The sequence below is a fragment of the Sorangiineae bacterium MSr11954 genome, assembly GCA_037157815.1.
In the GTDB taxonomy this organism is placed as follows: Bacteria; Myxococcota_A; Polyangia; order Polyangiales; family Polyangiaceae; genus Pendulispora; species Pendulispora albinea.
The window spans coordinates 9,963,230-10,078,572 of the sequence record CP089984.1; the positions used below are offsets into that span (position 1 = coordinate 9,963,230).

The window sequence follows — 115,343 nt, forward strand, 5'->3', positions numbered from 1 at the left end:
ATTACGGCGCGGGTCGACGCATGGCTCGAAGGCGGATGGCTCGACGAGGGAACGCGCTTGCTCCAAGCGGGCTACGGCGCCGCGCGCGCCATGGGATCCGTTGGATACCGCCAGATTGCGATGCATCTTTCGGGGGAGCTTCCGCGCGAAGAACTCCAGCCCGCCATCGTTCGCGCTACGCGCATTTTCGCGCGCCGCCAACGCACGTGGTTGAATCACGCACCTGTAACCCGACTGGATGCGTGACTCTAGGAGCGAGCTGTGCGATAAGTCATAGCTCGCGTTGTAATTTTCATTTTGGGGAGGCTCCCTCTATGTCTCAATTTGTAGTCACCCAGCGCTTCATGTCGCTCGCAAGCAACTACGACGTGACCGCGCCGGGTTCGGAACAAGTGCTCTTGACCATCAAAGGCACGCTCATGAGCGCGACCCCCCTGTTTTCGTTGGTCGAGGGCACTGACGGAAAAGAACTCGGCACACTCCGCGGCAACTTCGCCAAGACGCAGTTTCACATCTACGCTGCGGACGGAAAGGAGCTCGCGGTGGTGGATTTCCCGGCCATTGCGCTCAAGAAGAAGCTCTCCCTGAGGATCGGCGACAGGGAGTACACGGCCGACGGCGGCGTCTTCAGCGGCGTCTTTCAGTGCAAAGACGCGGCAGGAAACATCGCCATCGAGATTTCGAAGGTGCGCAGTGTGCGCGACAAGTTCAGCGTGGTGACCAAGGACGACATCCAGCAGGAAGTGGGTCTCCTCGCCGCCGTCGCGATTCACTCACGCTTCTTCGAGATGATCTGACCCACCCCCAGCTGCACGATCCCCCCTAGCCTACTGCGCGCGTCCGTCACAGCGACAGCGTCGCGTCGAGCCAGGCGCCGAATGTGTCCGGCTCGACTTGGGGGGGTGGGCTGGTGGCTTTCCAGATTTGCCGAGGTGCGTCCGGATCGACCTCGATGTCCACGTGGCCGACGTCCCGAAAGTGCCCCACGCGGCTGACGCGCTCGCGCTCGTCCGTGGCGCGCAAGGTGGATGTCATCGGCTCGCGGTGCGGGGGCGGCTCGATGGGCGCCACGGGGTGCAAGGTGGCCGGCGCAGGATCGAAGCCGTAATCGGCGGCCGCGATTTGCTTTCCGGATGCGGGCGGAGGGCTGAATGGCGCGTCGTCCTCCGACACGGCGAGCTCGTTGAGCGGCGGAAGGGCGATCGGCCTTCGCGATGACGTGGGAGGCTCGGACGCGGACGGGTCGACCTCGATGGTGACCTCGCGGGGTTCGTCGGGCGCGAGATCGGCTTCGCCCACGACGATGTCTTCGCCCTCGGCGAGGTTGACGCCACTGGCACCCGAGAGGCGCGCGCTCGAGGCGAGGGGCTGCGCGGGGGCTTCGAGCCCGGTATGCACCGACGTGCGCACCGAATCGTCGTCCGCGTCGACGTGGATCTCCACCACGTCCTCGCTCACCTCGTACTCGTCCAGCATGGCGGCGCCGTAGGCTTCGGCGTCCTCCACGAGGATCGACGGCTCCGGCTCCAGGGCCGACCCCCGTTCCAAATCCGGGAGGTCCTCGAGCCCTTGCGGCCCGCGCGCTTCGTAATCCGGCGCCGCAAGCGGCTCCGACACCGGCGCCACAGGCGCCTCGTAAGCTCGCGTAACAGGCGGCTCGTAAGCTTCCGACGCAGGCGCCTCATAACCTTCCGCCGGCGGCCCCTCGTAACCCCGCGCCACGGGCGGCGCATAAGCTCGCGCCGTGGGCGACTCGTAAGCTCGCGTGGCAGGCGGCTCGTAAGCTTCCGACGCAGGCGCCTCGTAAGCTTCCGCCGCCGGCGCCTCGTATACCGACGCCACGGGCGGCGCATAAGCTTGCGCCGATGGCGCCTCTTTCACCGACACCGCCGGCACCGCAGGCGCCTCGTAACCTTCCGCCGGCGGCCCCTCGTAACCCCGCGCCACGGGCGGCGCATAAGCTTGCGCCGTGGGCGACTCGTAAGCTCGCGTGGCAGGCGGCTCGTAAGCTTCCGACGCAGGCGCCTCGTAAGCTTCCGCCGCCGGCGCCTCGTATACCGACGCCACGGGCGGCGCATAAGCTTGCGCCGATGGCGCCTCTTTCACCGACACCACCGGCACCGCAGGCGCCTCATAACCTTCCGCCGGCGGCGACTCATAACCCCGCGCCACGGGCGGCGCATAAGCTTGCGCCGATGGCGCCTCCTTCACCGGCACCGCAGGCGACTCATAACCTTCCGCCGGCGGCGCCTCGTAACCCCGCGCCACGGGCGGCGCATAAGCTTGCGCCGCTGGCGCCTCCTTCACCGACACGACCGGCGCGAGCGCAGCGACATTGATCGTCTCGGCCTCGTGCGACTCGAACGGCGGCCGGGGCGGTACGTCGACGATTTCGAGGTGCTCGGAGTCGTCGAAGGTGGTGCTGATTCGGATCTCGGTGTCTTCGGGCGCCCAGTGCGCGACGCCCTCGCCGGCTTTGACGCCGTTGAGCCCGCGCGGCATGGCGCTCCGCTGGCGGATTTTTTCGAGGAGGGCCTCGAGGCGGCCGATGCGGTCGTGCTTGTTGGTCATGCGATGACCCGCGCTTGAAGGCGCGACAGAGCGTCGGGCCACGATGTCCCCTCGCCGATGTAGGCGCGCACCCGATCGATCGCGTCGGGGCTCGCGACCAGGATCCGCTGCACGGGCCCCGCCGCCAGAAGCATGCAAGCTACACGCGTTTGCGTGGCAGCCTCCAGCGTTCCCTCCAGCACCGAGGCCAAAAATGTCCCCCCGAGACGGGGCGCGTGCTCCACCACCAGCACCATCGCGCGGCCCCAGCGCTCGATGCCGAAGGCCCCGAAACCGGCCACGCTGAACTCGAACGCGATGGCGTTGATCACGGAGTCGAGCGGCGAGGCGCGCACCCCCTCGGCGCCGCCGAGCTGCTCGGCAAGCCGCTCGCCGATGGACTGGCCGATGCCCCGCCCCACGGAAGCCGCCACCTCCGGCTCCACCGCGGACACGAGATCGAAGAGCGCATCGACCGGCAACAGCACCGTTCGTTCGGCCCCGATGGCGCGGACGCTGCCGCGCGCCAAGTCGAAGGTCACAGCGTGGGAAAGGTCAAATGACATGGGCCGACCATCAACATAGCGCGCGTTTCGCGCCCGTGGAACGCTTCGGGAAGTCATAATGCGCACCATGCGGGCTGCCTCGAGATTCGCGACCATCGCCAGCGCGCTGCTCGTGTGGCTCGTTCCGCATGGGGCGGGCGCAGAATCAACGCCGTCGCCTTGGACGCAAAGGCCGCCCGAGGACCCCGCCCGGCTCCGAGCGTGCTCCTTTCGCCACCCGCTCTGTGTTCACGCGAACCTTCCCGAAACGATCCTCACGGTCCTCTCCGATGCCGAGCGAGCATGGGACGCCGCCGTCGGACCGCTCGCTTTGCCCCCGCCGGATCCTTCGCCGAGCACGCGCGCGTACGACATCTATCTGACGGACCGCACCCCGAACGATGTCTTAACTGCCTTCGATGAGCGCGACACGCTCTCGCGTTTCGACCGAGCCAGCGCCTTCACCCTCCTGGATCCGCGCCTCACGGGCTGCGCGCGCACCCAAGCCGTGGCCCGTGGGCTCTTGCGTGCCATCGCCTACCGGACCACACCCGGCCTCGATCCCGCGGGCGGCGAGGCCCAAACCAGCTATTTGGCGCAGTTGATCGCCCCGTGCGCGGCGGCCGAAGCGTCGGCGCTCGGCACGTTCCAGGCGCACCCCGAGCGCGCCATCCCCGACGCGTGGCCCGAGTGGAGCAGCGAGGCCGGCGCCTCTTTTTCGCGCGGCGCGGCCCTCTTCTACGACTGGATGGATGGCAGCTTCGGCCAGGAGCCCGGAAGCCTGGTGCGCGCCATGTGGGCGCTCTCGCCCCGCATCGCGCCATCCCGCGAGCCCGATGGCTTCGACGTGCTTCGCGCCAGCTTCAAAAATGCCCTGAGCACCGGCTCGACCCTCGACGATCTGCTCTCCGGCTTCGGGGTCGCGCGCGCCCTCGTCCCGCCCGTCCCCATGCCGGTCCGCATGGATTGGCAGATCGACTGGCCCGCCAAACCGCGACGCCTCGCCCCGCGCGATCCCACGGCGCCCACCGGGAGCGCCTACGTGGTCATCCGCCGCGGCGATGCCCCCAAGGGCGCGCGGCTGCGGGTCGAGGTCAGCTGGGAAGAGCACGCGAAGATGCGCTGGGTGGTCGTCAAGCGCGACCCCGCCGGGCGCGAGCTCTCACGCGTCCCCATCGCCTCCGCCGAGCGCGCCATCGAGGCGCAAGGCTCCATCGTCGACCTCGACACCGTCGATTCCCTGCTGATCGTCGGGACGAACACCGGCGACCCCTTCGAGCCGTTCGATCCCGACGACGCCATCTGGGAGCCGCACGGCTGGCGGCTCACCGTGGCCGCGGAGTAACCGCACCGCGCCCCCGACGCCCGCCGCGTCGAACCGCGACCCCCAAAAGCGCCAGGCCCCCGGCGCACGCCCAGAGCGGCCTCGGACCGGCCGGCGTGCCCGCGCCCACCACGTTGCACCCGCCCTTGGCGGAGGTCGGATAGTGCGCCACCCAGAGATCCGCGGCGATGGGGACGGTCTTCGGCGCCACGATATCGCTCCCGTCGAAGGTGGCCCCGAGGAGGAGCTTGGATCCGCCGTTTCCTTTCGGCACGGCAAACGCGTACGACCATAGACCTGGCCCCCGGCGGAGCATGGTCGCCAAGGTCACGAGCGGCTTGCCGTCGAGCTCCACCCGCGGCTGGAGCCGCGCGCCATCGAACATATCCGCGCGGTGCTGGCCGTCCGCGGTTCGAAGCTCGACGATGGCCGTCATCGGCGTGGAGCCATCCGCCGCCGCATGGTCGGCGCTCAAGGTGATCCAGCTGGTGCCGGCGCTCGGAAGCGCAAGCGCAGGGTTCTTCATCTGCTCGAGCGCATCGAGCGCGCCCATCACATCGAGCTCACCCGGCCCGCCTTGATCCTCGAAGGGCGGGTTGGCGCGAAAGCGATGCGCACCGGCCTGCAGCAGCGCCGTGATCTTGTCCTGCGTGAGCGTGGGATCGCGCTGAAAGAGGAGCGCCGCGGCGCCGGTCACCATCGGCGCCGCCATGGATGTTCCGAGCCCCACCGCGTGCGTCTCGTCGATCTGGAAGCAGCGCGGATCGCGATCGCTGCCGCCCGGGGTCACCGGCGGGCAGTTCGTCGTGAACATGCTCCCCGAGCTCCCCGGCTTCGCCGATTTGCTCATGGCCGCGACGATCCCGGCCCCCGGCGCCGAAATCTCCGGCTTCGGCGTGCCGTTCACGGTAGGCCCTGCGCTCGTAAACCAACACGCATCGCCCGCGGTGGGCGGCGCCGGCTCGCGCGACGGATCCACCATGCCGCCGGCCATGTCGAGGAACGGGACTTTGACGCCCACTTTGCCGCCGGTGATGCTCATCCAGGTGGGACGATTGACGGTGCACCCCACCGCCAGGATCGACGGGTGCGTACCGGGAAGATTGATGGTCCCCTCGCGAATGCCCGCCTCGAAGTAGGCCGGCTTGATCGTCTGAACCTCGCCCGTCTGCCCCAAGAACAGATCCGCCGTCCCTTCCCCTTCGAAGGTGACGTAGTACGTCCCCTTGGGCCATTTTCCCGTCCAGAGCACGATGGCCCCGCGCGACGATGCCGGCACCGGGCTGCCTTTGAGGCCGCTCCCGTAAATGACCCCGGCCTGGAAATCCTTCGTATTTTTCCCTTGCTCGCGCCCCTCGCCGATGGGGGCGATCCATCGCCCCTCCGGCGCATCGAGCCCGATTTTCAGGTTGGCGCCGGCCCGCAAGGTGACCCAAATCTGCACGCCGCCGTCGTCGGCCCCATGGGTCGTGATGGGCACGCGGGCGATGCTGCCGTCGGTGACCCGCACGCTCTGGTGGATGGCCCCCGTGCCCGCGATGGATCCGCTGTTGCCCGCGGCCGCGATGATGGCGCGACCAGGGTGCGCGGGGCCCACGAAGCTGGCGAGCGCCTGCTCCCACAGGGTGGTCCCATCGTGGGGGCCAAAGTCACCGCCGAGGGACATGTTCACGGCCACCGGCTGCTTCTCGAGGTCGGCGCGATCGAAGATGAACTTCACGCCGCGCAAAAGATCGTCGTTGCTGATGCCGGTGGAGAGCCCGCCGAGCCCCGCCACCACGAGCCGCGCCTTGGGCGCGATGCCGCGGTAGCTCCCCGGCGTCCCCAAATCGTCGCCGTCGCCGGCCGCGATCGACGAGACGTGCGTTCCATGGCCGACTTTGTCGACGGGGAGCGGCCGCTTCTCGGCGATGAGCTGATCGATCTCGCGCGCATTGAACACGGCGCCGGAGACGACCCTCCCCGAGGCGTCCTTGACGCCGTACAGGTTCTCGAGATCCGGATGCAGCCCCGCCGGGGCCATCCCCATGTCGATGAGCCACGCGATGCGCGAGTGCCCCGTCGCATCGAGAAACTCCGGGTGGCTCACGTCGATCCCCGTATCCGCCACGCCCACCAAGGTCCCCGCGCCGTCCGCGCCCAACGTATCGAACGCGCGATCCGCTTGGACCGTGCCGCGCGCCGTCGACATGAGCAGGTGCAACGGCGTCGTCACCTCCATGTGCACCTCCGGGTGCGCGCTCGAAAAGGCGATCAAGCTGGCTGGCGTCCCCGAAACGCGGCCGATGCCCGGCGCAAACGGCTCGACCCCCAACGACGCTGCCGTGGATCCCGATGGAATCGCGACCAGCCCCCCGATGCGCGATGCCCCCGGCGCCAAGGTCTGGGTCGAACGCGCCCCCAGCACCCGCAAAACCCCGGCGCCCTCCGGATGCACCGACTCCGCCGCCGCCGCAGCCGGAAAGACGGAACCCACCAACGCTGCAGCGACGACGATCCGCCTCATCATCACACCGGCGGCACCAAATGCTTCTTCGTGAGCCGCGTCGCCCGCTTTTTGCCCGCGCGCTCGAAGCGCGCCAGGATCTCGTCGCGCAGACGCTCGCCGGGCACCACCGCGTCGACCACCAGCTCCGAGGCCAGCTTCATCAAATCGATGTCCGCGCGGTACTCGTCCTGCAGCTTGGCCACATAAGCCTTGCGCTCGTCCCCCTCCGGCACTTCCTGAATCTTGTTGTAGTAAACGGCGTTCACGGCCGCCTGCGGCCCCATGACGGCAATGGAGGCGCTGGCCAGCGCAATGCACGCATCGGGCTCGAACGCCGGGCCGCACATCGCATACAGGCCGGCCCCGTACGCCTTGCGCACGATGACGCTCAGCTTGGGCACGGTGGCCTCGCTCACGGCGGCGATCATCTTGGCGCCAGCGCGGATGATCCCTTGCTTTTCGACCTTGGTGCCGATCATGAAGCCCGGCACGTCGGCCAAATACAGCAGCGGGATGTTGAACGCGTCGCAGAGCCAAATGAAGCGCGCCGCCTTGTCGGCCGAGTCCACGAAGAGGACCCCGCCCAGCCACTTGGGCTGATTGGCCACGATGCCCACCGACTTGCCGCCGATGCGCGCGAAGCCCGTGATCAGCTCGCGCGCGAAGAGCTTCTTGATCTCGCAGAACGAGCCCTCGTCGATGATCTCGTGGATGACGTGCATCATGTCGAACGGCTTGTTCTCGTCCGCGGGCACGATCTCGCTCAGCTTCTTGCCGCTCGATTTGGGGGCGCGCGCCTCGTGCACCGGAGGCTTCTCGCTGCTGATGGCGGGCAGGTAGCTGAAATACGTCTTGGCCCAGTCGATGGCTTCTTCTTCCGTCTTGACCAGAACGTCGCCGCAACCCGAAACGGAGCAGTGCATCTTGGCGCCGCCCATTTCTTCCAGGGTGACCTTCTCGCCGATCACCATCTCGGCCATGCGCGGCGAGCCGAGGTACATGCTCGCGTTCTTGTCCACCATGATGACAACATCGCAGAAGGCGGGGATGTAGGCGCCGCCGGCCGCGCTCGGCCCGAAGAGCAAGCAGATCTGCGGCACGTGCCCACTCAGCTGCACCTCGTTGTAGAAGATGCGCCCTGCACCGCGGCGGCCCGGGAACATCTCGATTTGGTCGGTGATGCGGGCGCCCGCCGAGTCCACCAAATAGAAGAGGGGCAGCTCCAGCTGCGCGGCCGTCTCCTGGATGCGAAGGATCTTCTCCACCGTGCGCCGGCCCCAGGACCCTGCCTTCACCGTCGAATCGTTGGCCATGATGGCGACCGTGCGGCCGCCGATCTTGCCGGTGCCGATGATCACACCATCGGCCGGTAGATCCTCTTCGAGGTTGTTGGCCAGGGCGGCGTCCTCCACGAACGTCCCCGGGTCGATCAAACGGGCGATCCGGTCGCGGGCGAAGAGCTTGCCCGTCTCCGCATTCTTCCGGTGGTATTTTTCGGCTCCTCCCTTTTCGATGCGGGAAAGCGTTTCCGACAGCTTCTTCTCACGCGGCATGGGGCGGCAGACTAGTGGTCGTTTCTGCTGAAATGGGGAAAAATTCGCGACGGGGATTTTTACCTTTTCAAAGCATGACGGAGTGACCTCTCCGCGGTCATATACTCTTAGTCGCGTGCAGGCACCGTTGCCCCCCCGAGTCGTCATCGAGCTCCCCGCCCCGTGTGTCGAACGGGATGCGGCCTCCGAGCTCTTTGTCGATGCCCTCAAACAATCCACGGCCCCCGATGCGGGCTGGACCATGCATGTCTCGGTGCGTCGCGACCGCGCCATGCTCCGCGCCCGCGGTGAGCTCGCCGATGGCAACGGGGCCATCGTCGCCAGCCGCGGCTTCGAGACGCGCGGGGAGTCGTGCGCGCCGCTCGCTCGAGCCATGGGCGTGTGGGCTTCTCTCGTACTCGATCAGCGCGACGCGGAAACGCGCGCCGCCGCCCCCAAAGAGGCGCCAAAGGCTGCCGCGACACCCGAACCGGCTCCAAAAGAGGAGCCTCGCCCGCCGGCTGCGAGCACGGTGCCGTCCGAGACCTTGACCGGTCCCGTCTGGCCGCACCCGCAGCGCTCGGAGGAGGGACCGTATCCGGAGGAAGCCCTCTTTTTGAGGCACGCGCCCAGCGAGCGCACCCTCGAGCTCGGGGTCTCCACCTTTTTGATGAACGCGGGCGACAGCGGCGCGCTGGCCGGTGGCTCCATCTTCATGATCGCGGAGCTGCCGGGCGGTGTGTACGTGCGCCCGAAGCTCTCGTACGGACGAAACTTTCGTCCGCTGCAAAGTGTGAACGAGGAGGGCCGCTCCATCGGGACCGCGCGCCTCGATTGGTGCCTGCGCATGCCGGGTTTCTACTTGGAACGACGTGGACTTTCGGTCGATGTATGTGGGGGGGCGGAAGGTGGATTTTTGAACGTAAGCTCCAGCGATACCCGACCTGCGCACACCATGGCGTATGGCGCGTTCGGCCCCGGGCTTGGCCTGCGAGGCGAGTTTGCAAACGATTTCGTAGCCGAGGTGCGCGTCGAAGGGCTGATGCGCATCGCCGAGGGGCTCCCCATCGGAGGTCGCGCCGAAATGGCGATCACGTGGAGGGCGCGATGATAAAATTGCACGCGATGTCAGGTTCTGCCGAGTCACCGAAGGAGGCCGATGTGAGTGGACGCTTGCTTTCCCTTTCCCCACCGCTCGCGCAGGCCGCAGAGGCCGTAGACGTCGATGAACTCGCGCCAGAGTCCGAGGTGCAGAGGCCACGTCAGTCGGGCATCGATCTGAGCTTCCGCGCCCTCTACGAAAAAGAGGTCGACTTCATCTGGCGCAACCTGCGACGGCTCGGTGTCCCCGAGGCCGATCTCGAGGACAAGACCCAGGAGGTCTTCGTCGTCGCGCACCGGCGTTTCGCCGAGTTCGTCGATCGCGGCTTCGGCGCGCGCGCGTGGCTCTTTCAAATCGCCCTGCGCGTCGCGGCCGATACGCGACGCCATCGCCGGCGCCACCCGGAAGACGCCGACGGCGGTGCGGCCATGGCCCGTCAATCCATCGAAGCGGATCAAACGGGCTCGATCTCGCGCCGCGAACGACTCGCTCGCCTCGATCGCGCGCTCGCCAGCATCCAACTCGAGAAGCGCGCGGTCCTCGTCCTCTACGAGATCGAGGAGCAGACGGCCCCCGAGATCGCTCGCGCGCTCGGAATCTCCGTGAACACCGTGTATTCGAGGCTCCGTGTTGCGCGGGCCGAACTCGAGCTGGCGCTCAAACGCGAGCTCTCTGTGCGAGGTGGAGTATGAGCCGCGATCTTTCTCACGACACCCGCGAGCTCCTCGTGCTCGCGCGGGGGGACGCACCAACACCCAAGGCGCGCGACGCGATGTGGGATAGCCTCGAGAAAGCCATCCTGCCCGCGACCGCCGTCGGCCTCGGAACGGCCGCCGTCGCCGCCTCGAAGCCCCTCGCGGCCGTCGCCACCAACCCCACGGCATGGCATCCCGTGGCCGTTGCGGCGACCAAACCCGTAGCCCTCGCAGCCCCCACCGTCGCTGCGGCCGCGCCGACGACGGCCGCCTCGTGGCTCACGGCCGCTGCCGCCGTGAAGGTGGGGATCGGCGCCGTGCTCGGAACGGCGGTCGCCATCACGGTGGCCGTCTCCGCCATGCACAAAGCGCCCAAGCTCGCCGATGACGTGGTGGAGTCGCACCCGGCCGTCGTCGCGGGCGACGAAGGCGCCGCCCTCGCGCCGCCGTCGTTCCCCGCGTCGTTCTCGGGGACGGCCGCTCCTTCGCCGCCCCCTGCCCCGCCGACGACCAAGGAGGCCCGCGCCTTCCGCGCCTTCCCGCGCGCGGCGCTCACCAACCACGCCACGTCGGACGACACGCTCCTGCGCGAAGCTTCGCTCGTCGGCGAAGCGCGCAGCGCCTTGCTCCGCGGCGATCCGCAGACCGCGCTCGTCTCGGTCCAAGCCGCGCGCCGCGAAGGCCGCAACTTGGAGCCCGAGGAGCTCTCCATCGAAGCGCGCGCCCTGCGAGCGCTCGGTCGTGAGAGCGAGGCCGCGGCGCTCGACGGTACCCTGCGAGCGCGTTACCCGAATAACGCGCTGGCGCGGTAAGCGTTATCCCATCCGTTTATATTTTCCTTATTTTCCGCGGAAATTTGGCTTCCGCTTCGCGGCGAAAGCTTCGAGCGCCTCACGGCGATCCTCGCTTACGAGCACGGTGTCGTAACTGACTTTTTCCAGCTCGAGACCGAGCTCCAAGCTCGTGTCGAGCGCGCGATCGATCGCCTGCAGGGCCGCAGCTTGCGCCAGCGGAGCGCCGTTCGAGATGGGCTCGATCCACGCGAGCACGTCGCCCAAGAGGTCCGTGCCCGCGGGCACCACGCGGTTGACGAGCCCCCACCCGAGCGCCTCCTCCGCCGTGAGACGCCGCGCGAGGAGGATCATCTCCTTGGCGCGCGCCTCCCCCACGATGCGCGGCAAACGCTGCGTTCCCCCCGCGCCCGGGATGATCCCGAGCGACGTCTCGGGGAGCGACAAGGTCGCGTGCGCCGCGGCCACGCGCAGATCGCAGAGCAGCGCCAGCTCGAGCCCCCCGCCGAACGCCCCGCCGTTGATGGCGGCGATCACCGGCTTGGGCGATCGCCCGAGCTCCCCCAGCTCGGTGCGATACAGCTCGAGCTGTTTGCGCACGTCGTTCTCGTCCATCTTCTGGCGCTCTTTGAGATCGGCGCCCGCGCAAAACACCTTGTCGCCGGCGCCGGTCACCACGATGGCGCGCACCGAATCGTCGGCGACCGCCTCGCGCGTGAGCCGCCCGAAGGAGAGGATGGTCTCGCGCGACAAGCTGTTCATCCGCTCGGGGCGATCGATGGTGAACACGATCACGCCCCCGTGGCGGCTCACCGAAATCGGCGCGCGCCCCGCGCCCTCCGTTTGCCCTGCTCCTCCGGCCTGCGCCGCTTGCTCGCTCATCGCCCCCTCCGTACCGGCTTGCTCTTCGCCTTGGCCTTCGACACCGCGTGCACCACCTTCGCGGGCTTCGCCTTCAGCGGCTTCGCCGGCGCGCTGGCGCCGTTCGATTTCGTTGCCGAGGCAACGGGTTTATCGGCCGGCCCGCGCGTGCCCGACGCATCGCCCAGCCTCGCCTCGATCTGCGCCAGGCGCGCCTTCAGCTCGGTGTGCTCGTTCTGCACCTTCTCCAGCTCCTCGCGCACCTGCTCGACGGCCCGCTTCGATTCGCCGCCCAGATCGCGCAGCACCTCGCGGATGCGCCTTCGCACGCGCGGATCGAGATCGACCTCGAGCCGCGCCCGCAACGCTCCGCGCGCCTTGGTATCGCCCAGATCCGCGAGCGCGCGCGCCACGTCGACGCGCAAGTGCGGGTCGGAGTCGTCGAGCAAATCTTCGAGGGCTTCGCGGGCCTTGCGGTCGGCGGCGACCTTGGGCAGCGCCAGGATCGCCGCGCGCCGGGCGCGGGTGGAGTGACCGTAGCGGGTGCGCGACAGCAAGTGCGGAACCGCGCGATCGTCGCGGAGCGAGGCCAGGCCGTCGATGGCGCCGACCCGGATCACGTCGGCCCACGAGGGGCGCTCGATGACGTCGAGCAACGTGTCGTACGCGGGCGGCTGCTTCGTGTGGCCCAGCGCGCGCGCCGCCTCCGCCTCCACCAGGTAGCTCTCGTCGCGCAGCGCCTTGGGGCGCAGCACCTCCACCGCCTTGGCCGTGCGGAACCGGCCGAGCGCCCGCACCACCGCGCGGCGCACCTTGGGGTGCTTGGTGTCGGCGTGCGCCGCGAGCAGATCGAATGCCGCGTTCGCGCGGATGTCGCCCAGCGCTTCGGCGGCCGCGGCCCGCACGGCCCAGAACTCCGCCTCGTCCGCGAGCCGCTCGCCCAGCGCTGCGATGGTGACGGGATCGTCGTTCTTCGCGAGCGCGTTGGCCGCGAGCCATCGCCCGCGCGCGCTCTCGGCCTTCACCAGCTGCGTGCGCAGCATGTCGCCCGGCACCTTGAGGGTCACCTGGCCGAGCACCCGCATCTCGGGGTCGACCACCACGAAGCTGGGACGCTCCTCCACCGGGAGGGTGAACGTCTCCGAGCGCTGGGTCACGCGCAACGTCTCGCGGTAGACCCGGCCTTCGGCGTCGACCCGCGCGAGCTGCAGAGGGAACTCGAACACGTTCGGCACGTCGTCGGTGGCCGACTGCGTTTGCTTCACGGTGACCGAGAGCACCTTCTTGTCCCAGGCGAGGCTCACCTCGAGCTCGGGGTGCCCGGGGCGGTAAATCCACTGATCGAACAGCTGCCCCAAGCTACGGCCGCTCACCTCCTCGAGGGCGCGCAACAGATCGCGCGTCTCCACCACGCCATGGGCGTGCCGTCGGAGGTAGTTGCCGACGCCGCGCCAGAAGAGCGTATCGCCGATCTCGCGCCGGAGCAGGTGCAGCACCAGGCCGCCCTTCTCGTACAGGTGGCGATCGAACAGATCGAGCGGCGCGTCGTAGGTCTGGTACACGACGGGCCGGCGGTAACGCCCCGCGGCCTCGCCCAAGTACGCGTCGAGATCGCCCTTGACGGCGACCTCGTACTCGTCGCGCCCCAGGAGCTTCTCGCGCCAGACGTGCTCCATGAAGGTGGCGAAGCCTTCGTTGAGCCACCCTTCGGACCAATCGCGGCACGTGACGTAGTCGCCGAACCACTGGTGGGCCAGCTCGTGGGCGATCAGGTCGTCGGACGTCACGTCGATGCGCGCGCGCTCGTCGAGCAAGATGTGCTCGTACATGGTGGTGGCGGTGGTGTTCTCCATGCCGCCGAAGATGAAGTCGCTCACCACGATCTGCGCGTACTTGTTCCACGGGTACGGCACCCCCGTGAGCTCGGCGAAGTAGCGCACCATCGCGGGCGTGTTGCCGAAGGTGGCGAGGCCATCGGCTTCGCGGCCCTTGGGGACCAAGTACGTGAGCGGCACCCCGGCCACCTCGTCGGTGAGCTCGGAGAACTCGCCCGCGACCAAGGTGAGAAGATAACTCGGGTGCGGGGCGTTCATCTTCCAATGAAAACGCCAGGGTCCTTCGTCCGGGGTCTCCTTCGCGAGGAGCTCACCGTTGGAGAGCACACCGTTTCCGTTCGGGACGGTGACGATCATCTCCGTGGTCATCTTCACGTGCGGCTTGTCGTGGCACGGTAGAAAATGCCGGGCGTCCTCCTCCTGGCATTGGCTCCAGACCTGACGCGGCCTCTGCGGAACGTGCTCGTCCGGCTCGAGGAAATAAAGTCCGCGGCGAGGGGTGGCCCGGTACGTGATGGCCACGTCGCCGGACTCGAGGGACCCTGGGATGGCGATCCGCAGGATGCTTCCATCGTAAACGTAGGGGCTCGCGGCGCCGTCGACGGTCACCGACTTCAGGTCGAACCCGATGGCGTCGAGCAGGATCTCCGTGGCCACGGGGTCGACCCGGCGCAGGCTCAAGGTCGCCGTGCCGGCGACGCTCTTGCTCGCGAAATCGAGATCGAGGTCGAGTTTCAGATGGTCGACCGCAAAGGGGCGATCGCGCTCGAAGTGGCGCTGGGTACCGCTCAAAGCGAACGGACGGGCACCTTTCTCGGCGGCGTAGGATGCAGCGGCGGCCGATTCAGACATGGAATCAAGGTTGCGAAATCCACAGCCGCAACCGGCATGAACGCGGGATTCGAAAGGCATCGGTCGGGAGGGTTCCATAGACCCACCCCCTCGGGGAAGCTTAATCCGGGCATGCCAGGGCAAGCGCAACGGCCGGTCTGTGCTATGAGCCCCCCGTCGATGCGTATTGCCGTTCTTGCGTGGTCCGTGCTGGCGACCTCACTTTGTGTTCTCTCGAGTGTGCCAGCCCGCGCCGACGTCAAACACGTGGTCGCGCGGGGGCATACGTTGGACGCCATCGCGCGGCGGTACCACGTGCCGCAGAAGGCCATCATCGACGCCAACCACCTGCACGATCCCAAACACCTGCGGGTCGGCGAAACGCTCGTCATTCCCGGGGTGCAGGCGCCGCAATCGGCGTCACAGCAATCTCACACCGGCGCCCCTGCAACCACCAAAGGCGCGGGCGACAAGGCCAAGGCCGGCAAGCCGCAGAAGCCGCCCACGTACGCCATGGCCCCGCGCACGCCGGGCGTCATCCACGCGTCCCGCCTGGCGACCAGCGAAGACTTCACGATTCGGGTGGCCGACCGACGCGGTCGCACCTCGCCCACCGCGCTCAAGTCGTTCGAGCGCCTTTTGCGCAGCGCAGGAAACCAGAGTCACGCCATCGAGCCCCGATTGGTCGCCCTGGTCGGTGTGGTGTCCAACCATTTTGGCAGCCGCAAGCTCGAGGTCATCAGCGGCTTCCGGCCCTACTCGCCGACGCAGCACACGGCGCACTCCAACCACAACGCCGGCAAGGCCATCGATTTTCGCGTCTTGGGCGTCCCCAACGAGGTGCTGCGCGACTTTTGCCGCACGTTGAAGAACGTGGGCGTCGGCTACTACCCGAACAGCACCTTCGTGCACCTCGACGTGCGCGCCCTGCCCGCCTACTGGATCGACTATTCGAAGCCCGGCGAGCCCCCGCGCTACAATTCCCCCAACGTCGAGGCCGACGAAGGAACCAGCGACGTAGGCGCCGAGATCCACGCCGCGCTCGGGAGCGATCCTGCGAGTCCCAGCACGGGCTCCGGGGCCGGGGCCAGCGATGCGGGCGCCGCCCCCACCCCGCCGGCCGCATCCAGCACGCCGTAAGGAACCACGCGAGGAGCAGCGAGCTCATCACCGTGAACGCCTGCGCCCTGGTCGAGCGGCCAGCCGGGTGGTTTCAAGCCCTACCGGTTGGCAAGAGAGCCCTGGGTGCATCCTTTTCGGGTGGGTAGCTGCCGACCCTCTTAACCCTTCGAGGAATCGGCCGGTGGGTCAGCCATACATGGGTGCGGGTCGACCTCTTACCCTCTTCCATCCTACGAAAACATGGGGAAATCTTGAGGGCAACAGTGGTGGCATAGTCCGCGCATCACGTTGACGTTTCCAATGGATTCCCTCGGAATGACCACCTCCGAAGCTACCGTGCACGTCGCACGGGATCACGCTTCGCCTTCGAGCCCGCAGGCTTGCCGGAACGAGGCTGCCGCGTGTGAAGCGCACCAAGTAGGTCCCGAGCTCGACGACGACATTCCGCCACCACCGGAGAGCGAGCAGCGCGTTCGCACGAAGAAGCGCTCACGGCGCCGCGGTGGCAAGCGGCGCATGCGCGGCAACAACCGCGAGCGCGCCGATCGGGCCGCGAAGGAGATCCGTCGGTACTTGCCGATCGTGCACCAGATGGTGACGCGTCTTCTGGTGAAGGTGCCCTCCAATGTGCTCCGCGAGGACCTGATCGCCGCGGGCACATTCGGGCTCCTTGCCTCCATCCGCCGGGATGGCGCGGTGCGCAGCCCGACCTTCGAGTGGTACGCGCGCGTGCGCATCCGCGGCGCCATCATGGACGAGCTCCGGAACCAGGACTGGCTGTCGCGCCGCGCCCGGCGCGAGGTGCACAACGTCTACGGCGATCCGCTCCCCTCGGAGCGCTGCGCCTTCGTGGGCTTCGACGATTTGACGGGCGGGCTTCAATCCGTCTTCAACGCCGACGTGAGCCCGCCCACCCCGCTCGAGGTGATGGAGGCCGACCAAAAGCGCAGCGCGCTCAAGTCGGCCCTGAAGACGCTCTCCGAGCGCGAGCGGCATATCCTTTTTCTGCACTACTTCCAGGGCGAGCAGTTCAAGACCATCGCCGAGACGCTCGGCGTCAGCTTGCCGCGGGTGTCGCAGCTCCACTGGCGCGCCGTCTCCAAGTTGCGCGAGGTGCTCTCGGCGATGGCGGCGTAGTTTCGGCGGCGTCGCCGTGCGTTTCGGTGGCGGGCGCCGTGCGTTTTGGCGGCGGTGCGTTTCGGCGGCGGGCGCCGTGCGTTTTGGCGGCGGGCGCCGTGCGTTTTGGCGGCGGTGTGTTTCGGCGGCGGGCGCCGTGCGTTTTGGCGGCGGTGCGTTTCGGTGGCGGGCGCCGTGCGTTTTGGCGGCGGTGCGTTTTGGCGGCGGGCGCCGGGATTACCACTGCAGCGCCATGTGCTTTGGCGAGGGTGGGGGCTTGGACGGTAGGAAGAGCCAGAGTCCGATGGCCGAGACGACGGCGACGGCGCCGATGCTCACGAAGACGGTGGAGACGTTGCCCGAGGTGATGGCCGACTGGCGCAGCTCGTAGCCCTTGTCGTCGCATACGTTGCCGGCGCAGTTGGGATCGGCGTCTCCATTTTGCGAAATGGAGCGAACGCCAAAGTATGCGCCGATGCCCAAAGCGGCCAGGCCGACGGCGCCCACGACGAGGGGCACGGCGACGGGGCGCGTGGGGGGCTCGGGTGCAGGGGCTCGGGCGAACGAGATGGGACGCTTCGCGGGCGGCGAGGCGGAAGGGGCGGTGGCGGTCTTCTCCGGTGGAAGATCGGAGATGATGATCTCCGTTCTTTGCCCTTCGTGCTGCACGTGAACGGTGCGTCGAAATTCGTCGCGCCCCATCGCCGAGGCGACGATCTCGTGAGCGCCAGGATCGGTGGGGATGGGTACGCCCCACTGCGCCGTGTTGACGAGGTTTCCGTCGAGGTACACGCTCCGTGGAGAGACGGGCTCGGTGGAGGGCGCGGGCTGCGCGACGACGATCGTCAAGTACGCGATGCGCGGCTCCAGCGCCTTTGCGCGGGCGCGGGCCACGCGTTCGCGCTCCGGCTGGCCAGACGCCTGGGTGGCGGCGACGACCTCGCCATAGGTGGACCACGCGGAGGCGATACGGCCTTGCGCCTCGTAGCACATGGCGAGGTTGAACGCGGTGCCGATGCCCGGATCGAGGGCGCGGCTTCGTTCGAACTTGGGGCACGCGAGGTCGTAGTTTCCGGCGGCCATCAGCTCACGCCCCTCTTTGAACAGCGCCTCGGCCGCCGCACGATCCTCGGCCCATGCCGGACGTGACAGCGGTGACAGGAGCGCCAAGACGAGCACCGGCGTCGCGATGCGCGCGATGCGCTTCGTGCGACGGCGAAGGGTCGAGCTAGTGCGGCTCATCGAACAAATGCCCCGGATCGAGCTCGGAGGGTGCCAAGGGTGAGGACGCAACGGGTGCCGGAGCCACGGGTGCCCGGGCAACCGGCGGGAGCTCCGACGGAGGCGGCGACGCGGAGGAAACGTGCGCCACCTTGGCGGCCGCGCGGCTCGGCGGAACGGCCGCCCGCACCGTTCGGGGAGCGCGCTGTGCCGGTATCAAGGCGCTCTCCTCGCGCGTGGGTATCGAAGACGTCTCGGGCGACGCGACCGCCGTCGACGCGATGGGCGCCGGCGCAGGTGTCGCGGCCCCAGGCGAGGCCGGCGCGCTCGCCGAAACGGCCACCACCGGCACGGATTTCTCGTCCATCGCGTCGCGATCCCACCGATTGACGAAGAGCGCCGAAAGAACGACGACCGATGCGGCCCCCGCCGCGACCGTCGCCATCGACCTTCGCCTCCAGGCGAACGGCCGCGCAAGCCCCGCGAAAAACGCCGGCACCGTGCCCGTTCGAACCTGCTCCGGCTGCATCACGGCCACGATGCGCTCGAGCGACCGCCGCCCCCGGCGCGACGCAAACGGCGCCAGCGCGTGGGCGAGGGTGGCGACATTGGGCAGGCGATTCGATGGCGACTTTTCGAGACAGCGCGCGATCACGCGCTCGAGCGCCGGCGGAACGTCGCTGCGGAAGCGGCGGAGGGTGACGGGAGCGTCCTCGAGGATCGATCGCGTCACCTCGTCGAGCGACTCGCCCGCGAACGCCGCGCGGCCGGCCAGGAGCTCGTACACGATGGTGCCCAGCGACCAAATGTCCGCCCGCGCGTCGACGTGGCGGGCCGACGCGATTTGCTCGGGCGCCATGTACGAGGGCGAGCCCAGTCGGGCGTCCGTTCCGGTGAGGTATCCCACGGGCCCCACCATCGACCGCGCCCGCTCGATGCGCCCCGAAAAAGGCGCCCCATCGACCCCCCGTCGCGCGTTCCCGGGCAGATCGCACGTCTCCAACGTGGTGTCGGCCGTCACGGGCGACAGACTGTCCTCATTCGAGCTCGAATCACGGCGAACGAGCCGCTCCGGCGCGCACGCACCCGGTGCGGGTGACGCGATGGACGAGAGCGCCGCGACCCGCGAATCGCCGTCGCGCGTCATCATTTTCGACACGCCAAAGTCCAAGACTTTGACGCACGAGGAGCCATCCACCCGATGTGTTTGGAACAGATTCGCCGGCTTGAGATCGCGATGCACGATGCCCAGCGCGTGCGCTTCCACCAACGCTTCGCACGCCTGAAGCACGACATCGGTCGCCGCCTCCACCGCGAGAGGCCCGTCGCACGCCAGCAATGTCGCGAGATCGCGCCCCCGCAAGCGCTCCATGACGATGTAGGGCGACCCATCGTCCAAGACGCCCACATCGAAGACGCGCGCCACGTGCTCGCTGCGGATCGAGCGGGCGGCGCGGGCTTCGCGCATCAAGCGCTCCGCCGAGCGTCCCGAAACGATGCGGTCCGCGCGCAGAAGCTTGATCGCCACCTCGTCCTGCAGATGAACGTGGAACGCGGAGACCACGACCCCCATCCCCCCCGAGCCAAGGACCTGATCGACCCGATATTTGCCCGCGAGCATCGCTCCAGGGCTCGGGACTTTTCGGGCTTCCAGCTCCATGAAACGTATACAGCGTGCGGTTCATGGCCGCGCTTGGCAATGGGCGCGCGCCGGAAAACGCGCGCCGCCTACGGTGTGCGCGCTACGGTGTGCGCGCGGATGTCGTGCGATCGGCGACCGCCGAGAGGGCATCGAAGCGAAAGCCCCGCGGCTTGAGCGGGCGTCCCATTCCATAGAGGACCGACGTCTCGTAGCGGGCGCGGGGCGGGGACGATGTTCCAGCGCGATCGAAGAGGGGTTGGTCGTGCGCGCCGCGATCGAGCGAAACGGCGCGCGTGCAGCCGGCGCGACGCAGGGCATCGGCGAGCGGAAGGTCGTTCGCGAAGGTGCCCTTGGCGACGAGGACGCGGCCCTCGGGCGTCATTCCGAGAACGGCGCGTGCGGCGTGCGCGGCGTGATGGCCGGCGGCGCTCGGGAGCACGGTGCCCTCGTCGAGCACGAGCGGGAGCTCCGCCATGTCCACGTTGGTGCCGAGCGGCCCCGCCTCGGACGCTTTGACGATGGATAGCTGCCCCTCGCTCGAGGCGACCAAGAGCGCAGAATCGCTCTCGCCGCGCACGGGGAGCACCGTCTTTCCGCCGGTGGCCAGGCCGCGCGGGTGCTTCTCCAGCGAGCTCCCGAGGGAGAGCGCGAAGAGCACGCGCTCGGCGTCGTCCGGCTCGAGCTCGGTCAATGGCGAGGTGCCCGTCTTCGAATCGGGCTCCTTGTTTCCGGCGCGGATGCGGAAGCGCGCGCGGCGGGCCTCGATGTCCACCAGCTCGACCTGCGCGCCCTTGGCCTCGACCTTGGTTTCCCAGATGGCTGCGAGCCACGAGGGGGCCGGCTGCGTGCCGTCGTTCGGTCGCCATGCGACAGCCGAGCCCTCGACGGCGGGCGGCGTGGGATCGCGCTGGAGCACGTAGAAGAAATCTTTGGCCGCATAATCGATATACCGATCTTGCGAGATTTCCATTTCGCTCGAGAGGATCTCGGAGCGGAACTTGTGGGCCTTGAGGTCCTCGATGCGCGTGAACAAGAAGCCCGTGTGGTGCGGGTTCATGTCGAGGTGCATGCCGTAGATGCACCCGGCCATCTTCATGCCCTTGGCCAGCACCGTCGCGCTCACGTCCCCGCCCCACGCGTAAATGAGGTGCCCCGCTTCGGTGATGCAGATGCCCGAGCGCTCCGTCTGGGTGCCGTTGCCGGGCAACGTGTAGCCCCAGAGCGCGCGCTTGGTCGGGTTGATCTCGCCGCGATCGAGCAGCGGATCGAGGTTCTGCCGGAAGGACTCGATGTCGGCGTCGGCCACGCCATGGATGCCGGTGACCTCGGTGGTGTTGCCCCACGTGCCCATGCCGGTGCGGCCATCGCTGAGCACGACCACCGTGGCGGCGCCCGGCTGCGGCGGAAGGAGCACGCGCTTGCGCACCATCATGCCGTAGCTTCCGTGCTCGGTCTTGAACGCACCGTTGAACGCGGCCACCACGCGGGTGGAGATGGCCGGATCGCGCGGGATGCGCCCGGGCCCATGGCCGCCCGTGAGCGGCTTCGGATCTTCGGTCCCCGCCTCCATCTGCAGATCGAGCTGGCGCATATCCATGGCCACGAGGAGCACGGAGGCATACGGGCGCTGCTCGTCCGGGCGCACGAAGGCGCGAACGAAGGGGACCGGCGCGGAGGTGCCTTCGGCGCGCTCGGCCTGGGCGGCCTTCTTCATCCACGGCAGCTTGGGGACTTGCCAGACGCCCTCGCCCGGCTCCGGGGTCTTCCAGATGGAGGGCATGTCGGCCGGGGGCCAATCGGTGTCGCCGCCGCCGGCCTTGGAGGTGTCGAGCACGTGGGCGGGCTTGACGGCGGCGCCCTCGGCGAGCACGTCGCTCTTGTCGCTCGCGCCATGCAGCTTGAAGGCTACTTGCTTGGCCGCGTCGCGGACGGCGAACACTTTGTCCTCGAGCCACGCGATGGGCGCAGGGCCGATCCAGGGGATGGCCCGCACGGTGTCGACCGCCCAAAAGACGAACCGCTTGGGGAGGTGCGGGACGGCCTCGGCCCGGAGCGCGGGGGTCGGCGTTTCGACCTCACCGCGTGCGAGGTCGAGGCTCGCGTGCTCCGTCGCTTCGCCCTGCAGGCGATCGATGCGCAGGTGACGTTCGTCGATGGCCAGGCCGATCGCGCGCGCGGGCGGATCGAGCGTGACATCGATGCGGCCCACGCCGTCGCCGCTGCCCGTCTGCTGCAGGTTCGTGAGGAACATCATGGCGCGGTCGGTCCAGCCGGCGGGCGCGCGTGCGCCGTCTTTTGCGAGATCGAGCACGCTGATGCTCTGCTCTTGTCCGTACGCCAAGGTGGCGAAGGCCGCGCGCTGTCCGTGGACGACCAGGGCGTGATCGTCGCCGAGCGGGGTCGACGTCAACGCGTACGGGGTTCGCACGGCCAGAGGCCGGCCCTCGGGGGTGAGGCGAACGCGGGCGCGGTACACGTCGCGCGGGGCGCCGGTCGATGCGCTACCGAGGAAGAGGGCCCATCGTCCGAGGAGGTAGTCGGCGAGGATGCCGTTCGAAGGTTCCCAGCGCACGTCGTGCGGGTCGACCACCCCTCTGCGGGTGCTCTCCGCGCCGGGGATGGCGTCGCCCAGCATGGCGGCCAAGGCCTTCGGGTCGTGCTCGGCAGGCGATTGGCCCAGGGCGGCCACGAGAAGGGCCGCAAACGCGGTCACCGCGCCAAGCCGGCCCGTAAGCCGGAGGAGCGCCGCTTGCCGAAGCGTGCGCGGCGTACGCGGCATACGAGAAAGAGCTACATCCGAGGAGAGAGGAGTACGACCCACGTTTACCCTGGAACGCTAGACGGGTAATGGGGTCTTCCCCCGGGGTCAAGTTTGCTCGATCTCGGGCGCATCCGGCGAGTCTGCCGTGACCGTGACCAGGGAAGCCATGGCCGGCGGGAGGGGTGACGTGACGTCGAACTTGGCCACACCGGGCGCGCCGGTGAACGCGATGCGCGAGGCGTGCAGGGCGTGGCGACCCAGCGAGCGGATTTCGGCCCCGCCATAGAGCACGTCGCCCGCGAGCGGGTGATCGATGGCGGCGAAGTGCGCGCGGATCTGATGGCGCAGAGCCCGCGAGACGGTGACCTCCACCAGCGCCCATGGGCTGCCGCGCTGGACGACCCGGTAGAACGTGGACGCCGGGCGCGGCGCATAGCGCATGACGTCGCGCGGGTGGATGCAAGGATAGACGCGGCGCTGATCCTTCGGATGGTTCGCGATGGGGAACTCGATGGAGCCCTCGTCTGGGAGATCGGCGCTGGCGCAGAGGAGCAGGTAGCGCTTCTCGATGCGATCCTCCTTGAGGGCGGCGCGCAGGACCTCGAACGCCTCTTTGGTGCGCGCCACCAGCACGAGCCCGGAGGTGTCGGTGTCGAGCCGGTGCACGAGGCCGGGCTCGCGCGCGGAGTAGCCGATGCCCGCGAGCTCCGGATAGCGGCCCACGAGGGCGTTCGCGAGCGCTCCGGTCTCGCCCGCGCGAAGGGGCGCGGTCGGCTGGCCCGCGGGCTTGTCGACCACCAGCACGCCCTCGCCTTCGAAGCCGACCAAGAGCGGTTCGTCGGGGGTGGCCTCGGCGGGGCTGTCGGCGTCGGACACCTGGGTGGTGTCGATGGCGATGACATCGCCGGTGGCGACGGTCGCCCCTTTGGGACGGCGCTTTCCATTGACCCGAACGGCTCCACCTTCGATGGCTCGCTTGAGACGGGCGCGCGAGAGGCCGGTGGCCAGCTGGGCGGCAGCGCGGTCGAGACGTTCGCCGTTCAATCGTTCCGGTACCGTGAATTCACTGTTCGCTTCGTTGGCGTTCTTCTCGACCATGGCGGGGGGCAGACCGTATCACGTTCCGCGCCCCGCCAGGGCCCACGCCTGCAAGGTGACCAGATCCGACTCCATGAGAAACGGCGCCACTTCATCCAAGGTGCCCACGCGGCTATGCGAAACGCCGAGCCTTTGGCAGGCGGCCTTCGCCACCGCGGCCACGATGGGGTGGGGCGATTGCACGAGCGCGATGAGCTCATTGGCGAGGCCGCGGGCGTCCAGTTCGGCCGCGACGATGGCCGCGAAGGGCCGGGGATCGACGCGCCGCTCGGTGCGATCGCGCAGAATGTTCCGCAGAGTGTCGAGGGTGCGCAGGCTCGCGACCCGCGAGGTGATGCGCCGGTAACCCGCGGCCTCGAGCCCGAGACGCGCCGACGCCGACGAGGTTTGCACGTACGCGCGCGCGGCACGAAGCAGCGGCTCGCAGTCGGGCTCCTCGGGGCCGCGGCCCGCTTGCGCGCCGTCGAGATCGAGCGCGATGGAGTGCGCGGCCTCGCTGGCGTACGCATCGAGGTGCACGGTGAGGCGCTCGAGCGGCACGGCGCCGGGCGTGTGGCCCATGAAGCGCTCGCGCGGCGTTTCGATCACCACGTAGCTCCAGAGCGCCGAGTCCGTCGCTTGATCGCGGCCGAACGTGGTCTCGATGTGCACGCGGGTGATGCCGGCCCAACGAAGGATGCGCGGATGATCGTGGTGCTCGACGAGCAACCCCCACGGGACGATGGCCATCGGTACGCTTCGCGCCGCGATGCGCGGCACGCGAAGCCCCCAACGCAAACGCTGCATCGAGTACGCCGCCGTCGCCAAGGCGACGAGCCCCGACGCAAATGCGCCCCGGGGCCCGAAGGTATGCCATATGCCTGCCCCCACCCCGGCCCCGGCCGCAACCACGCCTCCCAGCAGCCCGAGACCGTGCCGCGGGCCGGGAAAGAACCCGACATAGCGAAAATCCGGTGCGGGAGCGAGCATCCCCATGGATCCTTGATCTTAACGCTCTTGCTACCCTGGAGCACGAAGGTGCCTCGCCTTTGGCGGGGGCCGGCGCTTACCTTGTACTTTGACGGACCGGAGGCTCTTTGTTCTGCACGACATGCGGCGCGGATCTGAGCGCGTGGGTGAGAGGCCCAGCCGGACCTCCATCCACCGGTCCAGCCTCCGTGATACGCTTCTGCCCGCATTGCGGTGCAGCTCTGCCGGACCGAGCGTCTCGCACCTCCGCCCCCGGCGTCGTGGAGCCGCGAAGCTCGGGGGCAGGCGTCCCGGGGCCGCGAAGCTCGGGCGCGCTCAGCTCGGGCACCGGTGCTCCCAGCTCCGGCTCGGAGACGCGCGTTTCCACGCCGTCGTCGTGGGAAGAGCGCCCGCCGGTTTGGGCGCAGCACCCCGCGCGCACCTCCGCGACGCCGCAGTCGTTCATGCCGCCGCAGCCGGCAACGCCACCGCAGAGCGCTGCACCGCAGGGCGCACCGCCGCAATCGTTTACGCCACCGCAGAGTGCTGCACCGCAGGGCGCGCCGGCGCACGGTGCCCCACCGCAGAGTGCGGCGCCGCCGATGCAACACACCGGCACACGGCCGATCCCCGCATCGCTCCCGCAGCAGGCCACCCCGCCTCCATTCGCCGTACGATCACCGCAGCCCGCTACCCCACCGCAGAGCGCGGCACTCGTCCCCCAGCAGGCGCAGATCGCAGCACCGTCCCAACCCGTACCACCGCCTGTGGGAACACATCCGATACCCGCCTCTTCGTCGGAGGTCCGCTACGCCCCCATTGCGCTGGGCGCCACCTTGGAGCGCGGCTATGGGCGCATCGTCATCGATGGGCGGGTCGGTGAAGGCGGCATGGGCATCGTCTGGCGCGGCTGGCTCTTTTACACGCCCACCGGGCCACGAGGCACGGAGCCTCCCGAGCCGATTGCGCTCAAGGTTCTTCGCCCTCAAGTCGGCGCACGCCACGATGTGCGCGCCTTCTTCCGCAACGAGGCCGAGGCGCTTCGCGCGCTCTCGCACCCGAACATCGTGCGCTTCCACGAGCTGTTCGAGTGGCCCCCGCCCCGATCCATGCCGCCACTTTCGCTCGGCGCGCGCGAGCTCGCGAGCGGAACGTCGTCCTTGGCGCTGGCCATGGAGTACGTCGACGGCGACACCTTGGAGCAAGTGATCGCGCGGCACGTGGCCCGCGCGCAGCTGCGCGGGCCGGGTGCTTTGCCGGGCATGCCGTTTCGCCGTGCTTGGTACTATTTCCAGCAGCTCCTTGGCGCGCTGGCGGCCACGCACGCCCTGGGCATCGTCCACCGCGACGTGAAGCCATCGAACATCTTGATTCGCCGCGACGGGATCGTGAAGCTCACCGACTATGGCATCGCCCGGTTCGATCAACCGAACGCCCCCGACGAGAGCAACCTCGCCCCCGGCACCGGCGCGTACATGTCGCCGGAGCAAGTGCTCTCGCAGCCGGTGGACGGCCGGAGCGATCTCTACTCGGCCGCCATCGTCCTCTACGAGATGCTGAGCGGGCGCACGCCGTTCACCACCGAGAACAAGAGCGAGTTCTGGATTCGCCAAGAGCAAGTCACCCGCTCCCCGCCGCCCATTCGCACGTTGGTCGCGCAGGCGCCTCCCATCCTGGACGCCCTCTTCTTCCGCGCCCTGGCAAAAGACAAAACGATGCGCTTCGACAGCGCCATCGAAATGGGAAACGCCTTCCGCGAAGCCATGGGTCTGCCCGACACCGACGAGTGGCGCGCGCAAGCGCAAATCGCCAAGGACGCCGTCATTCCGGCCTCCGCCCCCCTGGCCGCGGAAGCCGAACGCCAAGCGCGCCTCGGCACCTTGCGCGATTTCCTCGTCAAGAAGTACCCGACCTTGGCGATGACGGCCGCGTAACGCGCGTCACCGGCTCGAGGGGCACGCACCGTCCATCCGACACGTTCCCCCGCGCCGCCCATCCGACACGCTCCCCCGCGCCGCCCATCCGACACGTTCCCCCGCGCCGCCCATCCGACACGTTCCCCCGCGCCGCCCATCCGACACGTTCCCCCGCGCCGCCCATCCGACACGTTCCCCCGCGCCGCCCATCCGACACGTTCCCCCGCGCCGCCCATCCGACACGTTCCCCCGCGCCGCCCATCCGACACGTTCCCCCGCGCCGCCCATCCGACACGTTCCCCCGCGCCGCCCATCCGACCGCGCGCCTCGTCGATGAACGCCGCAGTCTTCGCGCACGATGCCATCGAGGCATGGCCCGCCGGCGCGCCGCGCTAGTGCGCGTGCGCTTTGGATCGGTACGTCACCCCGAGCTCATGGAACAGGAACGCGTACGTCTGCGCGTCTTCCTCGGCGCGCTTGAAGACGTTGGTGCCCATGCCGTGGCCGGCGTCCATCCACGTGCGCAAGAGCACGGGCGCGGACGACGTGGTGAGGTCTTGCAACTTGGCGGCAAAGGCGCGCGCGTCCGCGGGGTCGACGCGACCGTCGGTCGCGCCGGAGAGGAGCAGCACCGCAGGGTAGGCCGCGGGCTTGAGGTTTTGATACGGCGAGTAGGCGAGCAGCTTGGGCCGCACCTCGGGATCGCGCAGCGAGCCGTACTCCGTCATGTTGAAGCGACCGTTGGGCCACGTTTCGGTTCGCACCATGTCGATGATGGGAACGCCCGCGACCACCGCCCGAACGAGATTGGGGCGCTGCGCGAGCACGGCCCCCATGAGCAGACCACCGTTGGAGCGGCCCGTGATGGCGAGCTTGGAGGTCGACGTGTAGCCCGCCGCGACCAAACGCTCGGCGCAGGCGATGAAGTCGTCGAACACGTTCTGCTTCCGCCCGAGCTTTCCCCCCACGTGCCACGCCTCGCCGTTGTCGCCGCCACCGCGAATGTGCGCGACCGCGAGGACGCCGCCCTGGTCGAACCATACGCGGCGCCGCGCATCGAGGCGCGGGCTCGACGAGACGCCGTAGCCGCCGTACCCGGTGAGCAGCAGCGGGGTCGTCGCCGAGCGCGATACCCCGCGCGGCGCGAGGATCGTGATGGGCACGCGCGTTCCATCGCGCGACGTCGCCACCTCGTCGGAGATCTCCACGTCGTCGAAGCGGGCGGGCGACTCGCCGAAGATGGGCGTCTTGTGCAAATCCAAGGTGCGGGCGTCCAGGCGCTGAATCGACAGCGGCTCCGTGAACGACTCGACCATCACGTAAAGGGCGCCCGCCTCGGTGGCCGTGGCCGCGTTCACCGTGGCGCGCGCCGGGAGGCGAACCTCGCCGCGGAGCTTGCCCGAGCGATCGAAGGCGCGGGCGCGCGAGGAGCCGCGCAGGATGTCGAACACCACCAGCGCATCGCCCGCGACCGCCATGTCCGTGAGCTCGCGATCCGACGGCGGCACGACGACCTTGGCATCGGCGAGACGCCCGCTGCGCAAAGGGACGCGTAGGATCGCGCCGCGCAGATCCCCCTTTCGCGACAGCACGTAGAGCGCATCGGAGGACGCCTTTACCTCGCCCACGGCGTCGGCTTCCTCGGCGAAGCGGCTCCACGCGTACCCCTTGGCGGAAGGTTGCCCCACCAGCCAAAGGCAATCACCGCCGTCCCCGATGCGCACGCGCGCGACGATCGTCCCATCCTTCGCGGGGTGGCCGAGCTCGATCTCCGCAATATCCGGCAGGGGCGCCGCGGCCTCCGGCCGGCCTGGGTCTCTTCGAGACGCGAGCGCCACCCGCTCGTCGCGCTCGATCGGTGCACCGATCGTGTGCCGATAGAGCTCCTGGTACAGCTGCATGTCGGCTTCGGGCCGCTCGCCGGCGGCCGGGTAGCGCGTGTAGAAAATCGACCTTCCGTCGCCCGAAAAGGCCGCGCTCCCACCGCCGGTGGGATACTGGACCCGCGGAATCGGACCATCGATCCGTTTGCCGGTCGCCGTATCGAAGATCGAGAGGCTCCCGACCTCGCTGCCGCTCGTCGAGAGCGAGACGGCGACTCGCTTGCCGTCGGCGGAGACCGCGTACCAATCGATCGCCGTCTGCCCGCTCGGATCGAGCACCGCCGGATCGAGCACCACGCGCCCAGCGTCGGGCTTCTCCAGCGCGTCCACCAGCACGAGGGCCGGCTGCGGCGCGGTCGGTGCGCGGCGCAGACCGAAGAAGCCGAGGCGCGAGCTACGGATTTCTTGGAGCGCCGGCTTGGTGCTGCGCGTCAGCTCCTGGAACCGCGCGCGCAGCTCGTCGAGGTGCGCAAAGCCGCGCAGGTTGGCGGTGGTGAAATCGTTCTGCGCGTCGATCCACTTCGTCACCTCGGGATCGGCCGGGTTGCGCAGCCACCCGTACTCGTCGCGAAACGACATGCCGACCATGTCGAACGTCTCGGGGCGCTTCGCCGTGGGCGGGTACGCGAGCCGGCTCGGGGCCGGGGTCGAATCGGCGCGCGGCGGGGGTGCGGCCGCCGGCGCGGGGGCCGGCGTTGCAGAAGGCTCGGACGGAGCCCCTCCACACCCGGCGACGAGAGAGACCAGAGCGAATGCCAAGCGGTGCGCGCGCATGCGATCGCTCATAGGACGGAACGCGCGCACCGACCACTGCCGTGACGATTTTAGGATGGATAATGGCGCATCGACCGTCAAAGCGCGCCATTGCCGCGGGTTACGGCGCCTTGGCCTTTCGGTACGCGACGTGGAGCTCGCGAAGCAAGAACGCATACGTCTGCGCGTCTTCCTCGGCGCGTTTGAAGACGTTGGTGCCCATGCCGTGGCCCGAATCCATCCAGGTGCGCAAGAGCACGGGCGCGGACGAGGTGGTGAGGTCTTGCAGCTTCGCGGTGAAGGCGCGCGCGTCGGCGGGGTTCACGCGGCCATCGGTGGCGCCCGAAATGAGGAGCACGGAGGGGTAGGCCGCGGGCTTTGCGTTTTGGTAGGGCGAGTAGGCGAGCAGCTTGGGCGCCATGTCGGGATCGTGCACCGAGCCGAATTCGGGCGCGTTGAAGCGGCCGTTCGGCCACGTTTCGGAGCGGGCCATGTCGAGCACGGGGACGCCGATGGCGGCAGCGCGCGCCAGATCGGGGCGCTGGGTGAGCACGGCGCCCATGAGGAGGCCGCCGTTGGAGCGGCCGGTGATGGCCAGCTTGGCAGGCGAGGTGTACCCGGCGGCGACGACGCGCTCGGCGGAGGCGATGAAGTCGTCGAAGACGTTTTGCTTGCGACCGAGCTTGCCGGCGGTGTGCCAGGCCTCGCCGTTGTCGCTGCCCCCGCGGAGGTGCGCGATGGCGATGATGCCGCCTTGATCGAGCCACACGCGGCGCCGCGGCTCGAACGCCGGCTGCATCGGGACGCCGAAGCCGCCGTAGCCCGTGAGCAAGAGCGGCGTCGAAGGTGAGCGCGGGGTGCCGCGCACGGCGAGGATCGTGATGGGCACCTTGGTGCCGTCGCGCGAGGTGGCGACGTCGTCGAGGATCTCCACGTCGTCGAAGCGCGCGGCCGACTCGGAGACGAGCGGCGTCGTTTGCAGCTCCAGCTTGCGCGCGTCCAGCCGCTGAACCGAGAGCGGCTCGGTGTACGAGACGACGCTGACATAGAGCGCGCCATCGCTCGCCGCCGTGGCGGGGTGCACGGACGAGCGCTCCGGGAGCTTGACGTCGCCGCGGAGCTTGCCCGAGAGATCGAACGCGCGCGCCCGCGTGGAGCCTCGCGCGATGTCGAAGACGACCAGGGCGTCGCCCGCCACCGAGACGTCCCGGAGCTCGCGCTCGGACGGCGGTACGATCACCTTGGCCTCGGAGAGCTTCGGCGCGCGAAGCGGGACGCGCACGATGGCGCCGCGCGCGTCGCCTCTTCGCGAGATGGCGAACAGCGCATCGCGCGTGGTGTCCACCGCGGCGATGGCGTCGCTCTCGCCGGCGAAGCGGCTCCAGGTGTAGCCCTTGGCCGAGGGCTGCCCGATGAACCAAAGGACGTCGCCGCCGTCGCCGACATTGACGCGGGCCACGATGGTGCCGCCCGCGGTCGCGCGTTCGAGCTTGATCTCGGCGATGGCCGGGAGCTCGATGGGCACCCGCTCGTCGCGCTCGACGGGGGCGCCGATGGTGTGGCGGTAGAGCTGCTGATGCTCGCGAAGATCGGCCTCTGCGCGCTCGCCGGGGGCCGGGTAGCGCGTGCAGAAGATCGTCTTACCGTCGCCCGAGAACGCGGCGCTTCCGCCCGCCGTCGCGAACTGAACGCGCGGGAGCGGGCCGTCGACGAGCTTGCCGGTGGCGGTGTCGAAGATCGAGAGGCTCCCGTCCTCGCTGCCGCCCTTGGACAGGGAGACCGCGATGCGCTTGCCGTCGGCCGAGACCGTGTACCAATCGATGGCCGTCTGCCCCGTGGGATCGAGCACCGCCGGATCCAGCACCACGCGGAGCGACTCGGGCTCGTCGAGCGAGGGCACCAGCACGATGGAAGGCTGCGGCGCCGAGGGCGCGCGGCGGAGCGCGAAATAACCGAGGCGCGAGCGCTCGATGGCGGTGAACGTGGGCTTCGAGCGCCGCGTGAGCTCCTGAAAGCGCGCGCGCAGCGCGTCCAGGTGCGGGTAGGTCGCGAGGCTCGCCGTGGTGAAGTCGTTCTGCGCGTCGATCCACTTGGTCACCTCGGGATCGGCGGGGTTGCGCAGCCAAGCGTAGTCGTCTCGAAACGAGGTGCGCGCCACCTCGATGGTCTGGGGGCGCTTCGCCGTCGGCGGGTAGGCCGGCCGCTTCGTCGCGGGCTCGGGGGCGGGTGACGGGGACGGGGAAGCCGGCGGGGTCGCTTGGGCGACGGGGGCAGAGGGAGGCTCGGACGAAGATCCACCGCACGCCATGCCGGCGGCGGCGAGGATCATGGTGAAGCGTGATGCGCGCATGGTCCCCGATTTACGACGGATGAACTACCGCCACCAGAGGCTCCGCAAAATGACGCGTACGGACGCGACCGAATCGTAGGAACGCGAACGAATTCGCACACGCTCGAGCGATGCCGTACGAGCCGAACGAATCCGTACGGCTCAGCGACGCGCGTGCGCCAGCGTACCGAGCGTGGCGAGGGTGGCCACCACCGGCGCGACAGCGAACGGAACGATTCCGGCGCCGATGGCCAGCGCCGTCGCCAGGCCGGGAATCAAGCCGAAGACCAGGGCGATGCGCGTTCGCTCGCGGGTCGTGCGCGCCAGGGCCAGCGCCAAGGCCGCGTGGCGGACGTCGTCGGATGCGAGCGCCACCGACCACTCGCCGGGGGTCGATCCGGCGGCCGAGAGGGCGACCGATACGTCGGCGGCGCCGAGCGCCGAGTCGTCGGACTGCGGGTGCCCCAGCACGGCCACCGCGTGACCGCCCTCGCGCAGCGCGCGCACCTCGGTGCCGCGATCGGTGGGGAGCACCTCCGGGCGGATGTGATCGATGTCCAGCGCGCGGCCGAGCGTCTCGCACGTGTCGCGCGCCTCGCCGCTGAGGAGCACCGGCTCGATGCGTGCATCATGCAAACGTTGAATCGCCGCCCGCGCGCCGGCGCGCAGCCCGTCTTGAAGCGCCACCAGCCCCACGAGCTTGTTCGCCAGGGCCACGAGCAGCACGCTGCGCCCTTGCGCCTCGAGCTCCGACACGCGGGCGTCGGCCAGCGCCACGCTGATGCGCTCCTCGAGCAGGAGCGCGCGGCTGCCCACCACCAGCCGCTCCCCGCGCGCCGAGAGCGCCGTGACCCCCAGGCCCGCGTGGGCGGTGGCGTTGCGCACGCTCTCGATGCGAACACCGCGCGCGTGCGCCGCGCGCAGGATCGCCGACGCAAAGGGGTGGCTCGACGCCGTCTCCGCGCCCGCGGCCAGCGAGAGCACGCGATTTTCTTCGATGGACGCCAGGGGCTCCAGCGCCACGATCTCCGGCTCGCCCATCAGCACCGTGCCGCGCGAGCAGACCACCGCCACGTCGACCATCCCGGCGTTCTGAAAGGCCCGCGCATCTTTGAAGACGATGCCGTAGCCCAGCGCCTCCGCCTGCCCTTGCGCGTAGTGCAGCGCCAGCGCCGCCCCCACGCCCCAGAGGCCGAGCGCCATGGCCGCCGCGCTGATGGCGGCGAGCACCATCGCGCCGCGCACGTCGTTCGGATCCGTCGCGTAGACCGCGACCCCCACCAGCACCGCCGCGATGGGGGCTGCGCGCTCGAGCAAGAGCCGCATCGCGCGGGCGAGGGGCGCGGCCACGTCGATGCGCACGTCGGGATCGAGCGAGAGGCGGACCCACGCGCGCTCGTGCGCGGCCCACGTGGTCATCAGGCGCAGCCCGCCCGACACGACCTTGGCGCCCGCGACGATGGCGTCGCCCTCTTTCTTCCGAGCCTCGGCCGGGCCGTCGGCCCATGGAACGACGACCGCTTCGCCGGCGGCCACGATGGCGTCGACCCCCACCACCTCGCCGGCTTCGACGATCACGTGCTCGCCCGGCTTCACCTGCGCCGGATAGAGGAGCAAGGTCTCCTCGCCGCGCACCACGCGCACCCGAACGTCGAGCGCCTCCGCGATGCGCGCGCGGTGCTGCGCGATCGGCTCGAGGGCGCGATCGACGCGCACGGAGATCAAGAGCGCCGCCGCCGCGCACAGCCCGGCGAACGAGGCCAGCGCGCCCGCGTGCGGATCGTGCACCCCGCCCGCCCACACGGCCGACACGAGCGCCAGGATCGGCGGGAGCGCCGCCACCAGCGGGTGCGCGAGCGCGCGATCCCGGCGCGTGATGCAAATGCGGAGCACCCAAATGGCGCACGCGGCGATGGCCAGCGGCTCGCGCGCGACCTGCGCCGCCGTGCCCGCGAGCGCCACCGCGGACGCGAGCACGCCGAGCGCCGCGCCCCCGTACGAAATGGCGTCGAGCTTCGCGCGAAGGCGCACCATCCAAGGGCGCTCGCTCGGGAGCTTCTCCGCCCTGCCGCGGATGCTCGAGCGGGGCAGCTCTTCTTCTTCGTCTTCGTCGCCCCGCACCTCGCGCCGGAACGCGAGCGGCTCGGCGGGGGCAGGAGACGGCGAGGCAGCGGCCGCGGCCTCCGGCTCGTCGGCGGGGGCGTCGGAGATGGCGTCTTCGGGCGCGGGGGCGCGATCCGGCTCCCCCTCCCAACCCTCCGCCTGCGGAGGAGGGACGCTCGGGTCGTCGAGGGCCGGATCTTCGAGGTCGGGGGCGTAGGGTTCGTGGCCGGTGGCGAGCGGCTCGGTCTCGGGCAGCGAGCGCGGGGCCGAGCGGGGCTCCTCGAGCTCGGGCCACGATTCGGCGGCGGGCACGATGACCGGATCGCGCGTCCCGTTGGTGCGGGCGTGCGCGGCGCCTGCGTTCACCGCCTTGCCCAGCGCGAGCCCCGTATCGTGGTACGAGACGGGGGCGACGGGCGGCGGCTCGGCGGTGAAGCGCTGGAGCGAGGACATGGAGCCGGCGCTCGACACGTACTCGCGTTTGCAGTTGCGGTCGCAGAAGTAGAAGAATTGGCCCTCGAGGATCGCCACCTCTCCCGCGCGCAGCGGGTCGACCTTCTTGCCGCACGCAGGGCATGCGTGCGTCGCAGAAGCGGGAGAAGGTGTGCGCACGTCCATCGAGAGCACCCTCGGGCCTATGCCGCGCCTCGGCGTGCGGCGTCGAGCGCGGCCACGACCCGGCGAAGCGCCGCGACGCCCTCGGCGAGCTGCGCCTCGGTGACCACCAGCGGCGGAGCGAACCGAATGACGCGATCGCCGGCCGCGATGAGCAGCACGCCCTCGCGCTGGATGAGCGGCAGCACGTCGCGCGCGACGAACCCTTCGCGGAGCAGGAGGCCCACGAGCAACCCCTCGCCGCGGGCGGCCTCGCACGCGTTGGGGAACTCGCGAACGAGCTCGTCCAGCATGCGAAGGAGCGCGGCGCCCTTGGTGCGCGCGCCCTCGACGAGCTTCTCGTCGTCGACGATGCGCAGGACGGAGAGCGCGGTGGCGCACGCCAGCGGGTTGCCGCCGAAGGTGGAGCCATGGGTTCCGGGCGGCAACGCGTTGGCGACCTTCTCGGTCGTCAGCATGGCGCCGACGGGGAAGCCGCCCCCGAGCCCCTTGGCGAGCGCGATCGCGTCGGGCCTCACGCCGTCCTTCTCGAGGGCGAGGAACCGGCCCGTGCGGCCGATGCCGGTCTGCACCTCGTCGATCAAGAAGAGCGCGCCGTGCTCGTCGCACAGAGCGCGAAGGCTGGCGAAGAAGCCCGCGGGCGCCGGGAAGACGCCGCCTTCACCTTGGATCGGCTCCGCGATCACGGCCGCCACGTCGGGGCCCATGGCCTTCTTCACCGCCTCCACGTCGCCGTAGGGCACATGCGTGACATTGCCCGGAACGCCGAAGCCCTCGCGGTACTTGGGGGTGCCGGTCATCGACACGGCGCCGAGCGAGCGACCGTGGAACGCGTTGTCGAAGGCGATGACGCGCGCGCGGCCGGTCTGGCCCAGACCGTAGAAGTGGCGGCGCGCGAGCTTGAGGAGCGCCTCGTTGGCCTCGGTGCCCGAGTTGCAGAGGAAGGCCTGCGCAAAGCCGGTGCGACGGCAAAGCTCGTCCGCCAGGCGGATGGCTTGGTCGTTGTAGAAGTAGTTGGACACGTGCATCAAGCGCCCGGCCTGCTCGGCGATCGTTTTCACGAGCGCGGGGTGAGCGTGGCCCACCGAGCAAACGGCGACGCCGGCACAGAGGTCGAGGTAGCGCTGATCGTTGGCGTCAAAGAGCTCGCACCCTTGGCCGCGCACGAACACCACCGGTGCGGGGCGGTAGTTTCCATAGAGGCGGCGCTTGGCGATCTCGAGGAGTTCTTCTTGAGGGGACGGCATGGTGTCCTTTTATAGCAGTCGGTCCTCCTACGGAACGCCTGGCGGCGCGGACTTCATCGGCCCCACGGCTACGTACGGTACGAAAGGAGCGCCCGCGCGATTTCGGCGAAACCCTCGCCCATCGCCTTTTGTGCGACAAACCTCGGCAGAATGGTGAGCTTCCCGAGATAGGGGACCACGTTGGCCACGCCAAAGGTGTTCCGAAACGCCGCAAAACAAGCGGCGTCGTTGCCGCTGTCGCCAGCAAAGGCGTAGGAGACGAGCGCCCGCCCCGTGTCCTCGCCAAAATATTCGCGCAAGAACCGGACCGCACCGGAGGCCTTGTCGTCGGTGTCGAAGGTCGCGTGAAGGTGAACGCTGGAGCGCGTGGTGCGGGCGCCTTCGGCCACGATGATCGCGGCGATGGCATCGACCCGGTCGTTTGGCAGACGCATGCGTTCGCCGATGTCCCACGTGATGTCGGAGCGCCGTGCATCGACGTCGTCGGCCAGCCGCGCCTCGGGCACCTCCACGCGAACGCGCTCGACCAGGCCCGCGAGCCGGATGCGGCGACGGCGGCGCTCGGCTTCGTCGCACGCCTCGAGGCGCGCGATCCCTCGCCCTTCGCGGATCAAATGCACGGCGCCGTTCTCGGTGACGGCGCCGTCGATGGGCCACTGCCGCACGATGATCTCGCCCCAGCCGCTGGGCCGCCCGGTCACCGCCACCAGGCGGAGCCCCGCGTCGCGCATGTCCCAGAGCGCGTTGTAGGCCTCACGGGTCAAGCTGCCGTGGGTGAGAAAGGTGTCGTCGAGATCGAAGAGCAGGCCGCGGAGCGCGCGCGCGGTCGTGGGGTCCAGGTTCGCGAGCGGGATCATCGCTTCTCGATTCGTGCGATCAGCGCCTTGAGGTAGAGCCCCTCGGGAAAGGCCGCGCTCACGGGGTGATCGGCGCCTTGAAACGCCCGCTCCCAAATGAACGCCTGCACGTTCGCGTGCAGCGCGCCGATGGCCAGCGCGCGCGTGAGCGACGAGAGATCGACCGCGGAGGAGCACGAGCACAGGACGAGATCGCCGCCCGGCTTGGTGGCGCGGCACCCCAGCTCGGCGAGCTTGGCGTAGGCCACCAGGGCGCCCTCGCGCGAGCCGCGCGTGGGGGCGAGGCGCGGAGGATCGACGATGACCAAGTCGTGGCCGCCCGACGCTCCGGCGTCGCGCAGCGCCTTGCGCGCGTCGGCTTTCACGAACGTCACCTTCGAATCGAGGTGGTTCGCGCGCGCGCACTCGGCCGCCACTTGGAGCGCCAGCGCGCTGTCGTCGACCGAGGTCACCTCGGTCGCGCCACCGCGCGCCGCCGCGAGCGCAAAGGGCCCGACGAAGCTGTACGCGTCCAGCACCCTTCGCCCGCGGGCCAGCCGCTCCACGCGTGCGCGAAGGCCCCGCTGATCGAAGTAGTAGCCCGTCTTCTGCCCGAGCTCGAAGGGGATGCGAAAGGCGAGGCCGCGCTCGTGAAACGAAAACTCCGCCTCCTCCGCCCCGCGCACCACCCCGGAGCCGGCGGTGAAGCCCTCTTGCTTGGCGGTGGCGGGCGGGGTGCGGTCGACGATGGCGCGCGGCGACAGGAGCTGCTCCAGCGCGGCGAGCACCACGCTCTCGCGCTTCTTCATGCCCGACGTGAGAAATTGCACCGCGAGCACGTCGTCGAACCGATCGACGATGAGGCCGGGCAGTCCGTCGCCCTCGGCGTGCACCAGCCGATAGCCGGTGGTCTTCTCGTTCTCGTGCGCCGAATCGGGTGACGGGGCAGTCGGGAGACCGAGCCGCACGCGCCACGTGAGCGCCCGCTCCAGCTTTTCCCGAAAGAACGCGGCGTCGAGGGGCGTCTCGGCGTCGCGCACCAGGAGCCGCACCGGGATCGAGGAGCCGGGCGAATAAAATCCGCGCCCGAGCAGGTTCCCCCGCGGGTCGAGCACGGACACTTCATCGCCCGCGGTCGCGCCGCCATCCATACGATGAACGGCTTGGGCGTAGATCCAAGGGTGCCCGGCCCATACGGGCTGGACGTGCCCTGGCTTAAGATGCACGGTCGGCATAGGTCACTCAGGCCTTTCGCGCCAGGGTACCCGCCCGCGGCGCCCGACTTGACATGGCGGTGCACCGCGCGCGGCGCCCCCGACATCCAGCGCAGTAGGCCACTCTACTACACGACATCGCGCGCGAAGCGGTAGAGCTCTAACGCGACGTAGGTTCCCAATGCGACGTGAACGCCGGTCAACACTACCTTGGGACGGCGCTTGTTTTTCAGGCTTCAGCGGGAAATCTCCATGGCACTTCGGTTGCTTAGAAAGCATCTTGTTTCCCAGCATCTCCGCGGCACCCCCTACCGATATTCTTGAATAGGCGTCACGGCAGGATACCCGCAGCGTAAAATACTCTCTCGAGGCATTCTGAAATGACGAGCAAGCAACGAGCGGTCAGATCGCGACTCTTTTCGGCCCTTGCGCTCGGTACCGCGCTTTATGCGACGGTCGGATTCAGCGCGACAGCCTTTGCGCAGGCGAGTCCGCAGCAAGCGGGGGGTGCTTCGTCCAACTGTCCCCCCGGAAGCTGGTTCTGCGCCGGCGGCAATGCAAACGGGAGCGCCGCGGCAGGTGGCTCCGCCAACGGGCAGTTGCAGCCGCTGCCGGGCACCGCACCCGCCCCCGCACCGGCGGCACCTGCCGCCCCCGTCACCGGCGGGGCCAATGTCGAAGTGGGCACCCCCACCGCGGCTCCCGTGCCCCCCAACGCGGCAGGCCCCACGCCGGCGCCGCCCCCGGTGGTCGTCTATCAGCCCGCGCCGCCCGTGGTGGTGGTGCAAGGGCGGGCCGACGCGCCACCTCCGTACGTGTACCGGCCGCGCCCCGCGAACGTGCTCCCGTACAACCGCCAGGAGTGGGGTCTCAACCTCCGCCTCGAAGGCGCGATCATCGGGCGCGACCGCCGGCATGGCAGCAGCGACACGGGCATGGGCGGCGGCGGTCTCGGACTGCGCTTCAAGCCTTCGCCCTACTTCGGCATCGAAGCGGGCATCGATTTCCTCGGGGGCCGCGACTACTACGACAACCGCCGCACCGAGCTCGATCTGAACTTGAGCGGCCTCGTTTTCGTCAACCCGCGCTCGCGGGTGCAGGTCTACTTCCCCTTCGGCATCGACTGGGCCCGCGCCAGCGTCACCCGCGACAACGGCTGGTCGCCCTACTCCGGCGACAACACGTACCACTACTTCGGCGGCCACGCGGGCGTCGGCGTCGAGTTCCGCGTCTCGCGGCACTTCGCCCTGAACCTCGCGCTCCTCGGCTTCCTGCGCGGTCGCACCGACTCCGACGCCAAGAGGCACCCGGAGTTCGTCGAGCCGGGCACCGGCCGCCGCACCAACACCTCCGGCGGCGGTCTCTTCCAAGGCGGGATGACCATCTATTTCTAGGGTCCCGCCCCTCGTCCTCGCGTTGCTGAGCGGCGCGCTCTTCGCGAGCACGTCGCCGCCGTTCGATTTCGTCATCGCCCCTTGGCTGGGGATGGCGCTGCTCGCGTGCGCGCTCGATCGCGAGCCGCCGTCCCCTTCCGCGGGCGGTGGGCGTTGGCGCGTGATTTTTCGCGGCGGGGCAAGGGGGCTCGCGTTCGGCTTTGCGGCCAACGCGGTTGCGCTTCGCTTCGTGCCGGGCGTCATCACGCGATTTACGCCCCTTCCGTGGGCGGTGGGCGCGCTGGCGCTGGCGCTGCTCGCCATGGCGCAAGGGCTCCGCTGGGCGGCGGCGGCGTGGGTGCACCGCGCGCTGGTGCGATGGCGGGTGCCGCGCCCGCTGGCGTTTGCCGTCGGGGTGTATGCGGGCACCTTCGTGCCGGCCATTTTTCCGTGGAACCCGGCGGGCGGCGCGACCTTGTGGCCGGAGCTGCTGCAGCTCGCCGACACCATCGGCGAACGCGGTGTGAGCGCGCTCATGGCCCTGACCTCCGCGCTCGCCGCCTTCGCCGTGCAGGCGCTGCGCGACGCGCGCAAGGGCAAGGGGGGCGACTCTGCGTCGTCCAAGCGCCCGGCCCTGGCCATGGCCCTCGGCGCCGCCTTTCTGGCGCTTGGAAGCTATGTACACGGCCGCCTGCGCATGGCCGAAGTCGACGCCCTGCGCGCGCACGCCACGACCGCCAAGGTCGCGCTGGTGCAGCCCTCGGTGGGCGCCACCGAGCGATGGGATCGCCAGCGTGCGCGCCAGATCCTCGCCACCCTCACGGAGCTCACGCGAACCGCGGAGCGCGACGGCGCCGAGCTCACAGTGTGGCACGAATCGGCCTACCCCTACGAGCTCCGTCATGGCGCCACCCACGCGCCCGAGACGCCCTGGACCCTGCTGCAGCCGGGGGTGCATGGCCCCATCCTCGCGGGGGTGGTCCTGCACGGCACCCCGTTGGTCGAGGGGGGACCCGATCGCTACAACTCCGCGCTGGTGGTGGACCGAAACGGCGCGCTATCGGCCCCGTACGATAAAATCCATTTGCTCTGGTTTGGCGAGACCGTCCCGCTGGCCGACGTTTTTCCCTGGATCCGCCGCACCTTCGCGCGCGGCTTGGGCCTGGTGCAGGGGAGCACGCAAGTCGTGCTCGACTCGGGAAAGGTGCGCGCGAGCGTCCTGATTTGCTTCGAGGACACCCTGCCGGCTGCCGGGCGGGAAGCGCTTTCCCTGTCACCCAATCTCCTCGTCAATGTCACCAACGACGCGTGGTTCACCGCCGAAGGCTCCGCCGACGCGCCCCCACGGCCGCCTTCGGAGCCCCGATCATCGTCGGATTCGCGCCATCGCGATGGCCTCGAGGGCGCGGACGAGGCGAGCCTCGAGAGCGAGCTTCACCTGCGCATGGCCATTTTGCGCTCCATCGAGGGCCGCCGGGACATGGTGCGCGCGGTCAATTTCGGGCCCACCACATGGGTCGATGCCGCGGGCCGGGTGCGGGCGCGTTATGCGAGCACATCCCCCGGGACCTTGCTCACCACCCCGGCGCTGCTGGAAACGCCGCCGACCCTTTATGTCCGATATGGCGATATGCCATTTGCGGTATTCGCCCTGCTCGCCACCCTGGCGGCCACGCTCGTGCTGGAATCCGGCGCCACAAAACGGCAAAGGCGCCAGCTTCAGGCCAAGCCCGACGCCGACGCCTACACCGCGAGCAAGCCCGAATGAATTCAGTCGCGTTTGCCGCGCTTGCTCGGGATCTCCGTCCGGGACGGAGACAAGGTCACTGAATCAGGTCTTTGAGCGCCTTGAGGGCGGAGGCGCGGATCTTCTTCGAGGCCGGCTTGCCCTTGATCGTGATCGGCTGCTTCGTAAAGGGGTTGATGCCCGGGCGATCCTTGGTGGCCGGCTTCTTGACCGCCTTGAGCTTGAGCAGCCCAGGGATCACGAACTCGCCGGGTCCGCGCGAGCTGAGTTGCTTCTTGATGAGCTCCGTCAGGCCATCAAACACCCGAGAGACGCTCTTCTTGTCGAGCTCCGAGAACTCGGCAATCTCCGAAATCACCTGCGCCTTGGTCATCCGCTTATTCGCCATCTGAGTCTCCTCCTGTCGAACGAATTCGACGATCGCCGGCCCACTCTAACGCTCTACCTGCGCCAATCGTTTCCTCTGAATACTGCCCCGAACGCGTCCGCCCAAACGAATGTCTTCCCTCCCTATGAGCGCCCCACTGTCGCGGGGACCCGTCACGGGAAGATGGGAGCAGCAGGCAAAAACCCGGTGATGCACGGCTATGAGCGACAGGTAACATCGCAAATCAGCGCTCCGCAAGGGGAAAAATAGCGATCTTTCGCCCCGAGGCCGGTTTTTTCAGCTCCAAGTGAGCGGTAATTTCCGAAAACGCACGGTTTTCACGGTCTCTTCTTGCCGATGTTTCCGGCAAAAAGTGTAATGAAATCTCCATTATGGAGCCTTCGGCTCCCTCCTTTGAGACCGCAGAGTTGGGCGTGCAGGACGGGGACCCACCGGTGCGGGAGGGGCCGCCGCAGCGCACAGCCGATCCGTTTCTTTCCGCATGGCGCGGTCCCGAGCTGGGGTGTCGTGGTCCCATCCGAGGAGATGGAGGAGCCCATGTGCTACCAACATCGTCACCTCGGTGAGCGCTTCCACGTGGCGCGCATCCGCCTGGCGGCGAGCGGTTTCAATGCTCACGATCACATCGCCGAGAAGCTCGCCGGCGAGGTTCGAGAACTCGCCCTCGCGCATCGCGAATGCCAACACGTCTGTTGGCTTGTCTTTTCCGCGATAGACTTTGTTCAATTCGTGAATGTGTTCGTCGTCAGTTAAGACGATAGAAAGCTCCGACTCTTGCAATTGAAGAAGGTCGAGCATGGCCGTCGCACGGCGCTCCACTTCCTTGCGCGCGACGCCCTTCCAAGGGCCGCACTCCACTACGACTCGAACGGTCATTCGTCACCCATCCCAAGTAACGTCTCTTTGCGAGCTCGGCGCTCTGCGGCTCCCGCGCTGCTTCTTTGCAGTCCGCGTCTTCGACGGCAGGCACCTTCGCGGCGTCCATTCCGGCGTCTTCCCAGTCGGCATCGTCCGCGGGTTCTACTCTGGCGTTTCGCAGTCGGCATCTTTCGCGGGTTCTACTCTGGCGTCTTCGCGGCCGGCATCCTTCGCGGGCTTCCTGACCACGGCGTCTTGGCGGCTCCCCGCCCCAACCCTCCCCTGGGAGGGAGGGAGCTGGACCGCTGGCCAGCGGCGAAACGCGCATTGCCGTCGGCTGCAAAATACGGGTCGTCCTTGCGGGCGAAACACGCCAGCGTAGGTCGCTTCGAGGAGCGAACCGACGTTCGAGAAGGCGCAGGCCCGGTGAGGGGATTCAAAATGAAAGCCCGGAGGGGATCCGGGCTTGGGCTTGGGCGCGGGGGGACCTCGCCGTCATTTTGCGGTGGCTGCCGCTTTCTTTGCATCGGCGAGGAACTGTTCCAGTCCAACGTCGGTGAGCGGATGTTTGATGAGCTGCTTCAGAATTTTGCCCGGAATGGTGGCGCAGTGCGCGCCGATGACGGCGGCTTGGGTCACGTGGTAGGGGCTGCGGATGCTCGCCGCGAGCACTTGGGTGGGAAGATCGTAGTTTTGGTAGATGGTGACGATCTGCTCGATGAGCTCCATGCCCTCGTGCGACGTGTCGTCGAGGCGGCCGAGGAACGGAGAGATGTACGTGGCCCCGGCTTTGGAGGCGAGGAGGGCTTGCGTGGCGCTGAAGCAGAGGGTCACGTTGGTGCGGATGCCTTCTTTCGAAAAGGTCCTCACCGCGTGAAGCCCTTCGGCGATGAGCGGCACCTTCACCACGACGTTCTTGTGGAGCTTCGCGAGGCTGCGTCCCTCTTTGAGGATTCCCTCGTAGTCCGTCGCGACGACCTCGGCCGAAACCGGGCCGTCCACGATCTCGCAGATCTCCGGGATCGCGGTCTCGATCTTGCGACCCACCTTGGCGAGAAGGCTCGGATTGGTCGTGCAGCCGTCCAAGATACCCAGTGCGGCAATTTCTTTGATCTCGCTCAAGTCGGCGCTGTCGATAAAGAGCTTCATGGCTTCCGATCTCCTCCTACTGTGGCGTCAATTATGGGTGCGAAGTTGTCCACCATCCACCCCGCCACCGGTGCTATCTGTGCGCATCGACGGGGTCAACGGTGAGTCGTCGCGGTCAGGTCGGTGTGGTGGGTGAGGTTCGAGAGGTGCGTTTCGCGGCAAACGTCAAGGCTTCCGCCATCATTCCTGCCTACGACGCCGAGGCCACTTTGCGTTCCGTCCTCGAAGAGCTCAAGAGGGAACTGCCGGAAATTCCCCCCGATCGGCTGATTGTGGTCGACGATGGCTCGCACGATGGGACCGCTCGCGTCGCCAACGAAGCCGGCGTCCGCGTGGTCTCGCACGAACGAAACCGCGGAAAAGGCGCCGCTCTATCGACCGGACTGCGCGTGGCGCGCGAGCTCGGTTGCGATGTGGCCATCACCATCGACGCCGACGGCCAACACCCGGCCGCATCCGCCCGGGCCGTGCTCGAGGGCTCGAGCGATCCGCGTGCGCTCGTGCTGGGGGTGCGCGATCTGGTGCGCGCAGGTGCCCCGCGCAAGAACCGGTTCTCCAACGGAATTTCCAATTTTTTCCTGTCGCGCTTCGCCGGCCGATCGCTGTCCGACACGCAGTGTGGGCTGCGCCGCTATCCGGTGGATGAAACCCTCGCGCTCGGTGCCCGGGCCACGGGATACGCCTTCGAGGCCGAGATTATTCTGCTGTTTTGTGCCGATCGGTTGCCGATCGTCCAAATTCCCATCGACGTGGTGTACCCGCCGGAGGATGAGCGGATCACCCACTTCGACAGCGTCCGCGATCCGGCGCGCATCATCGGGGTGGTGCTTCGAACCGTGGTGGCGACGCGCTTCAAGTTGCTGCGTCGGTTCACCGCCTACAATACGTGAGCCATGCGGCCGCCGGAGCCCCGAACATGTTGAACCCCGTCGGGGCGCTCGCGCGGCACAAGAAGAAGCTCATCGCGCTGGTCGCGCTTCTTCTGCTCGTGCCCGCAGCGCACCTCGTGGTTTGCGCCGCCACCGAGATCGAGCCGCCCGAGCTGGGTGAGCCCTCGCCGGCAACGCTGCAAGAGCGGCGCGACGATCATGGCATCCGCCGCATCGGCCGGTCCTACGCGCGCATGCGCGGCAACGTGCGCGAGGTGTACCTCGAAGGCGATCCCGAGACCTTGGGCGCGCACCATGCGCGGCTCCTGCGCGACCGCATGATCGCGAACGAGACGGATCTCTGGAGCGACTTTGCCCATGCGATCCGCTTCTCGCCGGCGCGCGCGCTGCTCATGGACATCGGCCGCGTGCGCTACCGGCACGTCGATCGCGGTGTGCCCGATGCGCGGCTGCGTGAGCTCGCCGCGGAGGCCTCGGCGTTTGCCCCCGAGCCGTTCGAGGACACCATGCCGACCTTTCAGCGGCTCCTCTTTCTGCACGCGCTCTACGATATCGCGCTGAGCTTCGAGCACTCGCCGCTCATCGGCTGCTCCAGCTTCGCGCTCGGACCGAGCCGCACGGAGAGCGGGCACGCGCTGATGGCCCGCGCCTTCGACTTCGAGGCGGCCGACGCCTTCGATCGCGACAAGGCGGTGTTCTTCGTTCGAAGCCCGGGTACCATTCCTTTCGCCAGCGTGTCGTGGCCGGGCATGATCGGCGTGATGAGCGGGACGAACCTGGAGGGCGTCACCATCGTGGTGCACGGAGGGCGCGCGCGCGAGCCGCGCACCTCGGGCCTCCCCGTCATCTACGCGCTCCGCGAGGTGCTCGAGCGCGCGCGCGACACGGACGAGGCCATCGCCGTTCTGCGCGCGCAGCCCATCATGGTCTCGCACATCGTCATGGTGGACGACGCGAAAGGTCACGCGGTGGTGGTGGAGCGTGCACCCGGCGAGCAGGACGTCGTGCGCCCCGTGAGCGATCCCGACCGCGTGGCGCTCACGAACCACTTCGAGGGCTCCTTCAAAGACGATCCGCGCGACACGACCGTGCGGCGGATCAGCACCACCCTCCCCCGCCGCGCGCGCCTGGACGAAATGCTGGGCGACGTCGCGCCCCGCTCGGGCAACGTCGAGGGCATGGTGCGCATGCTGCGCGATCACACCTGCGCGAAAAACCTGGAGGGCACGTGCGAGCTCGGCGATCGGCGCACCATCGACGCGCTGATCGCCACCCACGGTATCGTCGTCGACGCCACCGATCGGGTCCTCTGGGTGAGCGAAGGACCGCACCTCTCGGGCCGGTTCGTGCGCTTCGATCTGCGCACCATCTTCGCCGATGATCACGATCCGGAACGCGATCCGGAGCCCATCACCTTGCCGGAGGACCCCATCCTGCACGACGGCCGCTACGAGACCGGGCGCGCGCACGCGGGCCGCCTGCACTTTCAAGGAGACGCGCGATGAGCCGAGTCCGCGAGGTAGACGACGACCGCCCGATCGGAGCAAGCCGAGTTTCACGGCGGCACTTTCTTCGACTCGGCGCCGGCGCCGGCGTCATGCAGCTCGCCGCCAGCGCGGGCATCGTATCGCTCGCCACGCGGGAGGCCCTCGCCGCGGACGACGTCGACCTTGCGCTGGCCGAGGTGGCGCGGGCGCGCGCGTCGCTCAAGACGCTCACCGGCCCGTTTACGCAGGAGCGAACCATCGGCCTGATGGCGACGAAGATCCGCTCCACGGGCACGCTCACCTTGGTTCGGCCCGAGCGACTGCGCTGGGAGCTCGCGGCACCCGACTCGGTCGTCTATTGGGTGGGCCCCGAGGGCGTCGCCTACCAGAGCGCGCACGGTCGCGGGCGCATGCCGGTCACGCAAGGCAAGCTCGCGATCGCGCTCGAAGACATCCGCACCTTGCTGGGCGGCGATCTGGCGCGGCTGAAAGACCGCTACGATCTGCGCGTCGTGTCACGAACGGACGAGGGCATCTCCTTCGAGGCGACCCCGCGCGCGACGCCTGCCACGCCTGCCACGGCGGCGCCGGCGGCCGCGAAGCTCGATAAAATTCTCTTCTCACTCGATCGCGATCGGGTGCGGCCCACGCGGGCCACGTTGGTCGAAGGTCCGCGGGATCGCACGGAAATCGTCTTTGGTGCGCTCGAGCGCGATGCGGTGGTGGACCCGGCGCGGGTGCGCGCGCCCTTCTAGAGTGCTCTCGAAATTTGGCCCAGCGGCGCGGGTGCCTCGATGCTCCCGGGGCCTCGCCGTCGGCGATGGCTCTCTGGGAGGAAGAGCTCATGAGTCAGTATCCGGGCCCCGAACGCCGTCGCCACCGCGTTTATGTGACGCGGAACACCGAGTACCACTTCCGCGACGGCTTCTGCATTGCCGTGCGCGACCGCCGCACGGGCCAGTTCGTGCCGGGTCACCTCGCACTGCGGCGAAGGGTCACCGGCGGGTTGCGTTTCTTTCGCAACGGGGCCATCGTTCCAAATCCGGGTGAGCCGATCGCCGGTGAGGCGATGTACTTCACCTACGAGGGCCGCGATTTGATCACGAGCCCACTCGAGCGCGTCGACCGGCCCGACAAGGCCACGGTTCGAGCCTATCCAGCTCTTTCGCCGCTTTCGCGCTCGGCCTAAGAAACCTACGATCCATTTCGGGCGACCGGCACTAAAGTAAGGGTCTCCCCGAATGTTGGCCGTCCCTCCGCGCGTCGAGCTCCGTCTACGTCCACTGGAAACTCGTCGGCTTTTTCTCGTGCCGATTGATTCATCCGACGCCCACGATCTCTGGTACGCGGTCGATTCGTCGCGCCGCGAGCTGGAGCCGTGGCTTCCATGGGTCCCCTTCAACGTCGACCCCGACGCGAGCTTCCGCTACGCCGACGCGAGCGCGCTCGACTGGGACAACGCCCGCGCATGCCGCTTCGGCATCCGCGATCGCACCTCCCGCAAATTCCTGGGCGTGGTGGGCCTCGAGTCCTTCGCGCACCTGCACCAAAGCGTCGAACTCGGCTATTGGCTCCGCAGCGACGTCACCGGCCGCGGCTGCATGACCGAGGCCGCCAACGCGCTCCTCACATGGGCCTTCCGCGAGCTCAAAGCGCACCGGGTCCGCGTCGCCGCCGCCACCGACAACCACGCGTCCCTCGCCGTCATCCGCCGGCTGGGCTTCCGCTTCGAAGGCATCGCCCGCGAAGCCGAACGATGCCACGGCCGCTGGCTCGATCACGCCGTCTTCGCGCTCCTCTCGTCCGACCGGCGGCCTTGACCCCTGCGAGCTCCAGGCGCGCGGGAGAGCGGCGACCCCGCGGGAGGCGGAGCTAGCTCCAAACGAAACAACCGCCATGGGCGACCTTTGCGCCCTGACGGTTGATCATCTCGTGCGACGGCAATGACGAGCGCCCCCCGCGCCCGCTACTTCGTCGCTTCGGCGGGGGCGCCGTTGGTCTCTTCTTCTTTGCCGTCTTTGGGACGGACGGAGGCGCCTTTGGGCTCGCTGCCACCGCCGCCGCCCGACTTGCCCGTGCCCGTGCCGGCGACGTCGGTGGCCTTCGTGTCGGATTTGGCGGGGGTCTCGGATTTGCCGGCTTTGGGGGGAGCGTCGGTTTTGGCAGCCTCGGCGGGCTTCGGCTCCTCGGCCTTGGCTTCGACGGGCGGCTGGGATGCGGCTTTGATGACGTCTTCTTTGGTCAGAGGGTCGCCGACCTCGAGGGAACATTCGCCGAAGATGACTTGCATCTTGCCTTGAGGAACGGCCAGGCGGACCTCGAGGGACTTCGCGCGAAGGCGCGTGTTGTCCTTCACGATGCCGGAGAGTTGCACGGTCTCCGACTCGAAGTCGCCCGAGAGCTCGCCGGCCGAGCGAAGGTCGGTGACCTTGACGGTGCCGTGGACGGAGCCCGAGGTGCTCACGTTGAGCGAGGGCGCCGCCACATCGCCTTCGATGCGGCCTTTGACCACGATGGGGCAGTTCGACGAGAGGGAGCCTTTGAAGGTGGTCCCGTCCTCCACGAGGGTTTGCTTGACGGCTGCCGTCCCGGTCGCGCCGGTCGCGCCCGTTCCACTGATGCTGCTGCTCTTTTCAATCATCCCGTCCTCCCAGTCTTCGACGCTTGCCCCGCCTTGTCTTGTCCAGCCCCCGGCTTACCCTGGCTCGCCTTGCTGATCTTCATGCGCAGCTTCGACCCGGGCTCGAACGCGAACCGCGTCCCCTCGTCCGGTGCTTGCTCGACCGCGCCCACCAAGGTGCCGCCCGCCGTTACGATCACCTCGCGCGGCCCGACGATGCCGGGCGCCGATCGCTCGTAGTAATGGCCGTTGACCACGATTTTTCCAAACCCGTTTATCTGGCAGCCCGCCAGAATCCCCGATTTGCCGATCACCAGCTCGACGCCATGGCCGAGCGTGATCGAGCACTGCTCGAAGAGGCTCTGAATTTCGACCGACGCGCCGTCGTCGAACTCCAGGCTCGCGTTGCGGAACGTGTCGCCGCGTCCGAAGTAGCGCTTCACCGCGTGCGGCCCCGGGCCGGTCTGCTGCGGCGGGAGCTGCGAGGGCGCCACCAAGGTGGGCGTCTCGCCCGCGAGGATGGCCGGCATCTGCGCGGCGGCCGCGCGGGACGAGCCATCGCCAGGGATGGTCACGTCGATCCACTCGCCGCGCACGTTCTTGATCGACTTGCCGGTGCCCGACAGGCCGCCGACCTTCAGGCCGTTCACGTTCGCGCCATCGAGCGTCGCGCCCACCAGGTTCGCGTGGCGCGCGTCGGCCTTCTCGAGATCGGAGTCGGTCAGGTTCGCGTTGGAGAGGTTCACCTTGAGCAGCGACGCGCCGATGAATTTCGCGGCGCGCGCGTTCACGCTCACCAGCTCCGCGTCGTTCAAGCGCGCGTCGGTGAAGTCGGCCTCCTCCAGGTTCGCCGAGCGCAGGTTCGCGTTCGAGAGATCGGCGACCAAGAGCTTCGCGGCGCCCAGGTACGCTTCGACCAGATCGGCGTGCGAGAGCACGGCGCCGCTCAAGTCGGCGCACCCGAGGTTGGCCGAGTCGAGCTGCGCGTAGCTGAATTTCGCGCCCGTGAGATCGGCGCCCACCAGGTTCGCGCCTTCGAGGTTCGCGCGGCTCAAATTGGCGCCGGCGAGGATGGCGCCTTCCAGGTTCGCGCCCTCCAGATCGGCGTTGTCGAGGTTCGCCTCGCGCAGATCGGCGCTCACCAGGTACGCCTCGCGTAGGCTGGCGTTTTTGAGGTTCGCGCGGGAGAGCTTGGCGCCCTCGAGGTTCGAGCCCTCCAGATCGCAGCGTCTGAGATTCGCCCCCTCCAGCGGCGCCCGCGCGAGGTTCACGCCGCGCAAATCGGCCCGCTCGAGCCGCTCGCCGCGCTTGATCTTGCTGAGGATGACGTCAGGTGTGAATTCCGGCATGTTTTGGCTCATCGGTGTTCATTTCCGCACTTCGCCGAGTTCCCCGTCAGCGACTCGTCGCGTTTTCCTTCACGAAGCGTTCGATTTTCTCGAGCTTCCGCTCGAACGACAGCTTGTCGATTTCCTGAACCAGATCGACCGCGCCCCACCGCGCAAGAATGACCTCGACCTTGAGCAGCGCCTCCGCCCTCGCTTGACGCACGTGCCTCTTGCGCGAGCCCGAATCCGACCAATCTTCGGCCGCGCGCTCGAACTCCGTCTGCAGTTTTCGCAGGAGCGCCGTCGTAAATGCAAGCTCTTCGCGCTCCACGTCGCGGCTGCGATCGCGCTCCGTGCGGAACGACTTCGCCTTCGCGACGATGCGCTCCGCCACCTCGACCGAGATGCCCGCGGCGGCGCTGAGATCCTCGGCGCGCGCAGCATAGAAGGCTTCGAGGGACGTGAGGCCTGCCCCATAGAGTTTTTCGATGGTGCTGCGCGTGACCCCCGGCACCTGCCGCAGCACCGCGTGCACGATGAGCGCCTCGCGCCGATCGCTCGGCACCGCCGGCAACGTGAACGCCTCGGGGAGAACCGTCACCAACCCCGTGTAGGCCGCGAGGACCGCGTCGCGCACGGGGCCTTCGATCACCGGGCCGCCCACCTTGATCGCCGCCACCAGCGAGGCGCCGAAGCCATCGAGGGCGTGCGACAGATCGGGGAGATCCATCCCCTCCGCCGAGCGGCGCAAGGAGCGGATCGCGGGTTCACAGATCTCGAGCCAGGACGAGTTGGCCGGCTCGCGCGTCAGCTCGGCCACGAAGTCGCGGACCGGCTGCATATGGTTTGCGGCGAGCTCTCCGAAGAGCCCGCGAACGTCGCTCGGATCGACTTGACTGGTCGAGGCCAAAGCGGGTGGGAACTCACTCTGCATCGAGAACAAACCTCCCAGGTCGGACGCGGCCAAAATGGGCGCTCCTCCCAAATCCGGCTGCGGCGAGGGCGCGCGGGGGACCAAGTCGGGCGACGCGGAAGGCGCTCCGCTGCCCAAGCGTGATGTGACGGGCGCCGGGCCAACACCCGAAGATGCGCCGGAGGAAGGAGAAGCGGACGGAGAGGTCGATGTCGGAGGCAAAGTCGAAGACAGCGAAGACAAAGAAGGCGGTGACGTTCGCCCAGTTGCACTGGATGCGGGCGAGCCAGACGAGACAGACGAGCCAGACGAGGAAGGCGGCGAAATCGGCAAGCGCGCCTGCGACGCGGACGAAGACGACGTCGAAGGAGCAGAGGCTGGCGAGGGCGATGCGGGTGTGGCCTCCATGGGCTTCGGGCGGGTCGATGGCCGGCGTCGCGACGCGGGTGCCGATCGCGCGACCGACCCCGATAGAATGGCCGTCCCCGACACAATCGTGGGGCCCGACGCACGTTCACCAGACGGACCGGCTGGACCGGCCGTCGATGGCCGCGTCGCATTGGAAGCTGCCGGAGCTGCCCCGCCCATGACCCTCGTCTTCATCGATGTTTCGTTCTTTCGTGGCACGGGCGCCGACGTCCGCGCGGTCTCACGCGAGGCCTGGGAAGCGCGCTGTTCGGTGGTCTGCGCGGAGTCGTCGCGCGTCTCGTGAGGAACAAGAGGAGGTGCAGGCAAGCGCGCCGAGGCATTCGGCGGAGATGTGGGCGTGGATGAAGCGCCCGTTTGCGAAGGCCGCCCGATGTTGACCGGCGGCACCGGAGGTCGTTGATACGGCTTGCCCCCCGAACCCGAGGACGAAGGCGGCGCAGGCTCGAACTTCACACGCGGTGCATTGGCCGTCGCGGCGGCAGATTGCGCGGGCGGCGCAGGGACGGGCTGCTCCCGCTGCGGCGGCTGCTGCTTGGTGCCCGGGCTGGTGCCCGACGAAGACGAAGATGAAGACGCGGAAGACTTGTTCGCGGCAGCATCGGCCCCAGGGTTTGCGGCGGCCGCGTTTTCGGGTGCGCTCTGACCATCCTCCGGCGTTTGGCCTTTGTTGAAGAGCCTCGAAAAAATGCTCATGCAGTTGTCCCATGCGAGCGAGACCCGCCGCGCACCATCGCTCGCATCGAGGTAATGATACCCGATGACGCGGCCCCGCAAACTACAAACCCCAGCCAAACGATCCCTCGCGTCATAGCGCGATGACGAATGAGGTCTTCAGGCGACGCGCTCTCCGCGATACATGTCGACGAGGGTACGTAGTTTGGGGAGCGCTGTCGCGCTCCGTGCTCCATACCAACACAAATCCTTACCGCCGGTTCGGACCACCGCGCCACGTTGGGCGGCGGGGGTTGGGGTTGCGCGAAAGACATCGGCGTCCTCCTCGGAGAAGGGGTGCGGCTCGTCGGGGAGGAGGATCAACTCCGGCGCGCGCGCGACCACTTCCTCCATGGTGACACGCGGATAGCGGATGTCGCGTCCTTCGATCAGCGACGGATCCATGGGCTCGGCGCGGCCCAGGTCTGCCGCGAGCGGATAGCGCCGTTCGCGATCGGCAAAGACATTGTCGGCACCTGCGAGCGTGAGCATGTCGCTGATGAAGGTGGTCCCGTGGATGGTCATCAAAGGCTTCATCCAGATGGGGCAGAACGTTCGCACGGGGGGCCGCTTTCCCAGCGCAGCCTCGGCCTCGCGCACGGCATCGTACGCTTGCTTGCACAATACACGCACCCGCGGCTCCGACGCGACGTGGAAGATCCGCGCCAGCCGGGCCATGTGGGCGACGCCGTCGGCCACGCGTTTCGGGAACGCGACATACACGCGTATACCGCGCTGAATCAGTTTATCGAGATCGCTCCTCGTATTCTCTTCTTGATTGGCAATTACGAGGTCGGGCGACAAATCGCAAATGGCATCGATCTTGGGATTCTTCGTCCCCCCGACGCTCGGCAGCTTCGCGACCACCTCTTCGGGCAGCTCGCAGTAGTCGGTCCTCCCGACCAGCGCACCTTGGCACCCAAGCTCGGCGACCGTGAGGGTGTCGCTCGGCACCAGCGAGACGACCCTGCGGGGAGCGGAGCCAAAGAGGTGCTCGCGCTGGCGGTCGTCAAGGATCTTCAACATCGGCATGATACTTTTCCTCGTTTACGGAACTGGGCTCCAAAATTTTGTTCTCGATCCGACATCGCATTCCAGGTAGGGGAGAGCATCGCGAAACCGTAACTTTTCGCCGTCTCGCTCGAATCTTCGTTTTTTCCGGACGACTTGGCTGATGAAGAACCCGATTGTTTCCCTGGCCGGGAATCGCCCGAAGGCGCGGTACGGGCCGAGGTACGTGACCCGTGTGCTTCGGTATTTTGCCCGGGCGCTCACCATAGCGTGTTTGCTCTCGGTGGCGAACACCGCCTCGGCCACCGATCCGGATAAAGTCGAGTGGAGCCGCGACTGGCCGCGCATCCGTGTGCTCGAAGGCCTCAACATCGTGGCGCTGACATTTGGCTCGTATGCGGTGAGCGAGCACTGGAAGCCTGTGAAAGTCGCCAACTTTCGCGGCGGTTGGCTCTTCGACGAGGCGGTCCGCGATGGGCTTCGCGGGCGCACGTCGGACGTGCAGAACACCTTCCTCGATGTCGGCGACTACCTTTACAAAGGGGCCGTGCTGGCACCTTACATCATTGATAGCTACATCGTTGCGCTCGGCATCCATCAGAGCGCGGACGTGGCCATCGAGATGACCCTCATCAACTTGCAAGCGCTGGGCACCACCGGCGTGGTGACCATCGCGGTCGAACGCGCCTCGGGCCGCGCGCGACCTTACACCGATCAATGCCAGCCGGACGGTACCACGCGCGACTCGGCGGGCCGCACGCTCGCCAACGGGTGCTACGGCGATCAGGACAACCAAAGCTTCTACAGCGGCCACGCCGCGGCGGTCGCCACCATGGCCGGCCTCACGTGCGTGCACCATCAGCACCTGCCGCTCTATGGCGGCGGCTTCGCCGATCTCGCGCCCTGCCTGGTGATGATGACCGCGGCTACGGCGACCGGCGTCTCCCGCATCGTGGGCGATCGGCACTGGTCGACCGATGTGCTCATGGGCTGGGGGGTGGGCGCGCTCTCGGGCTACGTTCTGCCCTCGCTCCTCCACTATGGCTTCGGCGGCGGGCACCCGCTCGGTGAGCTCAAGACCGTGGGGGCGCGGGTGATTCCGCTGCCGCAGGTCTACACGGGCGGCGCTGGTTTGGGCCTCACGGGAGTGTTTTGACCATGGCCAATGCACCTTCTTCCATCGAGCGCACCTTCGCCCGCCTCCTCCGGCCCTTCGCCAAGGTGGAGCCGGAGGAGGCCATCACCGCCGTGGTGATGACGATCACGCTCTTTCTGCTCTTGACGGCGTACTACCTGCTCAAGACGGCGCGCGAGCCGCTCATCCTCCTGCACGGCGGCGCCGAGGTGAAGTCGTACGCGGCCGCCGGCCAGTCGATGCTGCTCCTCGTGGCGGTGCCCGCGTACGGCGCGCTGGCCAAGCGGGTGGGGCGCATGACGTTGCTCGCGTCCGTTTATCTCTTCTTCGTGTCGAACCTGGCCATCTTCGCGGCGCTGGCGCGCGCGCACGCGAACATCGGCGTGGCGTTCTATCTCTGGGTCGGCATCTTCAACATGATGGCCGTCTCGCAGTTCTGGAACCTGGCGGCCGACGTCTACACCCCCGAGCAAGGCAAGCGCCTCTTTGCCATCCTGGGCATCGGAGGCTCCACGGGGGCCTACGCGGGATCGCAGGTGGCCAAGTCGCTCGCCGGTCTGGGCCCGCAGGGGCTCATCATCGTGGCGGCGGCGATCTTGGTCGCCGTCGTCCTCTTGCTCATGTGGGCCGAGCGGCGCGCTTCGCAGAACGCCGAGCAGCGAGGCTCGGCGGCGAAGGGGAGCGCCGATGCGCACGACGAGCCGGTCGTGGGCGAGCGCACGTGGGCGCTGTTCATGCGCGACAAGTACTTGCTGCTGGCCGGCACGTTGACGTTGATCATCAACTGGGTGAACAGCAACGGCGAGTACATCCTCGATCGCACGTTGCTCGAGGCCGTGAGCGGGATGCAGGCGCAGGGCGTCGACCCGGAGAAGTTCGTGGGCCACTTCAAGGGGGACTACTTCGGGTGGGTCAACCTGGTGGGCATGCTGCTGCAGCTCTTCGTGGTGTCGCGCGTGCTGGACAAGCTCGGCGTGCGCGCGGCGCTGTTCTTTTTGCCGGGGGTGGCCTTCGTCGGCTATTCGCTGATGGCCACGGCGCCCGTCCTGTCGCTCCTCAAAGTCGCTAAAATTTCGGAGAACAGCCTGGATTATTCGATTCAAAAGACGTCGTTCCAAGCGCTCTTTTTGGTGGCTTCCCGGGTCGAAAAATACGTCGGCAAGACCGCGATCGAGACGCTCATCGTGCGCATCGGCGACGTCTTCTCCGCCGGCCTGGTGGCGGTGGCGAGCGCGATCGGGCTCTCCACCCGCTCGCTCGCCGGGGTCAATTTGGTGCTGATCGCGACGTGGGTGGTGATTTTGGTCGCCATCGGGAAAGAGCACCGGCGGCGAAGCGACGAGAGCCCCGAGCTCCTTGCGTTGGAGCCGCTGCGAACATGAAGAAGCTTCGAGCTTCGCTCGCGTTCGCGGGCGCGGTTTTGGTTGCGACGCAGGGTGCTGCGCGCGCGGGGGAGCAGGAGGCGACGTCCAAGCCCCCTCCCCCCGAGGGGTCCGCGCCCAGCGCAGGTGAGAAAGGCGGGGAGGGTCCAGGTGGGAAAGACCGCCCATGGCCAGCTTCGGCACGATGGCGCTCCAAAAAGCGCGCCCTACCCGATTACGACGGTCGCGGCGATGACCCCACGACGGCCGGCGACGTGGCCCTCTGGGTGCCGCGCGTGCTCTTGTCGCCTCTGTATTTTACGAGCGAGTTCCTCCTTCGACGGCCGCTCGGCGCGCTCATCGCAGGCGCGGAGCGGGCGGGGTTGCCGGAGGCGCTGTACAACTTTTTCACGTTTGGACCGGATCACAAGGCGGGCGTCTTTCCCACGGCGTTTGCGGATTTTGGGCTCCGGCCCAGCGTTGGATTTTTGGCGTTCTGGAGGGATGCGTTCGTCGATGGCAACGAGCTCCAGGTGCGCGGATCGATTTGGACGAGCGACTGGCTCGCCGGCCAGGTCCTCGACCGCATCACCCTGCGCGGCAAAGACACCCTGACCCTGCAGGTCTCGGGCTTGCGGCGGCCGGATTACATCTTTCATGGCATCGGCCCGCGCTCGGTGCACGCGGACCGGAGCCGCTACGGCAAGGATCAAATCGATGCGGGTGCGGCCATCGATTTGCACTTGTGGCGCGCCATCCGACTCGAGGCCGGGATCGGCATGAAGTCGGTCGAGATCTACAACGGCCGCTTCGGCGGGGAGCCCAACATCTCCCAGGGCGTCGACCGCGGCTTCTTCGAGACGCCGTACGGCTTCGATCGCGGGTACACCGCCCTGTACAACCACGCCATGCTGGCCCTGGATACGCGCAAGGCGCGGCCGGCGCCGGGATCGGGCATCCGCATCGAGCTCCAAGGCGACCAAGGGAGCGACGTGCGGCGCACGCCGGGATCGGGCTGGGTGCGCTATGGTGGAACGGTGGGCGGGTTTTACGATTTGAACGGCCGCGGACGGGTCATCAGCTTGTCCGTCTCCACCCTCTTCGCCGATCCGCTCGGCTCCGCGCCCATCCCCTTCACGGAGCTGGTTTCGCTGGGCGGCCCCAACGCCATGCGCGGCTACTTGCCGGGGCGCCTGGTGGACCGCAGCGCCACCGTCGTCACGGCGCGCTACCGCTGGCCGATCTGGATGTGGCTCGATGGATCGCTCCAAGCGTCGGTCGGCAACGTGTTCGGCGAGCACCTTCGGGACTTCAAGCCTTCGCTCCTGCGCTTCTCGGGCGCCGTTGGCGTCGAGAGCGTCGGAACGCCGGACAGCTCGTTCGAGCTCCTGATGGGCATGGGGAGCGAGACGTTCGAGCACGGCGGTCAGATCAACTCATTTCGCTTCGCGGTAGGGTCGAATCGTGGATTTTAGGAGCCGGCGACTCGGGTACCTCCTCGCGGCAGGTACCGTCTTGGGCCTCGGGGCGTGCGCGGCGACGCCTCGTCCCTTTCCGGCGCAGCCCCCGATGGCGCGCGACACCGATCTTCGCTCCGTCTACGTGCCATGCCGCGTGGAGCCGTCGAAGAAAGATCCGAACCACATCGTCTGCGCGCCGGAGGCTTACGTCTCGCCGCTGGTGTGGGACGCGGCGAACAACTCCCTCTTCCGCCCCCTCGCCCGCGTGTTCGCGGTCGATCCCGCGGGCGAAGCCACCAATGTCAACAGCTTCGACGAGGTCGCCGACTCCGCGTGGTTCACCAACCGCATGGGCATCCGCCCCATCGGCATCGAAGAGTTGATGCGCGGCGCGTGCGAGCCCGCGCTCATGCTCGACGACGAGAACGCCCAAGACGGCACCTGGGTCATCGACCAGGGCAAGCCCAACGGCGCCTCACCCGGCTTCCGCGTAAACCTCCCCGGCAAGGGGAAGTACATGTTCAAGGCCGACTCCAAAGAGCAGCCGGAGAGGCCCAGCGCCGCCAGCGTGATCGGCGCGGCCGCGTATCACAACGTGGGCTTTTACACGTCGTGCGAGCAGATCGTCTACTTCAAGCCGTCGGTGCTGAAATTGACGCCCGGCCTGCGCTTCGAGGACAACTCGGGCATCGAGCGCGACTTCAACAAAGCCGCCCTCGACAAGGTGCTCGACATCGCCGCCAAGCGCGGTGGACGGGTGCGCATGCAAGCATCGGCGTGGCTCCCGGGCCGGCTCATCGGCCCCTTCTCGTACGATGGCACGCGCAAAGACGATCCGAACGACGTCATCCCCCACGAGGATCGCCGTGAGCTCCGCGGTGGCCGCATCTTGGCCGCGTGGCTCCACCACTTCGACGCCCGCGAGCAGAACTCCATGGACTCGTGGATCGCCGACGACAAGAAGAACCCCGACTCGTCGCCGGGCTACGTGCGCCACTATTACTTGGATACGAGCGACTGCCTCGGATCGGAGTGGGATTGGGACGCCATCTCGCGGCGACTCGGGAACTCGTACTTGCTCGATTTCGGAGATATCGGCCAGGACTTCATCACGTTGGGCATCCCCACCCGCCCGTGGGAGCGCATGAAGCGATCCCCCGGCCACGAGATATTCGGATATTACGGGGTCGACGAGTTCGTTCCCGATCAGTGGAAAAACGAATATCCAAACCCTTCGTTCAGCCGCATGTCGGAGCGCGACGGCGCGTGGATGGCGCGCATCCTCTCCCGCTTCACGCCGGAGATGATCGCCACCCTGGCCAAGATGGGCGAGCTCTCCAAGTTCGACAATACCGAGTACCTCGCGAAGGTGCTCGAAGGCCGCCTGGTGAAGATCCTCGAGCGCTATCTGCTCCGGCTCTCCCCCATCGCCGATCTCCGTCTGGATGGCCCGAACCGACTGTGCGGCACCGATCTCGCGGCCCGGCGGATGGTGCGCGATCCGCGGAGCTTCCACCATTCGGCCAGGCTCTCGAACGGCGCAAATCTTCCGGTCTCCGAGCTTACGAACGGTGATTTTTGCGTGGATCTACCGCCCACGGCACCGGCAACGTATGTGCAGGTGTATTTGTGGGACGCCGTCGCAAAAGGCGCGCTGGTGGCCCACCTACATGCGCCGAACGGGCAGCGTGGTTATTTCCTCGCGGGCCTGGAGCGTCCGGATCCCGGCAACTGAACACCATGGGGGCAAACTAGGAGATCGATGCGGCGACTCGGTTGGCTTGAATTCGAAGCGGGGCTGCTCTCGCTGGTGTTGGTGGCATCCATGGTGCTCCCCTCCCCGGCCCACGCCGACGAGGTACAAAAACCGCCCGCCTCGTTGACTTGGAACTCCTCGTGGCCAACCTTTCGCCCCGTTGAATACGTGGTCACGGGAGTTGCAGGTGCCGCGGCTGCAGCCTTGTTTCTCTTCGCCAGATCTCCGAGCCAGCCGCACTGGACGGGCGGAATTCTCTTCGATGATGCCGCGCGCGACACCTTCCGTCTGCGCAACCCGGGGGCGCGCGATGCAGCGCGCAAAGCGAGCGACGTCACCGCCCTCACGGCCATGGTGCTCGTTTACGGGGTCGATTCTCTTTTGATTCCACTCGTGCGCAAGAGCGATCGCGTGGCCTTGCAGCTCACCTTGATGAATCTGGAGGCGCTTGCGCTCAGTTCGCTCACGACCAACAGCCTATTCATCGGCGTCGGGCGCGCACGGCCTTCGTACGAGGATTGCCAGCGCGATTTCAATTTCGATCCGCTCTGCAACTCGGGCGCGACCTCGTCATTTCCCAGCGGCCACGCCAATGGCGCGTTCACGGCCGCGGGGCTCTCGTGCGCGCACCACGGCCACCTACCGCTCTACGGCGGCGGCGCGGCCGACGTCGCTGCGTGCATCGGAACGCTTGGACTCGCGACGGCCACAGCGAGCCTTCGCGTCCTCGGAGATCGGCACTATGTAACCGATGTGTTGACCAGCGCAGGGATAGGATTCGGCTTTGGTTACGGGGTGCCGACCCTACTCCATTACGTGGCCGGCAGCGGCGGCGAGCAGAGTGGGGACCAGGCAAAATTTTCACTGATTCCAATGGGTGGCGCTTCACAATACGGTCTTATGGCGGTGGGGAGCTTCTGAGATGAGGAGCGTGCGGGCATGGATTATGCGGGCCTTCGACATCCGTGCGGGTGAAGGAAGGCTTGCTGCGCTCGCATTCGCCGTCCTCCTTTTGTTGATTTCGGCGCACACGATCCTGGAGACGGCGCGCGACGCGCTGTTGCTGACGCGCATGCCGGCGCGCGAGCTCGGCATCGTCTACATCGCCGTGGCCATCTGTACCTTGCCCGCCGCGGGCATCGGCTCGCGCGCGGGCGAGCGCTTCGGTGCACGGCGCACGTTGATGGGCATGCTGATCGCGGCGGCCGCGTCGGTGGTGACGTTGTTCTTGCTCCCAACCAGCCGCGTCACCATCGTGACCGTTTACGTGGCGAGCGGTCTCATTGGTTCGGTGCTCGTCCCTCAATTTTGGACCCTGATTGGCTCGCTCTTCACGGTGGCGCAGGCGCGCAGGTTGGTGAGCGTGGTGGCCGCTGCCGGCATCGTGGGCGGCGTGCTGGGCTCCGGCGCGGCGGCGGCGGCCATCATGGCCATCCGCATCAAGGCGCTGCTCATCGTCTCGGCCACGGTGTTTCTGGCGACGGCGGGCTTGCTCGCCTTTCTTCCAAAGGCCGAGCGCATCGCGGGGCCGGCCAAGACGCGCGCGCAGACGGCGGCGCGAAGCTCGGCGGGCTCGAGCCCCGCCACCGTCTTTCGCAAAGAGCCATTTTTATGGCGGATCGCGCTCCTGGTCGTGCTCTCGACGGCGACCCTCCTCGCGCTGGACTACTTCTTCAAATGGACGGTCGCGCGGACCATCCCCAACGCGGAGGTGGGCCCGTTCGTCGCGCGTTACTACGCCGCGCTGAACGGTGTCTCGCTGGTGGTGCAGCTGCTCATCGGCAACGCGCTGGTGCGAAGGTTCGGGGTGGCGGTGGCCATCACCGTCACGCCGTTTCTGCTTCTGCTCGGCGCGGTCGGCACCTTGGTCGTGGGCGGGGTGGCCATCTCGGTGGAGCTGCTCAAAGGCTTGGACGGCAGCTTTCGCAACTCCGTTCACCGCATCACCACCGAGCTCATTTACTTGCCGATCCCGTCGTCCTCGCGCGAGCGCGCCAAGCCGCTCATCGACGGCGCGCTGGTGCGCATCGCGCAAGGCGTCACCAGCGCATTTCTGCTGGCGCTCGGCGGCGCGAGCTTCTTGACCCCGCGCATCTTCGCGGTGGTGGTGGTCGCGCTGGCGTTCGCGTGGCTGGTGACGGCCATCTCCATGCGGCACCCGTATCTGGGGCTGCTCCGCCGCGCGGTCTCGACGGACTCCATGGGCGCGCCCGGCGATCCGGATCCCATCGACATGGAGAGCGCCGAGGCGCTGGTGGGGCACCTGTCGAGCAGCGATACGGGCCAAGTGGTGGGCGCGATGCGCGTGCTGGCGCGGCGCAAACGCGAGCGCCTCATCTCCTCGCTCATCTTGATGCACGAGGACGAGGTGGTGCTGATGCGCGCGCTCGAGATGTTCGGCGAGTCGACGCGCACCGACTGGTATGGGCGGGCGGAGAAGCTGCTCACGCACCCCAGCGAGCCGATTCGCATCGCGGCCGCGCGGGCGCTGGCGCTCCACAACCAGCTCAATGTGGAGAAGCTCGTGAGCGACGCCGGCTCACGGCTTCAAGGCTACGCGGCGCTGCACCTGGCGCTGCGGGAGCTTTCACCCGCCGCCCGCGCGCGCTCGCAGAAGGGCGAGGACGGGCAAAAGCCGCTCGATCCCGCGACGGATCTGGCGATGCATCCGCGGATCGCCCCGCTGCTCGAGCTCGAAGGCGAGGCCGGCGATTCGGCGCGCCTGGGGCTCTTGACGGCCATCGGCGACGTGCAGCCGATGCAGCGGCTCTCGGCGCTGCTGCTCGAGCTGAGCGAAAAGCCGGGGCCCTCCGCGGAGTGGACGGAGCTCTTGGCGCGCGCGGCGGCACGTCAGCAGAGCACGGCCATGGTGCCGCAGCTCATCGCCAACTTGACCCGGCGCGATGGGCGCGAGGCCATTCGCACCGCGCTGGTGGAGCTGGGTGAGCCGGTGCTCGATCAAGTGTGGAGCGCGCTGCGCGATCGCCGGCGGCCGCGCAATCTGCGGATGCACTTGCCGAACACCCTCGCGCGCTTCGGGACCAAGAAGGCGGCGGATCATTTGCTGGAGAACATCGAGACGGAGCACGACGGGCTCGTTCGGTACAAGTCGATCCGGGCGCTGGGGCGCGTGGTGGCGGAGCACCATATCCGCATCGACCGGGTGCGGGTGGAGAAGCTCGCCTACGCGAACCTCGTCGAGCACTTTCGCATCATGCGTTTGCGCGCGGGGCTCTGCAAAGGGCTGGCGGCGGTGCCGGAGATGCTCTGCCGGAAGAACGCGACGCAGCGGCTGCTCGTGGGCCTCTTGGACGACAAGCTCCGTCAGTCGCTGGAGCGCACCTTTCGCCTGCTGAAGATCACGCACCCCAACGAGGACATCCACCGCGTCTACATCGCATGTCTGTCGACCGACAAACACGCGCGCGCCAACGCCGCGGAGTTCTTGGACGTGCTGCTCCGCCGCGCCGACCAGCAGCCCTTGCGCGCGCTCTTGCGGCTCGTGGCCGACGATCTTTCGCTCGACGAGCGGGTGGCGCGCGCCGCGCCGCTGGTGCACTTCGTGATCCCGCGCTCGCGCAACGAGGCGCTCACGGCGCTCATCAACGACAACGATCTCACGGTCGCGACCTTGGCCGCGCTCTACGCGCTCGAGGTGGGCGACACCCCGCTGTTCGTGGCGGTGCGCGACGCGCGGCGCGAGCGGCCGAGCCTCGAGCAAATGGCGACCAAGGTGTTCGACGACTCGATCGACACCAAGGAGCGCTCACATGGCTGACAACGCGCAATCGCGGCTGTCGCGCGAGCTGTTCATGGCGGCGTTCGGCGGCGGCCGCCCCGATACGTCGAAGACGTGGGGCCAAGGGTGGGTGCTCGATCGCCTGACGTCGCTCATCGAGGAAGAAGATCTGCACGCGGGCCAGACGCTCTTTTACGCGGGCGACCCGCCGGACTACCTTTATTTCCTGCAGAATGGGCGCATCCGCATGTCGCGGCCGGGCAGCGGTTCGTGGATCTACGAAGGCCGGTGGGTGCTCGGCAGCTTCGACGTGCTGCTCGACAAGCCGCGAACGCGCACGGCCACGGCGCTCTCGGATTTCCACATCATGCGCATCCGCTCCGAGGCGTGGATCGAGCTCTTGGAGGACAGCTTCCCCATCGCGCGCATGGCCTTCATCAACATGTCGCACAACGTGGCGCAGCTCGAAGAGAGCGTCCCCGTGTCATGGCTGGAGCAACCTCCGCTCGTCCCGCCCTTGCCGCTGCAACCCGGCCGACTCAGCCTGGTGGAGCGCCTGGCCATCTTGATGGACGCCCCGCGCCTGCGCGGCGCCGGCGTTCAAACCCTCGCCGATCTGGCCGCCGTGGCCGAAGAAGTTACATTTGCGCCCGGGCAACGGGTGCTCACCAGCGGCGCCGTGCGCGACCGCGTCTATTACATCCTCGAAGGCGAAGTCGTCGCCAACCGCAAGAACCCCGACATCGAACGCCACTTCCGCCCCGGCACCGCCGTCTGCGGCGCGGCCGCCGTCGTGGTCCCTGCCTGGGAAGCGCGCGCCGTCACCAAAGTCCGCACCCTCTCCATCCGCGTCGAAGACTGGTTCGACCTCGCCGAAGAACACTTCGACATCGTCCTCGCCTCCCTCGCCTCCCTCGCCGCCGACCGCCTCCGCATCATGGAGCGCATGGCCGACGAACATGGCGATATCTTGATGAAGTAGGGCCATTCTTGACGCGTCGAAACTCATTGCTACGTTCATCAGCAATGAAGCGGAAACGAGGCCCCGTCGAAACCTTCTCGGTCTCCGTTGACGCGAAGGCCAAGAAGATCCTGAAGGCGCACGCAGACCGACTCTTCGAGGGTAACATGTCCGCCCTCATCTCGGCCTTCGCGCGTGAGGCCGAGAAGCGCGACGCCATGGATTGGCTCATCCGAGACGCGGGCGGCTCGAAGCTGACCGACGAGCTCCGAGAAGAGCTCGCCGCGGAGTTTCGCGGCACACGGAAACGAAGAACACGCGCCGCATGATCGGGACGACTCGACCGCAGCGATCCGCGAAGTCTGGACCCATTGGGGCCACGTACGATACGGGAATGCTCATCGCTCTCGAGCGAAGAAAGCAGCGGGCGATGGCCATCCACGAGTGGCTGCACGCGGAACGGATGCCGATCCGCGCGCCGTGGATCGTCGTGGCCGAATTCTGGCGGGGACACACGGAGCGACGCGACGCTATCTTGCGCTCGATCGATATCGAGGAGCCTTCGCTCGCACTGGCGAAGAACGCGGGCGATGCTCTCGGCGCCGTAAAAGGCGCGACCATTGTCGATGCCATCGTGATGGCCTCCGCGGCCCTTCGTGGAGACGTCGTGTACACGAGCGATCTGGACGATCTCACGCGGCTTCAACGTCACTTTCCCAGCGCGCGAGTGCTGGTCGTCTAGCCTGTAGGCCTACTCCTCTTCCGCCGATGCCGGCGCTGGCGGGCCGCCGTCGGCGTGGATGCCGACGCTGGCGGCGCAGGTTGCCCAGGCGCGGTCGTCGCATTCCTTGTGGGGGCCCTTGGCGACGCAGGAGATGATGCCGGAGCCCTCGTGCTCCATGAGGCGGTCGAGGATGAAGCGGCAGCCGCGGATGCACGCCTCTTCGTTGCAGCGGGATTGCGCCTTGGTCTTGCACTGATCGACGCAGGCGCCTTCGGCGCGACCTTGGGGCTGGCTCACGCGGCACGCGGCGATGCCGAGGGCCGTGGCCGCCATCAAGGATGTAGCGAATGCGAAGCGCGTGAGCCGGGCGAAGAGCACACGCGCTCCTTTAGCACGAGGTGCCGCCACTACCGAAGCGCCATGAGCGAAACCAGGGACCATCCGCCCTTTTCCAGATTGACTTGCGCGGTGCGCGAAACGCCGCGTGCGTCCAGACGGATCGTGTGCTTGCCCGCGGGGACGCGCATGCGGGTGACCGCCACGCGCGCCGGGAGCGTCTCCCAGCTTCGCGTGTCGGGCGTGTCGGCGACGGTGAGCGCCACCATGGATCCGATGGCCGCCAGGAAGCCGACGGTGCTGTCGCGGCCGGCCACCGTTTTCACGCCCTCGCCCACCGCGACGCGCGCGATCATGCGCGTGATGGCGCTGGCCACCACGCTGCCCTCGATCTTGTGCCATTCCTCGCGGACTTGGTGATCGACGTCGACCGCCTCTTCGACCGGCACCGAGCGGCCATCGACCATGGCGGTGGGGATGGCGTAGTTGCCCTGCCCCTGCGCCAAGCTCGGGTAGTTGATCCACGTGGCCGCGCCCGTCGCCGCGAGCTTGTTCGCCGCCTCGCGATCGCCCGGGTTGATGGCGCTGGAGAAGTACGTGAGCGCCAGGCCAATGGGGATGCGGTTCGCTACCTTGTGCGGTACGCGCCCGTAGCCGATGACCAGGATGATCTCGCCCTCGCCCGTTTGATCGAGCGGCTTCACCGGGCCATCGTTCGCAACCGTCCCCGCGAGCCCCGCCAGCCGCGGGCTCTTGTAAGATGTATTCTGCAACAAAAGCCGCGTGGGGTTGCGGAGGGAGCCGAAGCCGTTGAACGCCAGCGCCTCGTCGTAATAGCGAAGGGCCTCGTCGGGCTGGCCGCTCTTTTCGAAGACGAGGCCGGCCAGAAAGCCGCCCAGCCCGATGACCGGGTTGTCCTTCTGCTCCAAGGTGTCGACCACGTAGCGCTGCATCACGTTCAACCGGCGCGCCTCGACCCGGGCGCCGTTCAGATCGCCGCGCTCGAGGTAGTTGATCATGTTGAGCGTGTTGATGAGCAGCTTCTCGTAAGGAGGCGCCTTGTAGCGGCCCGCCGAGTCGGAGAAGACGTACTTGGCGATGCTGTCGCTGGCGTTGCGCGACAGATCGAGCATGTCGATGGCCTTGTCGGCCGACTCGAAATCGCGCGAGCTCTCGGGGAACTGCGCGAGCGACTGCTGAATGCTCGCCCGGTCGAGCACCAGCAGCGCGTTGTCGCCCTGGAGATCGGCCGGGAGCTCCTTGCTCGTTTTGACATCCAGCTCGTCGTTGATGGCCCCGATGGCGCCCTGCGGGTGCCCTTCGTCCAGGGCGGTGCGCATCTTCAAGGTGCGCGCTTCATGGCCTCCGCAGCCGACGAGAAGAGAAAGAAAAATAAAAAGAAGAAGGGACAGCGGCGCTGCTGCCGTTGCAACAGCGTCGCTCCAAGTGCGGCCAATGCTGACCCCAATGCGCTTCATATGGGCAAAGTGCCAGACTAGCGGACCATCTTGGTGATGTACGCTTTGTGCTGCCACCGGATGGCGCTCGTCTCCACCTCGATGACCTGCATGTAGAAGAAGTATTGAACGCGCCGCTTGTCGTCGGTGCGCTCGTCGGAGGTGGAGACCTTGCCGGTGATGAAGTACTTGGCCCCGAGCTGGCGGCCGTATTGCGCGACGTGCGCCGGGTTGAAGACCGCGTTTCGGTGGCCCTCCACCTCGGCGATCATTTGATTCTGCCGCTCGCGCGAGATCATCGTGACCACGCCGGAGTCGACCATCCACGTTTCGGCCTCGCTCAGGATGGTGGTGAGCTGCGACTCGATGTGCTCGCTCGTTTCATTCTGAAACGGGAAGACGGCCACCGTATCGGCGCCACGATGAGTTCGCCAGAGATCCATGATCGGGGCATTTCGGAGGTTGTTCAGGTTCTCCGAAAGCATGCGCTGGATGTCGTCTTTGTCGAGGCCGGTGCTCATGGCCGCATTGTCGATGCTCGGATCGTGGGAGTCGCGAACGTACTCCTTGCCGCCACACGCCGGGGTCAGCACGCCCAGCGCGCCCAACGTAAGAACGGAAGCCAGGCAAGCGATCGTGGAACGAATGCTCTTCATAGGTGTCCTCGGTAACATAATTCCGCGGGTAGAAAATAGACGTCTGTGTGAGAACCGACTTCGACCCATGCGAAAACCGCTCCGCTCGCGCGAGCCCGTGGATTTCGCGCCACGGACGCGTGCCCGTTCCCGTACACGTGCCCGATCTCCTTACGGAATTCGGGAACGGGAACGGGAAACGTGTACGGGCGCGGGAGGAGTCAACGCAGGGTCTCGCTACAGCCGTAATCCGGTATCCACACAAACGCGGGCGGCGCGCCATCAACTCTTGGTCGACAGCGCGCGGGACATCGCCTGCTCCAGCTTTTCCCGGCCTTGCGCGCCTTCGATCTTTTGGTCGCCAATGAAGATGGTCGGCAGGCCGCGCGCGTGGGTGGCGCGAAATTCGGCCGTCTCTTTTTGAATGCGCGCGTCGGTCTCGGGATTCTGGACGCACGACCGGAATGCCGGGAGGTCGAGGCTAAGCGAAAGTGCGAGCTTCTCGCATCCTTCGGGGGTCAAATCCTCGGCAGGAACCCGGAAAAGGGCGTCGGCCATGGCGTCGCCCTTTCCCAGCTGCTCGCCGCAGCAGGCCGCGCGCGCGGCGTGGATGGCGTGGGGGTGCATGGGCAGCGGGACCTGCTTGCGCACCACGCGAATGCGCGAGGCGTGTTCATCGAGCATCGGGCTGAGTTCTTGGTGCGTCATGCGGCAAAAGGGGCACTCGAAGTCCACGAAGTCGACGACCGTGACCTTGCCCGCCGGGGTCTTTTGCATCTCAGCGGAAATCACATCGGGCAACCCGGCGGAGGCCACCGGGGCTACCGGGGCAGGACGGGAGTAGCCGATGGCCAAAGGCACGACCGCCGCGAGCGACAGCGCAGCGGCACCCCCGAGAACCGGCCCGCGTCCCTCGGGGGGATCGGCCTCGCGCCGCACGCGAAGCAGGGCACCCGCGAAGACCAGTAAGGCGCACGCGTCGACGACGGTGCAGTACGGGCAGAACGTCGCCAGCTTGACCTGAATCAACAGAAGCACCGCCGCCACCAGCGCCGAAATGGCCGCCAGTCCGAGCTCGATGCGGCGCGCGCCGGGCCCGCGGAGCCATGTCAGGACGCCGAGGGTCAGAAAGCCCAGCATTCCAAAGGCGGGGAGCGGCACCCCGAGGACGGAGGAGTAGGCGGTCTGCCGGATGCGATCGCAGCCGCCGCCCATATCGCAGAAGACTGGGGCAGGGCGCAGGTAGTCGACCAGAAGGAGCGCGCTGACCGCTAGCCCAACGAGCACCGGAAGGACGAGAAGCAGCACGTAGGAAACGGCGTTCGATTTTCGCATGATGGCGGGCTCCACGCACATGGCGCTGGACGGGAGGGTACCATCAGGCGTTGCGCCCGGAGTGGGGAACCCGTAAGGCTGTAACCCTTCATGCAGCGAAATCTTCCCAGCCGTAATCAAGTCCTCGAAGCCCTCTCGAACGAATCAGGTGCCGTTCACGCACATGAACTCGCGACGCGTTTGGGTGTCGAGGAGCCGAGCTATCCCGGCTTTTTGCGCTTTCTCGATGACCTCGTCTTTCAAGGCATCCTGACCGCGCGGGATGGCCATAAATTCCGACTTTCCGGCAAGACGGGCGCGGGCCCGAACGCCGGCGCCCGCACCAGCACCAGCACCGGCACCAGCCAAGCATCGCGCGGCGAAGAGCGCGAGGGCATCATTTCGATCGCGCCCCGCGGCTTCGGCTTCGTCGCCAGCATCGGAGCGCCCGGCGACGACGTGTTCATCCCGCCCCCGGGCCTCGCCGGCGCCATGCACGGCGACAAGGTTCGCATCGCCATCGTCTCGCGCACCAACAAAGGCAAGGAGGGCACGGTCCTCCAGGTGCTCACGCGCCATGTCAAACGGGTGGCGGGCACGTTGCGGCGGCGCGGCCGGAGCGCTTGGCTCGAGCCCGACGACACGCGCATCCGCGGCCCCATCGTGCTCGAGCGCGACATCGACACCGTGACGGGCGAAGGCAACAGCGGCAAGGACGGCGACGCCGCCGTCGTGTCCATCGCGCGCTACCCCGAGCTCCCCGACGAGAACCCGGTTGGAAAGCTCGAGGCCATCCTCGGCACCCCAGGCGAAATTGCGGTCGAGGTGGCGAAGGTGCTCGTGCGCGAGCAGGTCGAGGAGGTGCACTCGCCCGAGGCCTTCGCCGAGGCCGAAGCCTACGGCGTCGAGGTCCCCGCCGAGATGCTCGAGGGGCGCGAGGATCTGACCCACATACCTCTACCCACCATCGATCCGGAGGACGCGCGCGATCACGACGATGCCGTGTGGGTCGAGCGCAGCCCCGAAGGTGACGGCTACGTCGCCTGGGTGGCCATCGCCGATGTGAGCTCCTACGTGCGCCCCGGAACGCGTCTCGACGCGGAGGCGCTCGCGCGGGGGTGCAGCATCTACCTCCCGGACCGCGCGATCCCGATGCTCCCGCGGCCGCTCTCGTCGAACCTGTGCTCCCTCCTCCCCGACGTGGTGCGCCTCTGCCTGTGCGCGCAAATCGAGCTGGATGGCGCGGGCCGCGTGAAGAGGGCGCGGTTGATCCGCGGCTTCATGAAGAGCCAGGCGAAGCTGACCTACGGCGGCGTGGCGCGCGCGCTGGGCTTGACCGATGGGCCGCCGCGCGATCCCAAGGCCGACGCCATGGTCGATGGGCTGCGCGTCGCCTACGAGCTGTCGCGCAAGCTGCGCGGCCTGCGCATGAAGCGCGGGGCCATCGACTTCGATCTGCCCGAGGCGAAGATCGTCCTGGGCGACGAGGGCGAGCCGCTCGACGTCATGCGGCGGGCGGAGGACGCGGGGGTCAAGAAGGCGTATCAGCTGATCGAGGAGCTGATGCTCCTGGCGAACGAGGTGGTGGCGCGCTGGTTCGTGCAGAGGGAGCTGCCCGCGATTTACCGGGTGCACGCGCCGCCGGATCCGGAGAAGCTCGATCGCTTCGCGCGGCTGTGCGAGCAGCTCGGCATCGAGTTCGAGATGGAGCAAGCCGAGGATCCCAAGAAGCTCAGCGAGCTGGTTCGCTCGTTCTCCGAGCTGGAGGAGGCGAGCGTGCTCCACATGCTGCTCCTCCGGTCGATGAAGCAGGCGACCTACGACGTCGTCAACATCGGCCACTTCGGGCTCGCCTCGAAGGCTTACTTGCACTTTACATCGCCCATCCGGCGCTACCCGGACTTGGTGGTGCATCGCGCGGTGCACGCGGCGCTCCTCGCCGGCGCGGGCTCGCGCGAGGGCGCGCAGACCATCTCCGAGCAGGAGCTGACGGAGGCCGCGCTCACGTCGTCGGCCGCCGAGCGGCGCGTGATGGATATCGAGCGCGAGGTGGCCGATCTCTATCGCGCGGTGTTCATGCGCGATCGGGTGGGGCAGCAGTTCGAGGGGAGCGTCACGGCGCTCGTCGGATCGGGCGCGTACGTCAACCTGGACGAGCCGTTCGTCGACGTGCTGGTGCGCTTCGAGGATCTGGGCGCGGGCCCCTTCGAGCTCGACGACGATGGTCTGCGCGCCATCTCCGCGTCGGGCGACGCCATTCAGCTGGGCGATCGGATAACGGTGGAGATCATCGACGTCTCCATCGTCCGCCGCGCCGTCTACGGAAGGCGCCTCTTCGGCTTCCGCGAGCGCGACGCCGGGCCCAAGCTGCCTCGGAAAAAGTCGAAGCAGAAGACGAACGGGTGGGCCTCGCCGGAGGAGCCCCGGACCAAGGGCTCGCGCCGCAGGATCGTCCGCACCGACGACCAAGGCCGCATCGAAAAGGGGCGCGTCGACAGGGGCCGCATCGACGAGGGGCGCAAGGGCAAGGCCGGCCGCGAAGACCGAGTCGGCCGCGAAGACCGAGTCGGCCGCGATGGCGGCGAAGAGCGCGAAGGCCGGAGCGGCCGCGGCAAGAGCCTGCGCGGCAAGGCCGTCGTGACCGCCAAGCCGTCGAAGCCGTCCAAGAAGAAGGCGAAGGTCGGAAAGACGCGAAAGGCGGCGGAGGGCCGGGAAACGCGGGAGACCCGGAAGACGGTGCGCGCGGGCAAGCTGCGAACGAAGGCGGCGGCGCCGAAAACGAAGAAAAATGAGAAGAGGAAGAACGGAAAGCCTTCGAAGAAGGTGAAGAAGAAGAAAGGGCGGGGCTGAAAAGCGCCGAATACGCTAGAATACCGGCCCCCATGGCCTCGACCGACCGCGCACGCGTTTTCTCCGGCATTCAGCCGTCCGGAGAGTTCCACATCGGCAACTACCTCGGCGCGGCGCGGCAGTGGGCAAGCATGGTGCGCGATCAAAAAGAGGAGCTCCTCTTTTGCATCGTCGACGCGCATGCCATCACGGTCCCCTTCGAGCCCGCCGAGCTAAAGCGCCGCATCCTGGCGCTCACCCGCGACTTGATCGCCTGCGGGCTCGATCCGGACAAGTGCACGCTCTTCGTTCAGAGCGATGTGCCCGAGCACACCGAGCTCGCCTGGTACCTGGCCGCCGTCACCCCCATGGGTGATCTGGGGCGCATGACGCAGTTCAAGGAGAAGAGCGAGAACAAGGACTTCGTCTCCTGCGCGCTCTTCACGTACCCGGTGCTGATGTCGGCGGACATTCTCCTGTACAAGGCCACCGTCGTCCCGGTGGGCGATGACCAGGTGCAGCACGTCGAGCTGGCGCGCGAGACCGTCCGCCGCTTCAACCACCGCTTTGGCGAGATCTTCCCCGAGCCGCACCCGCGTCTCTCGACCGCCACCCGCATCAAGGGTGTCGACGGGAACGCGAAGATGAGCAAGTCGAAGAACAACAGCATCGCCACCTTCAGCCCGCCCGACGAGTTCTGGGGCAAGCTGCGCACGGCGTTCACCGATCCGCAACGGCTGCGCAAGAGCGATCCGGGGCGCCCCGAGGTTTGCAACATCTACACGATGCACAAGGCCGTGAGCCCCGAGGCCACGTGCAACGAAGTGTATGCAAACTGCACGCAAGCGAAGTGGGGCTGCATGGACTGCAAGAAGGTGCTCTGGGAGAACTTCGACCGCGAGCTCACCCCCCTGCGCGAAAAGCGCGCGTCCCTCGACGACGACGCCGTACGGGCCGCGCTCGCCAAGGGCGCGGAGAAGGCGCGCGCGACCGCCAAAGAGACGGTCACCGAGGTGCGCACGGCCATGGGCCTCGGTAGCGGCGCCGTGCGATGAAGGCGGGGCACCTCGGTGCCCTGGTCGCGGCTCGTCTTGCCGCGTGGCGGCGTCTTGCCGCGTGGCGTGTCGCCGTGTGGCGGCGTCTTGCCGTGTGGCGTCTCGCCGCGTGGCGTGTCGCCGTGTGGCGGCGTCTTGCCGTGTGGCGTCTCGCCACGTGGCGGCGTCTTGCCGTATGCGGGCGTCTCGCCGTGTGGCGGCGTCTTGCCGCGTGGCGTCTCGCCGTGTGGCGGCGTCTCGCCGTGTGGCGGCGTCTCGCCGCGTGGTGGCGGGTCGCCGCGTGGCGGCGGGTCGCCGCGTGGTGGCAGGTCGCCGCGTGGTGGCGGGTCGCCGCGTGGCGGCGTATCGCCGTGTGGCGGGCGGCGGGTGTGCGCGTGGCGGGCTTCGCGTTCCTCGTGATCCTGGCGATGAACGCAACCCTGGCGACAGGGTGCTCACGCTCGCCGCCCGACGCCACCCCCGACGGCGTCGTTCGACTCTGGCTGGAGAGGATGGAAACGTCCACCCGCGATCCGCGCGCGGCGCGTGAAGCGTACGCGCTGCTCGGCCCGGCGACCCGCAAAAACCTCGAAGTTCGGGCCGAGCGCGCTAGCCGCATTCAAGGCCGGCGCTTCGAGCCCTATGAGATGCTGGCCGAGGGGCGATTCGGGCTGCGATTCCGGGCGAAAACGATGAGCGTGGTCGGCCCGGTGGGCGAGGAAGCGAGGGTCGACGTGGTCGGCACCGATCCCGCGGTCGAGCGCGCGACCGTACGATGTGCGCGGGAGCAAGGGGTCTGGCGCATCGAGCCTGAGCTACCCGAGGTGACCGAGGTCCCACGCTGGCGCGACGGTGGTTGAGCGGTTGCTCGAAGGGTGGATGCGACTTAGCTTGGCGCCGCCATCATGGCCGAAGACCTCTACTCCGTGCTCGGCGTTCCAAAGGGCGCCGATGCCGATACCATCAAAAAAGCCTACCGAAAGCTCGCTCAGAAGCTGCATCCGGACAAGAACCCCGGAAACAAGCAGGTCGAGACGCGCTTCAAAGCCGTCAACAAAGCGTACGACGTGCTCTCGGACGACTCCAAGCGCAAGCTCTACGACGAGTTCGGAGAGGAAGGCTTGCGCGAGGGCTTCGATCCGGACCGGGTGCGCGCCTACAAGCAATGGGCGTCGCAACAAGGCGGCGTTCGCGGAGCCGGCGGGTGGAGCGGCGACGGCGGAGGCGTGCGCATCGAAGATCTGTTCAGCAACGTGGCCACCAACCCCGGCGCGGGGGGCGGGGACATCTTCGGCGATCTCTTTGGCCGAGCACGCCGGCGCGGCCCGGTCAAAGGCCACGACGTCGAGAGCGAGGTGACCATCGACTTCGTGTCCTCCGTCAATGGTGCGACATTGGAGCTGCGCACCGAGGGTGGAGAGCCCGTCACCGTGCGCATTCCCCCCGGCGCCTACGAAGGGAGCCGCGTGCGCATCGCAGGCCAGGGCGGCACCTCCCCCAACGGCGGCCCGCGCGGGGATCTCGTTCTGGTCGTCCACGTCGAGTCGCACCCCTTCTTCCGCCGCGACGACGACGATCTTCACGTGGACGTGCCCGTCACCCTGAAAGAGGCCTACCAAGGCGCCAAAATCCGGGTCCCCACGCCCGACGGCTTCGTCTCGCTGCGCGTGCCCGAGGGAACGCAGAGCGGCAATGTCCTTCGCGTGCGCGGAAAGGGCATCAGCCGCAAAGGGCGCACCCCCGGGGATCTCTATGTGCACTTCTTGGTGCGCATCCCAACGGATCGCTCGCCGGAGACGGCGGAGCTTATCGAAAAGATCGGCGAAAAAGACGGCGACGATCCGCGGAAGGATTTGAAGTTTTGAAGGGCGCGGGCGCGCGGCCCTCGCCCCTCACATGAAACCGCCCGAAACCACGAGCCCCGCGTGATTCGGCGCAAACGCCGGCACGACGCGAACGCGGGCCGCCTTCGCCGCCGGCGCCGGATCCTTTGGCGCCGTGAACCAGAGGATGCCGCCTGCGACCAACGCAGCGCCCCCGGCGGCAAACGCGATGGTCGAAATGGTCCCCTTCGACGTGGCGTCGTCCCACTTCGATACGCCCGCTTGCGTGGTGCACGCATGGCGATCGGGGCACTCTTTGTCGGCGTCGTCGTGCGCGGACTTCGATTGCAGTCCGAAGTAGGTGCCGACGCCAAGGCCGACGACGCCCACGCCGGCCGTCACCAGGGCGAGGGTGCGCTGCGTCGACCAGGAGCTCTGGGGCGCTGCATCGCCCGGCGGCTCGCGGGCCGCGGAGGCGGCCGGTGCGCCGGCGGTTGGCGCGGGTTCGTCTTCCAGCGCGGGGATGATCACCTCGGTGAGGCGCGGCTCCTTGGTCACGCTCACGGACGATCTCCAGGGGCGCTTGCGGGGCGCGGATGCGGTGACATCATGGGTGCCCGGGTCGACGAGGACGGGCTCGTCTCCCTTGGGGGCGGGCTCGCGGTCGACCTTGACCTCGAGATCGCGCGCGGGCTCCTTGGTCACCCAACGTAGCTTTGGAACTTTCGGGAGGAGCGCATTGGCCCTCTGGCCCGCCTTCTCCTCCGGCTCTCGTTTGCCGGCGATGCGGGCGGTTCGCTCCACCATGCGAAACAGCTTGTAGGCGCTCGCAGGCCGCCCCGTGTGCTCGTAGCAATCGGCGAGGTTGAACTGCGTTCCGATGCCCGAGTCGAGCGCTTCACTGCGTTCGAACATGGGGCAAGCCTCGGCGTAGGCGCCTTGCTTGGCGTAAGCCACGCCCCGATCGAAGAGCTGCCGCGCCTCCTGCTTGGCGGCGGTCGTCTGCGCGTGCGCCGGCGCCGCGACGAAAAGCATGCAGATTGCAACACCCATTCCCAGAGCAACGGGCGGGCGGGAACCATAAGAAAGCATGCGGATACGGTACCAAAGGGCTCGCGGGTTACCACTTTTGACTGGGCGCGAGCTCCGACCCGGGGGTTGGATGCGACTTGTCCACGGGGGGTGATGCGGCGGGCGCCTTCGCACGGGTGGGCTTCGTCTTGGCGGATGGCGTAGGCGCAGGCGCGGCAGATGACGAGGATGCGGGGGATGCGGGAGATGACGAAGGGACGACGGGCGGTCGTGGAGGTGGTTCGGCCTGCGTCGAAGACGGTGCGGCGGATGGCTCCACGATGGGCTCGGGGGGCTTGGGCGCGCTCGGCTCGGAGGTTCGTTGGAAGATGACGAAGCTGACGATCCCGACGACGGAGATCAACGCGCCGGCGCTCAGCGCAAGCCAGAGCGGAACGGAGCGCGAGCCCGGAGCCATCGAGCGGGCCGGGAGGCGGACGGCCAGCGAGGGCACGGAGGCGATGGACGAAGGCTCCGCCGCGGGCGACATCGCGGGCGCGGGCTCCGAATCGCCGAGGTGAACGCCGGCCGCATCGCGCCGAACGCCGGCCGCGTCGAGGGGAACGCCGGCCGCGTCGAGGGGAACGCCGGCCGCATCGCGCCGAACGCCGGCAGCCTCCAGGTGAACCCCAGGAGCCTCCAAGTGAACCCCGGAGCTCCCAAGAGCAAGCATCTCGTGCGGCACCGATCGATCCACGCTGCTCTCGATCTCCGCAACGAGCCCGTTGCGCGACGCGATGGCCGCACGGGCCATACCCAGCACCCACTGGCCGACCTTCATCGGCGAAGCGACCACCTCCGCGTAGGCATCGATATCGACCGCCATTTCATGGGCGGTGGCGTAGCGTTTTCGGGGATCGCCCGCGAGCGCCTTCATCACGATGCGATCGACGGCGGGCGGTACGTTGGGGTTCAGAACGCTGGGCGGCTGGATGTTGGATGTCAGAATTGCCTGCAGCAACTGCATCTCGTTGTCATCCTTGAAGAGCCGATAGCAGGTGAGCATCTCCCAGAGCACCACCCCGGTCGCATAGAGATCGGTGCGCCGGCTGACATCGCCCCCCACTTGCTCAGGGGCCATGTACGGGAGCTTTCCCTTGAGCTGCCCATCGCGCGTGGTTCCCAGGAGCCGATTGGCCGCTTTGGCCACGCCAAAGTCGCAAACGCGCGCGGTTCCATCGACACCGACGAGGATGTTCTGCGGGGAAATGTCGCGGTGGACCATGCTCAGCGGGACACCCCGTTCGTCGGTGGCCTCGTGCGCCGCGTGCAGGCCATTGAGCACCCCCGTGATGATCGAGAGCGCCACCGGGACAGGGATTTGCACGTTTTCGCGGCTCGCGGCCCCGATCAAGCGCCCGAGCGACTCGCCCTTCACGTACTCGAGCACCAAAAAAATCTCGCCGTCTTGTGCGACGACATCGAGCGTCTGCACCACATTGGGGTGGTGGACCCGCGCAACCAGCCTCGCCTCGTCGACGAAGCCTTTGACCAGCTTCGGATCCTTGGCCAGGTGCGGATGGAGCCGTTTGATGGCGACCGTCCGACCGAATCCGGCCGCCCCCACCGAGCGCCCCAAGTACACGGTGGCCATTCCGCCGGCCGCAAGCTCGCAATAGAGGAGGTATCGCCCGAGCTTTAGACGGGGCTCCATTTCCGTACGTGAAACACCATAGCAAAACGAAGCTGCACAGGAGCGGCCCGCGCGCGGTTTGTGGGGCTCGTTGATATTTCTACATCAGCACGTACGCTCAGGTGCTGCGCTTTGCCTTCGCGCCGGTGCGCCTTCCGCGCGGTTGGCGCCCCGCGGGGTTGTCGTCGGACGGCTCCGGGCCTTCCTGCCCCATCATTCGGTAGCCGGGATGGACACCTGCGACCAGCCCTTCGTGCTCGGCGATCTTGCCGAGCAGCAACGCGAGCTGCTGCCGTTCGCCCTCGTTGAGCGCCGCACAGATGGCGACATCGTGCTCGCGCGCAACGCGGCCAAGCGCCTCGAGCGCCTCGATTCCTTTGGCGGTCAGGTGCAGCGCGTACACGCGCCGATCTTCGGGGCTATCCCGTCGCTCGATCAGGCCGCGGGACTGGAGCTCGTCGACCAAGGCCACGAGCCGGCTCGGAAGGATGCCGAGAAATCCACTGAGCGCCTGCTGGCTCATGCCTGCGTTGAACCCGACCGCGCGAAGAATCCCCGCATGTGGCGGCGAGATGTCCAGCGGCAAAAGGCGCTCCGCGAACTTCATGCGCGCATGAGCGCCCACCTGCGCCAGCAGGAACGCGGCGGTCGGACGCACCAGCGCGCGCGGGGGTCGATCGGGGCGATTTTGCACATCCAAACTATAGGCACATCGAACCGTACGAGCTGTGAATCATTTATACATAAACGACAATTCCGCAGATCTGGATCCCCGCCTGGCGCGCGCGATCGACGATGCGCGAAAAAGCATTACGGCGCGACCTGTCAGTACTAACGTGCTCGCCATGGAGCCAAGGCAAACCTCGCCCGCACGCATCGCGCTGCTCGGCGCCGCGCTCTCTGCACTTGCGTACGCGCCCGCGGCCTGTTCGCGCACGGCCACATCCGGTTCGTCGACGCCACCCTCGTCGTCGGACTCCATCGCCATTCCCCCTCCCGCATCGCCATCGCCATCTCCCCCGGGCGCCAATCCTTCGACCCCCTCGGGAGGAAGCGCGCAAAGCACATCGACGACGGCATCGACCCCCACCGGCGGGACAGGCAAACCCGACACCCGCAAAGACTGCGGAACGATGCCCGAAGACTGGTGCGCGAGCCCCCCAAACGATCCATGCGGCAAATACCGCGAGGTCAAATCCTGCCGCGCCGACCCCAAGTGCAAGGGCATGCCCTTCCGCGGCGAATCCTTCGCCCCTTGCGACAACGTCAACGGCTTCTCGACCAACTGCCCCAACGTGGGGTGCATCTCGCGCTGAGCGGTGTGGGGGAGAACGGTTCCGTGCCTCACGAGGGGTATCTGCCGCGAAGCGCCTCCTCCCGACGAATCGCAACGGCAAGAGCTCGGTTCATTCGCACAACATCCACGGTCGCACGACATCCACGGTCGCACGACCCACGGCGGTTTTGCCCTGAATGTGCATCTCCGAGCTCAGCTCGAAATGTTCGCTCCAGCCGCATGTTCGAGGGTGGAAAAGCTCCTCACGCTCCCCAGTGAGCCGATCCACGGCTCCTGTTCGCGCTCCTTTTCGGAGCGAGCAGGAACACATGAGAGAGCGAGGTTCTCGAAATGGGTCGCACCGCCTTCGCGCAGCGGGAGCACGTGGTCCACGTGACACGTCGCCTCCTGTCGCTCCTGCGAAATCCGGCAATACTCGCAACGATTTCCCGCGCGATCGCGGACGCGTCGCTGTAGCGCCTCGGGGATGTGCGCCCGGGGTCATTCGCCCGGGGCGCCATCTTCTGGCGAGGCGCGAAGCCGCAAAAGGGTCAGCAGCTCCGCGAGCTCGACCAGGCCCTCCGCCTCGGAGGCTTCTTCGCCGCTGAGAATCTCTCCGCGATCTTGCTTGTCGAGCAACGCTTGCAAGCGTCGATCGACGGCTGCAGGCAAATGCAGTCGCGCAAGGTCGGACGGAAGCTCCATATCGATCCGAACGGTCGCGCTCGCCGCCATGTTCGTCACCTCAGACTACTAGGTAGTCAAGTGAAACCCGTTCGACGAGCTGTCGAGCACCCCTCCCCATTTCTTGGCCACATGTAGGACAATTGGTCACACTGACGGGATCGTGAGAGAGACCCGGGATGTCACCCTGTTGTGGGAAGGAAAAGAGCGGATTTTTGGGGCGGAAGGGCCTGGATTGAGCAAAACGGCGGTGGCGCCGAAGGCGGCATATTGCACGGATGATCGTTCGGGGCAGCTCTTCTTCGGAGACAACCTGACCATCTTGCGGGGGCTCGCGAGCAAGTTTCGCGAGTCCGTCACCTTGGCGTACCTCGATCCGCCATTTTTGACCAATCGCGTTCATCACGCGAAGAAGAAGGGCAAGACGCTCGACGATCGCACGGAGCTTCCGGCGTTCGACGATCGATGGACCGATCGGGCGGCCTATCTCGAGGCGCTGGGGACGCGGCTCGTGGCGGTGAGGGAGCTGCTTTCGCCCGAGGGCTCGGTGGTGGTGCACGTCGACCCCAAGACCAGCCACTATGTCAAGGTGCTCTGCGATGAGATCTTTGGCGACGAGTGTTTCGCCAGCGAGATCGTGTGGAGGTACCGTCGATGGCCGTCGAAGACGCCCAATTTTCAACGGGTGCACGACGTTCTTCTGCGTTACCGCAAGGATGCGCGCGAGACACCGCGCTGGAACACGTTGTACGAGCCGCTTGCCGCGTCGACGGTGGCGACCTGGGGGGTCAACAAGCAGCGCGCCGTTTATGCCGAGAGCGGGCGCCGCGCACGATCGTCGACCACCCCCGAGGCCACGGCGGGTGTGCCCATGGGGGACGTCTGGGACATCGGGGTCATTGCACCCGTGGCGCGGGAACGGACCGGCTATCCTTCCCAAAAGCCCGAGGCGCTCCTGGAGCGCTTGCTTCGATCCCTGAGCGATCCCGGTGACTTGGTGCTCGATCCCTACGCCGGAAGCGGTACGACCCTGTCGGTGGCCGCGCGACTCGGTCGACCATTCATTGGCATCGATGCGAGCGAGGTCGCGATTGCCACAGCGCAAAGGAGGCTTTCGGCGCTTGAGACGCCGAGCGTCCCCGCGTACGGTAGCGCGGTTCCCTCTGTGTCCCCGGCGCGCTAACCCCTTGCGCGTTCCGTCGTGATGAACGGCAGCCGCGTCGAAGAGTCGAAGCAAGCAAGCCTCGAGCCCTCCAGTGCCTTTGATCCGCCGTGATGAACGGCGGCCTCGTGAAGCAAGCAAGCAAGCAAGCCCGCCAGCCCCGAGCCCCTGATCCGCCGCGATGAACGGCGGCCTCGTTCCGATGAAGCTTACGTCTCGACAATTGATTTATCTTCTCGTGACGGGTGGAGTCACGATCCTCGCCTTCGTGATGAACCAGCAGCTAGGTCCCTGGCTGATCCTGGTCGGAGGCGCCGGTGTCGTCACGACCTTGCTGGCGGCCGGCGAAAATCCAGGTGGCGGCACGGAGCACCTCGGCCCCTTGGGCGACGCCATCCGACAAGTCGCCGGCGGTCAGCGTCCCGTGCTCCCTGCGCGGGCCACCCCCGAGCTGGCCCGCATCTACGACGAGCTGACCAAGGTAGTCGAGGCGCGCTCGCGCGAGCTCACCGAGCACAACGCGCGCGACACCGATCTCGCCGAGGCGGAGCGTGCGCTGGACGAGGTGGGACGGCGGCTGGTCGAAGGCGTGAGCCTGCAGGTCTCCGCTGCCGAGGAGACATCGAAGCTGATTCGCGAAATGACATCGGCCATCCGCGAGATGGCCGCCCACGTGGAGCAGCTCACGTCGAGCGCGGAAGAGTCGAGCTCGTCGATCCTGGAGATGACGGCCACGAACGACGAGGTCGCGGAGAACGTGGGCGAGCTCGCGGGCAGCGTGCGCGAAACGGTGAGCTCCATCGAAGAGATGGCGTACTCGATCAAGGAGGTCGCCAAGAACGTCGACGCGCTCTCGCTCACGGCCGAGGAGACCAGCTCCTCGATGAACGAGATGGACGTCTCCATCGACCAAGTCCAATCGAACGCCAACGAGACGGCGCGTCTGTCCGAGGAAGTGGCGCTCGACGCCGAAAAAGGCGCCGAGGCGATCCTCAAGACCATCAGCGAAATCTACCGCATCAAGGAGAGCTCCCAAGAGGCGGTCAGCGTCATCAGCAACCTGGGCTCGCGCATCGAGGCCATCGGCCAAATCGTCAACGTCATCGACGACGTGGCGGAGCAGACGAACCTCCTCGCGCTCAACGCCGCCATCATCGCGGCGCAAGCGGGCGAGCAAGGCAAAGGCTTCGCGGTCGTGGCCGACGAGATCAAAGACTTGGCCGAGCGCGCGGGGACGAGCACGCGCGAAATCACCGACTTGATCAAGACGGTGCAGAGCGAAAGCAAGAACGCCATCGCGGCCGTGGAGCGCGGCGCACACAACGTCGATCGCGGCGTAGAAGTGTCCAACGAGGCCGAACGGGCGCTCAAGAAGATCCTCGAGAGCAGCCAGAAGTCGACCAACATGGTGCGCGCCATCGCGCGCGCCACCGTGGAACAAGCCAAAGGGTCGAAGCAGGTCACGGACGCCATCGGCCGCATCGCCGAGACCGTGCAGCAAATCGCAGCCGCCACCGCGCAACAGGCCCGCGGCTCGGAGCTCATCATGAAGAGCGCCGAGAAGATGCGTCTCATCACGCAGCACGTGGAGCGCAGCTCGCAAGAACAGTCGCGCGGCGGGCGGCAGATCACGAGCGCCATCGAGAACATCTCCGCGATGGTCAATCAGCTCAACGTGACCCACCGCACCCAGTCGCGCGGCAGCGAGCAGGTCCTCGGCGCCGCAGGCCGCATCGAGGAGAGCGCGCGGCAACAAGAAACGTCGCTGCGGCAGCTCAATGCCGCGCTCGAACGCATGCGAAAAATCACGCCCCGTTGATCGTCGCCACCGGCGCTTGGCGTTGCGGGCTCGACGCAACGGGTACGTTCGCCGCAACGAGCACCCTCGCCGCAACACGCACGCTTTGACGTAACACGCACGCTCGATACCAGCGCCTCGCGTTGCCCGTCGACGCAAGGCGGCCGCTCGATGCAACGGGCGCGCTCGACGCGAGGCGAACCGCTCGATACCGGCGCCTCGCGTTGCACGTCGACCCAAAGGAGTACGCTCGATGCTACGGGCACGCTCGACGCATGGCGAACCGCTTGATACCGCCGCCTCGCGTTGCCAGTCGACGCAACGCGGCCGATCGATGCTACGGGCACGAGCAACGCAAGGCGAACCGCTCGATATTGGCGCCTCGCGTTGCCGCTCGATGCTACGGCACGCTCGACGCAAGGCGCATGCTCGATATCGGCGCCTCGCGTTGCACGTCGACGCAGCGCGAACCGCTCGATGCTACGGGCACGAGCAACGCAAGGCGAACCGCTCGATATTGGCGCCTCGCGTTGCCGCTCGATGCTACGGCACGCTCGACGCAAGGCGCACGCTCGATACCGGCGCCTCGCGTTGCACGTCGACCCAAAGGAGCACGCTCGACGCCGGCGGCGTAGCTGTTATGCGCGCTTGACGCGGGCGCCGAACTCCTTGATGCGTTCGACCACGTAAGCTGGATCGAGCAGGCGCTCGGGGAAGTGGAGCCCCGCCTCGACGGGTGGGCCTCCGGCGAGGCCGAGCAGGCGTTCCACGGCCAACGCCGCGCCCCATGCGCTCGACTCGGAGTGGCCGATGCCGTAGACGATTTCGTGACGGATGGTTCCCACGGTTCCATCGTTCTTCTCGCCGTGGAGCTCCACGATGATCTCGTGGGAGATCCCCTTGCCGGGCGCCCGGCTCGCCTTAGGGCGGATGGCCATGTCGACGCGCACGGAGGGTGCACCGGTGGCGGTCGCGAGGCTCAACGTGTCGAACACGGAGAGGCCTCGTGCCGCGAGCTCGGCCCCGGCCGCGTCTTTGATCGGGCCGCGCGCGTCGGCCTCCGTCGCCCAATGCCACTTGCCCTCTTTGCGAAGCAAGTAGCTCGAGACTGCTTTTTCCACGCGCTCGAAGTCACCTTGCGCGGACGGCCCGCCGACGTCATCTTCATCCAGCACCACGGCGAGCTCGATGGAATCGACCCGCCGGAGCTCCTTCGCGAAATGGAGCGTCGACAAGGTGCTCGTTCCACCCAAAATGTGACCCAAGAAGAGAATCGGTGCGCTCGCGGGCGCATGAACGTAACGCGCCACCAGCGGGCCCATTTCGAAGATCCAATCCGAAAATGCAATGTACGGTAGACCGCGCGACTGCGCATACTTCGCAGAGTTGAGCGTTTCATCCTTGAGCAAGGTGACCACCGCGCTGAACGCGGCATCGGCGGGGAGCCCCAGATCGGGCCGATCCAGATCGATCTTCGCCGCGGTCGCGTGACCGAGCTCCTTGGCGAGCGCGCCCGCCCGATCGAGGTCGCGCGCGCCAATCGCGAGCGGCAAATCGGGATGAAGGCGGCGCAGCGTCTTTGCCGTGTGGCGGCCGACAACGCCGGAGCCTCCGAGAATGAGAACGGGTTTCTTCGTAACATGGGACATGGCGGATGGATCCTCTCCTCGGCTCGACGATTCGTCTCGTCAGCCGGATGAATCGAACAATTCGAAATTCAGAACAACGTCACGGTTGCATTCGAACAAACGACTTCACTGCGTGCAGAGCACGCATCGAGCAAACGATTCGACAGACACTCAATCACGCTTCGGAGCAAACAATTTCGTAGGCCGCCCAAAAATCCACATACGACACAAACGATTCGACAGACACTCAAATCACGCACTCGGCGCAAACGATTCGACAGACGACCAAATCACGCATCGAAGCAAACGATCCGGCAGACGACCAAATCACGCATTGAACAAACAATTTCGCAGGCGCCCGTAACCCCGCACTAGAAGCAAACGATCCGGCAGACGTCCAAATCAGCATCGAAGCAAACGATTCGGCAGACGTCCAAGTCACGCATCGAAGCAAAACAATTTCGCAGGCGCCCGTTAACCCGGCACTCGGCGCAAACGATCCGGCAGACGTCCAAATCATGCATCGAAGCAAACGATCCGGCAGACGCCCAAATCACGCATCGAAGCAAACGATCCGGCAGACGCCCAAATCACGCATCGCGCGCGCACCAAACCGACTCACACCGTCACGAAACCAATTCTCCCCATCACGCACGCCCAATGCGCGCACCAAACTCCTTCAAACGCTTCACCATGTAGTCCGGCTCAATCAACGTCTCGGGCAAATGCAGCCCCGGCGCCACCGGATCGCCACCGGCGAGCCCCAACAACCGCTCCACGCCGACGGCGACCCCCACCGCCGTCATCGGCGCTTGCCCCTCGGGGTGCACGAGCTCGTGCCGCACACGCGCCGCCGCTCCGTCGTTCGTGCGCCCTTCGATCTCGACGATGACCTCCGTCGAGAAAGGCTCGCCACGCCCCCGGCTGGACGACTCGCCCAAATGAATATCGAGCCTGACATTCGCCGCCCCCGTAGCGGCCGCGAGGCCCACGGTATCCATCGCATGGTACGCCTGGCCTTCCACCTCGGTACCGTCTACCCGCGTAAAGCGGCGCGTACCATCGTCGCCCGCCCAGATCCATTTTCCGTTTTTGAGGATCATGGCGGTGCGCGCCGCGCGCATGATGCGATCGTAGTCGGCATATGCCGAGGGGCCCCCCATGTCGCGCTCATCGAGGACCGCGCCGATGGCAATCGCGTCGATGCTGCGAAACGCACGCGCAAACTGGAGCGTAGGCAAAATGGCCGTCCCCGCCAGCCAGCTGCTGTCCATGAGGATCGGCGCCCCCTTGGGCGCGTGGACGAAGGCGCTCACCTCGGGCCCCATTTCGAAGAGCGCCGATGAGAGGCCCAGATAAGGCGTGCCCTTCGCTTGCGCGTAGCGCATGGCGTGGAGCGTCTCGTCCTTGGTGAACATGACGATGGCGCTGAAGGCGCGCCCCTCGGGGAGCCCCAAGTCGGCCCGCCCCAAATCGACCGCCACCCCGTCGGCGCCGCCCACCTCGCGGGCGACCGCCGCGGCCTTGTTGGGATCGCGGCCGGCCAGGGTGATGGGGAGATCCGGGTGAAGCTGGCGAAGGATCTTCGCGGAGAGCGAGCCGACGACGCCGGACCCTCCCACGATGAGAACCGGATTTTGCGCGCGCGCAGATGTGGACATGGACGATCCTCTTCCTTTGGTTCGTTGAATGCCTTGACTCGCCCGGAGAAAAGCTCACGTTCTCCGAAGCCGACAAGTTACCCTGAGTAAGTTACTAAAGGTAATGACCCCGATGGATGCTACTGTCAAGCGCGATGCACACTGGACCCAAGGAGCCGTGGAGAACCCGCCCCGAGCCATGATCGAGACCTCCGCCAAGCGATTGCCCAAGGCCCAGCGCCGCGATCAGCTGCTCGAGACCGCGATGCGCATCGTTCGAGAAGAAGGCACGGACGCGCTCACCCTCGGTTACCTGGCGGAGCGCGCCGGGGTGAGCAAACCCATCGCCTACGAGCACTTCAAGACGCGCTCGGGCCTGCTCATCGAGCTCTACAAGCAAATCGACGATCGGCAGGTGGAGGCGCTGCAGCAGGCGCTCAAGCGCACGCGGCGACGGCTCGAGGACGTGGCGCGGGTGATGAGCCACGCGTACATGACGTGCTACGCGACGGCCGGCCCCGAGTGCCATGCGATCACGGCAGCGCTCAACGGCGATGGCGAGATGGAGGGCGTCCACCAGGAGCTCCTCGACAAGTACGTCGGCCTGTACTGCGACGCGCTGGCGCCGTACGCGGACGTGCCGAAGGAGCAGCTGCACCTGCGCTGCGTCGGCATCGTCGGCGCCGCCGAGGCCATCTCGCGCGAAATGATGCAAGGACGCATCGACGAGGCCACCGCCACGGCGGCCATGGCCTCGTTGATCGTGAAGTGGCTGGCGGCGAAGACCTGAGCGCCTACGTCACTCGACGGTGACGGTCTTCGCCAGGTTGCGCGGCTGGTCGACGTCGGTGCCCTTGAAGTCCGCGATGTAATAGGACAGCAGCTGCAGCGGCACCACCGTGAGCAGCGGCAACACCTCGGGCTCGACCTCGGGGATCTCGATGACGTCCGGCTCCGAGATGGCGAAAGGCTGGCGCTGGGAGCGGCTCCCTGCGACCGGGATTTGCGAGATGCTGGGCGTGACCAGGCGCGGGATCTCGGTGTCGCCCTTGGTGCAGACGGCGATCACGATGCCCTCGCGGGCGCGCACCTCTTCGAGGTTGGAGACGGTCTTCTCGTAGTGCGCGTCCTTGGGGCACAGCACCACCACCGGCATCTCTTCGTCGATGAGCGCGATGGGACCGTGCTTCATCTCGCCCGCCGCGTAACCCTCGGCGTGGATGTACGAGATTTCCTTGAGCTTGAGCGCGCCCTCCAGCGCGATGGGGAAGCCCGTGCCGCGCCCCAAGAAGAGCATGTCGCGCGAGCGCGAGTACTTCTTGGCGATGTGCTGAATCTTGTCCTTTTGCTCGAGGACGTCGCGCATGTCGTGGGCGGCCTTGAGCAGCCCGCCCAGCACGCGATGCCCCTCGGCTTGCGAGAGGGTGCCGCGCCGGCGTCCGAGGTAGACGGCCAGCATGAGGAGGGCCGCCAGCTGGGTGGTGAAGCACTTGGTGGAGGCGACGCCGATCTCGGGGCCGGCATGCGTGTAGAGCGCACCGTCCGCTGCGCGCGGCAGGGCGCTGTCGAGCACGTTGGCGACGGCGAGCACGTGCGCGCCTTGTGCTTTGGCGGCCTTCACGGCGGCCAAGGTGTCGGCGGTCTCGCCGCTCTGGCTGACGGCGACCACCAGATCGGTCGGCGAAAAGACCGGCTCGCGGTAGCGGACCTCGCTGCCGATCTCCACGGTGGCCGGGAGCCTGGCGAGCTGCTCGACCCAGTAGCGGCCCGCCATGGCGGCGTGCGCGCTGGTTCCGCAGGCCACGAAGTACACGCGGGTGATGCTCTTGGCGAGGGCCGGGGTGACGCCGATCTCCTCGGGCACCACGTCGGCCTCGCTCACATTGATGCGGCCGCGCACCGTGTCCTCGATGGCGCGGGGCTGCTCGAGGATCTCCTTGAGCATGAAGTGCTTGTAGCCGCCCTTTTCGGCCTGGGAGGCGGACCACTCGATGTGCTTGGCCGCGCGCGTGACGGGGGTGCCATCGATCTTCGAGATCACGGGGCCCGTCTTGCGGAGCAGGGCCATTTCGCCGTCCTCGAGGAAGATCACCTCGCGCGTGTGCTCGAGCAGCGCGGGGATGTCGCTGGCGGCGAGCATCTCGCCCTTGCCCACGCCGAGGACCAGCGGCGAGGAGTCCTTGGCGACGATGATGTCATCGGGCGCATCGCCGCTGACCACGGCGATGGCGTACGCGCCTTTGACCCGCCGGAGCGCCTTTCGCACCGCCTCCTCGAGCGAGGGCGCGCCTTCGCTCATGGCCTCTTGGATCAAGTGCGCGACGATCTCGGTGTCCGTGTCGCTGCTGAAGCGAATCTTTTTGGCCTCGAGCTCTTGCCGGAGGATCCCGTGGTTCTCGATGATGCCGTTGTGCACCACCGCCACCTTGCCCGCGACGTGCGGGTGCGCGTTCACCTCGTTGGGCCGCCCGTGCGTTGCCCAGCGCGTGTGGCCGATGCCCGTCTTTCCTGCGAGCGGCGTTTTGGCCAGCGCGTTATCGAGGTTCACCAACTTGCCCACGGCGCGAACAATCTCCACGCCGCGGCCCGTGTGGAGCGCGAGCCCCGCCGAGTCGTAGCCACGGTATTCGAGCTTCCGCAGACCGTCGACCAGAATGCCTGCACACTCCCGTTCGCCAACGTACGCTACGATTCCGCACATCGATTCGTTCTCCCGTTTGCCGTTCAGGCGCTGTAACGACCCATGACTTTAGCCGATTCCTTTGCCTTCGATGGCAAAGGTTGCCGAACAGTCGCTCGCGCTTCGACGTTTACGTGCTCGACGGGACGAACGTGGGTCGAGCGGCGGCTTGCGGTCGTCGCGCGGGCGCGCGGAGCTTGCGGCTAGGGACCGCGCTCGCAGGTGAGCGGCGGGACTTCGCTCGGGGACATGCCGTCGGCAATGAGCCGGGCGTTGGAGAAGACCATGCGGTAGCGGTCGATGCGGGTGGCGATGGATGCACTGCGCGTTTGCTCATCGCCATCCATGGCGCTCTGGCTGATGACGCCGACGACCTGATGGCTACCCCGTGCAAGCAGCGGTCCGCCGGAGTCGCCGGGGCAGATCGAAGCCTCGAGCGAGAGGGTGCCGGGGCCGACGGCGGCGATGTGCCCGCCACCGCGGATGGACCGATGAATGCCGTCCGGGGACAGCGCGCATCGTCCGAACCCCACGGGGTCCACCGGCTCGCCCTCTTTGGGCGGCACATCGAGCCGCGCGGTCATGGTGCCCAGGCCGACGAGCTTGCGCTCGAGCACCAGCACCGCCACATCGCCCGCGCCGCCCGACTCGCCACAAGGCGGCGCCACCACGTGCTTCACGCCGACATAGCCCCACGCGAGGTAGTCACCACCAAGCTCGATGCGGATGTCCTTGCCGGTGAGCGCACGATGCGTGAACTCGCCCGACTTCCCGCGCTCCACCACACAATGATGCGCGGTGAGCACCAGGTCGTCCTCGACCAGGGTGCCGGAGCACGTGACATGGCGCCCGATCACGCGAACGACGGCATCCTCCGAGGTGGCGATGGCGAGCGGCGGCGCAAAGAACCGCGGCGGCTTCTTTTCCTCGTTGCCCACGCGCGCAGCGGCCACGAAGGACGCAGGTTTGCCAAAGAGGACCCCGCAGCCCGTGAGGCCGAGGAGAAACGAGGCCATCGCCATCGCGACGAGCGGTGAAGCTCCGGTTGGATGTTTCGTCATTGGAGCGCGAGCCGTGCCTCGCGGGTAGCATTGTGGTACGCGACCGCGCTGGCCTCGGGGTGCGCTTGGGCGTCTTCGACCCCGAGCGCGACCAGCTCCTCGAGAAACGCCACGCGGCGCGATGCGGATGCGCAAATCCAGCTCGGGGCGGCCGCCGGAGGTCCGGCGCTTGCTCCGACCGGTGCCGCGGGCGATGCGGGTGCCGCGGGTGCCGCGGACACCGGCTCGCCGGAGCATGCGGCCAAGACATGGCGCTCGGCGACCAGCGCATCGGCGGACCTTCCCTGCTCGACCAGGGCGCGTGCGTGGACGTGCTCGAGCTCCGGATCGAGGCGGACGGCGGGCGATGCCGATTCGATGATGCGCAGCGCGAGGCCTGGCGCATGGGCGTCGAGGTACGATTGGGCGAGCGCGCGCCGGCCCGCAGCATCGGCGGGGTGGTTGGCCACGTGCGCCTCGAGCGCCCGAAGCGGGAGCGCGGCCGGAGCACCGCTGCGGGCGAAGTCGGCCATCGCGAGCGGCGGACAGCCGAGGACGGGCTTTTCGCGCTGGATGCCGCACGCGAGCCAGAGCACGCCAACCGCCGCAAGTACTCCTAGATTCCAGCCCCGCACGTCCATCCGTCGCCTCTCGACCATGTCTAAGATGACATGACCTCTCTAAGCTGACAGCCGAGGAACGACAAAGTTCCGGAGGCCGGTGCGCGGGGGAGCGAAATCTGACACGACAGCGCCCTACATCGCCCCAGCTCGCGTTGGCGCGACCCCACGTGAGCGGCTGCCCCGCGTAAGCCGCGGCGCGCGTTGCCCGTGCCCGCGTTAGCCGCGGCTCGCATTGGCCGCTGCTGGCGCGAGTGCTGCTCGCGTTGGCAGCGCGCCGGGGTTAGTAGCCCAGCTCGCGTTGAAGCGCGGTGAGGAACCAATCGCCGGCCGCGCGCGTTCCGAGATTTCCACCCACGTCGCGGGTGCACGCCCCTTCGCGAATGCCGCGCGCCACGATGTCTTCGATACGCGTCTGTTCTTGCGGATGACCGAGGTGCGTGAGGAGCAACCCCACGGTGAGAATGGCCGCAAACGGGTTCGCCACGTCTTTGCCGGCCAGCGGGGGCGCGGACCCGTGAACCGGCTCGAAGAGCCCTACCCGCTTGGGATCGGAGGCGTGCAAGCTCGCGCTGGCCGCCATCCCCAACCCACCTTGGAGGCCTCCGCCCAGATCGGTCACGATGTCGCCGAACAAGTTGTTCGTCACGACCACCTCGAACGGCGAGGGATCCTGCACCAAGTACAAACAAAGCGCGTCGATGTACACGTGACGCGCCGCAATCTCCGGGTACCTCTTGGCGACCTCGAAGAAGCATCGATTCCAGAGCTCGTGCGCGTGCTGCATCGCGTTCGACTTGTCCGCGAGGTGCACCGTCTTCTTGCCGTGCGCACGCGCATACTCGAAGCCGGCCACGATGAGCCGCTCGACCCCCTTGCGGGTGTTCACGTCCTCGTTGATGGCAATCTCGTCGGCCGTGCCGCGCTTGAATTGGCCGCCGACGTTCACATAAATGCCCTCCGTATTCTCACGAAAGACGACGAAATCGACGTCTTTGGCGGTCCGCCCTTTGAGCGGCACCAGCCGGTCATCCAGGGCTTTGACGGGGCGAATGTTGGCGTATAGATCGAGGCCGAAGCGAAGTCCGAAGAGGATATCGCGCGCGTAATCCAAGGTTGGAACGCGCGGATCGCCCAGGGCGCCGAGAAGAACGGCGCGCGCCTCACCGGCGATTCGGTCGGCGATTTCCTTGGGGAACGTGGTCTTGTCGCGAAGATAACGCTCGGCGCCAAGATCGAGCTCCCATAGCTCGATGTCGATACGACGCTGGTCGCGGTAGAGCTCCAGCACGCGGCGCGCTTGGAGGATCACTTCGGGGCCGATTCCATCTCCGGGGAGGAGCGCGATGAGGTCGGACATGACGTCACGCTATCCGGAAGATTTGCGACATGCCAGATGCAGAAAACGCCAGCATGGCGAGGATGCCGGTGCGTGTTTGGAGAACGATAGCGCGCGGAAAACGCGGGTGCTCGCGTCCATGCCGGCGTGCGGTGTCTCCGAGATGAGATTCCGCAACGCAATCATCACTCTATTTGCGCTATTTGCGAAACAAAGCTCTCTCTCGACGCGCAATCCCAAGACGATTCTCAATTAGCCTCGATGAGCAGTCCCCATCGAAGCGTGATGCGCGATCGGAAGCACGGAGCCATCGCATCGACCGGCGCGTTTCCACGACGCCATGTCTCTCGAGCCGCGTGAAGGGCATACGTGCGGATGCACAAAAGCAAAAGGCCCGCGAAGCTCGCGAGCCTTTTGCCGTCTTACGTGTGCGGTGTGTTCGACCTTAGCAGCGCATCACGAGGCGCGGCGGCGACGACGCACGAGCATCATCGCGAAGCCGAGACCCGCGACGAGTGCCATGACGCCGGAGCCAGGAGCGCCAGTGGTGTTGCAATCGCAACCGCCGCCTTCGGTGGTGCCGCCGCCGTTGGGGCGACCGCCATCGTTCGTTCCGCCACCGGAGTCGGGGCGGCCGGTGCCGGAGTCGGTACCGCCGTCCTTACCACCGTCGCCCGCATCGGCGCCGGCGTCGCCGCCGGTGGAGCCGACCACGTGCGTGATCGTGCGTGTGCTGTTCGCGAAGGGCGAGTCGGCCTTTGCCTTGAAATCTACGACGAGCGTGTAGGTTCCTGCAGCCAGTCGTGGCGTGGTGACCGACGCCTTGCGGTTGCCATCGAGCTCCTTGGAGGCGATCAACGTTCCGTTCAGTTTGAATTCGACCGAACCGGCGACGACGGGCGTGGTTACGGCGCTCGAGACCGTTGCGGTAAACGTGACAGCCGTGTCGGGCGCGGACGGGCTGGCCGGAGCCGCAACCACGTCCACCTGGGTGGCTGCCTTATTGACCGTGTACGGGATGGTAGCGGTACCCGTCTCATGAGGGCTGACGGCGTTGTATGTCGCGACGATCGAGCGCGTGCCCACGGACAAATTTTGAGCAGTCCACACGGCCGTACCGCCGGTCAGGTCAATGGTGACGGTGGCCGGCGCCGATAGGGAATCCGCAAAGGTCACGGTTCCCGTGGGGGTGCCGGCGACGCTCGTCACGGTCGCCGTGAAGCGAACGGTGGTACCGAAGGTGGTCGAGGTCGGAGGATCCGCGGTGAGTACCACCGTGGTTTTGACCGGCTTGACGAGCTGCGTCCACGGCGGGTTCGTCGTGCTCCCGTTGAAACGATCGTCACCCGCATACACAGCAACGATCAAATGCGCTTCAGGAGGCGCGGAGAGCGGCGTCGACGTGATCGTCACCACGCCATTTGCGAGGACGCCTGTTCCAAGGTCCGTCCCCGTGGTGGTGTCGCGAAGGGTTACGTTCCCGGACGGAACGCCCGTTCCAGGGGCGTTCGGATTGACGGTCACTTGGAAGTCGACCCGAGCGCCCGGTGCCGACGGGCTCGTCGCGCTGACGGTCGTCGTCGTGTCGGCCTTGTTGATCGTGAACGGCACGACATTGGAGTCGCCCGGGTTGAAGAACTCATCGCCATCGTAGTGCAGCGAGAAGTTGTGCGGACCCACGCCGAGATCGGCCACGGTGATGTTGCCCGCGCCATTGGCCGGATCGAGCGCGATCGTCCCGTTGGGGATGTCGACGCCGTTGTCGCGGATGTGGACCAACTTCGTGGGGAAGCGGGGTTGGTCCGGACGCACCGTCGCGCGGAAGGTGATGCCTTCACCGTAGACGGACCTGTCGGTCGCGGTGGTCGGCGAGCTGACGGTGGTGGTCATCAGGCTCACGTTCGAGTTCTGCTTGTCCCAATAGACGAAGCCGGGGAACGCGACGTTGGCCGTGTTGGGGTTCGTCACCACGACATTGACGGTCCCCGCCTCGTGGGGCGGGCAGACGGCGACGATTTCGGTGTCGCTCACGACGATGGTGTTGAGCGACGCGGCGCCTCCGAACGACACTTTGGTGCCACCGCTGATGGTCTCGAAGCCCTGGCCGCGGACGCGCACGTCCAGACCACCCGCCACGGGGCAGTACAACGGCTCGACCGAGCTAACCTGCAGCGGCTTGCCGCAGCCCGCGACGTCGAGGCGATATTGCCCGCCACGACCGTCGTCCGCCTCGTTGACCACGACGGAGAAGTTCGTGAGGGGGTTCACCTTGATCTCGAAGGTTTGCGACTCTCCATTCGCGACCGGCTGGAGCGGATACCCTGCAAAATTGTTCGTGACGGCCGACGGGTTGAAGCTCCCCGTGTAGCCGACGGCGAACAAGTATTTCGGCGTGGGCGTGGGCTTCGCCGTGAGGGTCACGCTGATGCACGTCTGGGACGTGTTGTTCGTGAACTCGTACACGTCGTACCCGTACTGGCCCCCGACGACCTGCGGTGCGGGAACACTCGAGTCGCTGCACTTCGTCGCGGAAAACCCCTGGTTGATTCGACCCGTTTCCTTGGGATCCACACCGGGGGTGATCTCACCATCGATCCCATATGGGCAGGTTTCCACCGCCCCAGCGGTCCCGGCAACGAGCCAGAGACCCAAACCGACCACTATACCAAATAACCACCTAAGCATGGGTCACACCTCGCGAATGCTAGAAAGAGGCCAGTCCAATACCATGCGATTGTACGTTTCCGGACACGAATGCCGCCTCTGGTGCGCGAAATCGTCAAAATCAGCTGTATATCTGTAGCGTTGGCGCATTTTTCAACGGCTCAGCTGAGTGTCGCGAGCGTCGCGACTTGTCGCGGCCGAGCGTCCCTTGACTTCGAGCGCGCTCGAACTCCTATCAGTTTGCCCAAGACGCGCGGCACCGGAAAGCGGAGCCGGCGAGGAAAGGCAAACGAACATGGCAAAGACGAGAAAGCTCGGGGCCTTCGATGTGTCGGCGGTGGGCCTTGGTTGCATGGGAATGAGCGAGTTCTACGGCCCGAGCAACGGGCGCGACGAGGCGGAGTCCATTGCGACCATTCATCGCGCGCTCGAACTCGGTGTCACATTGCTCGATACGGCGGATATGTATGGACCGTACACCAACGAAGAGCTGGTGGGACGGGCGCTTCGCGGACGGCGGCATCAGGCCTTTTTGGCTACCAAGTGCGGCATCGTGCGCAGCAGCGAGGACAAGAGCGTGCGCGGGGTGAACGGGAGCGCCGAGTACATCAAGAAGGCGTGCGAGGCGAGCTTGAAGCGGCTTCAGGTCGACGTCATCGATCTGTACCAACTTCACCGCGTCGACCCTAACACGCCCATCGAGGAGAGCGTGTCCGCGATGGCCGATCTGGTGAAGGCAGGCAAGGTGCGGGGCATCGGGCTCTCCGAGGTGAGCGCGCAAACGTTGCGACGTGCGCACCAGGTGCACCCCATCGCATCGGTGCAGAGCGAGTACTCGCTGTGGACGCGCGATCCCGACGAGGATGGGGTGCTCGCGACGTGCAAAGAGTTGGGCATCGGTTTTCTGGCCTACAGTCCCCTCGGGCGTGGGTTCCTCACGGGGCAGTACAAGCGCTTCGAGGACTTCCCGGAGGACGATTACCGGCGCAATAGCCCGCGGTTCCAGGGTGAGAACTTCGCGAAGAACCTGGAGCTGGTGAAGAAGGTCGAGGGCATCGCCAAAGAAAAAGGATGCACGGCCTCGCAGCTCGCCCTCGCATGGACGCTCTCGCGCGGAGACCATGTGGTACCCATCCCCGGCACCAAGCGACGCAAGTACCTCGAGGAGAACGTTGGCGCGCTCGACGTCATCATCACCCCGGAGGATGCAAAAGCCATCGAGGCGGTGTTTCCCGCCGGCGCCGCGGCTGGTCAGCGGTATCCTGAAGCCATGATGGCGAGGCTCCGCGGATAGCCATGAACCACGTGGCAAAATCGGCAAATGCGGCGAGCGCGGCGGGCACGACCCATGTCATGGGCGTGTCGCGCGCGCCGGTCGCGGATGCCTCGGGCCAGGTGAATGGCCAGGTCCATGCGCAGGTGCAAGGACCTGGCGCGCCGCGCGATTACACCATTCGCGAGGTGGCTGCGATGACGGACGTGACCGTGCACACGCTCCGTTACTACGAACGCATCGGTCTGCTCGCTGGGGTGCCACGCTCGGCGAGCGGCCACCGCCGCTATGGCGAGGACGAGGTGCGGTGGATCACGTTTCTTCGGAAGATTCAGCGCACCGGGATGCCCATTCGCCACATGCTCGAGTACGCCCGGCTGATGCGCCGGGGGGATTCCACGGTGGGCGAGCGGCGCCGCCTGCTCGAGATGCACCGCGAGGAGGTGGAGACCCGCCTGGCCGATCTCCAGGCGAACCTGGAGGTCATCAAGTGCAAGATCGCGCTCTACGAAGAGAAAGAGCGTCACACGAGCACCGGCGTGCCGTTCGAGCTGGCGCCCACCAAGCACTGAAGGCGAGGCCGCGCTACACGGCGGTCTCGTGCAAATCGCCGAGGAGGCTGCGCGCCGCGCTCCGCACGCGATCCTCGGCCGCCTGCGTAAAGGTGCCGGAGGTGCCGTCGATGCGGAGCTCGTCGTCGAGCACGATGAGCGAGCTCCGGGAGCGGGCGCGGAAGAACGCGAAGAGGGACTGGTAGGCTCCATCGACCTCGCGTCCATGCGCCTCGAGACGGGTGGTGGCGATGCCGAGCGCCGGCCGGGAGACCAAGGCGTCTTGCGGGAGCAGATCGACGATGGCCTTGAGCGCGCCGGCGTAGGTGGCCTTGTAGACCGGGGTCGAGAGCACGATGGCCGACGCTTCCTTCACCGCGTCGAGGTAGCGCACGATCTTGGACGCGCTGGTGCGCGCGAGGAAGACGTCCTCGGCGTCGAAGTCGTGGAGGGAAAAATGGTCCGCCGCGAAGCCCTCGGACTCGAGCTCCTTCGCGACCGCGGTGGCCACGAAACGCGAACGGGACGTGGGTGAAGGGCTCCCACCGACGAAGACGATTCGCCGGCCTTTGCTGGTCATGGTTTATCTCCGCTGAAGCCGCCGAAGCTTCGCTTGTAGTGAACGAGCGGGCGCCCGTGCGTGCTCGACGTGTGCAGCACGCGCCCGAGCACGATGGTGTGGTCTCCTGCCGGATGCCGCTCGTGGCATCGACACTCGAGGTGCACCAGCGCGCCCTCGATGAGGGGCACCTGGGCGACGGGGCCTTCGCACAAGGGAACGTCGCGGAAGCGATCGACCTTCTTCTGCGAGAACTGCGAGGCGATCCACGCTTGCTCCTGCGCGAGGATGCTCACGCCGAAGTGCGCGTGCACCAAGAAGCGATCATGCAAGCTCGCCTGCTTTCCCACGCAGACGAGGATCAGCGGAGGGTCGAGCGACACCGATGTGAAGGCCGAGGCCGTGAAACCCACGGGACCTTCGGGTGCGCGCATGGTGATGATGGTCACGCCGCTGGCAAAGTGGGCAAGGCTCTCACGAAACGCCGACGACGAAATCGCATCCACCATGTTGGTCTCCTCCCTCTCTATAAGGCCATCTGGAGACCAAAGCACGAGCTTGCTCGCTTTCCGGTAGCACGCGAACGGCGAGCGACCCAGGGGTGGAAGGTACAACGAGGAAATCGCTCAATACCAAATTCACGCCAAGGCTTCGGAGCGCGACGATGCGCTCGGCAACTCGTGCAGCGGCCCCGATCGCGGGCGTCGGAGTGGTCCGTTGCTTCTGGAGCAGCAACGAGGTGCGTGCGGGGTGTTGCTGGAGGAGCAGTTTGCGATGCGGCGCGCGATCGGGAACGTTCACCGGCGTGCGCCGCTATCCTCGGCGAGGACCCGCACATAGGTGGCACGTCGGTTGCGGAGCGGGATGGCACCCATGGACATCCTCTGGTTTCTCCCCACGCACGGCGACGGACGGTACCTCGGCACCACGGAGGGTGCGCGCGCGGTGGATCTGGCGTACTTGCGGCAGATCGCGCAGGCTGCGGATTCGCTCGGCTACTACGGCGTGCTGCTCCCCACGGGGCGCTCGTGCCAGGACGCGTGGATCGCGGCGGCGACGATGATCCCCGTCACGGAGCGGCTTCGGTTTCTGGTGGCGCTTCGTCCGGGGGTGACGTCGCCCACGACCGCGGCGCGCATGACGTCGACCTTCGATGCGCTCTCGAACGGGCGCCTCTTGCTCAACGTGGTGACGGGCGGCGATCCCGGGGAGTCGGAGGGGGACGGGATCTTTCTCTCCCACGACGAGCGCTACGCGGCGACCGCGGAGTTTTTGGCGATCTACAAGAGGGTGCTCGCGGGGGAGAGCGTCGACTACGAGGGAAAGCACTTGAAGGTGCGCGGCGGCAAGCTCCTCTATCCGCCGGTGCAGAAGCCGCACCCTCCCCTCTACATCGGGGGCTCGTCGCCGCCGGCGCACGCCGTCGCCGCGCGCGACGTGGACGTGTACCTCACGTGGGGCGAGCCGCCCGATGCCGTCGCCGCCAAGCTGGCCGATGTTCGCCGCCGCGCCGAGGAGCATGGGCGCAAGGTGCGGTTCGGGCTGCGCGTGCACGTCATCGTGCGCGAGACGGCGCGCGCGGCGTGGGAGGCCGCGGACGATCTCATCAGCCGCCTCGACGACACGGCCATCTCGGCGGCGCAAAACGCCTTTGCGAGCTTCGAGTCGGAGGGCCAGCGGCGCATGTCCGCGCTGCACAACGGCCGCCGCGATCGGCTGGAGGTGAGCCCGAACCTCTGGGCGGGCGTGGGGCTGGTGCGCGGCGGCGCGGGCACGGCGCTGGTGGGCGATCCCGATACGGTCGCGGCCCGGATGCGCGAGTACGCCGATCTGGGCATCGACACCTTCATCCTGTCGGGCTATCCGCACCTCGAGGAGGCGTACCGGGTGGCGGAGCTTTTGTTTCCGCGTTTGCCCATCACCGTCCGCCCGCGCACGGTGGAGCACAACGTCACGGGGCCCTTCGGTGAGATCATCGCCCTGCGCTACGCGCCGGGAACGCTGCGGGCCGCGGCCGCATCCACACAGCCTCCCTCACCCGCACCGGACGCGGAATGAACTTGAGCCGATGAAACGTGTCGGCGATGTGCTGCTGCGACGCCATCACCTCGGCGTCGATGGTGCGCGCGTCGCCGCCCACCTCGGCCACCTGGCCGAGGAACGCATCGACGATCTCCGGGTGCGCGTCGGCGAAGTCGCGCCGGCCCATGTAGAATGCACGATTCGGGGCCAAGCCGCGCGCATCGCGCAGCACGCGCGCCGGCATCGACGTTCGGAGGGACGCGAGCATGGGGTTCCAGATGGCCCACGCGTCCACCTCTTTGCGCGCGAACGCGCCGTGGGCGTCCGCCGGGGCCAAGGTGCGAAGCTCCACATCGTCGATCGAGAGCCCCGCCTCCTCCAAGGCGCGCACCACGAAGTACACGACGTTCGCGCCGCGGCTCAGGGCCAAGGTTCGTCCCTGCAGATCGGTCAAGGAGTGAATGCCCGAGGGCTCGTGCACCACGATGGCCTCCGCCTCCGGCGCAGGCGGCTCCGACGCGAGGTACACCAAAGGCGCCCTGTCCGCCTGCGCAAACACGGGCGGCGCTTCGCCCACCACGCCGAGATCGAGCGCGCCCGCTGCGAGCCCGTCCACCACGTGCATGCCGGTCGCGCACTCGATCCACTCGACGTTGGCGTCGTGCGCGGCAAAGATCGGATCGAGCCCGCGCGTGCTCTTGAGCCGCGCCAGCACGCCGAAGTTTTGATAGCCGATTCGCACGCGCATCGCGCCCGGGCGGCTGCGCACCGACGGCGCGAGGAGCCCTTGCTGCATCAAGCGCGCGCGCACGACATTGCGGCTGATGCCGAGCAGGCGCGCCGCGGCCAGTTGGTTCCGATCGCTCGCGGCGTAGGCCGTGCGAAACACCGTGTCTTCGATTTTGCGATACAGGTCCGGCTCGGGCTCTTCGAACCACGCGAGCAGCGCGGCCTCGAGCGCCGCTTGGGCGTCCTTCGCGGGTGCGCTCGCCTCGGGCCGGTGCGCGGCCGGGTGCGCGATGGGGGACGTGACGGGATACGCGGCCGCGCGGCTCGGGGGTGCGCTGGGCGAGCGCAGATCGTCCTCGGTCACCACGGCGTCCGTGCACACGGCCAGCGCGCGCTGAATGGCGTTCTCCAGCTCGCGGATGTTTCCGGGCCAGAGGTGCGCCATCAGATGGCGGATCGCGCCGGGGGAAAACGCGGCGCCGGTCAATCCCTGCTGCTCGGCGTACACGGCGAGGAAGTGCTTCGCGAGCGGCAGAATGTCGCCGGGTCGCTCACGAAGGGGCGAAATCGCCAGGTGGCCGACATCGAGCCGGTAGTACAGGTCCGAGCGAAAGCGCCCCTCGGCCACCGCCGACGCGAGCCCCACGTTGGTGGCGGCGATCACGCGCACGTCGACGGGGATCGGGCGCCGCGCGCCGATGCGCACCACCTCGCGCTCTTGAAGCACGCGAAGCAGCTTCACTTGGGCGCCCAGCGGCAGATCGCCCACCTCGTCGAGGAAGAGGGTCCCGCCGTGGGCCACCTCGAACCACCCGGGCTTGGCCCCGAGCGCCCCCGTGAACGCGCCCTTTTCGTGGCCGAATAGCTCGCTCTCCATCAGCGCCGGCGAGAGCGCCCCGCAGTTGACGGCCACGAAAGGCCGGTCTGCCCGCGCGCTCGCCAGGTGCACATGCCGCGCGACGATTTCCTTGCCGGTGCCCGTCTCCCCGGTGACCAGCACCGCGATGCCGCTGGCCGCGATTCGCTCGAGCCGCTTTAGCAGCGCGACCGAGCGCGCATCCTCGAAAACGAGCGCCCTCGCCCTCGACGGTGAATCGGTTCGAGCAAGCTGCAACACCGACATGGGCTCACGGGAACAGGCATACCATCATAACAGAAACATGTCCACTATAGCAGACATTCATCGTCCTGCGGGTCTCGAGCGCCCGAGATCGCACGGGCCACGTTAGACCGCGCGGACCGCGTGAAACCCACACGCGCCGCTTGAACCGCGCAGACTGCGTGAAACCATACGGGCCGCTTGAACCGCGCGGATCGCGTGAAACGGTGCGGGCCGTCGGGAGACCTCCTCCCGCATGAGCAGGACGTAACCGCGGAGCTTTCGCGACGCCTTAGTCCGGCATGACCCGGCGTGGACCGGTTCCGTCCAGCAGATCGACTGGACTGCACTTGTCGATGTGGCCGATGAGCCCGCGGTAGATCCCGTACCCCACGAGCTTGCGCAGGCGCGGAGAGAAGCCGCGCGCCGTCTCCAGCGGGATGCCCAGCTGCTGGTTCTCCTGTTGGCGAAGGAAGCCGGCGCAGTAGTTCATCGCGATCCCCACCCGCCGCATGGACGTGCGGTTGGCGCCGCCGCCGTGCCAGAGGCTGCCGTTGAACACCAGGACGCTTCCGCGCGGCATTTCGGCGGGCACCGTATCGTAGTGGACGCCGAGCTCCGGCGAGCGATCCCGGTGGTGCGATCCCGGAACGACGCGGGTGGCCCCGTTGGCCTCCGTGAAATCGGTGAGCGCCCACATGGTGTTGCAGATGATGGGCGCATGCGGCTTGCCGAGCGGAATGAGCTGATCGTCCGCGTGAACGGGCTGCGCGTCCTGCCCCGGATCGATGGCGATCGACGAGAGCGAGGACACCAAGCACCCCCGATCGAGCACCGCCTCCACGATGGGGAGCACGTTCTCGTGCACGGGGATGGCTTCGTAGAGCTTTCCATGCGCCAGCAGGTTGTAGATGCGCACCGTCTTCGTGCCCTCGAAGAGGTTCACGGCCGGCTTGGCGCCGAGCTCGCGCTCCAAGCGCTCCAGATCGCGCGCGATGCGATCGATCAGGTCGGGCTCGATCGCGTCCTCGACGATGGTGTACCCATCGCGCGCGAGCCGCTCGAGGTGCTCGGCCATGGTGCTCATGGCAGGGCGCTCATCGCGAAGCTCACGCCGCGGGGGTCACTTCTTGAAGACAATCGGCTGCCCCAACTTCGGGTCGAGCTTGCACGCCGTGTCGTGCGTGTGGAGCATCGAGAGCGGGTGCACGACGATTCGAAACAAGTGAAAGAGGCTCCCCACGTAACCAAGTTGGTAAACACCGGTGAGGGCGCCGAGAATGCCAAAGAGCACCGGCACGCCAATCATGATGACCATATAGGCGACGAAGATCTTGATCCCAATCGACTTCAGGTCGGAGCGCGGCAAAAACAGGTGCCCCAACCCCGGCAAAAAGAACGATAGGAGCGCGCCCGGAATCCAAGGATTGGTGAGCTGCCCGCTGACGATCCCGGCCAGCGGATCCTGCATTTGTCCGGCTCCCTGCTGCGGATATCCCTGCTGAGGGTACCCTTGTTGGGGATAACCCTGTTGCGGATAGCCTTGTTGCGGATAGCCCGCCTGCTGCTGCTGCGCCTGTTGCGGATAGCCTTGTTGCGGATACCCTTGTTGCGGCTGCTGCGGATAGCCCGCTTGCTGCGGATAACCCGGTTGACCGTAACCAGGCTGCTGTTGCGGCGGCGCATAACCGCCTTGCGGCGCGTACCCTTGCCCGCCTTGCGGATATCCTGGCTGACCTTGGCCCGGCGGTGCGTATCCTGGCTGCTGCTGCGGCGCCCCATAGCCAGGAGCGGGGTTCGGTGCGCCCTGCGGAGACTGCGGCGCATAACCGGGCGGGTTGACCGCGCCTTGCTGAGGGGGCGGCCCATAGCCGGGATAGCCGGGTTGACCTTGCTGCGCGGGCGAAGGATGACCGCCTGCGCCTGCGCCTGCAGGGCCAGTCGGGCCAGTCGGGGCCTGTGGATACGGGGGGTGGCCCTGGTACGGATTTCCGTTCCCACCGTCATTGTTGAAATTGGCCATCCCAGCGAGCGTACTCTTCTTGCGGGCCCGCGCCAATGAACACAAACGAATTCGAAAGCAAGGCCCGGAGTGTTCGTCCGAGCAGCGGTCCTTAGGGTGGAGCATCATGATGAACGCAATGGTCTCGCACCCTGGTCCCGCTTCACGATCGGAGACGCTCTCGCTCGCAACCCACGATGGACGTTGGGACGCGGTGGTGCGGCGCGATCGCGCGGCCGATGGGTCGTTCTTCTATTCCGTCAAAACCACGGGGGTTTACTGCCGACCTTCGTGCGGTTCGCGGCAGCCGCGCCGTGAAAACGTGGAGTTCCACACCACGGTGGGCGAAGCCGAGCGCGCGGGCTTCCGCCCTTGCAAGCGATGCCATCCCGACGAGTCCGCGTGGACCGAACGGCACGCGGCCGCGGTGGCCAAGGCTTGCCGCATGATCGAAGAAGCCGACGAAATGCCCTCGCTCGACGATCTGGCCGATGGCGTGGGCATGAGCCGCTTTCACTTTCATCGCGTGTTCAAAAAGCTCACCGGCGTCACGCCCAAGGCCTATGCAGATGCACATCGAGCGGGGCGCGTGCAGCACCAGCTCACGCAGGCAACCACCGTGACCGAAGCCATTTACGGCGCCGGCTTCCAATCGAACGGGCGCTTCTACGCGACATCGTCCAAGATGCTCGGCATGACCCCCACCGCCTTCCGCAAAGGCGGCCGTGGCACCTCGATCCGGTTTGCGGTCGGCGAGTGCTGGCTCGGCTCGGTCCTGGTGGCCGCCACCGACAAGGGCGTTTGCGCCGTGCTCTTCGGCGACAACCCGGAGCTGCTCGTGCGCGATCTGCAGGATCGCTTTCCGCAGGCGCAGTTCGTGGGCGGCGACCTCGATTTCGAGTCCATGGTCGCCAAGGTAATCGGCCACGTCGAGGCCCCCGAGCAGAGCCTCGATCTTCCGCTCGACGTGCGCGGCAGCGCGTTTCAAAAGCGCGTGTGGCAAGCGTTGCGCGAGATCCCCCCCGGCTCGACGGCGAGCTACGCCACCGTCGCGCAGCGCATCGGCCAGCCGAAGGCCGTGCGCGCGGTGGCGCAGGCTTGCGCGTCGAATGCCATCGCGGTGGCCATCCCGTGCCATCGCGTGGTCCGAACCGATGGCTCGCTGTCGGGCTACCGCTGGGGCGTCGAGCGCAAACGTGCGCTCCTCGAACGCGAGCGCGAGCGCGAGGCCGCTTCGTGAGCGGCGCCTTGCACGCGACGACCTCACGCCCGCGGCGGCAGCACGGCCCGAGCGCCTCGATCCCCGAGCGGATCGAGGCGCTCGATTGGAGCAAGGTGGGCGCCGATCTGGACGCGTATGGCTGCGCCACCACCGGCCCCTTGCTCACCGAGAACGAGTGCGCCGCCCTCACGGCCATCTACGAGCGCGACGACCTCTTTCGAAGCCGCATCGTGATGGCCCGGCACGGCTTTGGGAGCGGCGAGTACAAATACTTCGCCTACCCGCTGGTGCCGCTGATCGCCGAGCTGCGGGCGGCGTTTTACCCGTCGCTCTCGGAGATCGCCAACCGCTGGAACGAAGCGATGGGCATCGACGTTCGCTACCCGCGCGATCACGCCGACTTCTTGGAGCGCTGCCACCAGAGCGAGCAGGTCCGCCCCACCCCGCTCATCCTCCGGTACGGCCCGGGCGACTACAACTGCTTGCACCAAGATCTCTACGGCGAGCACGTCTTTCCATTGCAAGTCGCCATCCTCCTCTCGCGCCCCGGCGCCGACTTCACCGGCGGCGAGTTCGTCCTCACCGAACAGCGACCCCGCATGCAATCGCGCGCCGAGGTGGTGCCCCTCGCGCAAGGCGAAGGGCTCGTCTTCCCCGTCCACCACCGCCCCGTCCGCGGAACGCGCGGCATCTACCGGGTCAACATGCGGCACGGCGTCAGCCGCCTGCGAAGCGGCGCGCGCCACACCGTCGGCATCATCTTCCACGACGCGACGTAGCGCCTTCCGCCCCCACTTCGACTCACCGATAACCTATCTCGATTCGAGCCAATCAATACGGCCCGAATTTATCGAGTTGCGTCCTTTCGACGATAGGCTATCGTCACCCCAGATGCCGCTCTCGCTCTCGAAATCGCGCCCCCTGGCCCGCCCGAGGCCCGCGATCACGCGAAAAGAGAGCAACGAGCTGACCCGCCGGCGCCTCGTCAACGGCGCCATCCAGCTGCTGCGCGAAAAAGGGGTGGCCGGCGCCACCACCGGCCGCATCGCCAAGGCGGCGGGCATCAAGCAGTCGAGCTTCTACGCGCACTTCGCCGATCGCGACGAGGTGCTCGAGGTGGCCGCCGGAGAGATCGGCGGCATGGTGCTGGAGAAGATGAAGCGCCAGCACGCCAAGCTCGATCCCAAGGACGTAAAGGGCTCCGTGCGGCGCGCCTTTCGATCGATGGGCGCGGCGTTCTTCTCGGAGCCGGAGCTCACGCGCATCTTCCTACGCCATCGCTCCGACGATACGTCGCCGCTCGGGCGGACCTTTCGGCGGCTGCTCGATCGGGCGCGGCTCGAGCTCAAAGAGAGCTTTCACCTCTACGGCCTCACGGCCAGCGCCGAGGCGGCGCAGCTCTATGCAGAGGTCATCGTCGCTTCGACCATGGGGGTGCTCGAGGCGGTCTTCGACGGACGGGTGCGCGACGCCGATGCGGCGCTCGATCTTCTCGGTGAGGTCACGTTTGCAGCGCTGCGCGCTGCGGGGCAAGAAAGAAGGCTGACGGATGGCGGAAGCGACAGCGCGTAGAAAATCGTCCACGTTCGAGCGGGTGGCCCGCGGTCCCCTGCGGCTTCTCACGCAGTTTGGAGGCGCCGAGTTCGCGGATAAATTGGGCCTGCGCGGCCCGGCGGCCAAGATCCTCTACCACGGGGCGAAGACGAGCATGCGCGCGGCCACCAAGGCGGCGACCGTCCTCTCCGGCTCGAAGAGCTCCGGGCAGAAGCCGGCGCGGCTCAAGTCCGCCGCCGGCTCCGGGCTGTTCGATCCCACGCCCACCCAAGAGCAGATCCTCATCCGCGACACCATGCGCCGCTTCGCCGACGAAGTGCTGCGCCCGGCCGCGTACACGGCCGACGAAGCGGCCAAGGCGCCAAAGGAGATCCTCGAGCAAAGCCAGGGCCTTGGCCTCGCGCAGCTCGCCATCCCCGAGGCGCTCGGCGGCATGGCCGAGGTGCGCTCCCACGTGGCCGGCGCGCTCATCGCCGAGCAGCTCGCGCGCGGCGACATGGGCCTCGCGCTCGCGATCTTGGCGCCGCTGGGCGTGGTGAACGCCATCGTCGACTGGGGGACCGCCGAGCAGCAAGAGCGCTACCTCGCTCCGTTCCTCCAAGATACATTCGTGCCCACGGCCCTGGCGCTGGTGGAGCCGCGCCCCCTGTTCGATCCCATGCGCCCGCAGACCGGCGCCGTGCGGACCGACGGCGGATGGACCCTGCACGGCGAAAAGTCGCTGGTGCCGCTCGCCGAGAGCGCCGCGTTCTTTGCCATCGTCGCCGATGTGCGCGGCAAAGGCCCGCAGGTTTTCCTGGTGGATCGCGACACGCCGGGGCTCACGATCGCGCCGGAGCCGGCGATGGGCCTGCGCGCCGCGGGCCTGGGGCGGCTCACGTTGAAGGGCGCGAGCCTCCCTGCGAACGCGCTCCTCGGCGGCGATGGCTCGTCGTTCGATCTCGGCACCTTGGTCGATCGCGCGCGCATCGCGTGGGGCGCCATGGCGGTGGGCACCAGCCAGGCGATCCTCGATTACGTGATCCCCTACTGCAACGATCGCCAGGCGTTCGGTGAGCCGGTGTCGAACCGGCAGTCGGTGGCGTTCCTCATCGCCGACATCGCCATCGAGACGGAGGGCATGCGGCTGCTCGTGCACCGCGCCGCGAGCTTGGCCGAGCAAGGCGGGAGCGTGGCGCGCGAAGCATCCTTGGCGCGGACGCAGTGCGCGATCAAAGGCATGAAGATCGGCAGCGACGGCGTGCAGCTCCTGGGCGGGCACGGGTTCATCAAGGAGCACCCGGTGGAGCGCTGGTACCGCGATCTGCGGGCCATCGGCATCCTGGAAGGCGTTTTGTCGGTCTGATCGAGAGACGAAAGAGACGGGAGCACGTCCATGAACCTGGAAAATCCGAAGAAACTTCGCCCCATCGTCGAGCAGGCGCGTCTGGTCGCCGAGAACGTCTTTCGCCCGATCTCGCGCAAGTACGACACGGCCGAGCATGCGTACCCCAAGGAGCTCGACATGCTGGCCGCGCTCCTCGACGGCATGAACGAGGGCGGCGCACGGGCGTCGGCGAGCCATTTGAGCCAGGACGATGGCAGCTCGTCGCCCGAGGCGAGCGGCACCACCCGCAACGGTGGAAACCTGACCGGCGTGCTCGGCACGATGGAGCTCTGTTGGGGCGACGTGGGCCTGTTGCTCACCATCCCGCGCCAGGGCCTCGGCAACGCCGCCGTGAGCGCGGTCGGCACCCCGGAGCAAAAGGAGAAGTTCAAAAAGAGCTGGGTCGCCATGGCCATCACCGAGCCAGGCGCGGGCTCCGACTCCGCCGCCATCCGCACCAGCGCGCGGCTCGATGGCGACGAGTGGGTGCTGCGCGGCGAGAAGATCTTCGTGACCGCGGGCGAGCGCGCCGATGCGGTCGTCGTGTGGGCCACCCTCGATCCGGCGCTGGGGCGCGCGGCCATCAAGTCGTTCCTCGTCCCCAAGGGCACGCCGGGGATGAGGGTCGTGCGGCTCGACAAAAAGCTGGGCATCCGCGCCTCGGACACGGCCACCATCGAGCTGGACGACTGCCGCATCCCCAAAGAGAACATCCTCGGCAGCCCCGAGATCGACACGAAGAAGTCGTTCGCGGGCGTGATGAAGACCTTCGACAACACCCGCCCGGTGGTCGCCGCCATGGCCGTCGGGGTCGCGCGCGCCGCGCTCGATCGTGCGCGGGAGCTCTTGAAGCGCGCCGGGGTGCTCACGCGCGAGGAGCGCACCTTCACCCGGGCCCCCGCGGCCGAGAGCGAGCTGCACCGACTCGAGGCCGAGCTGGAAGCGGCGCGCCTCCTCACCATGAAGGCCGCGTGGATGGCCGACAACGGCATCCCCAACTCGCTCGAGGCCTCCATGGCCAAGGCCAAGGCCGCGCGGGTGGCCAACGAGACGACCCTCAAGTGCGTGGAGCTCTGCGGAACGGTGGGCTACGCCGAGCAGGAGCTCCTGGAGAAGTGGGCGCGCGACTCCAAGATCCTCGATATTTTCGAGGGGACGCAGCAGATTCAAATGCTGATCATCGCGCGCCGCTTGCTCGGAAAATCCAGCACCGAGCTGCGCTGATCGCGGCGTCCGGCGCACGGCGCATGGCGGGCGCCGCGCTTGAAAAAGCGCGGTGCGCGCTCTACGTACCGAGAACGTCGATGTCCGAGCATCCGCGCGTTCGCATTCAAGGTGTGCAGCTCCTTTCGGACGACTGGTACATCTTGAAGAAGACGACATTCGACTACCTCCGCCGGGACGGAAGTTGGCAAAGGCAAAGCCGCGAGACCTACGATCGCGGCAACGGCGCGGCGATCCTCCTCTTCAACCGCGAGAAGAAGAGCGTCATCCTGGTGCGCCAGTTTCGCTTTCCCGCCTTCGTGAACGGGCTCACGAACGGCATGCTCGTCGAGGCGTGCGCCGGCGTGCTCGAGACGAACGATCCGGAGACGTGCATCAAGCGCGAGGCGGAGGAAGAAACCGGCTACCGCGTGGACAACGTTCGAAAGATCTTCGAGGCGTACATGAGCCCGGGCTTGGTCACCGAGAAGCTCTATTTCTTCGTGGCCGAGTACTCGAGCCACTCCAAAGTATCGGACGGCGGCGGGGAAGAGAACGACGGCGAGGACATCGAGGTGCTGGAGCTGCCGCTCGACACGGCCCTCGGCATGATCGAGACCGGCGCCATCGCCGACGCCAAGACGATCATGCTGCTGCAGTACGCGAAGATCCACGGACTCCTCGACCGACCCGCATGACCGCAAAGGCCCCCAAGCTCACCTTGCTCTTCGACCTCGACGGGACGTTGGTCGACACCGATCCCCTCCACTTCCGCGCGTTCGGCATGCTGATGGAGGAGAACGGGAGGCCGCCGCTCGAGCTGAGCTTCTACAAGACCCGCATCATGGGGTACGGGTTCGTCGAGATCATGGCGCTCCTCTTTCCAGAGCGCAGCGCGCGCGAGCAGCACGTCCTGGCGGACCGCAAGGAGAAGCTCTTTCGCGATCTGGTGGGCACCTTGGAGCCCACCCCGGGCATTTACGAGCTGCTCGATTGGGCGCGGGAGCGGGGCGCGCGCTGCGGCGTCGTCACCAACGCGCCGCGCGAAAATGCCGCGCTGCTGCTCGCGTCGCTCGACCTCGAACGGCGCTTCGACACGGTGGTCATCGGCGAGGAGCTGCCGCACGCCAAACCGCACCCCCTGCCTTACTTGACGGGCCTCGAGCGGCTCGACGGCGTGGCGGGTGCGGCCCTCGCGTTCGAAGATTCGCTCTCCGGGGTGCGCGCGGCGGCGGCCGCCGGCATCGATACGGTGGGCGTGCGCTCGTCGTTGCCCGAGCAGGCGCTGCGCGACGCGGGTGCGCGTCATGTCATCGACGACTTTCGCGACCGCGGGCTATGGTCCGAGCTGTATCGACATGCCGGCGAAAGCTCGCTAAAAGCCGGTGAATGATCGGTGTCATCGGAGGTAGCGGTCTTTATCAAATGGAAGACATCGCCGATGCGCGGTGGGAGCACGTAGCTTCCCCCTTCGGCACGCCTTCCGACGCCCTGCTCTTCGGCCGCCTGGCCGGACAAGACGTGGTGTTTCTCCCCAGGCACGGTCGCGGCCATCGCGTCCCGCCGACCGACATCGATGTTCGCGCCAACATCGACGCCCTCAAGCGCGCCGGCTGCACGCAGATCCTCTCGCTCACCGCGGTGGGCAGCCTTCGGGAAGAGTTGCCGCCCGGCACCTTGGTGGTGGTCGATCAGTTCATCGACCGCACCTTCGCGCGCACGAAGACGTTCTTCGGCCCGGGGTTCACCGCCCATGTTTCGGTCGCCGATCCGGTGTGCACGCGCATGGGGCATATCGCGGCCGGCGCGGCCAAGGAGCTCGCGATCCCGGTGGCGCACGGGGGCACGTACATCGTCATGGAGGGGCCGCAGTTCTCCACCCGGGCGGAGTCGGAGCTGTATCGCTCGTGGGGCGCCTCCGTCATCGGCATGACGGCCATGCCCGAGGCCAAGCTCGCGCGCGAGGCCGAGATGTGCTTCTGCACCATCGCCATGGTGACCGACTACGACTGTTGGCACACGGCCCACGTCGACGTGACGGCCCACGCGGTCGCCGAGGTGATGAAGCGCAACGGCGCCCATGCGCAGAACCTCTTGCGCAAGGTGATCCCGCAGCTGGGTACGTGGAGCGGCCCGTGCGCGCACGGCTGCGACAGGGCGCTGGAGGGGGCGGTGATGACCGCGCCCTCGACGTACGATGCGGAGCTGGTGAAGAAGCTCGACGCGGTGTGTGCGCGCTTTTTTGCGAAAGGAAATCGATCATGACGCGGGAGCTTTTTGGAAAGGGCCCCGATGGAGAAGACGTCCATCGCTATGTGCTCACCAACGCGGCCGGCGTCTCGGTCGATCTGATCAGCTACGGCGCCACCGTCCGCACGCTGAACGTGCCGGATCGCGACGGCAAGCCCCGCAACGTGGTGCTCGGCTTCGCGACCATGGAAGGCTACCTGGGGCATCACCCCCGCTTGGGCGCGACCATGGGGCGCTTCGCGAACCGCATCGCCGGCGCAACGTTCACCTTGGACGGCACCGTTCATCGGCTGCCGGTGACCCACGGCGGGAACACCTTGCACGGCGGCAAGCGCGGCTTCGATCAGTACACGTGGCGCGAGATCGAGGCCGGCGCGGGCCCGGAAGGACAGCGCGTCGTCTTCGAGCACACGAGCCCCGACGGGGACGAAGGGTTCCCCGGCACCTTCACGGTACGTGTAACCTACACGCTTACGGCGAAGAACGAGCTGTGCATCGACTACCTGGCGACCACCGACAAGCCCACGGTGGCCAACCTGACGAACCACAGCTACTTCAATTTGTCGGGCGAGGGCTCGGGCGACATCCTCGATCACGAGCTGGTGCTCTTCGCCGACGCCTTTGCGCCGGTGCGGGCCGATCAAATTCCCACTGGCGAGCTCCAAGACGTCACCGGCACGCCCTTCGATTTTCGTACGGCGACCCCCATCGGTGCGCGCATCCGCCAAGGGCACGAGCAGCTCGTGTACGGGTGGGGCTACGATCATTGCTATGTCGTGAACCGGCCCGCCGGCGCGCCGGCCGATCAACCGATCCACGCGGCCCGGGTGCGGAGCCCGAAGAGCGGCATCGTGCTCGATACGTACACCACCGAGCCGGGGATCGAGTTCTTCACCGGGAATGTGCTCACGGGCGCGCTGGTGGGGCCGAGCGGATCGACGTACCGTCAGTGCGATGGCTTCTGCCTGGAGACGCAGAAGTTCCCCGACTCTCCGAATCAGCCGAGCTTCCCGTCGTCCGTCGTCCGCCCCGGAACGCCGCTGCGGAGCCGCACGATCTATCAGTTCGGCGTCGGCTGATCGCAGCGCGCCGCGAGGTCAGCGCGCCGCGAGGTCAGCGCGACAAGATCGCATCCGCGACGGCTTCCACGCTCTCGACGCGCGGGACGTCGCGGTGCAGATCCGGGTAATGCTCGAAGGGGTCGAGCAGCGCGGTGCGGATGCCGGCCGCGCGGGCGCCTGCCACGTCGGTGGCCACGGTGTCGCCCAGGTGCAAGGCGCGATCGGGGCCGATGCCGAACGCGTCGAGCGCAAAGGAGAAGATGCGCGGATCGGGCTTCTCGACGCCGACCAAGGCGCTGTCGACCACGCGATCGAGGCGCGAAAGGAGCCCGAGCTCGTCGAGGAGCCCGGCGAGCATGCCCTCGGAGTTGCTGATGACGGCGAGCTTCACCCCCGCGGCGCGAAGGCGATCGAGCGCCCCCGGGAGCCCCTCGGGCACGCGCGAATAAAGGTTGAAGCGAACATGGTCTTCCCAGAGCGCATCGAGCAGCTCCGGAACGCGTTCGATTGGAGCCCCGCCAACGGCGATGGTCGTTCCGATGACGAGTCCCCAACCTTGCGCGCCCGGAGCTGCTTGATGCGACCAGCGAACCGGCGCGAGCCTCCCCGATCCCGCTCCCTCGAGGCCACGCTTGGCGACGCCTTCGGCCGCGATGAGCGAAGCCGTCTCCACCGCGACCCCGCGCGCCGCCAGGAAGCGGGCGATGCGCGCGTGGTCGAGGAAAATCAGCGTGTTTCCGGCGTCGAGGCACAGAAGCTCGACGCGTTCGACGAGAGAGCGATCGATCACGAGAGGGTACGAGCCGTACGGCTTACAGGAGCTTCGACAGCGGCACGTACTCGAGCTTCTGGCCTTGGGCGACCGGCTCGCACGTGACGTGACCCTTGTGCGTGTTGACGCCGCGGGCGAGCGCGACGTCGTCGCGGACGGCGGCGACCAGGCCCTTGTCGGCGATCTTGAGCGCGTAGGCCATGGTCGTGTTGGTGAGGGCCCAGGTGCTGGTCTGCGCGACCGCGCCCGGCATGTTCGCCACGCAGTAGTGGACGACGCCGTTCACTTCGTACGTCGGGTTGTCGTGGGTGGTGGGGTGGCACGTCTCGATGCAACCGCCCTGGTCGACGGCGACGTCGACCACGACCGAGCCCGGCTCCATCTTGCCGATGAGCGCTTCGCTCACCAGCTTCGGCGCCACCGCGCCGGTGACGAGCACGGCGCCGACGACCAGGTCCGCGCGCGTGACCGCTTCTTCGATGTTCACGGGGTTCGAGTACAGGGTCTCGATGGCGCCGCCGAACACGTCCTCGAGGTACGCCATCGTCTCGGCGCGAACGTCGAGGACGGTGACCTGCGCGCCCATGCCGATGGCGATGGTGGCCGCGTTGCGTCCGACGACGCCGCCGCCGAGGATCACCACGCGACCGCGGCGGGTGCCGGGCACGCCGCCGAGCAGAACGCCTTTGCCGCCGTGCTCCTTCTCGAGGCACGTGGCGCCGACTTGCACGGCCATGCGGCCGGCCACTTCGCTCATCGGACGGAGCAAGGGAAGCGAGCCGTCGGCGAGCTCGATGGTCTCGTAGGCCACGCCGGACACCTTCGCCTTCACCAGCTGGCGGGTGAGCTCCGGCTCGGGGGCGAGGTGCAGATACGTATAGAGAACCAGTCCTTCACGGAAGAAGCCGTACTCGGGCGCGATCGGCTCCTTGACCTTCACCACCATCTCCGCGCCCCACGCGTCGGCCGCGGTCGGCACGATGGTCGCTCCCTGCGCAATGTACTCCGCATCCTTGATGCCGCTGCCCTCTCCTGCGCCCTTTTCAACGAGGACTTTGTGGCCGTGGGAGGTGAGGCTGCGGACACCGGCAGGGGTCAAGCCGACACGGTACTCGCGGGTTTTGATCTCTTTGGGGACGCCAACAATCACGGGAAGCTCCTTTTTTGCCGCCGACGAAGACAAGTGCCCAAAAGGCGACGCGGCGCGGGGACACTACTAGTTGAATTCGCGCCTGCGGGCGAGCCTCCCGCGCGCGAAAGAACGACCCGGCGCCGCGCGCTTCGCGGGGGGTGCCTTGGCCGGGTGAAATGACGTATGCGAATCACCCGATGATGAAGCGGCGCGTCAGCCGCTATGGTAGTCACCCCTGCCTCGTTCCAACTCTGGCGTTTCTGGACGGCCGGCCATGTACCAACTCATACGTCCGCTCTTATTTACGTTGCCCCCCGCATTGGCCCACTCCGTCGCGATGGCGGCGCTCGCTCCCGTCGAGCACGTAACATTGTTGAGGCGAATCGTTCACGCGATGTTTGCAGTGGACCGCCCCGAGCTGAAGACGCGCGTCATGGGGCTCGACTTTCCGAACCCCATTGGATTGGCCGGCGGCTTCGACAAGAACGCGCGGCGAGCTCGTGCGCTGGCCGCCCTGGGGTTCGGCTATCTGGAGCTGGGCACGGTCACCGCCCGCGCGCAGGAGCCGAACCCGGCGCCCAATCTGTTTCGCCTCCCCGCCGATCGCGCGCTCATCAACCGGCTCGGCTTTCCCAACGAGGGCGCCGATCCGGTCACCGCGCGCGTGCAGCGAATCCGCCGCGGGGTGCCCGTTCCCGTGGGCATCTCCATTGGAAAATCGCGCAGCGTTCCGCTGGAGCCGGTGCATGGGATGGTGGCGGACTATCTCTCGAGCTTTCGCGCGGCGCGCACCCAGGCGGACTTCGTGGTCGTCAATGTCTCGTCGCCGAACACGGCGGGGCTGCGCGCCATGCAGGGGCAAGAGCTCGCGCGCACCTTGCTCGGCGCGCTCCAGGCGGAAAATAAAGCGGGGACGCGGGTCCCTCTGCTCGTGAAAATCGCGCCCGATCTCGACCAGCAGGAGCTGGAGGCGCTGCTCGACGTGGGCGTGGAATGCGATCTCGATGGCGTGGTCGCCACCAACACGACCATCGCGCGGACCGGGCTTTCCACGGACGATGCCGCCGTCGCCGCCATGGGCGCCGGTGGCCTCAGCGGGCCACCGCTTCGCGAGCGGTCGCGCCAGATCGTCCAGCGCGTGCGCGCGCGCCTCGGCCCCAAGCGCGCCGTCATCGGCGTGGGCGGCATCGAGTCGGCGGACGACGTGCTCGCCATGATGCGCGCGGGCGCCGACCTGGTGCAGCTCTACACGTCGTTCATTTACCGGGGACCCGGCATCGTGCACTCGCTCGCGCGGGCGCTGGCCGATGCGGCCGCGCAATCGGGCGCCGTATCGCTGGCGGAGCTCACCCGGACGGCGTGGCCGTCGGAAGGATACGCGCCAGCACCGTCGCCACGATCTCCTGCTTCCGCTCCGCGATGAAGTCGGGGGAGCGCACGTCGACGTTCCACACCGCCCGCACGATGCCGTCGTCTTGCGCAGCGAGCAGCGCCAAGGACAGCACCGAGATGCAGAGGTGCCGCGGCTCCACGTCGCTCCGGACGTGACCCTGCGCGCGCATCTCCTCGATGAGCGCCACCACCGCGTCGAAGAGCGGCCGCATCTTGTCGCGCATGGTCCGGCGGATGAGCGCCTCGGATCGCGTTTCGCCGGCGCCCTCGGCCGCGGCCGCGTGGCGCAGGATCGCAAAGGCCGAGGCGTGGGTGAGCGACTGCCACACGAGCAGATCGACGAAGGCCCGCACCACCTCGGGCACGCGCGACGCGTCGAGCGGGGACAGCAGCCGGTGGAGCACCTCCCAACCCTCGACGCTCATGGCCCCCACCGCGTGATCCACCACGGCCCGATAGAGCCCCTCTTTGTCGTGGAAGTAATGGTGGATCAGCGCCTGCTGCACCTCGGCGGCGCGCGCGATCTGCCCGAGGCGAGCGCCGTCGAACCCCTTTCGGGCGAACTCCACCTCCGCCGCCCGCACGATCCGGAGCTGGGTCTCCACCGCGTTGCGCTCGCGCCGCTGGGGAGCGGGCTCGCTGCCCTGGGCCTCCGGAATGCGCTGCGCGCCGCTGCTAGGCACTCGGCTCCCAATTTTCGTAGTCGATGACCTCGAGCTCCTCGAAGCCGCGCCGCACGTACGGGGTGAGCAGCCCCAGCCGCTTTACGTTGGGGACGATCTTGGTGAAGAGCAGCTTGCGGAAAAACTGCATCGACTCGCTGCGCTCCGAGTACTCCTCGCACTCCTTCTGGGGCAGCCCCAGCCGCTCCCAGACCTCCTGACCGAGGAACTTGTCGCGAAGGAGCCTCGAGGCCTCGATCACGAAATCCTCGCGATCGCGGAGCTCACTGGGCGCCATGTCCGCGTACGTATCCTTGAGCGCCAGCACCCCGAAGGCCACGTGCCGCGACTCGTCCTGCATGATCATCTGCGTGATCTGGCGGATGAGCGGCTCCTCCGTCGTTTGATGGATGAACCCGAACGCCCCCAGCGCGACCCCCTCCACCATGATTTGCATACCGAGGTATTTGAAGTCCCAGCGCGAATCCTGAAGAAGCGTATCGAGGAGCTTCTTCAAATGGGGGCTAATCGGATATACGAGCTCGTATTTCTCGCGCAGATACCGGTCGTAGACCTCCACGTGCCGGGCCTCGTCGAACACCTGCGCGGCCGCGTAAAACTTGGCCTCCGACGTGGGCGCACAGTTGACGATCTGCGAGGTGGCCAAGAGCGCGCCCTGCTCGCCGTGGAGAAAGTTGGAAATCATATAGCTCGCCATGTGACGGCGGAGCGTCGGGACTTCGCGCTTCTTGTCGAGTTTGTCCCAAATCGGAGTACCGAAGAGGGGATTCATGTTGTCCGGCACGTACTGGCTCTCCGGATCGACCGGGGTCTCCCACGGCAAATCCGTGCTGCCGTTCCACATCAAGTCCTTCGACTTCTCGTAGAGCACCCGCAGATCGAGCCGCGAGGTCGCGTAGTCCCATGTGTACGACATGGGAAATGCCACATCGACCTTCTCCACCCCTTGCGGCCCCTCTTTGGCCGGCTTTGCGCTCTCCTGCGCGATGCGCGCGTAGACCGTCGGTGCCGTGAAAAACGACGCATCCGCGGAGCTCGGTACGTTGGCCATGGCTTCGCCCTCCCTTCAATTGACTTTTTAGTTAATAAGAACCAGCCCGTACCGAACGTCAAGTAATGCTGAAATTAAGGTGCGAGGCTGGATCCGGAGGTGCCACGCCGGGGGTGGACTCCGTGATAGAGATCCATTTCACCATGCCTGACTTCTTCGACATTTCGCGTCACCTCGCCCCGGAAGAGCGCACCATTCGCGATACCGTTCATGCCTTCGTCGATGCGCGGGTACTGCCCATCATTGGCGAGCACTTCGAGCGCGGGACGTTCCCCACGGAGCTCATTGGCGAGATCGCGGAGCTCGGGCTCCTTGGATGCAACCTACAAGGATACGGTTGCGCTGGATTGAGCGACATCGGCTACGGCCTGGTGATGCAAGAGCTCGAGCGCGGCGACTCCGGGGTCCGCAGCTTCGCGAGCGTGCAAGGCAGCTTGGTGATGTACCCGATCCACGCGTTCGGGTCGGAGGAGCAGAAAGAGCGCTACCTGCCGAAGATGGCCAAGGGCGAAATCATCGGGTGCTTCGGCCTCACCGAGCCCGATTTCGGCTCCAACCCTGCGGGCATGCGCACGGTGGCCATCGACGACGGCGATTCGTACGTGCTCAACGGCACCAAGCGCTGGATCACCAACGGCAACATCGCGGGGGTCGCGGTGGTCTGGGCCAAGGTCGGCGGCGTGGACGGCGAGGTCCACGGCTTCTTGGTGCCCACCGACACCAAGGGCTTCGAGGCGCGCACCATCCACAAGAAGATGAGCCTCCGCGCCAGCGTGACCAGCGAGTTGATCCTGGAGGACGTGCGCGTGAAGAAGGACGCCATCCTCCCCAACGTGCGCGGCATGAAGGGCCCTCTCTCGTGCCTCACCTCCGCGCGCTTCGGGATCGCGTGGGGCGTGCTGGGCGCGATGCAAGCCTGTTTCGACTGCGCGCTCGACTACGCCAAGCATCGCGTGCAGTTTGCAGGCAAACCCATCGCGTCGCACCAGCTGGTGCAGCAAAAGTTCGCCGAGATGCTGACGGCGATCACGAACTCGCAGCTGCAGGCGCTGGAGGCGGCGCGCCTCAAGGCGGAGAAGAAGCTGCGGCCGCAGCACGTGAGCATGATCAAGCGCCACAACGTGCACGCGGCGCTGGAGATCGCGCGCACGTGCCGCGACATCCTGGGCGGCAACGGGATCACCCTCGAGTATCCGATCATGCGCCACCTCTGCAACCTGGAGACCGTGTTCACCTACGAGGGGACCCACGACGTGCACACCTTGATCCTCGGCCAAGACGTCACGGGGATCGCCGCGTTCGAGTAGCACCTCCGCCCGCGCCGTGCGCGCACACCTCCCCGGCTAGCCGAGAAACGTGGC

At 67.4% G+C, this 115,343-nt stretch carries 97 protein-coding genes and 1 pseudogene (2 of these 98 running past the window's edge); 49 read left to right on the forward strand and 49 right to left on the reverse strand.

What is annotated here, in order from left to right:
* Both miaA and LZC94_38880 read left to right on the forward strand, forming a co-directional pair.
* Positions 1-246, forward strand: partial view of a tRNA (adenosine(37)-N6)-dimethylallyltransferase MiaA gene (gene miaA / locus LZC94_38875; GenBank protein ID WXB13785.1) — the final stretch only. Its footprint begins 666 nt before the window's first position; 246 of the gene's 912 nt are visible here — the last part of the coding sequence; its start codon lies off the left edge, out of view; its stop codon occupies positions 244-246.
* A 68-nt stretch (positions 247-314) separates the two neighbouring features.
* Positions 315-797, forward strand: coding sequence for a hypothetical protein (locus tag LZC94_38880; protein ID WXB13786.1), 483 nt, complete (start codon positions 315-317; stop codon positions 795-797).
* Positions 798-843: 46 nt separating this feature from the next.
* On the opposite strand, the gene LZC94_38885 is transcribed toward LZC94_38880, so the two are convergent.
* Both LZC94_38885 and LZC94_38890 read right to left on the reverse strand, forming a co-directional pair.
* Positions 844-2,571, reverse strand: a complete 1,728-nt coding sequence (locus tag LZC94_38885; GenBank protein WXB13787.1) for a hypothetical protein — start codon at positions 2,569-2,571, stop codon at positions 844-846.
* Entirely contained in the window at positions 2,568-3,116 is a 549-nt protein-coding gene (locus LZC94_38890; GenBank protein ID WXB13788.1) for a hypothetical protein, read from the reverse strand. Before LZC94_38890 ends, LZC94_38885 begins: the two co-directional genes overlap by 4 nt.
* A 67-nt stretch (positions 3,117-3,183) precedes the next feature.
* Between LZC94_38890 and LZC94_38895 the strand changes: the two genes are divergently transcribed.
* Positions 3,184-4,440: a hypothetical protein gene (locus LZC94_38895; protein WXB13789.1), complete on the forward strand. Its 1,257-nt coding sequence runs from the start codon at positions 3,184-3,186 to the stop codon at positions 4,438-4,440.
* Here LZC94_38895 and LZC94_38900 read toward each other — a convergent pair.
* Both LZC94_38900 and LZC94_38905 read right to left on the reverse strand, forming a co-directional pair.
* Positions 4,421-6,928 carry a S8 family serine peptidase gene (locus LZC94_38900; GenBank protein WXB13790.1) on the reverse strand — a complete coding sequence of 836 codons (2,508 nt, stop codon included), beginning with the start codon at positions 6,926-6,928 and terminating at the stop codon, positions 4,421-4,423. The two genes, LZC94_38895 and LZC94_38900, sit on opposite strands and share 20 nt — an antisense overlap.
* Positions 6,928-8,460: an acyl-CoA carboxylase subunit beta gene (locus LZC94_38905; protein ID WXB13791.1), complete on the reverse strand. Its 1,533-nt coding sequence runs from the start codon at positions 8,458-8,460 to the stop codon at positions 6,928-6,930. The genes LZC94_38900 and LZC94_38905 overlap by 1 nt, the downstream gene beginning before the upstream one ends.
* Positions 8,461-8,575: 115 nt before the next feature.
* Here LZC94_38905 and LZC94_38910 point away from each other — a divergent pair, with 115 nt between their 5' ends.
* The 3 genes from LZC94_38910 to LZC94_38920 are packed head-to-tail and all read left to right on the forward strand — an operon-like array spanning position 8,576 to position 11,048.
* On the forward strand, positions 8,576-9,550 hold the full coding sequence (locus LZC94_38910; GenBank protein ID WXB13792.1) for a hypothetical protein: 975 nt from the start codon (positions 8,576-8,578) through the stop codon (positions 9,548-9,550).
* Between the two features lie 50 nt (positions 9,551-9,600).
* On the forward strand, positions 9,601-10,233 hold the full coding sequence (locus LZC94_38915; protein ID WXB13793.1) for an RNA polymerase sigma factor: 633 nt from the start codon (positions 9,601-9,603) through the stop codon (positions 10,231-10,233).
* Positions 10,230-11,048, forward strand: coding sequence for a hypothetical protein (locus LZC94_38920; GenBank protein ID WXB13794.1), 819 nt, complete (start codon positions 10,230-10,232; stop codon positions 11,046-11,048). The genes LZC94_38915 and LZC94_38920 overlap by 4 nt, the downstream gene beginning before the upstream one ends.
* A 27-nt stretch (positions 11,049-11,075) precedes the next feature.
* On the opposite strand, the gene LZC94_38925 is transcribed toward LZC94_38920, so the two are convergent.
* Together LZC94_38925 and LZC94_38930 are read right to left on the reverse strand one after the other, a co-directional pair.
* Positions 11,076-11,909, reverse strand: coding sequence for an enoyl-CoA hydratase-related protein (locus LZC94_38925; protein WXB13795.1), 834 nt, complete (start codon positions 11,907-11,909; stop codon positions 11,076-11,078).
* Positions 11,906-14,575, reverse strand: coding sequence for a HEAT repeat domain-containing protein (locus LZC94_38930; GenBank protein WXB13796.1), 2,670 nt, complete (start codon positions 14,573-14,575; stop codon positions 11,906-11,908). Before LZC94_38930 ends, LZC94_38925 begins: the two co-directional genes overlap by 4 nt.
* A gap of 159 nt (positions 14,576-14,734) precedes the next feature.
* On the opposite strand from LZC94_38930, the gene LZC94_38935 reads away from it, so the two are divergent.
* Complete coding sequence (locus LZC94_38935) at positions 14,735-15,694, forward strand: DUF882 domain-containing protein (protein ID WXB13797.1); 960 nt, start codon at positions 14,735-14,737, stop codon at positions 15,692-15,694.
* 297 nt (positions 15,695-15,991) lie between these two features.
* Positions 15,992-16,813, forward strand: a complete 822-nt coding sequence (locus LZC94_38940) for a sigma-70 family RNA polymerase sigma factor (protein WXB13798.1) — start codon at positions 15,992-15,994, stop codon at positions 16,811-16,813.
* A 216-nt stretch (positions 16,814-17,029) separates the two neighbouring features.
* Here the strand turns inward: LZC94_38940 and LZC94_38945 are convergent, their stop codons facing one another.
* The 5 genes from LZC94_38945 to LZC94_38965 form a co-directional block, all read right to left on the reverse strand.
* On the reverse strand, positions 17,030-18,034 hold the full coding sequence (locus LZC94_38945) for a hypothetical protein (protein WXB13799.1): 1,005 nt from the start codon (positions 18,032-18,034) through the stop codon (positions 17,030-17,032).
* Positions 18,021-19,673, reverse strand: coding sequence for a protein kinase (locus LZC94_38950; protein WXB13800.1), 1,653 nt, complete (start codon positions 19,671-19,673; stop codon positions 18,021-18,023). The genes LZC94_38945 and LZC94_38950 overlap by 14 nt, the downstream gene beginning before the upstream one ends.
* A gap of 82 nt (positions 19,674-19,755) precedes the next feature.
* Complete coding sequence (locus tag LZC94_38955) at positions 19,756-22,434, reverse strand: hypothetical protein (GenBank protein WXB13801.1); 2,679 nt, start codon at positions 22,432-22,434, stop codon at positions 19,756-19,758.
* 87 nt (positions 22,435-22,521) lie between these two features.
* Positions 22,522-23,514, reverse strand: a complete 993-nt coding sequence (locus tag LZC94_38960) for an RluA family pseudouridine synthase (protein WXB13802.1) — start codon at positions 23,512-23,514, stop codon at positions 22,522-22,524.
* An 18-nt stretch (positions 23,515-23,532) separates the two neighbouring features.
* Positions 23,533-24,483, reverse strand: a complete 951-nt coding sequence (locus LZC94_38965; protein ID WXB13803.1) for a hypothetical protein — start codon at positions 24,481-24,483, stop codon at positions 23,533-23,535.
* A 260-nt stretch (positions 24,484-24,743) separates the two neighbouring features.
* Between LZC94_38965 and LZC94_38970 the strand changes: the two genes are divergently transcribed.
* A complete protein-coding gene (locus LZC94_38970) occupies positions 24,744-26,396 on the forward strand; it encodes a protein kinase (protein ID WXB13804.1) in 1,653 nt (550 codons plus the stop codon).
* 374 nt (positions 26,397-26,770) lie between these two features.
* Here LZC94_38970 and LZC94_38975 read toward each other — a convergent pair whose 3' ends face one another.
* The 6 genes from LZC94_38975 to LZC94_39000 all read right to left on the reverse strand — a co-directional run bounded on the left by LZC94_38975 (position 26,771) and on the right by LZC94_39000 (position 37,370).
* Positions 26,771-29,047 (reverse strand): prolyl oligopeptidase family serine peptidase, encoded by a 2,277-nt coding sequence (locus LZC94_38975; protein ID WXB13805.1) that lies wholly within the window; start codon positions 29,045-29,047, stop codon positions 26,771-26,773.
* 88 nt (positions 29,048-29,135) lie between these two features.
* The gene (locus tag LZC94_38980) at positions 29,136-31,364 is read right to left on the reverse strand and encodes a prolyl oligopeptidase family serine peptidase (protein ID WXB13806.1); all 2,229 of its coding nucleotides are present in this window, start codon (positions 31,362-31,364) and stop codon (positions 29,136-29,138) included.
* A 141-nt stretch (positions 31,365-31,505) separates the two neighbouring features.
* Positions 31,506-34,064, reverse strand: coding sequence for an HAD-IC family P-type ATPase (locus LZC94_38985; protein WXB13807.1), 2,559 nt, complete (start codon positions 34,062-34,064; stop codon positions 31,506-31,508).
* Between the two features lie 17 nt (positions 34,065-34,081).
* The gene (locus tag LZC94_38990) at positions 34,082-35,308 is read right to left on the reverse strand and encodes an aspartate aminotransferase family protein (protein ID WXB13808.1); all 1,227 of its coding nucleotides are present in this window, start codon (positions 35,306-35,308) and stop codon (positions 34,082-34,084) included.
* A 68-nt stretch (positions 35,309-35,376) separates the two neighbouring features.
* On the reverse strand, positions 35,377-36,165 hold the full coding sequence (locus tag LZC94_38995; GenBank protein ID WXB13809.1) for an HAD hydrolase family protein: 789 nt from the start codon (positions 36,163-36,165) through the stop codon (positions 35,377-35,379).
* A complete protein-coding gene (locus tag LZC94_39000) occupies positions 36,162-37,370 on the reverse strand; it encodes a class I SAM-dependent rRNA methyltransferase (protein ID WXB13810.1) in 1,209 nt (402 codons plus the stop codon). Before LZC94_39000 ends, LZC94_38995 begins: the two co-directional genes overlap by 4 nt.
* 368 nt (positions 37,371-37,738) lie before the next feature.
* Between LZC94_39000 and LZC94_39005 the strand changes: the two genes are divergently transcribed.
* Positions 37,739-38,752 (forward strand): porin family protein, encoded by a 1,014-nt coding sequence (locus LZC94_39005; GenBank protein ID WXB13811.1) that lies wholly within the window; start codon positions 37,739-37,741, stop codon positions 38,750-38,752.
* 22 nt (positions 38,753-38,774) lie between these two features.
* Entirely contained in the window at positions 38,775-40,499 is a 1,725-nt protein-coding gene (lnt, locus tag LZC94_39010; protein ID WXB13812.1) for an apolipoprotein N-acyltransferase, read from the forward strand.
* A gap of 55 nt (positions 40,500-40,554) precedes the next feature.
* Here lnt and LZC94_39015 read toward each other — a convergent pair whose 3' ends face one another.
* The 3 genes from LZC94_39015 to fsa all read right to left on the reverse strand — a co-directional run bounded on the left by LZC94_39015 (position 40,555) and on the right by fsa (position 42,873).
* Positions 40,555-40,866 (reverse strand): HU family DNA-binding protein, encoded by a 312-nt coding sequence (locus LZC94_39015; protein WXB13813.1) that lies wholly within the window; start codon positions 40,864-40,866, stop codon positions 40,555-40,557.
* A gap of 369 nt (positions 40,867-41,235) precedes the next feature.
* Positions 41,236-41,742, reverse strand: a complete 507-nt coding sequence (ybeY, locus tag LZC94_39020; protein WXB13814.1) for an rRNA maturation RNase YbeY — start codon at positions 41,740-41,742, stop codon at positions 41,236-41,238.
* Between the two features lie 477 nt (positions 41,743-42,219).
* Positions 42,220-42,873 (reverse strand): fructose-6-phosphate aldolase, encoded by a 654-nt coding sequence (fsa, locus tag LZC94_39025; GenBank protein WXB13815.1) that lies wholly within the window; start codon positions 42,871-42,873, stop codon positions 42,220-42,222.
* Positions 42,874-43,019: 146 nt separating this feature from the next.
* On the opposite strand from fsa, the gene LZC94_39030 reads away from it, so the two are divergent.
* From LZC94_39030 to LZC94_39050, 5 genes are all read left to right on the forward strand, one after another.
* Positions 43,020-43,763, forward strand: coding sequence for a glycosyltransferase family 2 protein (locus tag LZC94_39030; GenBank protein ID WXB13816.1), 744 nt, complete (start codon positions 43,020-43,022; stop codon positions 43,761-43,763).
* Positions 43,764-43,789: 26 nt separating this feature from the next.
* Positions 43,790-45,268: a C45 family peptidase gene (locus LZC94_39035; protein WXB13817.1), complete on the forward strand. Its 1,479-nt coding sequence runs from the start codon at positions 43,790-43,792 to the stop codon at positions 45,266-45,268.
* Positions 45,265-46,005, forward strand: a complete 741-nt coding sequence (locus tag LZC94_39040; protein ID WXB13818.1) for an outer membrane lipoprotein carrier protein LolA — start codon at positions 45,265-45,267, stop codon at positions 46,003-46,005. Before LZC94_39035 ends, LZC94_39040 begins: the two co-directional genes overlap by 4 nt.
* Positions 46,006-46,094: 89 nt before the next feature.
* The gene (locus tag LZC94_39045; GenBank protein WXB13819.1) at positions 46,095-46,439 is read left to right on the forward strand and encodes a hypothetical protein; all 345 of its coding nucleotides are present in this window, start codon (positions 46,095-46,097) and stop codon (positions 46,437-46,439) included.
* Positions 46,440-46,557: 118 nt separating this feature from the next.
* Positions 46,558-47,070 (forward strand): GNAT family N-acetyltransferase, encoded by a 513-nt coding sequence (locus LZC94_39050; protein WXB13820.1) that lies wholly within the window; start codon positions 46,558-46,560, stop codon positions 47,068-47,070.
* A gap of 146 nt (positions 47,071-47,216) precedes the next feature.
* On the opposite strand, the gene LZC94_39055 is transcribed toward LZC94_39050, so the two are convergent.
* From LZC94_39055 to LZC94_39065, 3 genes are read right to left on the reverse strand one after another with little or no spacing between them, the layout of a single operon-like run.
* On the reverse strand, positions 47,217-47,891 hold the full coding sequence (locus LZC94_39055) for a polymer-forming cytoskeletal protein (protein WXB13821.1): 675 nt from the start codon (positions 47,889-47,891) through the stop codon (positions 47,217-47,219).
* A complete protein-coding gene (locus LZC94_39060) occupies positions 47,888-49,231 on the reverse strand; it encodes a pentapeptide repeat-containing protein (GenBank protein WXB13822.1) in 1,344 nt (447 codons plus the stop codon). Before LZC94_39060 ends, LZC94_39055 begins: the two co-directional genes overlap by 4 nt.
* A 34-nt stretch (positions 49,232-49,265) precedes the next feature.
* Entirely contained in the window at positions 49,266-50,108 is an 843-nt protein-coding gene (locus tag LZC94_39065) for a helix-hairpin-helix domain-containing protein (protein WXB13823.1), read from the reverse strand.
* Between the two features lie 58 nt (positions 50,109-50,166).
* On the opposite strand from LZC94_39065, the gene LZC94_39070 reads away from it, so the two are divergent.
* On the forward strand, positions 50,167-50,823 hold the full coding sequence (locus LZC94_39070) for a hypothetical protein (GenBank protein ID WXB13824.1): 657 nt from the start codon (positions 50,167-50,169) through the stop codon (positions 50,821-50,823).
* Positions 50,824-50,946: 123 nt separating this feature from the next.
* A complete protein-coding gene (locus LZC94_39075; protein WXB13825.1) occupies positions 50,947-51,183 on the forward strand; it encodes a hypothetical protein in 237 nt (78 codons plus the stop codon).
* 188 nt (positions 51,184-51,371) lie between these two features.
* Here the strand turns inward: LZC94_39075 and LZC94_39080 are convergent, their stop codons facing one another.
* Positions 51,372-52,277 (reverse strand): helical backbone metal receptor, encoded by a 906-nt coding sequence (locus LZC94_39080; protein ID WXB13826.1) that lies wholly within the window; start codon positions 52,275-52,277, stop codon positions 51,372-51,374.
* Positions 52,278-52,425: 148 nt separating this feature from the next.
* Here LZC94_39080 and LZC94_39085 point away from each other — a divergent pair, with 148 nt between their 5' ends.
* The 9 genes from LZC94_39085 (at position 52,426) to LZC94_39125 (ending at position 63,416) form a co-directional block, all read left to right on the forward strand.
* Complete coding sequence (locus tag LZC94_39085; protein ID WXB13827.1) at positions 52,426-53,418, forward strand: phosphatase PAP2 family protein; 993 nt, start codon at positions 52,426-52,428, stop codon at positions 53,416-53,418.
* 2 nt (positions 53,419-53,420) lie between these two features.
* A complete protein-coding gene (locus tag LZC94_39090; protein ID WXB13828.1) occupies positions 53,421-54,779 on the forward strand; it encodes an MFS transporter in 1,359 nt (452 codons plus the stop codon).
* Positions 54,776-56,233 carry a BamA/TamA family outer membrane protein gene (locus LZC94_39095; GenBank protein WXB13829.1) on the forward strand — a complete coding sequence of 486 codons (1,458 nt, stop codon included), beginning with the start codon at positions 54,776-54,778 and terminating at the stop codon, positions 56,231-56,233. The genes LZC94_39090 and LZC94_39095 overlap by 4 nt, the downstream gene beginning before the upstream one ends.
* Positions 56,223-57,953, forward strand: coding sequence for a hypothetical protein (locus tag LZC94_39100; protein ID WXB13830.1), 1,731 nt, complete (start codon positions 56,223-56,225; stop codon positions 57,951-57,953). The genes LZC94_39095 and LZC94_39100 overlap by 11 nt, the downstream gene beginning before the upstream one ends.
* 27 nt (positions 57,954-57,980) lie before the next feature.
* Positions 57,981-58,895 carry a phosphatase PAP2 family protein gene (locus LZC94_39105; protein ID WXB13831.1) on the forward strand — a complete coding sequence of 305 codons (915 nt, stop codon included), beginning with the start codon at positions 57,981-57,983 and terminating at the stop codon, positions 58,893-58,895.
* Between the two features lie 10 nt (positions 58,896-58,905).
* Positions 58,906-61,752, forward strand: coding sequence for an MFS transporter (locus tag LZC94_39110; protein WXB13832.1), 2,847 nt, complete (start codon positions 58,906-58,908; stop codon positions 61,750-61,752).
* Entirely contained in the window at positions 61,745-62,695 is a 951-nt protein-coding gene (locus tag LZC94_39115; protein ID WXB13833.1) for a cyclic nucleotide-binding domain-containing protein, read from the forward strand. The genes LZC94_39110 and LZC94_39115 overlap by 8 nt, the downstream gene beginning before the upstream one ends.
* A gap of 44 nt (positions 62,696-62,739) precedes the next feature.
* Complete coding sequence (locus tag LZC94_39120; GenBank protein ID WXB13834.1) at positions 62,740-63,003, forward strand: hypothetical protein; 264 nt, start codon at positions 62,740-62,742, stop codon at positions 63,001-63,003.
* 65 nt (positions 63,004-63,068) lie between these two features.
* The gene (locus LZC94_39125) at positions 63,069-63,416 is read left to right on the forward strand and encodes a hypothetical protein (GenBank protein ID WXB13835.1); all 348 of its coding nucleotides are present in this window, start codon (positions 63,069-63,071) and stop codon (positions 63,414-63,416) included.
* A gap of 9 nt (positions 63,417-63,425) precedes the next feature.
* Here the strand turns inward: LZC94_39125 and LZC94_39130 are convergent, their stop codons facing one another.
* The 4 genes from LZC94_39130 to LZC94_39145 all read right to left on the reverse strand — a co-directional run bounded on the left by LZC94_39130 (position 63,426) and on the right by LZC94_39145 (position 67,161).
* Positions 63,426-63,776, reverse strand: coding sequence for a hypothetical protein (locus LZC94_39130; GenBank protein ID WXB13836.1), 351 nt, complete (start codon positions 63,774-63,776; stop codon positions 63,426-63,428).
* A gap of 29 nt (positions 63,777-63,805) precedes the next feature.
* Positions 63,806-65,212: a hypothetical protein gene (locus LZC94_39135; GenBank protein WXB13837.1), complete on the reverse strand. Its 1,407-nt coding sequence runs from the start codon at positions 65,210-65,212 to the stop codon at positions 63,806-63,808.
* 17 nt (positions 65,213-65,229) lie between these two features.
* Entirely contained in the window at positions 65,230-65,847 is a 618-nt protein-coding gene (locus LZC94_39140) for a penicillin-binding protein activator LpoB (GenBank protein ID WXB13838.1), read from the reverse strand.
* A gap of 261 nt (positions 65,848-66,108) precedes the next feature.
* Positions 66,109-67,161, reverse strand: coding sequence for a thioredoxin domain-containing protein (locus LZC94_39145; GenBank protein WXB13839.1), 1,053 nt, complete (start codon positions 67,159-67,161; stop codon positions 66,109-66,111).
* Between the two features lie 90 nt (positions 67,162-67,251).
* On the opposite strand from LZC94_39145, the gene LZC94_39150 reads away from it, so the two are divergent.
* From LZC94_39150 to LZC94_39165, 4 genes are all read left to right on the forward strand, one after another.
* Complete coding sequence (locus LZC94_39150) at positions 67,252-69,990, forward strand: VacB/RNase II family 3'-5' exoribonuclease (protein ID WXB13840.1); 2,739 nt, start codon at positions 67,252-67,254, stop codon at positions 69,988-69,990.
* 32 nt (positions 69,991-70,022) lie between these two features.
* Positions 70,023-71,024: a tryptophan--tRNA ligase gene (trpS, locus tag LZC94_39155; GenBank protein ID WXB13841.1), complete on the forward strand. Its 1,002-nt coding sequence runs from the start codon at positions 70,023-70,025 to the stop codon at positions 71,022-71,024.
* A 224-nt stretch (positions 71,025-71,248) separates the two neighbouring features.
* Complete coding sequence (locus LZC94_39160) at positions 71,249-71,863, forward strand: hypothetical protein (GenBank protein WXB13842.1); 615 nt, start codon at positions 71,249-71,251, stop codon at positions 71,861-71,863.
* A 45-nt stretch (positions 71,864-71,908) separates the two neighbouring features.
* Complete coding sequence (locus tag LZC94_39165; GenBank protein WXB13843.1) at positions 71,909-72,868, forward strand: DnaJ domain-containing protein; 960 nt, start codon at positions 71,909-71,911, stop codon at positions 72,866-72,868.
* Between the two features lie 27 nt (positions 72,869-72,895).
* Here the strand turns inward: LZC94_39165 and LZC94_39170 are convergent, their stop codons facing one another.
* The 3 genes from LZC94_39170 to LZC94_39180 all read right to left on the reverse strand — a co-directional run bounded on the left by LZC94_39170 (position 72,896) and on the right by LZC94_39180 (position 76,224).
* The gene (locus tag LZC94_39170) at positions 72,896-73,861 is read right to left on the reverse strand and encodes a tetratricopeptide repeat protein (GenBank protein ID WXB13844.1); all 966 of its coding nucleotides are present in this window, start codon (positions 73,859-73,861) and stop codon (positions 72,896-72,898) included.
* 85 nt (positions 73,862-73,946) lie between these two features.
* Positions 73,947-75,551, reverse strand: coding sequence for a serine/threonine protein kinase (locus LZC94_39175; GenBank protein ID WXB13845.1), 1,605 nt, complete (start codon positions 75,549-75,551; stop codon positions 73,947-73,949).
* 97 nt (positions 75,552-75,648) lie between these two features.
* On the reverse strand, positions 75,649-76,224 hold the full coding sequence (locus LZC94_39180) for a MarR family transcriptional regulator (GenBank protein WXB13846.1): 576 nt from the start codon (positions 76,222-76,224) through the stop codon (positions 75,649-75,651).
* A gap of 151 nt (positions 76,225-76,375) precedes the next feature.
* On the opposite strand from LZC94_39180, the gene LZC94_39185 reads away from it, so the two are divergent.
* Positions 76,376-76,846: a hypothetical protein gene (locus LZC94_39185; protein ID WXB13847.1), complete on the forward strand. Its 471-nt coding sequence runs from the start codon at positions 76,376-76,378 to the stop codon at positions 76,844-76,846.
* Positions 76,847-77,307: 461 nt separating this feature from the next.
* Here the strand turns inward: LZC94_39185 and LZC94_39190 are convergent, their stop codons facing one another.
* Positions 77,308-77,541, reverse strand: coding sequence for a hypothetical protein (locus LZC94_39190; protein WXB20304.1), 234 nt, complete (start codon positions 77,539-77,541; stop codon positions 77,308-77,310).
* 112 nt (positions 77,542-77,653) lie between these two features.
* Between LZC94_39190 and LZC94_39195 the strand changes: the two genes are divergently transcribed.
* Both LZC94_39195 and LZC94_39200 read left to right on the forward strand, forming a co-directional pair.
* On the forward strand, positions 77,654-78,673 hold the full coding sequence (locus LZC94_39195; GenBank protein WXB13848.1) for a site-specific DNA-methyltransferase: 1,020 nt from the start codon (positions 77,654-77,656) through the stop codon (positions 78,671-78,673).
* A 202-nt stretch (positions 78,674-78,875) separates the two neighbouring features.
* A complete protein-coding gene (locus tag LZC94_39200) occupies positions 78,876-80,471 on the forward strand; it encodes a methyl-accepting chemotaxis protein (GenBank protein WXB13849.1) in 1,596 nt (531 codons plus the stop codon).
* A 617-nt stretch (positions 80,472-81,088) separates the two neighbouring features.
* Here LZC94_39200 and LZC94_39205 read toward each other — a convergent pair.
* Complete coding sequence (locus LZC94_39205; protein ID WXB13850.1) at positions 81,089-82,099, reverse strand: NAD(P)-dependent oxidoreductase; 1,011 nt, start codon at positions 82,097-82,099, stop codon at positions 81,089-81,091.
* A 626-nt stretch (positions 82,100-82,725) separates the two neighbouring features.
* Positions 82,726-83,739 carry an NAD(P)-dependent oxidoreductase gene (locus LZC94_39210; protein WXB13851.1) on the reverse strand — a complete coding sequence of 338 codons (1,014 nt, stop codon included), beginning with the start codon at positions 83,737-83,739 and terminating at the stop codon, positions 82,726-82,728.
* A gap of 112 nt (positions 83,740-83,851) precedes the next feature.
* Between LZC94_39210 and LZC94_39215 the strand changes: the two genes are divergently transcribed.
* Positions 83,852-84,508: a TetR/AcrR family transcriptional regulator gene (locus tag LZC94_39215; protein WXB13852.1), complete on the forward strand. Its 657-nt coding sequence runs from the start codon at positions 83,852-83,854 to the stop codon at positions 84,506-84,508.
* Between the two features lie 9 nt (positions 84,509-84,517).
* Here the strand turns inward: LZC94_39215 and glmS are convergent, their stop codons facing one another.
* The 5 genes from glmS to LZC94_39240 all read right to left on the reverse strand — a co-directional run bounded on the left by glmS (position 84,518) and on the right by LZC94_39240 (position 92,082).
* A complete protein-coding gene (gene glmS / locus LZC94_39220; protein ID WXB13853.1) occupies positions 84,518-86,419 on the reverse strand; it encodes a glutamine--fructose-6-phosphate transaminase (isomerizing) in 1,902 nt (633 codons plus the stop codon).
* Between the two features lie 182 nt (positions 86,420-86,601).
* Positions 86,602-87,414: a S1 family peptidase gene (locus LZC94_39225; protein WXB13854.1), complete on the reverse strand. Its 813-nt coding sequence runs from the start codon at positions 87,412-87,414 to the stop codon at positions 86,602-86,604.
* 41 nt (positions 87,415-87,455) lie between these two features.
* Complete coding sequence (locus LZC94_39230; GenBank protein WXB13855.1) at positions 87,456-88,097, reverse strand: hypothetical protein; 642 nt, start codon at positions 88,095-88,097, stop codon at positions 87,456-87,458.
* Between the two features lie 244 nt (positions 88,098-88,341).
* Positions 88,342-89,418, reverse strand: coding sequence for a 3-isopropylmalate dehydrogenase (locus tag LZC94_39235; GenBank protein ID WXB13856.1), 1,077 nt, complete (start codon positions 89,416-89,418; stop codon positions 88,342-88,344).
* 435 nt (positions 89,419-89,853) lie between these two features.
* The gene (locus LZC94_39240) at positions 89,854-92,082 is read right to left on the reverse strand and encodes an Ig-like domain repeat protein (GenBank protein WXB13857.1); all 2,229 of its coding nucleotides are present in this window, start codon (positions 92,080-92,082) and stop codon (positions 89,854-89,856) included.
* Between the two features lie 274 nt (positions 92,083-92,356).
* On the opposite strand from LZC94_39240, the gene LZC94_39245 reads away from it, so the two are divergent.
* Entirely contained in the window at positions 92,357-93,355 is a 999-nt protein-coding gene (locus LZC94_39245) for an aldo/keto reductase (GenBank protein WXB13858.1), read from the forward strand.
* A gap of 2 nt (positions 93,356-93,357) precedes the next feature.
* A complete protein-coding gene (locus LZC94_39250) occupies positions 93,358-93,906 on the forward strand; it encodes a MerR family transcriptional regulator (GenBank protein ID WXB13859.1) in 549 nt (182 codons plus the stop codon).
* A 13-nt stretch (positions 93,907-93,919) separates the two neighbouring features.
* On the opposite strand, the gene LZC94_39255 is transcribed toward LZC94_39250, so the two are convergent.
* Both LZC94_39255 and LZC94_39260 read right to left on the reverse strand, forming a co-directional pair.
* The gene (locus LZC94_39255; protein WXB13860.1) at positions 93,920-94,465 is read right to left on the reverse strand and encodes an NAD(P)H-dependent oxidoreductase; all 546 of its coding nucleotides are present in this window, start codon (positions 94,463-94,465) and stop codon (positions 93,920-93,922) included.
* Entirely contained in the window at positions 94,462-94,953 is a 492-nt protein-coding gene (locus tag LZC94_39260; protein ID WXB13861.1) for a flavin reductase family protein, read from the reverse strand. The genes LZC94_39255 and LZC94_39260 overlap by 4 nt, the downstream gene beginning before the upstream one ends.
* A gap of 364 nt (positions 94,954-95,317) precedes the next feature.
* Between LZC94_39260 and ssuD the strand changes: the two genes are divergently transcribed.
* Positions 95,318-96,502, forward strand: a complete 1,185-nt coding sequence (gene ssuD, locus LZC94_39265) for an FMNH2-dependent alkanesulfonate monooxygenase (protein WXB13862.1) — start codon at positions 95,318-95,320, stop codon at positions 96,500-96,502.
* Here the strand turns inward: ssuD and LZC94_39270 are convergent.
* The 3 genes and pseudogenes from LZC94_39270 to LZC94_39280 all read right to left on the reverse strand — a co-directional run bounded on the left by LZC94_39270 (position 96,417) and on the right by LZC94_39280 (position 100,002).
* Positions 96,417-98,318 carry a sigma 54-interacting transcriptional regulator gene (locus tag LZC94_39270; GenBank protein ID WXB13863.1) on the reverse strand — a complete coding sequence of 634 codons (1,902 nt, stop codon included), beginning with the start codon at positions 98,316-98,318 and terminating at the stop codon, positions 96,417-96,419. The genes ssuD and LZC94_39270 overlap by 86 nt on opposite strands.
* A gap of 268 nt (positions 98,319-98,586) precedes the next feature.
* Entirely contained in the window at positions 98,587-99,381 is a 795-nt protein-coding gene (locus LZC94_39275; GenBank protein WXB13864.1) for a phytanoyl-CoA dioxygenase family protein, read from the reverse strand.
* A 387-nt stretch (positions 99,382-99,768) separates the two neighbouring features.
* Positions 99,769-100,002 (reverse strand): annotated as a pseudogene (locus LZC94_39280) (hypothetical protein).
* Between the two features lie 421 nt (positions 100,003-100,423).
* Between LZC94_39280 and ada the strand changes: the two are divergent.
* The 9 genes from ada to LZC94_39325 all read left to right on the forward strand — a co-directional run bounded on the left by ada (position 100,424) and on the right by LZC94_39325 (position 108,970).
* Positions 100,424-101,536: a bifunctional DNA-binding transcriptional regulator/O6-methylguanine-DNA methyltransferase Ada gene (gene ada / locus LZC94_39285; GenBank protein ID WXB13865.1), complete on the forward strand. Its 1,113-nt coding sequence runs from the start codon at positions 100,424-100,426 to the stop codon at positions 101,534-101,536.
* A gap of 59 nt (positions 101,537-101,595) precedes the next feature.
* Positions 101,596-102,297: a 2OG-Fe(II) oxygenase gene (locus tag LZC94_39290; GenBank protein WXB20305.1), complete on the forward strand. Its 702-nt coding sequence runs from the start codon at positions 101,596-101,598 to the stop codon at positions 102,295-102,297.
* 112 nt (positions 102,298-102,409) lie between these two features.
* Positions 102,410-103,090: a TetR/AcrR family transcriptional regulator gene (locus LZC94_39295; protein ID WXB13866.1), complete on the forward strand. Its 681-nt coding sequence runs from the start codon at positions 102,410-102,412 to the stop codon at positions 103,088-103,090.
* Positions 103,068-104,417, forward strand: coding sequence for an acyl-CoA dehydrogenase family protein (locus tag LZC94_39300; protein WXB13867.1), 1,350 nt, complete (start codon positions 103,068-103,070; stop codon positions 104,415-104,417). Before LZC94_39295 ends, LZC94_39300 begins: the two co-directional genes overlap by 23 nt.
* A gap of 30 nt (positions 104,418-104,447) precedes the next feature.
* A complete protein-coding gene (locus LZC94_39305) occupies positions 104,448-105,662 on the forward strand; it encodes an acyl-CoA dehydrogenase family protein (protein ID WXB13868.1) in 1,215 nt (404 codons plus the stop codon).
* An 80-nt stretch (positions 105,663-105,742) separates the two neighbouring features.
* Positions 105,743-106,339 (forward strand): GDP-mannose pyrophosphatase NudK, encoded by a 597-nt coding sequence (gene nudK, locus LZC94_39310; GenBank protein ID WXB13869.1) that lies wholly within the window; start codon positions 105,743-105,745, stop codon positions 106,337-106,339.
* Complete coding sequence (locus LZC94_39315; protein ID WXB13870.1) at positions 106,336-107,034, forward strand: HAD-IA family hydrolase; 699 nt, start codon at positions 106,336-106,338, stop codon at positions 107,032-107,034. The genes nudK and LZC94_39315 overlap by 4 nt, the downstream gene beginning before the upstream one ends.
* Entirely contained in the window at positions 107,031-107,906 is an 876-nt protein-coding gene (locus tag LZC94_39320; GenBank protein WXB13871.1) for an S-methyl-5'-thioadenosine phosphorylase, read from the forward strand. Before LZC94_39315 ends, LZC94_39320 begins: the two co-directional genes overlap by 4 nt.
* Positions 107,903-108,970: a galactose mutarotase gene (locus tag LZC94_39325; protein ID WXB13872.1), complete on the forward strand. Its 1,068-nt coding sequence runs from the start codon at positions 107,903-107,905 to the stop codon at positions 108,968-108,970. The genes LZC94_39320 and LZC94_39325 overlap by 4 nt, the downstream gene beginning before the upstream one ends.
* 34 nt (positions 108,971-109,004) lie before the next feature.
* Here LZC94_39325 and LZC94_39330 read toward each other — a convergent pair whose 3' ends face one another.
* Together LZC94_39330 and ald are read right to left on the reverse strand one after the other, a co-directional pair.
* The gene (locus LZC94_39330; protein ID WXB13873.1) at positions 109,005-109,742 is read right to left on the reverse strand and encodes an HAD-IA family hydrolase; all 738 of its coding nucleotides are present in this window, start codon (positions 109,740-109,742) and stop codon (positions 109,005-109,007) included.
* Between the two features lie 22 nt (positions 109,743-109,764).
* A complete protein-coding gene (ald, locus tag LZC94_39335) occupies positions 109,765-110,874 on the reverse strand; it encodes an alanine dehydrogenase (GenBank protein ID WXB13874.1) in 1,110 nt (369 codons plus the stop codon).
* 256 nt (positions 110,875-111,130) lie between these two features.
* On the opposite strand from ald, the gene LZC94_39340 reads away from it, so the two are divergent.
* Entirely contained in the window at positions 111,131-112,279 is a 1,149-nt protein-coding gene (locus LZC94_39340) for a quinone-dependent dihydroorotate dehydrogenase (GenBank protein WXB13875.1), read from the forward strand.
* Here the strand turns inward: LZC94_39340 and LZC94_39345 are convergent.
* Together LZC94_39345 and LZC94_39350 are read right to left on the reverse strand one after the other, a co-directional pair.
* Complete coding sequence (locus LZC94_39345) at positions 112,203-112,931, reverse strand: TetR/AcrR family transcriptional regulator (GenBank protein WXB13876.1); 729 nt, start codon at positions 112,929-112,931, stop codon at positions 112,203-112,205. The genes LZC94_39340 and LZC94_39345 overlap by 77 nt on opposite strands.
* The gene (locus LZC94_39350) at positions 112,924-113,982 is read right to left on the reverse strand and encodes a ferritin-like domain-containing protein (GenBank protein ID WXB13877.1); all 1,059 of its coding nucleotides are present in this window, start codon (positions 113,980-113,982) and stop codon (positions 112,924-112,926) included. The genes LZC94_39345 and LZC94_39350 overlap by 8 nt, the downstream gene beginning before the upstream one ends.
* 143 nt (positions 113,983-114,125) lie before the next feature.
* Between LZC94_39350 and LZC94_39355 the strand changes: the two genes are divergently transcribed.
* Positions 114,126-115,289 (forward strand): acyl-CoA dehydrogenase family protein, encoded by a 1,164-nt coding sequence (locus LZC94_39355; protein WXB13878.1) that lies wholly within the window; start codon positions 114,126-114,128, stop codon positions 115,287-115,289.
* Between the two features lie 36 nt (positions 115,290-115,325).
* Here LZC94_39355 and LZC94_39360 read toward each other — a convergent pair whose 3' ends face one another.
* Positions 115,326-115,343, reverse strand: the 3' end of a protein-coding gene (locus tag LZC94_39360) for a tRNA (cytidine(34)-2'-O)-methyltransferase (protein ID WXB13879.1). The gene runs 543 nt beyond the window's last position; the window shows 18 of its 561 coding nt (coding positions 544-561); its start codon lies beyond the right edge, outside the window; the stop codon is at positions 115,326-115,328.

What these genes read in the sequence shown, in the direction of transcription:
- LZC94_39215 (WXB13852.1), top strand. Translation starts at nt 83,852, where the DNA reads ATGGATGCTACTGTCAAGCGCGATGCACACTGGACCCAAGGAGCCGTG.
- LZC94_39210 (WXB13851.1), bottom strand. Translation starts at nt 83,739, where the DNA reads ATGTCCACATCTGCGCGCGCGCAAAATCCGGTTCTCATCGTGGGAGGG.
- LZC94_39055 (WXB13821.1), bottom strand. Translation starts at nt 47,891, where the DNA reads ATGATTGAAAAGAGCAGCAGCATCAGTGGAACGGGCGCGACCGGCGCG.
- LZC94_39105 (WXB13831.1), top strand. Translation starts at nt 57,981, where the DNA reads ATGCGGCGACTCGGTTGGCTTGAATTCGAAGCGGGGCTGCTCTCGCTG.
- LZC94_39135 (WXB13837.1), bottom strand. Translation starts at nt 65,212, where the DNA reads ATGAAGCGCATTGGGGTCAGCATTGGCCGCACTTGGAGCGACGCTGTT.
- LZC94_39275 (WXB13864.1), bottom strand. Translation starts at nt 99,381, where the DNA reads ATGAGCACCATGGCCGAGCACCTCGAGCGGCTCGCGCGCGATGGGTAC.
- LZC94_39320 (WXB13871.1), top strand. Translation starts at nt 107,031, where the DNA reads ATGATCGGTGTCATCGGAGGTAGCGGTCTTTATCAAATGGAAGACATC.
- LZC94_39035 (WXB13817.1), top strand. Translation starts at nt 43,790, where the DNA reads ATGTTGAACCCCGTCGGGGCGCTCGCGCGGCACAAGAAGAAGCTCATC.
- LZC94_39250 (WXB13859.1), top strand. Translation starts at nt 93,358, where the DNA reads ATGAACCACGTGGCAAAATCGGCAAATGCGGCGAGCGCGGCGGGCACG.
- ybeY (WXB13814.1), bottom strand. Translation starts at nt 41,742, where the DNA reads ATGACCGTTCGAGTCGTAGTGGAGTGCGGCCCTTGGAAGGGCGTCGCG.
- LZC94_38905 (WXB13791.1), bottom strand. Translation starts at nt 8,460, where the DNA reads ATGCCGCGTGAGAAGAAGCTGTCGGAAACGCTTTCCCGCATCGAAAAG.
- LZC94_39070 (WXB13824.1), top strand. Translation starts at nt 50,167, where the DNA reads ATGGGCGCTCCTCCCAAATCCGGCTGCGGCGAGGGCGCGCGGGGGACC.
- LZC94_38995 (WXB13809.1), bottom strand. Translation starts at nt 36,165, where the DNA reads ATGATCCCGCTCGCGAACCTGGACCCCACGACCGCGCGCGCGCTCCGC.
- LZC94_39170 (WXB13844.1), bottom strand. Translation starts at nt 73,861, where the DNA reads ATGCTTTTCGTCGCGGCGCCGGCGCACGCGCAGACGACCGCCGCCAAG.
- ada (WXB13865.1), top strand. Translation starts at nt 100,424, where the DNA reads ATGATGAACGCAATGGTCTCGCACCCTGGTCCCGCTTCACGATCGGAG.
- LZC94_39225 (WXB13854.1), bottom strand. Translation starts at nt 87,414, where the DNA reads ATGGCCTCGTTTCTCCTCGGCCTCACGGGCTGCGGGGTCCTCTTTGGC.
- LZC94_39095 (WXB13829.1), top strand. Translation starts at nt 54,776, where the DNA reads ATGAAGAAGCTTCGAGCTTCGCTCGCGTTCGCGGGCGCGGTTTTGGTT.
- LZC94_39315 (WXB13870.1), top strand. Translation starts at nt 106,336, where the DNA reads ATGACCGCAAAGGCCCCCAAGCTCACCTTGCTCTTCGACCTCGACGGG.
- LZC94_39120 (WXB13834.1), top strand. Translation starts at nt 62,740, where the DNA reads ATGAAGCGGAAACGAGGCCCCGTCGAAACCTTCTCGGTCTCCGTTGAC.
- LZC94_39150 (WXB13840.1), top strand. Translation starts at nt 67,252, where the DNA reads ATGCAGCGAAATCTTCCCAGCCGTAATCAAGTCCTCGAAGCCCTCTCG.
- LZC94_39040 (WXB13818.1), top strand. Translation starts at nt 45,265, where the DNA reads ATGAGCCGAGTCCGCGAGGTAGACGACGACCGCCCGATCGGAGCAAGC.
- LZC94_38890 (WXB13788.1), bottom strand. Translation starts at nt 3,116, where the DNA reads ATGTCATTTGACCTTTCCCACGCTGTGACCTTCGACTTGGCGCGCGGC.
- LZC94_38880 (WXB13786.1), top strand. Translation starts at nt 315, where the DNA reads ATGTCTCAATTTGTAGTCACCCAGCGCTTCATGTCGCTCGCAAGCAAC.
- LZC94_39355 (WXB13878.1), top strand. Translation starts at nt 114,126, where the DNA reads ATGCCTGACTTCTTCGACATTTCGCGTCACCTCGCCCCGGAAGAGCGC.
- LZC94_39295 (WXB13866.1), top strand. Translation starts at nt 102,410, where the DNA reads ATGCCGCTCTCGCTCTCGAAATCGCGCCCCCTGGCCCGCCCGAGGCCC.
- LZC94_39015 (WXB13813.1), bottom strand. Translation starts at nt 40,866, where the DNA reads ATGGCGAATAAGCGGATGACCAAGGCGCAGGTGATTTCGGAGATTGCC.
- LZC94_39245 (WXB13858.1), top strand. Translation starts at nt 92,357, where the DNA reads ATGGCAAAGACGAGAAAGCTCGGGGCCTTCGATGTGTCGGCGGTGGGC.
- LZC94_38930 (WXB13796.1), bottom strand. Translation starts at nt 14,575, where the DNA reads ATGTCTGAATCGGCCGCCGCTGCATCCTACGCCGCCGAGAAAGGTGCC.
- LZC94_39080 (WXB13826.1), bottom strand. Translation starts at nt 52,277, where the DNA reads ATGTTGAAGATCCTTGACGACCGCCAGCGCGAGCACCTCTTTGGCTCC.
- LZC94_39340 (WXB13875.1), top strand. Translation starts at nt 111,131, where the DNA reads ATGTACCAACTCATACGTCCGCTCTTATTTACGTTGCCCCCCGCATTG.
- LZC94_39045 (WXB13819.1), top strand. Translation starts at nt 46,095, where the DNA reads ATGAGTCAGTATCCGGGCCCCGAACGCCGTCGCCACCGCGTTTATGTG.
- LZC94_39255 (WXB13860.1), bottom strand. Translation starts at nt 94,465, where the DNA reads ATGACCAGCAAAGGCCGGCGAATCGTCTTCGTCGGTGGGAGCCCTTCA.
- LZC94_38900 (WXB13790.1), bottom strand. Translation starts at nt 6,928, where the DNA reads ATGATGAGGCGGATCGTCGTCGCTGCAGCGTTGGTGGGTTCCGTCTTT.
- LZC94_39190 (WXB20304.1), bottom strand. Translation starts at nt 77,541, where the DNA reads ATGGCGGCGAGCGCGACCGTTCGGATCGATATGGAGCTTCCGTCCGAC.
- LZC94_39240 (WXB13857.1), bottom strand. Translation starts at nt 92,082, where the DNA reads ATGCTTAGGTGGTTATTTGGTATAGTGGTCGGTTTGGGTCTCTGGCTC.
- LZC94_38955 (WXB13801.1), bottom strand. Translation starts at nt 22,434, where the DNA reads ATGCCGCGTACGCCGCGCACGCTTCGGCAAGCGGCGCTCCTCCGGCTT.
- LZC94_39140 (WXB13838.1), bottom strand. Translation starts at nt 65,847, where the DNA reads ATGAAGAGCATTCGTTCCACGATCGCTTGCCTGGCTTCCGTTCTTACG.
- LZC94_38960 (WXB13802.1), bottom strand. Translation starts at nt 23,514, where the DNA reads ATGGTCGAGAAGAACGCCAACGAAGCGAACAGTGAATTCACGGTACCG.
- LZC94_39185 (WXB13847.1), top strand. Translation starts at nt 76,376, where the DNA reads ATGGAGCCAAGGCAAACCTCGCCCGCACGCATCGCGCTGCTCGGCGCC.
- LZC94_38935 (WXB13797.1), top strand. Translation starts at nt 14,735, where the DNA reads ATGCGTATTGCCGTTCTTGCGTGGTCCGTGCTGGCGACCTCACTTTGT.
- LZC94_38925 (WXB13795.1), bottom strand. Translation starts at nt 11,909, where the DNA reads ATGAGCGAGCAAGCGGCGCAGGCCGGAGGAGCAGGGCAAACGGAGGGC.
- LZC94_38945 (WXB13799.1), bottom strand. Translation starts at nt 18,034, where the DNA reads ATGAGCCGCACTAGCTCGACCCTTCGCCGTCGCACGAAGCGCATCGCG.
- LZC94_39005 (WXB13811.1), top strand. Translation starts at nt 37,739, where the DNA reads ATGACGAGCAAGCAACGAGCGGTCAGATCGCGACTCTTTTCGGCCCTT.
- LZC94_39325 (WXB13872.1), top strand. Translation starts at nt 107,903, where the DNA reads ATGACGCGGGAGCTTTTTGGAAAGGGCCCCGATGGAGAAGACGTCCAT.
- LZC94_38895 (WXB13789.1), top strand. Translation starts at nt 3,184, where the DNA reads ATGCGGGCTGCCTCGAGATTCGCGACCATCGCCAGCGCGCTGCTCGTG.
- trpS (WXB13841.1), top strand. Translation starts at nt 70,023, where the DNA reads ATGGCCTCGACCGACCGCGCACGCGTTTTCTCCGGCATTCAGCCGTCC.
- LZC94_38885 (WXB13787.1), bottom strand. Translation starts at nt 2,571, where the DNA reads ATGACCAACAAGCACGACCGCATCGGCCGCCTCGAGGCCCTCCTCGAA.
- LZC94_38940 (WXB13798.1), top strand. Translation starts at nt 15,992, where the DNA reads ATGACCACCTCCGAAGCTACCGTGCACGTCGCACGGGATCACGCTTCG.
- LZC94_38985 (WXB13807.1), bottom strand. Translation starts at nt 34,064, where the DNA reads ATGGACGTGCGCACACCTTCTCCCGCTTCTGCGACGCACGCATGCCCT.
- LZC94_38975 (WXB13805.1), bottom strand. Translation starts at nt 29,047, where the DNA reads ATGAGCGATCGCATGCGCGCGCACCGCTTGGCATTCGCTCTGGTCTCT.
- LZC94_38920 (WXB13794.1), top strand. Translation starts at nt 10,230, where the DNA reads ATGAGCCGCGATCTTTCTCACGACACCCGCGAGCTCCTCGTGCTCGCG.
- LZC94_39060 (WXB13822.1), bottom strand. Translation starts at nt 49,231, where the DNA reads ATGAGCCAAAACATGCCGGAATTCACACCTGACGTCATCCTCAGCAAG.
- ssuD (WXB13862.1), top strand. Translation starts at nt 95,318, where the DNA reads ATGGACATCCTCTGGTTTCTCCCCACGCACGGCGACGGACGGTACCTC.
- LZC94_39175 (WXB13845.1), bottom strand. Translation starts at nt 75,551, where the DNA reads ATGGAGCCCCGTCTAAAGCTCGGGCGATACCTCCTCTATTGCGAGCTT.
- LZC94_39090 (WXB13828.1), top strand. Translation starts at nt 53,421, where the DNA reads ATGGCCAATGCACCTTCTTCCATCGAGCGCACCTTCGCCCGCCTCCTC.
- glmS (WXB13853.1), bottom strand. Translation starts at nt 86,419, where the DNA reads ATGTGCGGAATCGTAGCGTACGTTGGCGAACGGGAGTGTGCAGGCATT.
- LZC94_39305 (WXB13868.1), top strand. Translation starts at nt 104,448, where the DNA reads ATGAACCTGGAAAATCCGAAGAAACTTCGCCCCATCGTCGAGCAGGCG.
- LZC94_39300 (WXB13867.1), top strand. Translation starts at nt 103,068, where the DNA reads ATGGCGGAAGCGACAGCGCGTAGAAAATCGTCCACGTTCGAGCGGGTG.
- LZC94_39115 (WXB13833.1), top strand. Translation starts at nt 61,745, where the DNA reads ATGGCTGACAACGCGCAATCGCGGCTGTCGCGCGAGCTGTTCATGGCG.
- LZC94_39350 (WXB13877.1), bottom strand. Translation starts at nt 113,982, where the DNA reads ATGGCCAACGTACCGAGCTCCGCGGATGCGTCGTTTTTCACGGCACCG.
- LZC94_39235 (WXB13856.1), bottom strand. Translation starts at nt 89,418, where the DNA reads ATGTCCGACCTCATCGCGCTCCTCCCCGGAGATGGAATCGGCCCCGAA.
- LZC94_38965 (WXB13803.1), bottom strand. Translation starts at nt 24,483, where the DNA reads ATGCTCGCTCCCGCACCGGATTTTCGCTATGTCGGGTTCTTTCCCGGC.
- LZC94_39125 (WXB13835.1), top strand. Translation starts at nt 63,069, where the DNA reads ATGCTCATCGCTCTCGAGCGAAGAAAGCAGCGGGCGATGGCCATCCAC.
- LZC94_38990 (WXB13808.1), bottom strand. Translation starts at nt 35,308, where the DNA reads ATGCCGTCCCCTCAAGAAGAACTCCTCGAGATCGCCAAGCGCCGCCTC.
- LZC94_39145 (WXB13839.1), bottom strand. Translation starts at nt 67,161, where the DNA reads ATGCGAAAATCGAACGCCGTTTCCTACGTGCTGCTTCTCGTCCTTCCG.
- fsa (WXB13815.1), bottom strand. Translation starts at nt 42,873, where the DNA reads ATGAAGCTCTTTATCGACAGCGCCGACTTGAGCGAGATCAAAGAAATT.
- LZC94_38980 (WXB13806.1), bottom strand. Translation starts at nt 31,364, where the DNA reads ATGCGCGCATCACGCTTCACCATGATCCTCGCCGCCGCCGGCATGGCG.
- LZC94_39085 (WXB13827.1), top strand. Translation starts at nt 52,426, where the DNA reads ATGAAGAACCCGATTGTTTCCCTGGCCGGGAATCGCCCGAAGGCGCGG.
- LZC94_38950 (WXB13800.1), bottom strand. Translation starts at nt 19,673, where the DNA reads ATGGAGCTGGAAGCCCGAAAAGTCCCGAGCCCTGGAGCGATGCTCGCG.
- LZC94_39205 (WXB13850.1), bottom strand. Translation starts at nt 82,099, where the DNA reads ATGTCCCATGTTACGAAGAAACCCGTTCTCATTCTCGGAGGCTCCGGC.
- LZC94_39165 (WXB13843.1), top strand. Translation starts at nt 71,909, where the DNA reads ATGGCCGAAGACCTCTACTCCGTGCTCGGCGTTCCAAAGGGCGCCGAT.
- nudK (WXB13869.1), top strand. Translation starts at nt 105,743, where the DNA reads ATGTCCGAGCATCCGCGCGTTCGCATTCAAGGTGTGCAGCTCCTTTCG.
- LZC94_39260 (WXB13861.1), bottom strand. Translation starts at nt 94,953, where the DNA reads ATGGTGGATGCGATTTCGTCGTCGGCGTTTCGTGAGAGCCTTGCCCAC.
- LZC94_39230 (WXB13855.1), bottom strand. Translation starts at nt 88,097, where the DNA reads ATGGTCGAGAGGCGACGGATGGACGTGCGGGGCTGGAATCTAGGAGTA.
- LZC94_39270 (WXB13863.1), bottom strand. Translation starts at nt 98,318, where the DNA reads ATGTCGGTGTTGCAGCTTGCTCGAACCGATTCACCGTCGAGGGCGAGG.